The organism is Paracoccus sp. NFXS7 (genome assembly GCF_040148865.1).
Lineage (GTDB): Bacteria > Pseudomonadota > Alphaproteobacteria > Rhodobacterales > Rhodobacteraceae > Paracoccus > Paracoccus marcusii.
Genome location: NZ_JAKEKV010000001.1, coordinates 559,503 through 673,069 on the forward strand (window position 1 = coordinate 559,503; position 113,567 = coordinate 673,069).

Here is a 113,567-nt window from a genome sequence, read left to right on the forward strand (position 1 = left end):
GTGCGGTCGGCCTCGTCGGCCTCCCATGCGGTGGCCAGGCCCGGCACCAGGCCGGACGGCCCGTCGCCCTGCGTCAGGTCCCAGTTGATCAGCGCGTCATAGACCGTATAGCCGATGAAGCGCAGCCCCTCGCCGCCCTGATCGGGCTGGCCGGTGGTCAGCGGGATGTCGGCGGCGGTCATGCCGATGCGCAGCGTGCCTTGGGCCATGGCCGCAGGTCCGGCCAGCACCGCCACCGAAAGCGCCAATGCGGCGATGCCTTTTCTCAGATCAAGCACGGTCGTTCTCCCTGTTGGCCGGGGTCGTTGCTGCCCCGAATTGGGATCACCTTGGACCGCCGCTGCAGGGCTGCGCAGCGGCGGGCGGCCATTGTGTGGGGATCCGTTCGCAAAAAACCTGCGCGATGCACGCCGGGCGGTCAGATTGCTGACAATTCCTGCACGCAATGTTTTCGCCACCGCAGCCCGTCTTTCAGGATGGACAGCGCATCGATAAGCGGGCCACAGGCGCGGGATGATCCTGCTGGCCAATCCCAACGCGAACCCGTTCACGACCGCGGCGATGTGCGCGATCGCGGCGCCGTGGCTGGCGGGCCTTCAGGGGTGGACGGCGGCCACAGGGCCGCAGGTGATCGTAACCCCGGACCAGCTGGACCGTGCGGTCGACGGCATCGCGGCGCTGCACCCGCCCGCGGCGTGTCGCGGCGTGATCGTCGGGGCCTTCGGCGATCCGGGCGCGGATCGGCTGGCAGCCCGCCTTGCGGTGCCGGTGATCGGCATCGGGGCCGCGGCGGCGCGGGCGGCGGCGCAGGGGGGTCGCGCCTTTGCGGTCGCGACCACCACCCCTGCCCTGCGGGACCGGATCGACGCGCTGATGCGGGGGCAGAACGGCCGCTATCTGGGCTGTCACATGACCGACAGCCCCAATGTGATGCGCGATCCCGACGCGCTGGATCACGCCCTGCTGGAGGCGGTGATGCGGGCCGCGGCAGCCGGTGCCGAGGCGGTGATCATCGGCGGCGGCCCGCTGGCGCAGGCGGCGGTCCGGCTGGCGCCCCTGTCCCCCGTGCCGCTGATCCAGCCCGTCCCCGAGGCCGCGCGCGCGATGGCCCGGCTGCTGGCCCGCTGAGGTTACAGGTCCTCGATCCGGACATGGGCGCGGGTGCCGCCCAGGGACTGGAACGCCCGCTGGCGGCAGGTCAGGACCAACACCTGCTGATCGGTGGCGACGCGGTGCAGGGCGGTGAACATCGCCTCGATCCGGTCGTCATCGGTGTGGACCAGCGCATCGTCCAGGATCACCGGGACCGGCCGCCCGGCCTGCGCGAACAGGCGCGCAAAGGCCAGCCGCGTCAGGATCGCCACCTGTTCGCGTGTGCCGCCCGACAGGATGTCCAGCGGTTCGGCCTGTCCGTCACGGGTCAGCGCATGCGGCAGCAGGGTCTGGTCGTCGATCTGCAGCGCCGCGCCGGGATGCAGGATCGACAGCAGCGGCTGCAGCTCTCGCACCACCGGCTTGAAATAGGCGTCGCGCTGGCGCGTGCGCGCCTGCTCCAGCGTGTCGCGCAGGCGCGTCAGGGCGGCCATCTCGGCCGCGTAACGGTCGGCGCGGGCCTGGGCCTCGGCGCGCTGGCCGGACAGTTCGTCCAGCGTTTCCTCGATCCCCTCCTCGGCCAACAGCGCGATGCGGGTGTTCAGCGCGGCAAGGTCGCGCTCCATCGTCTCCGCGTCGCGCCGGGCCTGTTCGGCAGCGCTGGTGGCACGCGACAGCGCGGCCTGGGCGGTGGTCAGGTCGGGGGCCGCATCCGACAGGGTGGCGCACAGCCGGGCGGCCTCGGCGCTGCGGGCCGACAGGTCGGGCAGCGAGGCGGCCAGCGCGTCCAGACGCGCCGCCAGATCGTCCAGCGATCCGACCTCGGCCAGCACATCCGCCAGCGCGCGTTCGGCGGAACGGCGCTCTCCCTCGGAATCGGCACGCGCCTCCCCGGCGGCGGTCGCGGCCTCATGGGCGCTGCGCGATTGGGCCTGCGCCTGCGCCTCGGCGGTATCGGCGGCGGTCAGCAGAGGTTCCAGCACCGCGGCGTCCTCGGCATCCGCAGGGGCATCGGCGGCCTCGGCCGTGGCCAGGGCCAGCGCCTCGCGCAAAGCATCCAGGCCCAGCGGCGCCAGATCGTCCAGCGCCTGCGCCCCCTGGCGCAGCGCATCGTCCAGCCGCGTCGCGCGGTTCAGCCGGTCACGCGCATCGGCCAGATCGGCCGCCCCACAATCCTGCAGCGCGCTTGCCACGTCCCGCTGCGCCTGCGCCAGATCGGCGGCCAGCTGCGCCCCCCGCCCCGATCCCGGATCGACGCGGATCGCGCCAAAGCCCGGCAGCGTGACGTGCATCCGCCCCGGCACCGCCCATGCACCCTCGACAGAGGTTCCGTCCGCCAGCGTCGCCAGAGGCCCGTCCGCGTGAAATTCGATGATCACCGCCTGTGCGTCGGCACGCGCAGCCAGGCGGTCCAGCGCTGTCTGTGTCTGATCCAGCCGTGCCATCGCCTTGGGCGTGATGGTCAGCCGCGCACGCTGTGCCCGATCCGCGTGCAGCTGCGCCTGCAGCGCCTGCGCCCGGTCCAGCCGATGGGTCAGATCGACCACCCGAGACCGCGCCGCAAGCGCCAGCCGCGCCTGCTGTGCCCGCGACAGGCGTCCGCGCAGATCGCGCGCGATCTCGCCAGCCTGGCGGTGCGCCTCGGCCGCCTGCGAATCGCGCAGGGCCAGCGCCTCGGCGCGGTCGCGGGCGGCCACCGCGCGCGCCTCGGCCAGGCGCAGTGTCTCGCGGGCCTGGGTCACGCGGTCGGACAGCTGTCGGGTCTGGTCGATCTGCTGGCGCGCGGTCGTCTCGGCCATCCGGGCCAGCGTCAGGTCGCGTTCCGCCTGCGCCAGCCGGTCTGCATGCTTGCGGGCGGCCTGATGCGCCTCCTCGGCCTGCGTCAGGGCAGCCTGGCGGGCGCGGGCGGCCTCCGGGTCTGTCACGCGGGCCAGCATGCGCGTCAACTCGGAGCGGCGGGCCAAGTCGCCGGACAGGCGCGCGGCCTTGTCGCGAGCCTCGGTTTCGGCACGGGACAGTCGCTCGGCCTCCTCGATCGCACGCTGCCATTCGCCCCCGGCCCTGGGGCGACCGGTGGCGGTCGCCAGCCGTGCCATCTCCTGCCCGACGCGGTCCAGGACCGCGTCCATGCGCCGTCCCCCGGTCATCATGTCGATCTCTCCGGCGACGGAAGACAGCAGGTCGCGCCGCGTCCCAAGATTGCGATCGCGGTCCTGTCGGTCCGCGGCGCTGTTGCCTTCCGGCTCCAGCCCCAGCAGGCCCTGGCGGACCCACAACAGACCCGACGGTCCGGCCAGCCCCCCATCCAGCAGGCGGTCGATCCAGGCCTCGGCCTCGTCCTCCTGGGCGATCAGGCGGCCTTGCGCGTCCGTGACCCGCGCCTGCGCGCGCGACAGGAACCGCTTGTGGATGCGGAACCGCCCTTGGGTCGATTCGATCTCGACCGCCACCTCTGGCGCGCCGCCGGCATGGGGCTGCAACGCCTTGACCGGCGCGCGGCTGCTGCGGTGGCGTTCAAAGAACAGCGCGTGCAGCGCATCGAAAAAGGTGGATTTGCCGAACTCGTTCGGTTCGGACAGAACCGTGATGCCGTCGCCCAGGTCGGACAGCACCGCCCGGCGCCCGGCAAAGCGGCGAAGGTTGGTCAGCTCGATCGCGCGCAGCTTCATGCCTGCACCTCCTGCGCAAAGCTGTACAGGCGCGACAGCGCCGCGGCCGAGATGTCGCGGTCGGCCTGCGACCGCTGCGGGTCGGTCGTGTCCGCCAGCAGGGCGTCGGCGGCGTGGCGCAGCGCGCCCGCGCGGTCGATCAGGTCCAGATCGTCGGGCCGGGCCTCGACCTGCAGGGCGGACAAGTCGACGGCGAACCAGCCGTAATCGGGCGCAGCCGCCTGCAGGGCCGCGTCCAGCGCCGCACGGTCCGACAGGGCCAGCCTGCCGCCTGCCGTCACGCTGACCAGATGATCGCGTGCCCGTTCCGTCGGCAGGGCGCGCGTCAGCGCCGCCCGCACATCCGCGCCGGGCAGCAGGTCCAGGTGCGGGCGGGTCCAGCGGAACTGCCCCACGGGCACCGCCTGCACCGTCATTTGGGCGCCCAGTCCGACCAGCAGCGCACCCGCCGGGCCGTCATGCTTGAAGCTGTCGGCCTCGGGCGCGCCCGAATACCAGGTCGCGGGGCCGATCTGACGCTGTCCGTGCCAATCGCCGAGTGCCAGATAATCCAGCCCCGACCGCGCCGCACGGTCGGGCGGAATGATGCCCGTTCGCCCGTCGCCCTCGTCGAAATCCGTCACCGGGCCGTGGCCCAGGCCGATCCGCCGCGCGCCTTGCGGCGTGGCCGCGTCCATCGCCTGCGTCAGGTCGCGCCCGGCGCGACGCTGCGTGCAGGGCGCGGGCAGCAGCCAGACGTCGTCGGCCAGGGTCACCGGGCTGTCATCCATCAGGGGCTGCAGGTTCGCCGGGCCATCGGTTGCGATGCGCCGCCACAGCTCTGTCGCCGCCAGGCTGTCGTGATTGCCGGGCAGCATGATCCAGCGGATGTCTGCCTCCTCCGCCATCGCGCGAAGGGCTTGGCGCAGGGTGTCGGGGGCCGGGGTTTCCGCGTCGAAACTGTCGCCCGCCAGCAGCACGACCTGTGCACCGCCCTGCCGGGCGGCCTGGGCCAGACGCCCGATGGCGGCATGACGCGCCTCGCGCAGGCGGTTGCGGATACCCTCGGGATAGCCGCCGAAGGGCTTGCCCAAATGCAGGTCCGATGCGTGCAGAAAGCGGAATGTCATGCGTGAAAATCCTTGTCGGTCAACGGGTCGCAGTCACGGATCCAGGTCGATCCGCAATTGCAGCGGGTCGGTGCCCATGTCGAACGCGGCCTCGTCAAAGCGCGGCGCGCGTAGGCGCGGTGCAGGCCCGACAGAAATGCCCCAGCGTTCCTGCGGCATTCCCAGCACGTTGGTGTCCAGCCGCCCGTTGGCATTCGCATCATGCAGCACCGCCACCGCATAGCGTCCCGGCATCACGCCCTCGAACGTGCAGACAGCCTGGCCACCGCGCGGCGGGGACGCGTCATGGACCGCGCCCGCCCCGTCAGGGAACCCCGCGGGATCGGCATGCAGGCTGCAGGCCAGCACGCCGCGGTCATCGGGGATGCCGGTCACCGTCACCTGGATGGTGCCCGCGATCGCGGGCGCGGCCAGCGTGGTTGCGGCGACCAGGGCCGCGATCCCGATCCTGCGACGATGCTGCATCCGTTCCCCCGTGGCGGTCGTGACATGACGTGGCAGGTCACCACGAAACGCGGTGCCGGACAACCGCCGCCAGGGACTGATACGCAGATGGCCGCGCCTTTGAGGGCGCGGCCATCGACACGTCACCGTGAGGGACGATCAGATCTGGCGTTCTGGCATCTGCACGACCAGGCCGTCCAGCGCCTCGGTCACCTTCAGCTGGCAGGTCAGGCGCGACCGCTCGGGGTCAGGCTTGTAGGCAAAGTCCAGCATGTCCTGCTCCATCGGGTCCACCGGCGGCAGCTTGTCCGTCCATTCCGGCGCCACATAGACATGGCAGGTTGAACAGGCACATGCTCCGCCGCAATCGGCGTCGATGCCGGGGATGCCGTTGTCCCGCGCACCCTCCATCACGGTCATGCCGGGGCGAACCTCGACCTGATGGCGGGTGCCGTTGTGTTCGATATAGGTAATCTTCGCCATGAGTGCTTGTTCCCTTGTGTCACCCGGAATTACGGGATCGGACGGCCATTGAAAAGGGGCAGCCCCGAAAGGCCGCCCCTCTTTTGCCATGGGCCGCAGCTTATTCGACCGGAGCCGTGTCCTCGTCCGCGGGGGCGGTCTCTGACAGGGGCAGCGCCACGAACAGCGGCTCTCCGCCGCGGCGGATCAGCATCAGGACCGACCGGCGACCGGCCTCGCGGGCCTCGTCGATGCGGGCGTTCAGGTCGGCCACGCTGGCGACGGACTGCTGGTTGACGTCGGTGATGATGTCGCCGGGGGCCAGGCCCTTCTCGGCGGCCGCACCCTCGGGATCGATGCCGGTGATGGCCAGGCCGGTCGCGTCGCGCGGCGCACCCAGCTCGGCCGCCATTTCGGGCGTCAGCACCGTCACGGTCATGCCCAGGACATCGCTCTCCGACGGCTCTGCCGCCGCGGGCGATTCCGACGCGCCGTTCTGTGCCGTCTCGCGGCGACCCAGGGTCACGTCCAGCGTCAGTTCGTCGCCGTCGCGCATCACCACGACCTGCGCGGTCTCTCCCGCCGGGGCCTCGGCCACGCGGCGGACCAGGCCGCGGGTGTCCTCGACCTCGGTGCCGGCAAAGCTGGTGATGACGTCGCCCGTCTGCAGGCCTGCATCGCGCGCCGGGCCTTCGGGAACATCGGTGATCATCGCGCCGCCAGCCACGTTCAGACCCATCGCCTCGGACATTTCCGGGGTCACATCCTGGATCATGACACCCAGCCAGCCGCGGCGGGTCTCGCCAAATTCCTGCAGTTGTTCAACGACTTGCGACACGACATTCGACGCCATCGAGAAACCGATGCCGATCGATCCGCCATTGGGCGACAGGATCGCGGTGTTCACGCCGATCACTTCGCCCTTCAGGTTGAACAGCGGCCCGCCGGAGTTGCCCCGGTTGATCGCCGCGTCTGTCTGCAGATAGTCGTCATAGGTCCCCGACAGCTCGCGGTTGCGCGCCGACACGATCCCCGAACTGGCCGAAAAGCCCTGTCCCAGCGGGTTGCCAAGCGCCAGGACCCAGTCGCCCACGCGGGCGCTGTCGCTGTCGCCGAAAGTGACGAAGGGGATCGGCGTCTCGCTGGTGACCTTCAGCAGGGCCACGTCGGTGTTCGGGTCGGTACCCACCACCTCGGCGGGCAACGTCTCGCCGGAATAGAACTCGATCTCGATCTGGTCGGCGCCCTCGATGACGTGGTTGTTCGTGACGATGAACCCGTCGGCCGAGATCACGAAGCCCGACCCCAGCGCGTTGGACCGCTGCGGGCTGCGGGGCGTCGGCATCCCTTCCGGTGCACCGGGGCCGCCGGGCAGGCCGAATTCGCGGAACAGGTCGGCAAAGGGGCTGCCCTCGGGGAAGGCCGGCCCGCCGGTCGGCTGCGACACGACCGAGGTCGTGGTGATGTTCACCACCGCGGGCGAGACCTGCTGCGCCAGGTCGGCAAAGCTGCCGGGCATGACCTGGGACGTGTCGGCGGTCGCGGCGTCCGCCCCCAGCGGCTGGTTGGCCTCGGCGGCCTCCTGGGCCTGCTGGCTGACCTCGGGGAGCACGTCGTCATTGGCCGGGTCGACGGCCTGCGCGCCAGCTTGGCCAAGCCCCACCGCCAGCGCCAGTGCCGACGCGGTCAGGATATGGCGAGGGAAAAGCGGTTTCATGCGGGATGTCCTCATCTCTCGACGGCAGCGATCAGGGGCGGGTGCCCGGACTGCCTGTTGGATATGACGCCAATGTAGGGTGCCGTGGCAAATAAACCACGCTCTCGACTTGTGAACAGATCGTGATTTTCGTTGCAGAAACGGGCGAAGGTTTCCCTCCGCCCGCCTCGGGGTCGTCAGTTGGCGGGCGCGGGTTCCGCCGCCGTATCCTCGGCCGGGGCCTCGGGGGCCGGGGCTTCCTCAGCTGGCGCATCCTCGCTCTGGGCAGCGCCCTCCACCGGGGCGTCCGGCGACAGGATCTCGGACGGCTCCTGCGGGGGTGTGGCCAGATTCTCGGGCACCGGGGTCAGCTCGATCCCGGCAGATTCGCCCAGACGGTTGCCGTCGCGGTCGACTACCTCGGGAACGACTAGCTCCTCGCCTTCGGGCGTTTCGGCAGGGCCGTTCAGACCCAGCCGCTCGGCCGAATTGCCCGGCGGTACCGGCGTCGATGCGGGGTTGGCGTTCGCAGCCCCGTCGCTGGACAGATAGCTGAAGAACTCGCTGTCCGGCTGCATCACCAGCGAGCTGTTGCTGCCCTGCAGCGCGCGCTGATACGAGGTCAGCGAGCGGGTGAAGGCAAAGAACTCGGGGTCGCGGCCATAGGCGTCGGCATAGATCGCGTTGCGCTGCGCGTCGGCCTCGCCTCGGACGATCTCGGACCGGCGGCCGGCCTCGGAGGTCAGCTCGACCACGGTCCGGTCGGCGGCGGCGCGGACGCGCTGCGCAGCCTCGTTGCCGCGTGCAACCTCGTCGGCGGCCTCGCGGGCACGCTCGGCCCGCATCCGGGCATAGGTCGCGTTCAGGTTCTGCTCGGGCAGGTCGGTGCGGGTCAGGCGGACGTCGATGATCTCGATCCCCAGGCCGCCCGAATTCGAACGCGCCTCGTCGCGGATCTGGTTCATCAAGCTGGTCCGATCATCCGACAGGACCGAGGTCGAGGGCACCGTACCCAGAACGCCGCGAATGGCGTCGATCACGATCGGCTCCAGGCGCATTTCGGCGGCCTGGATGCCCTGCACGCCGACCGCCTGGCGGAACCGCACCGGATCGGTGATGCGCCAGCGGGCGAATGCGTCGACCACCAGGCGGCGGTCGTCCAGCGGGGTGACCTCCAGCGGGCTGGTCGGCAGACCCAGGATGCGCCCGTCGTACTTCACCACGTTGTCGATGAAGGGCAGCTTGAAGTTCAGGCCCGGCGTCTCCTGCACGTCGACGACCCGGCCAAGACGCAGCACCAGCGCCTTTTCCCGCTCGTCCACGATGAACAGGGCTGATCCGGCCAGGACGGCGACGACGACCACGGCCGGCAGGGCCAGGGCGGTCAGCAGGTTCTTGCGCGCAGCCATCAGTTCGTCCCTCCGCTGGTCGTGGTGGTGCCGGGCTGGGTGCCCGCCTGCGTGCCGGTGGTCTGGCCCGCGCCTTGGCCGGCGGTCGGCGCCGGGGGCGTGGCGCCGCCCTGCCCCGTGCCGCGCAGCTGGTCCAGCGGCAGATAGGGCACGATGCCCGAGCCACCCTCGCCACCGCCGATGCCCTCGCCGATGATGATCTTGTTCACGCCGCCCAGAACCTGCTCCATCGTCTCAAGATACATCCGGCGACGGGTCACGTCGGGCGCGTTCACGTATTCCTCGTAGATCGAGTTGAAGCGCGCGGCCTCACCCGCGGCGGTGTTGACCGCCTCGGCGCGATAGGCTTCGGCCTGTTCCAGGATCTGGGCCGCCTGACCCCGGGCCGCGGCCAGTTCGCGGTTGGCATAGGCGTCGGCCTCGTTCTGCAGACGGTCACGCTCCTGCTGGGCGGCCTGCACCTCGCGGAAGGCGTCGATGACCTCCTCAGGCGGGTCGGCGCGGTCCAGGTTGACGCGGATCACGTTGATCCCCGACTGATAGCTGTCCAGCGTGCTTTGCACGGCGGCGCGTAGGTCGCTGGCGATCACGCCGCGATCGCGGTTCAGGATCGGGGCCAGTTCGCTGCGCGCGATGATGTCGCGCATCGCGGCCTCGGACACGGCGCGGATCGTGTCTGCGGGGTCGGCCAGGTTGAACAGGTACATCTGCGGATCGCGGATGTTCCAGACCACCTGGTATTCCATGTTCACGATGTTCTGGTCGCTGGTCAGCATCAGGCCGCTGTCCATCGGGCCGGCCTGGCCGGTGCCGATCTCGGTCACGCGTTCGTTCGTGACGGGCACGACCTCGGCGGTGACGACGGGCCAGGGGGCAAAGTTCAGACCCTCGGTCCCCACGGCGATGGCGCGGCCGAACAGGAACTCGACCGACTGTTCGTTGGTCTGGACACGATAGAAGCTGGCAAAGGCCCACAGGCCGACCGCTGCCAGGCCCGCCACGACCAGGGTCGAGCGGTTCAAACCGAAGTTCGGACCCATCGGGCTGCGACCGCCGCCGCCACCCCCGCCCGTGCCGCCGCCGGTGCCACGACCGCCCATCAGGACGCGCAGGCGCTCCTGGCCCTTCTTCATCAGATCCTCGATCTCGGGGCGCTGCGGATCGTTGTTCGGACGACGCGGGCCGCCGGGGGGCGGCTGTTCGCCCCAAGGGCGACCGGCAGGCTTCTTGTCACGATCCCCGTCATCCCGGCCGCCGTTGCCGCCGCCGCCTCCGCCCCAGGGGCCCTGATTTGCCATCCGATAGACCTTCTTTCGTAGAAATTTCCGTTAGTTGAAAACTGGGGCGCGGGGCCGAAATGTCAACCCTGACACCCGCCCCTGGCCGCGACCCAAGGCCGCGCCCACGGGATTGTCAGCCCGCCACGCCCTGATGCCGGCGCGCGGGCTGGCGCATCGTCACCAGCTCCTCGGCCGCGGTGGGGTGGACGGCCACGGTCGCGTCGAACTGTGCCTTGGTCGCGCCCATGGTAATGGCGATCGCGGCCAGCTGGATCATCTCTCCGGCCTCGGGGCCGAAGATGTGACAGCCCAGCACGCGGTCGTCCGCCGGATCGACCAGCAGCTTCATCATCACCTTGGCGTCGCTGCCCGCGAACATCGACCGCATCGGGCGGAAGGTTGTCGCGAACACGTCGACCGGACCGCGGGCCTTGGCCTCCTCCTCGGTCAGGCCGATGCTGGCCAGCTCGTGGGGGCGCAGATAGACGGCGCTGGCGACCAACCCGTGATCGACCGTCCGCGGTCGCGCGCCGAACACCGTGTCGGCAAAGGCATGCCCCTCGCGGATCGCGACCGGGGTCAGGTTCACGCGGTCGGTCACGTCGCCCACCGCAAAGATCGACGGCACGCAGGTCTGCGACCATTCGTCGACCTCGATCGCGCCGTTGGGCTTGGTCCGAACCTCGGTCGTCTCCAAGCCCAGACCCCGCGTATAGGGGTCGCGCCCGGTCGCCATCAGCACCGCGTCGAACCGCTCATCCGTGCCGTCGTCGAAGCGCACGCGGATACCGTCGCTGTCGCGCTCCAGCGCCGCGGGCGTCAGGCCAAGGCGCAGATCCACCCCCACCGCGCTCAGCTGCAGCGTCGCCAGGTCGCGCGCCTCGCGGTCGAACCCGCGCAGCACCGCGTCGCCGCGGTAGGCCTGGACCGTGTCCACCCCCAGCCCCGCCAGGATCGTCGCGAATTCGCAGGCGATGAAGCCGCCGCCCACCAGCAGGATGCGTCCCGGCAGCTTGTCCATCAGGAACAGGTCGTCCGAGATCATCGCCAGTTCCTCTCCGGGAATGCCGATGGGCGCGGGGCGGCCCCCGGCGGCGATCAGGATGTGGCGCGCCGTCTTGGTCGTGCCGTCGGCCAGCCGGACCCGGTGATGGCCGTCCAGGGTGGCGCGCTGATCGTGGATCTCGACCCCGGCGCGGGTCAGCCCGGCGCGATAGATCACCTCCAGCCGCGACAGTTCGGCGTCCAGTTTTTCGCGAAAGATGTCCCAGTCGAACGTCCCGGCCTGCGCATCGCACCAGCCGTAACCGCGCATCTCCTCGGCCATCAGGCCGGCTTGGGACGCAAAGATCATCAGCTTTTTCGGCACGCATCCGCGGATGACGCAGGTGCCGCCCATGCGGCTTTCCTCGGCCAGGCCGACCTTGGCGCCGTGTTCGCCCGCCGCGATCCGCGCCGCGCGCACCCCGCCCGAGCCGCCGCCGATGACGAACAGGTCATAGTCGAAGGTCACGTCATTCCCCTTCCTGCGCCAGCATGTCGGCGTCGATGTCGTTGCGCGCCAGCTCGATCACGCTGCCGTCGTCGCGGCCGATGATGGCCAGGTCGCACATCCCCAGAAACAGGCCGTGTTCCACGACGCCCGGAATGCCAGACAGCGCGCGCGCTAGGGCGGACGGGTCCGGGATCACCTCCAGATGCAGGTCCAGGATCAGGTTGCCCTCATCGGTCACGACCGGGTCGCTGCCCTTCAGGCGCTGCAGGATGTCGTGTTCGCCCAGCTCCAGCCCCTCCAGCGCGCGGCGGATCAGCTTGCGCGTGGTCTCGAACCCGAATTCCAGCACCTCGACCGGCAGGGGAAAGGCGCCCAGCACCTCGACCACCTTGCCGGGGTCGGCGATGACCACCATCCGGTCGCTGGCCGCAGCCACGATCTTTTCGCGCAGATGCGCCGCACCGCCGCCCTTGATCAGGTGCAGGTGCGGATCGACCTCGTCGGCGCCGTCGATGGTCATGTCCAGCCAGCCGATGTCGTCCAGGCTCTCGATGCGCAGGCCCAGGCTCTCGGCCAGGTCCGCCGTCGCGCGCGAGGTCGCGGCACAGCGCAGGGTCAACCCCTCGGCCTGCACGCGGGCGGCCAGTTCGCGCACCATGACGCTGGCGGTCGAACCGGTGCCCAGGCCCAGCCTCATCCCGTCCTCGACCAGCGCGACCGCAGCCTTGGCGGCGGCCAGCTTGGCGGGATCGACCTGCGGTGATTGCGACATGACGACGTCCCCTGAAAAATCCGTTCGCACGCTTATAGGCCAAGCCACCGCCAAGGGCGAGAGGCCGCGACCCCTCAGCCGCGCGCCAGCCCCTCGGGCAGGATCACGGTAAAGCGGCTGCCCTGCCCCACGCGGCTTTCGATCCGCAAGCGGCCGCGGTGGCGGTTCACGATATGCTTGACGATGGCCAGGCCCAGACCGGTGCCGCCCTGTTCGCGCGACCGGTGGGTGTCGACGCGATAGAACCGTTCGGTCAGGCGCGGCAAATGCTGTTCCTCGATGCCGTCGCCGCGGTCCTCGATGCACACGGCCCAGGCCGGCCCGCGCAGCAGCGGTTCGTGCGGCAGGCGCGACAGCGTGACGCGCAGCACGCCGCCCGATCCGCCGTATTTCACCGCGTTCTCGATCAGGTTCTGGAACACCTGGGTCAGCTGGTCGCCGTCGCCCGGCAGGCGCAGGTCGATATCCAGCCCTTCGGTCGTCACCGTCACCCCCGCGGCTTGGGCGCGCGGCGCCAGCATGGCCAGCGTGCCGCGCAGCAGACCCGGCAGATCGACCCGGCCCGACGGTCGGGACCGTTCGTCGGCCTGCACCCGGCTCAGCGAAAGCAGCTCGCTGATCAGGCGGTTCATGCGCGCGGCCTCGCGCTCCATGATGTCCAGAAACCGGTCGCGGGCACGGGCGTCGTCGCGGGCGGGACCGCGCAGCGTCTCGATGAAGCCCGTCATGGCGGTCAGGGGGGTCTTCAGCTCGTGGCTGACATTGGCCACGAAATCGCGGCGCATCTGCTCGGCCTCCTCGGCCACGCTGCGGTCCAGGACGGCGACCGTCGCGCCGCGCCCCAGTGGGCTTGGCAGGGGCGCCACCGTCACCTCGGCCAGGATCTCACGGCCGTCGGCGACGCAGGTCGCGCGCAGGGTGGCGACCCCGTCCGGCGCCGTGGGCAGCGTCTGATCGGGCGTGGGCGCAGGCACCCCCTCCGGGTCCAGGACCCAGTCCACGGCCTGCACGATGGCAGGATGGCGCAGCACGGTCACGAACGGTCGCCCGACCAGGGCCGGACCGAACAGCGCCAGCGCCAGCGGATTGGCGGCGATCACCCGCGCCTCGCGGTCGACGGCCAGCATGGGCAGCGGAATGCCGTCCAGGAACCCTTCAACCCGGCGCGGCCCCGGCTCGGCCGCCATCGCGTCAGTCCCCCGCCGGCGACAGCCCGGCCCGGAACCGCGCCGCGTTGTCCCGGTACCGCGCCGCGGATGCCCGCAGCCCCGCCTGCGCATCAGCGTCCAGCATCCGGACGACGCGGCCCGGGGCGCCCATGACCAGCGCGCCGTCGGGGATCACCTTGCCCTCGGGGACCAGCGCCCCCGCCCCGATCAGTGCACCCGCGCCGATGACCGCCCCGTTCAGCACCGTCGCCCCCATGCCGATCAGCGCACCGTCGCCGATCCGGCACCCGTGCAGGATCGCACGGTGCCCGATCGTGCAATCGGCCCCGATCACCAGCGGGTGGCCCGGATCGGTGTGCAGCATGCACAGGTCCTGGACATTGCTGCCCTGCCCTACCTCGATCACCTCGGTATCACCGCGCAGAACCGCCCCGAACCAGACCGAGGCGCCCGGCGCCAGCACGATCCGCCCCATCACCTGCGCGTCCGGCGCGACCCAGGCCTGCGGGTCGATCTGCGGCGTGATCCCGTCCAGCGACCAGATCATGCGACACCTTCGGACATCAGGTCGCGGACAAAGGCGCCCAGCCCCGCCTGCCGGTCGCGGCGCAGGCGTTCCGCCGTCAGGATGGCACGCATCCGCGCCTCGGTCTGGTCCAGGTCGTCGTTGACCAGGACGTAATCGTATTCGGCCCAGTGGCTGATCTCGGATCGGCTTTTCTGCATGCGCCCGGCGATGATCGCGTCGCTGTCCTGGCCGCGGCCGCGCAGGCGGCGTTCCAGTTCGGGCAGCGACGGCGGCAGCACGAAGATCGACACGACATGCGCCCCCAGGGCCGATGCCCGGATCTGCTGGCCGCCCTGCCAATCGACGTCGAACAGCGTGTCACGCCCGGCCAGCATCGCCTGTTCGACCGGCCCGCGCGGGCTGCCGTAAAGGTTTCCGAAGACCTCGGCATGTTCCAGCATCTGCCCCTCGGCGACCATCCGCAGAAAGCCGTCGCGGGTGGTGAAATGGTAGTGCTCTCCGTCGATCTCTCCGGGCCGCGGCGCCCGCGTGGTGGCCGAGACCGAGAAGCGCAGCCCCGCGTCCCAGTCCATCAACCGCCTGGCCAGCGTGGATTTCCCCGCCCCGGAGGGCGATGACAGGATGACCATCAGGCCGGTGCGTTCGATCATGGCGGCATGTTCCCTGGCGGTTGGTCGCGATGCGTCCGGGGATGCCCCGTCGCGCCGCAGGGGTCAAGACCCGCAACCGGAAGGCATCTTAACCATTCGTTCATTAAATGACTCGGCGAGCGGGCGGGGAACGCGCTATTGTCAGGGGTGAGCAGTGACCGGCCGTGGCCGGAGAGAGTAAAGGGTTGACCGTGCCGGACCGGGAAGACGGACCAGACACCAAGCCGGGAATGCCGCCCCAGGACGCCATGGGACGGATCGTGCGCCTGCAGGACTATGAGACCTGCACGCCGGACCGCGTTCTGCGCGAGATGCGCGAATACTGGGACGGCATCCGCAAGGGCCGGGCGATCCCGGCGCGGTCGGATGTCGATCCGCGGGGCATCGCGCGCACGCTGGATTACGCGTTCATCCTGGAACGCATCGCGCCGGGCGCGGGCCGACTGCGTCTGGCGGGGCGGCACCTGATCGACCTGATGGGCATGGAGGTGCGCGGCATGCCCGTCTGCGCCTTCCTGAACACCTCGTCGCGGGGGCGGTTCTCGGACGTGCTGGAAAGCGTGTTCAAGGCGCCCCAGATGGCGCGGCTGACGCTGCAGGGCAAGCCCGACTATGGCCGCCCGCAGCTGAACGCCCAGATGCTGCTGCTGCCGCTTCGGTCGGATCTGGGCGACGTCACCCGCGCCCTGGGCTGCCTGGTGGCAGAGGGCGACACCGGCATCGCGCCCCGCCGCTTCGACATCCTGGCGGATGAGGTCATGCCGATCATCGAAGGCGGCACGACGGTCAAGCCCTCGCCCTCGGCCATCGGCTTTGCCGAAGGACGCGCCGATTTCAAGCCGCGCGGGGCCGTGCCGGACAAACCCGCAGCGGAAAAGCCCCTGCGCGGTTTCCCCCAGGCCGAAACCCCCGAGGAACGGCGCGCCCTGTTCCGGGTCATCCAGCCCCGGCAACCCGACGCCTAGCCCAGCAACCCCGGCCGCCAGCGATACAGCGCGGCCGGCGCCGGCGACGCACGCCCAAGGCTCTGCAGCTCCAGATCCTCGCCCCGCCGGAAACCAAGGTTCTTCAGGATCTTGCGCGACGCATCATTGTCGACGAAGGCACCTGCCAGAACCTCGGGGGGGTCGAACCGCGCCACCAGTTCGGCAAAGACCGCGGCGACCATCTCCTGCCCCAGGCCCTGTCCGGCATGGGCGGGGTCCAGGAAATAGTTCAGGCGCGGCGGTGGGCCTTCGGACAGGCCGACGATGCCGACGACCTGCCCCCTGTATCGGACCGCCAGCCGCAACGGCGGAAGCAGCGCGCCCTGCAGCAGCAGCGGCTGGACATCGTCCAGCGTCATCGCGGGGTCATAGCGCAGCAGCATCCGCGCCACGTCGGGCTTGGTCACGATGCGGTGCAGGGCGGGCAGGTCGTCCGGGGTCACCGCGTCGATGCGCAGGCGTGGCGTCGTCAACGCGATCGCGTGGCGCTGCTGGAACGTGTCGCGGTCCAGATGCAGCATCTCGGCCGGGACCTCGGCCCGCAGCGGGCGCGACCGAAGCACCGTCCGGCCACAGGGCCGAAACCCCAGCCAAGCCAGAAGGCGCGCTGAACGGTCGTTGCCGATCAGACAATGGGCATGCACCTCGGTCGCGCCGGAGAGGAACAGGCGCGACAGGGCCAGCACGCCCGCGCGCCGGCCGATCCCCTGCCCCTGCCGGTCCGGTGCGATCCAGATGCCAAAGACGCGGCCCGCCTGGACCATGCCGACCAGCCGTCCGTCCAGACGGATCGCATGTTCGTCCAACCCCGCGGCCGCGATGAAATCGCGCGCGTCAGCCGTGCCATAGGGCCAGGGCAGCGTGGTCAGCCAGCGCACGACGTCCCAATCGGCCAGGGCTGCCGCGATGTCGTCGGCATCCTCGGGCCAGGGGCGCGTCAGGGCGACCGGCGGGTGCATCGCCTATCCGACCGGCACGACCCGGACCGCGCCGCCCTTGGCCGACAGCGCGATCTCCCCGGCGGCCAGGCGCAAAGCGTCGCGGCCAAAGACCTCGGCCCGCCAGCCCTGCAATGCCGGCAGGTCACGGCTGCCGGTGGCCAGCGCGTCCAGTTCGGACGACGACGCGATCAGCTTGGGCGCGACGCCCGCCGCATCGGCCTTGGCCTTCAGCAGCACGCGCAGCAGGTCCGACAGGGCGGCATTGCCGGGCTTGCCGGGTTCGTCGCCCTTGGGCTGGGGCAGGTCCTTGGATTCGATCCCGGCCTTGACCGAGGCCAGGATGCCGTTAGCGATGTCGCCCTTGCGCGCCTCGCGCAGCAGCAGGCGGGACTTGCCAAGATCGGCCTCGGTCAGCGGCTTGGTCGAGGCCAGCTCGATCATCGCGTCATCCTTGTAGACGCGGCTGCGGGGGATGTCGCGGGCCTGGGCATAGCTTTCGCGGAACCGCGCCAGTTCGCGCAGGATCGCCAGGAAGCGGGGCGAGTTGGTGCGGGTCCGCACCTTGAGCCAGGCCTCCTCGGGGCGGGTGATATACGTCTCGGGGTCCTCCAGGACCGCGATCTCCTCGGCCAGCCATGCCTCGCGGCCGGTCTTCTTCAGCTCGGCCGACAGGTATTCGTAGATCACCCGCAGATGGGTCACGTCGGCCAGCGCATAGGCGGCCTGCGCATCCGACAGCGGACGGCGCGACCAGTCGGTAAAACGCGAAGACTTGTCCAGGTCGGCCCGGGCGATCTTGCGGACCAGCGTCTCGTAGCCGACCTGTTCGCCAAAACCGCAGACCATGGCCGCAACCTGGGTGTCGAACAGCGGCACAGGGAACAGCTGCGCGTCGTGATAGAAGATCTCCAGATCCTGGCGGGCGGCATGGAACACCTTGACCGTCGCCTCGTGGCGGAACAGGTCATAAAGCGGTTCCAGCGACAGCTCCTCGGACAGGGGATCGACCAGGACGGCGTCGCCCCCGCCGGTCTTGGCCGTCGATGCCGGCGGGATCGCCAGCTGGATCAGGCACAGCTTGGACCAATAGGTCCGCTCGCGCAGGAACTCCGTGTCGACGGTCACATAGGGGGCAAGCTTTGCGGCCTCGCAGAAACGGGCGAGGTCTTCGGTGCGGGTGATGGTGGGGATGTCCTGGCTCATGCGCTCTTTCAGATCGGGCGGTTCGTCCGCCAATTGGACAGCTTTACGCCCACGGCAGCGCGTTGAAAAGCCCCGTCGCCCGCCGCCGGGGCACAGGTCCTAGTCCGGTGCCTGCTCGCCCGGACGGGCGCGCAGCGCGTCGGCCACGCCGTCCTCGCAGACGGTCCGGTCGACCATCGGCACGCCCGTGCGAAAGGCCGCACGGCCGATCAGATGGGCCGCGACCGGCGCGGTCATCAGCAAGAACAGGATCGCCGCCACCGCCCGCGCGATGACCGTTCCTTCGGCGAACTGCACGGCCACGGCCATCAGGATCAGGCCCGAACCCAGTGTTCCCGCCTTGGTCGAGGCATGCATCCGCGTCAGCAGGTCGGGCAGCCGCAGCACCCCCATCCCCGCCGCGAAACAGAAGATGCCGCCGGACAGCACCAAGATCGCCACGATGATGTCATGCATTATGTCAGTTCCTCCGCCTTGAGCAGGATGCGACGCTCCAGATAGCGCGCTAGGCACACGGTCGCCAGAAAGCCGACCAGTGCCAGCACGACGGCCACGTCCAGAAAGCCCGCGCTGCCCGATAGCAGCGCCGTCAGGCCGCCGAACGAGACCAGCTGCACCGTCATCAGGTCCAGCGCCACGATCCGGTCCGCCAGGCTCGGCCCCCGCACCAGCCGGATCGCGGCCAGCACGACGCCCAGGATCACCAGGGCAAAGCCGAACAGGATTACAAATTCCAGCAGGGTCATGTCGTTCACTCCGTCGCCTCGCGGACCCAGACCTCGAACCGGTCGCGGATCTGCGCGCGGATCGCGTCCGGGTCGTCGCCGAACATTGCGTGGATATACAGCGTGCTGCGGTCCTCGGACACGTCGAGGCTGAGCGTGCCCGGGGTCAGCGAGATGAAGTTGGCCAGCAGCGTGATCTGCAGATCGGTCGTCACCGTGATGGGCACCGCGATCAGCGCGGGCTGCGACGACTGTCCTGGCGTCAGCACGTCGCGCACGACCGGGATCGAGCTGACCACCAGTTCATAGACGAACATCACGATCAGCCGCGTCCAGTAGTAGAGGCGCCGGAAATAGACCCCGGTATCGGGAAACAGCGGACGGACCAGCCACATCGCGGCCATGCCAACCAGATAGCCGGTCGTCAGTCCCCCCAGGGTCAGCCCGCCGGTCAGCGCGACCCAGGCAAAGGCCAGTACCATGTTGATGGCGAACAGGTTCATGGCTGCACCCCCAGGACGGTCGTGACATAGTCGGTCGGATCCAGCAGCTGCGTGGCCGCCCGTTCGGCGAACAGCACGAAGGATTCCGGGAACAGGCCGATGATGCAGGTCAGCGCGGCCAGCGCCACGATCGGCAGCATCAGCGCCATCCGGTCGCCCATCGGCAGGTCCGACAGGCGCGGCTTGACCCCGTCGGGATGCGCGGGCCAGAAGGCCGAGCCCCAGATCTTGGTCATCGAGAAGATGGTCAGCAGACCGACCGCCAGCGACACCCCGGCCACGAACCACATTTCCAGGTCCAGCGCGGCCTTGACGACCACGTATTTCGCCCAGAAGCCCGACAGCGGCGGAAAGCCCGCCAGCGAGAATGCCGGGATCAGGAACAGGAAGGCCAGCACCGGGGCATGGGCGTAAAGGCCGCCGATGCGCGCCAGATCGGTCGATCCGGCAATGCGCTTGGCCACGCCCGCGACGAAGAACAGGTTCGCCTTCACGATGATATGGTGGACCAGGTAGAACACCGCCCCCATCAAGCCAAGCGGCGTATAAAGCGCCAGTCCCAGGACCATGTAGCCGATCTGGCTGATGATGTGGAACGACAGGATGCGACGGAAGTCGTTCATCGCCGCCGCGCCCAGAACGCCCGTGACCATAGTCACCACCGACGCCCACAGCAGGATCGTGTGCGTGAACCCGACATCCTGGTCGAAGACCAGCGTGAACATCCGGATCAGGGCATAGACGCCCACCTTGGTCAGCAGGCCCGCGAAGATCGCCGACACCGCCACCGGGGGCGTGTGATAGGAGGCGGGCAGCCAGAAGAACAGCGGGAACAGCGCGGCCTTGACGCCGAAGGCCACCATGAACATCACCGCGACGGTGGTCAGCAGGCCGGTATTCTCGACCTCGCGGACGGCCAGGTGCAGGTCGGCCATGTTCAGCGTGCCGGTCAGGCCGTACAGTAGACCGGTTCCCGCCAGGAACATGATCGTCGAGACCAGGTTCAGCAGCACGTACTTGATGCCGCCGTCCAGTTGTTCGCGGCTGGCCCCCAGCACCAGCAGGCCGAAGCTGGAGATCAGCATGACCTCGAACCAGACATACAGGTTGAACAGGTCGCCCGTGACGAAGGCTCCGCAGACGCCCATCAGCAGCGTCTGCAGCAGGGCGTGAAAACCCAGGCGTTCCAGGCGTTCGGGAATTTCCGACAGGGTATAGATCACCGTGGCAAGGCCGGTGATGGCGGTGATGACGACCATGACCGCGCCCAGAAGGTCGGCCACCAGCGTGATGCCGAAGGGCGCCTGCCAGTTCGACATCTGGGCGGCGACGACGCCCTCCTCCAGCACCTCGGCCATCAGGACGACGCTGGCCAGCAAGAGCGCGACTGTCCCCGCGACAGAGATCCAGCGCCCGGCGGGCGATTTGCGGAATAGATAGGACAGGACCGCCGTCAGCAGCGGTATCAGGATCGGATAGACCAGAAGCCAGCTCATTTCCCGGCCTCCTTGCCCGCGTCGACGGGCTCGGCCACGCGCATCTCGTCGCTGTTGACGGTGCCCAGGGTCATGAACGCGCGATAGACCAGCGCCAGGGTGAAGGCCAGCAGGCCGAACCCGATCACGATCGCGGTCAGCACCAGCGCCTGCGGCAGGGCGTTCGCGACGACGCCGGTGGGGGCATATTCGCCCGCATCGATCAGCGGAGGCGCGCCTGGGGTCAGACGGCCGCTGGCAAAGATCAGCAGGTTGACCGCGTTCGACAGCAGCGCCAGCCCGAACAGGAAGCGCAGGATGTTGCGGTCCAGCATCAGATAGACCGACGCGGCGACAAGGACGCCGACGGACAGGGCAAGCAGCATTTCCAAATCAGATCTCCTGTTCCAGGGCAAAGACCAGGGTCAGGATTCCGCCGAAGACGGCCATGTAGACTCCGATGTCGAAGACGAGGACGGTGGACAGCGGCACATAGCTGTCGCCGTCGCGAAACAGGAACAGCCACTGTCCGGTGAAGAAGGGCTGGCCCGCGAAGGCCGCGCCGATGCCCCCCAGGGCCGCGACGCCCAGGCCCGCCATCGCCAGGTTCGACGGATCGATACGCAGCGCGGCCTGCGCCTCCTCGACCGAGGTGGCGATGGTATAGAGAATGAACGCCGTGGCCCCGATCAGCCCGCCGATGAAGCCGCCGCCGGGCAGGTTGTGCCCGCGCAGCAGCGCATAGACCGAGAACATCAGCAGCAGGGCCGCCAGCAGGCGCGTGGTGGTGGTCAGGATCAGCGACTGCATCTCAGCTCTCCTCCTCGGGCTTGCGGCGGGTGGCACCGCGCAGCAGGGCGAACGCGGCGATGGCGGCGATGGCCACGACGGTGATCTCTCCGAACGTATCCAAGGCGCGGAAGTCGACCAGGATGACGTTGACGATGTTGCGGCCATGCGCCTCGGGATAGGACGCGGCCTCGAAGAAGGACGTCAGGCGGCGGTCGAAATCGGTCGCCATCACCGACATTAGCAGGAAGGTCGTGACCAGGCCCGCGCCCCCCGCGATGACCGCGTGTCCGGTGCGGAACCGGGTCTTGGACCGGCGCGGCAGATAGGGCAGACGCAGCATGACGACGCTGACCAGCACGACGACCAGCACCTCGACCAGCAGCTGGGTGATGGCCACGTCGGGGGCGCTGAACATGATGAAGATCAGCGACACGCCGATGCCCGACGCGCCCATCCCGGCGATGGCCGTCATGCGGCTGTGCGTCCAGACGGTCAGGATCGCGCCCGCCACGATCAGGCCCAGCACCGTCCATTGGATCGGGTGCACGCCCTCGGCCGACAGGCCCGGCACGCCCTGGAACGCGCCCTTGATCAGATACGAGCCGCCGACCATCACGACGAAGGTCGCGAACATCACGGCCATGTAGCGCTGCAGGCTGCCGGTCTGGATCAGGTTGGTCTGCCAGGCGGCGAAGGCCTTGAACCCGTCCAGCAGACGGTCCCAGCCCGCGTCGAAGTCGATCGGGCTGCGCGCCTCGAACGCGGCCAGGCGGTCGCGGATCGCCTGATGGCGGCGATAGACCAGCCAGCCCGCCAGGAAGGTCAGCAGCGACAGGATCAGCGCCATGTTGATGCCGCCCCACAGGTACAGGTGCACCTCGCGGACCTCTCCGAAGACGGCATGGGTGGCAGGACCGACCAGGTAGTGGCCCAGCACCCCCGGCAGCAGGCCGAAGATCAGCGACAGTGTGCCAAGGACCAGCGGACCCGCCAGCATCGCCCACGGCCCCTCATGGGGGGTGGTGGGGGTCGGGCGCAGATCGCCGCGGAACGGCTTGAGCGCGACGATGCCGCCGACGGCGAACATCAGGACCGATGCCGCGAAGGCCATCGCGGTCACCCAGAACGCGCCGAACCCGTCCAGCCCCAGGCCGGCCTTGTACATGAATTCCTTGCCGATGAAGCCGACCATCGGCGGAATGCCCGCCATGCTGATCGCGGCCAGCGCGGCGGCAAGCCCGGTCAGCGGCATCGCCTTGGACAGGCCGCCCAGGACGCCCGCATCGCGCGTGCCGGTGGCATGATCGACGATGCCGATCATCAGGAACAGCGCCGCCTTGTAGAGCGAGTGCACCACCAGGAACAGCATCGCCGCGACGATGGCGTAATGCGTGCCCGCGCCGATGAACATCGTCAGCGTGCCCAGCGCCATCAGCGTGGTATAGGCCAGCACCTGCTTGATGTCGGTCTGGCGCAGCGCCATGACCGAGGCGAAGACCGCCGTGACCCCGCCGAACAGCGTCAGGATCCAGAACCACGCATCCGTCCCGCCCAGCGCGGGGTTCATGCGCGCCATCAGGAAAACGCCCGCCTTCACCATCGTGGCCGAATGCAGATAGGCCGATACGGGCGTAGGGGCCGCCATCGCGTTGGGCAGCCAGAAGTGGAACGGCACCTGCGCCGATTTCGTGAACGCGCCCGCCAGGAACAGCAGCAGGATGCCCAGGTACCAGGGATGCGCGCGGATCATGTCGCCCATCGTCACGATCTGCGACAGCTGCGACGTGCCCGCGACCGTGCCCAGCACGATCAGGCCGGCCAGCAGGATCAGGCCCCCCGTCCCCGTCACCAGCAGCGCCTGCAGCGCGGACCGGCGCGACGCCGCGCTGTCGGCGTTGAAGCCGATCAGCAGATAGGACGCGATGGTCGTGATCTCCCAGAATACGAACAGCATGATCAGGTTGTCGGCCAGGACCAGGCCCAGCATGCCGACCATGAACATCAGCAGATAGCTGACGAAACGCGGATAATCCGGGTGATCGCCCAGATAGCGCGCCGAATACAGCGTGACCGCCGCGCCGATCCCGGTGATCAGCAGGGCGAATGTCATCGACAGCCCGTCCAGAAGGACCGACAGCTGCACCCCCAGCGAGGGCACCCAGTCAAAGCCATAGACCTGCGGGCCTTGCGCGATTTCCGGCAGCAGTCCCAGGAAGTACAGGAACAGGATCGTCGGGAACGCGATCGAGATCCAGCCCGCAGGCCCTCCCATGACGCGGTCCACCGATGGATAGTCGTCAGCCATGTCTCGAACCCTTGTCGCGGCATGCAATTGGCGGATGGCTTAGCACCCTTGGTCGGCGGAAAACAGTCGCTTGGGGCGGCTAAATCGGCGCTGACGACCGAAAATTGCGCATCGGGGCACGGTGGCCGCCCTTACGTGCGCGCGCGCCCTGTAAATAGGTATCGGGTTTCCGGCCGCATCCGTCCGGTGACCCCGGCGGTCGACGGATTGCGACATTTTGGCGCAGCGTTTCAAGCATCGAAAATGCCGCGCCGACAGGGGCTTGCGGCCGCATGTCAGGCGCCTGTCATCTGAAGGCTTGTGCGTGCCCCCCCGTTTGGGGTCTGATGCGCGGCAACCGGGGCGCAGCAGACTGCCCTCGATTCGCGACATCTCGATGAAAGGGACATCCCATGCTGCTCGCACGCGACCGCATCGCCGAACAAAGCCTTGGCGCCAAGATCGGACTGACCCTGGCCGCCGCCGCGCTGATCGCGCTAGGCGCCAAGGTGCAGGTGCCGTTCTGGCCGGTGCCGATGACGCTGCAGACGCTGGCTGTGCTGGTCATCGCCGCCGGTCTGGGGCCGCGCCTCGGCCTGGCCGCGATGGGGGCCTACATGGCGGCGGGGCTGGCCGGGCTGCCGGTCTTTGCCGGTTCGCCGGAACGCGGGCTGGGCCTGGCCTATCTTGCGGGCCCGACCACCGGCTTTCTGATCGGCATGGCCCTGTCCATGATCGTGACCGGCGCGCTGGCGCAGGGCCGCGGCCTGGGCATGCGGGCAGTGGCGATGCTGGCCGGGACCGTGGCGATCTATGTGCCCGGCCTGATCTGGCTGTCGGCCTTCGTGCCGGCCGACCGGCTGCTGGCCGTGGGCGTCGCACCCTTCATCCTGGGCGACATGGTCAAAATCGCCTTGGGCGCGCTGGCCCTGCAGGCGGTCACCCGCCGCGGTTGAACCAGACCGCCGAATGACCGCGACGGGGCCCCATGCGGGCCCCGTTTTGCATGCTGACCCCGCGTCCGCCCCGCCATCGGGGCTTTTCCCCTGCCCCGCCCGCGCCCAGACTGCGCCCAAGCCAGCAGGAGGAGCAGCGCTTGACCCCCACCACCCTGACACCCGACACCATCGCCCGCATCGAGGACAGCTTTCGCGACCAGGGCCTGATGCGCCATCTTGGCGCCGAGATCGCGGCAATCCGCCCTGCCGAGGTCACGCTGCGCCTTCCCTTCCGGCCGGAACTGACCCAGCAGATGGGATATTTTCATGCCGGTGCGACCACGGCCTTGGCCGACAGCGCCGGGGGCTATGCCGCGCTGACGCTGTTCGCCCAGGGCGACGACGTGCTGACCACCGAATTCAAGCTGAACCTGCTGAACCCCGCGCAGGGCGACTGGCTGGAGGCCATCGGCCGGGTCGTCAAGGCGGGCCGGACGCTGACCGTGTGCCAGCTGGACGTCCATGCGGTCCACGGATCCGCGCGGACCCATGTCGCGACCGGGCTGCAGACGCTCATCTGCATCCGGGGCCGCGCCCCCGTGACACCGCCCGGCCGTTAGCGTAAACCGCGACCAAACTATCCGAAGGAGGACGGCGATGGCGCAGGCAGAAATCGGGCTGATCGGGCTTGGGACGATGGGGGCCGCCCTGGCCATGAACATCGCCGAAAAGGGCTTTCCCATCGCCGTGTGGAACCGCACGACCGAGGTCACGCACCGCTTTGCTGCCCAGGCCGGCGATCTGGCCCCCCGCGTGATCCCCACCGATTCCCTGCAGGCGCTGGTCCAGGCCATCACGCCGCCGCGCGCGATCATCCTGATGGTCCCGGCGGGACAGGCGGTCGACGATCAGCTGCAGGCGCTGGCGCCGCTGCTTGACGCCGACGATCTGGTGATCGACGCGGGCAATGCGGATTTTCACGACACCAACCGCCGCGCCGCGGCCGGCCTGCCCTTCCGGTTCCTGGGCATGGGCGTGTCCGGCGGAGAGGAGGGCGCACGCCACGGCCCCGCGATCATGGGCGGCGGCAACGCCGCGGATTGGGACCGCGTGGCGCATGTGATGACCGCCATTTCGGCCAAGGCGGATGACGGCACCCCCTGTGCCGCACGGATGGGCGACGCGGGCGCGGGGCATTTCGTCAAGATGGTCCACAACGGCATCGAATATGCCGACATGCAGATGATCGCCGAGGCCTATGGCCTGATGCGCGACGGGCTGACGCTAGAGGCCCCGGCGATCTCCGATATCTTCGCCGACTGGAACCGCGGCACGCTGTCCAGCTATCTGATCGAGATCTCGGCCAGGGTCACCGCGGCGCGGGACCCGCATACCGGGGCCGCGATGCCCGACGTGATCCTGGACCGCGCCGGCCAGAAGGGCACCGGCCGCTGGACCGCCATCGAGGCGCAGCACCTGTCCGCGCCCATTCCGGTGATCGAGGCTGCGGTGATGGCCCGCAACGTCAGCGCTCGCCTGGATGAACGGCAGGCGGGCCAGTCCCGATTCGGTGCCGCCCCCGGCGCGGTCGACCTGACGCCCGACGATCTGGAACAGGCGCTGATCGCGGGCAAGATCCTGTGCTATGCCCAAGGCTTCACGATGATCGCGGGCGCCTCGGAACGGTTCGGCTGGACGCTGGACCTGCCGGAGATCGCACGTGTCTGGCGGGCGGGGTGCATCATCCGGTCGACCATGCTGAACGACATGGCCGACGCGCTGGCGGACGATCCGGCCCGCAACCTGATCATGGCGCCGTTCTTCGCCGACCTGATCGAAGGCGCGCTGCCGGGTCTGCGCCGGGTGGTGTCGCAGGGCATCGCCGCGGGCCACGCCCTGCCCGCCCTGGCATCCGGGCTGATGTGGTTCGACATGATGCGCACCGCGCGCGGCACAGCGAACATGATCCAGGCGCAGCGCGACTTCTTCGGTGCCCACGGGTTCCAGCGCCTGGACGAGATCGACGATCCGCACGGCCCCTGGGGCAGCGCGACCTGATCAGCCGCGCGGGCGGCTGATGTCGCCCAGGGTCAGCAGCGGCGATGCATCGATGCCTTGCGCATTCAGCATCGCCGCGACGCGTTCCAGCGATGCGACCAGCATCGCCTGTTCCCAATCCTGCAGGGCCTGGAAACCGGTCACGAAATGCTGCTGCAGCGCGTCGGGCGCATTGCGCAGCGCGTCCAGCCCGGCATCCGTCAGGATCACGTGCAGCTGCCTGCGGTCGGTGCTGGACCGCTGACGCTGCGTCAGGCCCAGCTTGTCCAGCTGATCGACAAGCGCCGTCACGGTCGCTTGGCTGACGCCCATCTGGGTCGACAGCTGGGTCGGCATGGCGGACCGCGTCTCGGTTCCGGCAAGGATCTGCAGGACGCGCAGCTTGGCAGGGGTCAGCTTGGCGGCCTGGGCAAGGTCGCGTTCATAATGTTCGGTGGCGCGCAGGATCCGCCGCAGCGCGATCAGCGCGGCGTCGGTACGCGGAATGGCGGGCGGCTGGCTCATGCCCTCCTGTATGCCATCAGCGCGCGGAACAGGGCAATATGGCATGCTTTCGGAACCTGATATTTCGGCAGGCGAACCTCGCGGTCACGCGGCCGTGTCCAAATATCACGCCAGCGTAAGGTCTTAGACGAAATACCGCGTATTTTCCACGCCAAGGTTGCAACCAAGGCACGTTTTGACTAGTTAGAGGGACGAAGCAATTGAGGATCCGCCGCCCATGCCCAAAGACGTGCAAGAACTCGAACGCCCCCGCCAGCTGACGCTGCGCAAGCCCGACCCGACCGATGGCGCCGCCATCTGGGATCTGGTCCGGACCTGCAAGCCGCTGGACGAGAATTCGATGTATTGCAATCTGGTGCAGGCCGAGCATTTCCGCGACACCTGTGTCGTGGCCCTGCTGGACGACCAGATCGTGGGCTGGATCTCGGGGCACATGATCCCGAACGAGGACGCGCTTTTCGTGTGGCAGGTTGCTGTCGGACCGGATGCGCGCGGTCTGGGATTGGCCCGCAAGATGCTGACGCATCTGGTGGAACGCGACGAATGCGCCGATGCGCAGCGGCTGAACACGACGATCACCCGCGACAACGACGCGTCCTGGGCGCTGTTTCGCAGCTTTGCCCGCCAGCAGGGCGGACGGCTGAGCGACGATCCTCACTATACCCGCCACGATCATTTCGACGGACGGCACGCGACCGAGCATATGGTCACGATCACCCTGCCCCGTCACGCCGATCAGGCCCGCGCCGCCTGATCCCTTTGCCCGTCGAAGCATTCAGACTGACGCACATGATGCGAAAGGACTTCCCATGCCCAAAGACATGACCGCCACCATGCCCGGAACCGCCATCTTCGAACGCCGCGAAAGCGCGGCCCGATCCTATTGCCGGGGGATTCCCACCGTCTTCACCAAGGCCAGCGGCTCGGTGATGACCGGGGCGGACGGACGCGACTACATCGACTTTCTGGCCGGTTGCTCGTCGTTGAACTATGGTCACAACGATCCGGACATGAAGTCCGCGCTGATCGACCACATCGCGGGTGACGGGATCGCGCATGGCCTGGACCTGCATACCACGACCAAGGCGGCTTTCCTTGACGCCTTCGAACGTCACATCCTGACGCCGCGCGGCATGGATCATCGCGTGATGTTCACCGGCCCCACCGGTGCCAACGCGGTCGAGGCGGCGATGAAGATCGCCCGCAAGTCGACCGGCCGTACCAATGTCGTGGCATTCACCAACGGCTTTCATGGCGTGACGATGGGCGCGCTTGCCGCGACCGGCAACGGATACCACCGCGGCGGCGCCGGGATGGAGACGCAGGGCGTGACCCGCGTGCCGTTCGACGGCTATGCCGACGGGCTGGACAGCGCGGCCTTGCTGGACCAGATGCTGTCGGACAATTCGGGCGGCATCGACGCCCCCGCCGCCATCATGCTGGAGGCCGTGCAGGGCGAAGGCGGCCTGAACGCCGCGTCCGCCGAATTCGTCCGCGCCATCGCGGACATCGCCAAGCGCCACGGCGCCCTGCTGATCATGGACGACATCCAGGCGGGTTGCGGCCGCACCGGCAAGTTCTTCTCGTTCGAGGAGATGGGCGTGATGCCCGACCTGGTGCCGCTAGCAAAGTCGATCTCTGGCTTTGGCCTGCCGCTGGCGATGGTTCTGGTGCGCCCGGAACATGACGTCTTCGGTCCGGCCGAACACAACGGCACGTTCCGCGGCAACACCCATGCCTTCGTGACCGCCCGCGTGGCGATCGAGAAGTTCTGGTCCGACGACGCGTTCGAGGCCGACCTGGCGCGGCGCGCCGACCTGATCCAGACCCGGCTGACCGAACTGGCCGACCTGGTGCCCGGCGCCTATCTGAAGGGTCGCGGCCTGATGCGCGGCGTCGACGTCGGATCGGGCGATCTGGCGGCCGCCATTTGCAAGCGCGCCTTTGACGGCGGGCTGATCATCGAGACATCGGGCAACGAGGATCAGGTCGTCAAGGTCCTGGCCCCGCTGACCACCCCCGACACGCTGTTGTCGCGTGGCTTCGACATCCTGCTGGATGCCGCCCGCGACGTCCTTGCCACCACCAAGATTGCTGCGGAGTAATTCACATGATCGTACGTGATTTCAACAAACTGAAGGACACCGACCGTTCGGTGTCAGACGCGCAATGGAATTCGGTCCGGATGCTGCTGGCCGATGACGGGATGGGCTTTTCGTTCCACATCACCACGCTGCAGGCCGGGTCGGAGCACCAGTTCCACTACAAGCACCACTTCGAAAGCGTGTTCTGCATGCAGGGCAAGGGCTCGATCACCGATCTGGGCACCGGAGAGACGCATGAGATCACGCCCGGCGTAATGTATGCGCTGAACCTGCATGACAAGCACATCCTGCGGGCCGAGGAGACGCTGGTCATGGCCTGCTGCTTCAACCCGCCCGTCACCGGGACCGAGGTGCATCAGGAGGACGGCAGCTACGCCCCTGCCGAGACCGCGTGATGGGTCATACGGTCGAGAAGATCGGTGGCACCTCGATGTCGCGCGTGCACGAGCTGCGCGACACGGTGCTGATCGCCGACCGCGACGCGCCCTATGGCCGCATCTTCGTGGTGTCAGCCTTTGGCGGCATCACGAACCTGCTCTTGGAACACAAGAAGTCCGGAGAGCCGGGCGTCTACGCAGCCTTCGCGTCGGGCGACGGCGATCACGGCTGGCTGGCCGCGCTGGACCGCGCCAGCGACGCGATGATCGAGGCGCATCGGGTGGTTCTGGATCATCCCGGTGATCTGGAACGCGCCGATGCCTTTGTCCGCGACCGGCTGGTCGGGGCGCGCAACTGCCTGATCGACCTGCAGCGCCTGTGCTCCTATGGCCATTTCCGGCTGGAGGAACACATGCTGCACACGCGTGAACTGTTGTCGGGACTGGGAGAGGCGCATTCCGCCTTCGTCACCACCCTGATGCTGCAGCGCGTGGGCATCCAGGCACGGTTCGTCGACCTGTCGGGATGGCGCGACACGGAACAGGTCACGCTGGAGGAACGCATCACCGGCGCGATGGCCGGCGTCGATCCCGCGACCGAAATGCCCATCGTCACCGGCTATGCCCAGTGCACCGAGGGGCTGATGCGCGAATTCGACCGCGGCTATTCCGAGGTGACGTTTTCAAGGCTGGCGGCACTAACCGGCGCGCGAGAGGCGATCATCCACAAGGAGTTCCACCTGTCCTCGGCCGACCCGAACCTGGTCGGGGCGGATGCGGTGCGCAAGCTGGGCCGCACGAACTATGACGTGGCCGACCAGCTGTCGAACCTGGGGATGGAGGCGATCCACCCCAAGGCCGCCAAGACCCTGCGCCAGTCCGGCGTCCCGCTGCGCGTGACCAACGCGTTCGAGCCGCACGATCCCGGCACGCTGATCGACGACCAGCCCGCCCCCACCCCGGCGGTGGAGATCGTGACAGGTCTGAACGTCTTTGCGCTGGAACTGTTCGAACAGGACATGGTCGGCGCCAAGGGCTATGATGCGTTCATCCTGGAAGTGCTGACCCGCCACCGCGTGCGCATCGTCAGCAAGGTGTCCAACGCCAACACGATCACGCATTATGTCGACAGCAGCCTCAAGGTGCTCCGCCGCGTGGAAAAGGACCTGGCCGAACGCTATCCTTCGGCGCAGGTGTCGTCGCGGGCGGCGGCCATGGCCTCGGCCGTGGGCCGCGACTTGGAAGGCCTGGCAGTGCTCAGCCGCGGGCTGAACGCGCTGGCGGCCGCGGGGCTGGAGGCCATCGGGGCAACCCAGGGCCCGCGCCCGGTCGACGTGCAGTTCATCCTGGAACGCACGGCGCTGGCGCCCGGCATCAAGGCCCTGCACGGCGCGCTGATCGAACAGACCGCGCAACCCTTGGCCAAGGTGGCCTGAGGCACAAAACGAAACGGGCGGCCGCAAGGGCCGCCCGTTCGCATTCTGGATGACGCAATCAGCGCGCCATCGCTTCGCCGGTCGTCGGATCAACGCGCATCTCGACCTCGCGGTTGTCCTGGGTGCGGTATTCGACCTCGTAATAGCCGTCGTCGTCCCACTGGATATCCTCGATATAGCCCAACTCCGCGGAAAGGTCGGTCTCCATCTTGGCGACGATCTCGGACAGGGCCATCGCATCGGCCGGCGGGGCACCGCGCATGGCCTCCTGCGCCATCAGCGCGGTGGGCGACAGGATCAGGGCGGCGGCGGTCAGGGTGCGGAAGGTCATCGTTCTCTCCGGTTGTGGGTCTGCGGTCAAACCCGCACCCAAGGCCCGTGGTTCCGACCCCTTGCCGCATCCCTGCCGATGACCTATATCGGTGCTGTCGGAAGCAATTCCGACTATGGACATAAACGCGCTCGTAATAAGCGGATCGGACCCGGGGGCGGTACCCGGCGGCTCCACCAAACAACCCTTCATTGGGGGCGAATGGGGCCGAAACAGGATCGACGAACGTCTAAAGGGGTTATGCTTTGTCTCGGTGAGCTACTACCGTTATCGGTGCAAAACGTACAGTTGCCAATGACAACCGTGCTCCGGTCGCGCTGGCTGCGTAAGCAGTCCGCAAGATCGAAACCTAAGCCCTTGCGCCTAGCAGCGTAAGGCGGGGCCCGCAGGAGCCTGGCAACAGAATCCTGCACCTTATCCCCCCTGATATTTTTGAACCGCCCTGTCCGGTATTCAGCGTTCCTTAACGCGCGGGGTCTATTGCTGCGCTTGTCCGCCTTTGCCATGCGAAAGGATCAAGCGGTGACACACCCCGATTCCCACGACACGATCCACCTGCAGGACAGGCTGGACTTTTTGGGCCTGGACGCCCCGGCGCAGGCCCGGCTCAAGGCCCTGGCCCCCCGGATCGCGGCCAGCGTCGGCCCTGCCCTGTCCGAATTCTACACCAAGATCGCGGCGACCCCCGTCCTGCGCCGATATTTCACCGACAATGCCCATACCGAGCGCGCCAAAAGCAGCCAAGCCCAGCACTGGGCCCGCATCGCATCCGGAGAGTTCGGCGCCGACTATGCGCTGTCGGTCCGCCGCATCGGCGCAGTGCACGCACGGATCGGGCTGGAGCCGCGTTGGTACATCGGCGGCTATGGCCTTGTGCTGGACTATGTGATCCGTGACATGCTGGGCGAGCGCCGCACCTGGACCGCCGCCAGCCGCAAGCGCCTGGCCGATGACATCTCGGTCCTGATGCGGGCGTCCCTGCTGGACATCGACCTGTCGATCTCGACCTATCTGGACCAGATCGACGGTCGCCGCAAAGAGGTCGAGGATGCCCAGCAACGTGCCTTCGAGGCCCTGTCGGGCGCCCTTGGCCGTCTGGCCGAAGGCGATCTGACTACCCGGCTGGACCCGGAACTGTCGGCCCGCACCCGCTTCAACGAAACGGTCGAACAGCTGGCCAGCATCATCGGATCGGTGCGCCATTCCGCCGGCCAGATCGGCAACGGCACCGGAGAGATCGCGGCAGCCTCCGACGATCTTGCGCGCCGCACCGAACAGCAGGCGGCCAGCCTGGAGGAAACCGCCGCCGCGCTGAACGAGATGACCGAGGCCGTGCGCGATTCCGCCACGCGCAGCCGCCAGGCGGAGGAGATGGCGGCCCGCGCCCGCCAGGTCGCCGCACATGGCAGCCAGATCATGGATCAGACACGCACCGCGATGGACGACGTCTCCTCCAGCGCCGGAGAGATGGGCCAGATCATCGGCGTGATCAGCGAGATCGCCTTCCAGACCAACCTGCTGGCCCTGAACGCCGGCGTCGAGGCAGCCCGCGCCGGTGAGGCCGGCCGCGGCTTTGCCGTCGTCGCCGCCGAGGTCCGCGCCCTGGCCCAACGATCGGCCGAGGCCGTGCGCACCATCCAGACACTGATCGACCGCAGCGTCCAGCAGACGACACATGGCGTGTCGCTGGTCGGCGCGACGCACCAGGCGCTGTCCGACATCATCCTGGTCTTCAACGAGATCGAAGGGATCGTGACCGAGATGTCCTCCACCGCCCAACGCCAGTCGCTGAGCATCTCCGAGATCAACAGCGCGGTCCGGTACCTGGACGACGTGACCCAGCAGAACGCCGCGATGGTCGAGGAAGCCAACGCCACCAGCACCCTGCTGAACGCAGAGGTCAAGGACCTGACCCGCATCGTCAGCAGCTTCACGATGGCGGCCCCCCGCCCGCAGCTGCATCAGCAGACCTACCGCCAGGCCGTCTAACCTTGCACCGCGCGTCCCCACCGGGCGCGCGGTTCAGTCGTCCCGCCGCATGCCGATCCAGATCACGTGCCGCGATCCGCGGCCCGACCCGCCGGCGCGCACCCCGTGCGTGCTGACGGCAAAGCCGCACCCGGCCAGGCGTCGTTCGAACGCGGCATCCGGCTCTGCCGACCAGACGGCCAGCACGCCGCCGGGCGACAGCGCGCGCCGCGCCGCCTGCAGACCGGCCGTCCCGTACAGCGCATCGTTCCCGGTCCGCGTCAGCCCGTCGGGACCGTTGTCGACATCCAGCAGGATCGCGTCGAACGCCGTCGTGGCCTGACGGATCTGCGCGCCGACATCGCCGATCCGCACCTGAACCCGCGGGTCGGACAGGCAGCCGCCAAAGACCGCCGCCATGTGCTGCGTCGCCCATCCGACCAGTTCGGGCACGATCTCGGCCACGATCAGCCGGGCCTGGGGGCTGGCCACGACCTGGGCCGCGCGCAGGGTGAACCCCATACCCAGCCCGCCGATCAGCACCCGCGGCGCGGACCGGTCGGCCAGCCGGTCCAGCGCAAGCGTCGCCAGAGCCTCCTCGGACCCACCCAAGCGGCTGTTCATCAGCTCGTTTCCGCCCTGCAGCCTGATCGAGAATTCGTCGCCCCGCCGCATCAGCCGCAGCGTGTCGCCATCCGGCGCGATCGCGCTGGCCAGTTGCACCCAAGGCAGCATGCCGATGTCCCATTCTGCGTAACCCGGTCCTGATCTAGCCGATCGGGGCCGTGCCGGAAAGGCGCTTGGGCATGGCCACAATGCGAAACCCGCGCCGACAGGATCGGCGCGGGTCGGACATGGTGCAGGTCGCTTCGGTCAGAACTCGAACATCTGGCCTTCGCCGCGGCCACCCACGACACGCAGGGGGACCGGTTCGACCACGGGAAGCGGCGCCGATGCACGTGTGCGGACCACCTCGGGCCGGCTGGTGCCGCTGCCGATCCGGAACCCGGCGATCTCGCGGATCAGATCCTCGGACCGCTGCTGCAGCGATGCGGCGGCGGCGTTGGCCTGTTCGGCCACTGCGGCGTTCTGCTGGGTTACCTGATCCAGCTGGTTCACGCCCGTGTTCACCTCGGCCAAGCCGATCGCCTGTTCGTTGGCCGCAAGCGAGATCGCGGTGATCTGTTCCGACACCTCATGCGCCTTGGACAGGATCTGACCAAGGCTGTCGCCCGTCCGCCCCACAAGGGCGGACCCCGCCTTGACCTGCGATGCGGACTGCGAAATCAGCGACTTGATCTCCCGCGCGGAATCCGAGGCGCGCTGTGCAAGGCCCCGCACCTCGGAGGCCACGACCGCAAAGCCGCGGCCGGCCTCTCCGGCACGGGCGGCCTCGACGCCCGCGTTCAGCGCCAACAGGTTGGTCTGGAACGCGATGTCATCGATGACACCGATGATGCGGGTGATCTGGTCGGACGACGCCTCGATCCCGCGCATGGCGGTCACGGCGTCGCGCACGACCTCGGCGCTGGTTTCGGCGATGTCGCGGTTCTGACGGCTGGCCTGCTCGGCATTGCGCGCGCGTTCGGCGGTCGAGGTGACGCTGGCGTTCATCTGGTTCAGGGCCGCGGCGGACTGCTCCAGCGTAGCGGCCTGCGTCTCGGCTCGGGAGGCCAGGTCCTGCGCGGCGGAGGTGATCTCGCTTGCGCCACCCCGGACCTGATCGGCGACGTCGGTGATGCGGTTGATGGTGCCGGTCAGGTTCGACACGACGCTGTTGAACGCCTCTCTCAGCCCGTCATAGCCGGCCGGGAACGGGTCCGACGGCGGGTTCGGAATCTGCTGTGTCAGGTCCCCCTGCGCCAGCCTGTCCAGCCCGGCACCGATGTCGCGCACGACCCGGGCCTGCTGGCGGGCCTCGATATCGCGGGCGGCGGCAGCCTCGTTCTCAAGGCGGCGGGCCTCGTCGGCCACGGTGCGCGCCTCGACCGCGTTCTGGCGAAAGATCGCCAGGGCCTGGGCCAGCTGTGCCAGCTCGTTGCGACCCTCGGTTCCGCGAATCTCGACGTCCAGATCGCCCCGCGCCAACCGGTTGGTCTGGTCGACCGTCGCCGCCAGGCGACGCCCCAAATCACGCGATATCCATGCGGCAATGACTGCGCCGATCACGATCGTGGCCGCGACCCCCGTCAGCAGTGACATCACCGTGGCATCCATCACCGCCGCTGCCTCCTCCTCCAGCCGGGCAAGGCTGGACATGGCGTCGTCGCGGATCCGTTCGACGGCGGCCAGGACCTCGATCTCGGTCAGCGACAGCGTCGCCAGATGGTCGCGCACGACCAGCTCCAGCGTCCGGCTCTGCTGCGCCATCGACCAGTATTCGTCGATACCGGACAGCGTGGTTGCCAGCAGGGTACGCGCGTCATCGCCCATCACGCGGGGCTGCAGATCGGACAAGGCCTGCCGTGACCTTTGGAAGGGCGCGGCCGCGTCGTCGAAATCCTTCACGGCGCTGCCTTCCAGAAAGCGGTCGATGCGCACACGCGCGACCAGGAATTCGTTGGCGGCCTGCAGCGCGGCATAAGCCGCATCGCGATCACCACGCTGCTGGTACAGGGTCTGCAGCTGTTCCATGTTGCGGCGGTGGGTGATGCCCAGCTCGCGCATCTGTGCCGTCAGCGCAGACAGCGGCTGGAAGCTGTCGAACAACTGGTCGGCCTCGGTCACATGCCGCTCCTTCAGCGCGACCAAGGCCCCGGCATGCGGGCTGCCCAGGGCCTGCGCCTTTTCCGCCAGCACCATGACTGAGGTCATGCCGTCCTGCACCCGTTGACGATCCGCATCCGAGGCCGAAACCATGAAATCGTCCAGCGCCAGACCGGCTTGAGCCACGCCGAAATTGATGTCCGCCGCCGCCAGCGCAAGCACCTCGGCATCATGGGCCTGGACGTCGATGGCCTGCAACCGGTCCATCCGGTTCCAGGTAAAGCCGGCAAGCACCGCCAGCATCAGCAGGATCAGGCCAAAGCCTGCCGCGATGCGCGTCGCGATGCGGGTATTCTTCATCATCATGTCTTTCTCCGGAACGGGGATGGCGAGGCGCCACGAGGGCGCATTGCGGGTCGATGTGTCAGTTGGGCCGCGGCTGTCGGCGGAGGTTGGTCAGAAAAGTTCGACGTCGCCGCCACGCTGCGGCATCGGCTGTTCGCGAACGGGTGCGCGGGCCTCGCCCAGCAGGTGCAGCTGCACCCGACCGATGACGGGCCAGAACCGGATGCGCCGCGCCTGCGTGCCGCAGAGGTCGCTGGCGATCAGCGGAATGCCCTCGTCCTGCAGGAAGCGGCGGGCGGCATCGGCATTGCGCTGGCCGATGTCGGGCAGGCCGGCCATCATCCGTGCGCCGCCGAACAGCTTGGCGCGCAGGCGGCTGCGCACGGCGCCGCGGCGCATCAGCCCGTTCACCAGAACTTCCATTGCGGCGGCGGCATAGCGGATGTCGGGGCCGCCCGGGCCCGCATCGGGCAGCAGAAAGTGGTTCAGCCCGCCGATTTCCCGGTCCGCATCCATGATGCAGGCCGAGACGCAGGACCCCAGGACGGTGGTCAGGATCGCGTCAGGATCGTCGCTGATGGCATGTTCGCCCTGAACGACATGGATGACGCGCGTCGCGGCATCGCGGATCATGACAGCCTCCTCAGGCGGGCGGGTTCCCGCGTCAAAAGCGTCTGGCCGATGCGCGTGAGGGGCAGCACGTCGACCGCACCGCCAAGCTCCACCGCGACGCGCGGCATGCCCCAGACGACGGATGTGGCACGGTCCTGGGCGATCGTGTGCGCCCCTGCCCGACGCAGCGCGCACAGCCCCTGCGCGCCGTCGGCCCCCATCCCCGTCAGCAGCGCGGCGCGGATGTCCAGACGATCGGCAATCGCGGCACCGTCGGAGAACAGCACGTCCACGGACGGACGGTGCCCGGATACGGGCGGGGTCGCGGACAGACGCGCGCGGGGTCCGCCCCGCAGGGTCACGCCCAGATGCCTGTCAGGCGCGGCGGCCAGATAGACGACGCCCCGACGCAGGGGCATGTTGTCCTGCGCCGCGACGACCTGCGGCGCCAGCAGTTGATCCAGCCGGCGGATCAGCCCTTCGGCAAAGCCTGGGCGAATATGCTGCACGATCATCGTCGGTGGACAGTCGGCGCGAAATCCGGCCAGAACGGCCTCCAACGCGGTGATTCCGCCGGTCGAGGCGCCCAGCAGGATCAGCCCGGCCGCCGCGTCCGTGGGTGGTACGGGGTCTGCGGCACGGATCGGTGCGGCGCGGGCGGGCTGAAGCCCACCGAACAGGCGCGACAGCATCTGTTCCGAGCTGGACATCACCGGATATCCGCCCGCCGGCACACGCATCTGACCATAGATGACCACGCCCGCGTCGATCATTGTCAGGATGTCCGCCAATGCGTCGAATTCGATCGATTCGGCGAATTCGGCGGCCACGGCCACGCGGCGCGGGAGGTGCAGTTCGATCAGCACATAGGCCTCGCCGGGCGTGGTGGCGCCCAGCACGGTCACACCGCCCTGTTCCTCGCATCGGCGCAGCAGGGCGGTCAGGCGGGCGGGGTTCGGGTCAACGATCAGCAGGACCGGATTCGACACAGGGACACTCCTGGATGGGTCAGGGGACCATCGCCGGAAAAGATTAAAATATCGTTTCCTGTGAAAGACTTGCCAGACGAGAAATTAATCCATGGCGGCAATGGTTCCTTAACTCATGGCTGTTAGCGATGGGGACGCCGACGACAATACGAGGTAGTTGAGATGCATGCCCTGCCCCTGCCCGAGACGTTCGACCGCAAGGCCGTCTCTGCCTTTGCCCGCACCCTGCTGGACCATCGGGGCGCGGATGCGGTCCTGGATGCGTCCGGGGTCGCGCGCATGGGCACCCTTGCGGTCGAACTGCTGATCGCAGCACGCAAGCAGTGGCGGGCCGACGGCAAGACGCTGTCGATCCGTGACGCCTCGGACCCGTTTCTGACCACGATCCAGGCTGTCGGCGCCTCGGTCCAGCTTCTTCAAACCGGGGGACCCACATGACGACCCGTATCCTGGCGGTCGACGATTCGCCGACAATCCGCGCGCTTGTGTCCAAGGCCCTGCGCAATGCGGGCTTTGACGTGTTCCTGGCCGTGGACGGCGTGGACGGCGTCGGCGCGCTGAGCGAGGCCGATCCGCATCTGATCATCACCGACATCAACATGCCGCGCATGGACGGCTTCGGCCTGATCGAGAATGTCCGCGCGACCGGCGCCTATGCCGACGTGCCCATCCTGGTCCTGACCACCGAAAGCGGCGCCGACCTGAAGGCACGCGCCCGCAGCGCGGGGGCCACCGGCTGGATCGTGAAACCCTTCGAGGATGAGCGTCTGATCGCCGTCATCGACAAGGTCCTGGGGCGCTGACGATGGCTGACATGGACGAATTCCGCGACATGTTCTTCGTCGAATGCGACGAGCTGCTGGAGGTGCTGGCCACCGGCCTGCGCCAGATCGAGCAGCCCGGCTTCGACGTGGAAACGGTGCATGCCGTGTTCCGCGCCGTGCATTCGGTCAAGGGGGGCGCTGCCGCCTTCGGCCTGACCACGCTGGTCACCTTTGCCCACCGCTTCGAGACTGTCCTGGACCTGGTCCGGTCGGACCGGCTGGACGTGACACCCCAGATCATGGCGCTGCTGCACCGCTGTTCGGACTGCCTGACGGACTTGGTCGCCAGCGCCCGGTCGGGCCGCGATACGGATCAGGCCCAGGTCGACGGGCTGATGACCGAACTGGCGGCCCTGATCGACACGGAAACCCCCGAGGAGACCGCGTTCGAGTTCACGCCGATCTCGCTGGACTTCGACATGCCGCTGTCCTTCGATCCGATCCCACCACCGGCGTCGGGCCTGTTGGTCCAGATGACGCCCACCTTTCAGCTGTACCGTTCGGGCAACGATCCGATGGCCCTGCTGAACGCCCTGCGCAAGCTGGGCGATGCGGACGTCCACCTGGACTGCGCGGCGGTCGCTCTGCTGGAGGACTGGTCGCCCGAACAGCCCGCGCTGTCGTGGCGGGTCCGACTGAGCGGCGTGGCAAGCCAGCCCGATGTCATGTCCGTGTTCGAGTTCGTGGAGGATTGCTGCGCGCTGACGGTCCGCCCGCTGACCGAGGACGACCTGCCCGCGCCTACCCCCGAACCCGCAGCCGCGCCTGCAGACACCGCACCCGTCGCACAGATCGTCCGCGATGCCCCCACCACCGCTCCGCCGCGCGCGGTCCAGCAACAGGACAGCGCCCAGGCCGCACCGACCATCCGCGTGGCGCTGGACCGTGTCGATCGCCTGATGAACATGATCGGCGAACTGGTCATCAAGGAGGCGATGCTTTCCCAGGTGATCCAGACGGCGGGCCTGCACGAGCAGCCCGACGTCGTCGCCGGCCTGGATGCGATCCGGCAATTGGCAAGCGACATCCAGGAAAGCGTGATGGCGATCCGGGCGCAACCGCTGAAGCTGGTGTTCCAGCGCATGCACCGCATCCTGCGCGAGGCGGCCGACGCCACCGGCAAGCCCGTCCGCATGATCACCATCGGTGAGCAGACCGAGGTCGACAAGACCATGATCGAACGCCTGGTCGAACCGCTGACGCACATGATCCGCAACTCGGTCGATCACGGGCTGGAGGACAGCGTGACGCGCCAGCGTCGCGGCAAGCCCCAGGAAGGCACGATCACCCTGTCGGCCGCCCATCGGTCCGGTCGGGTCCAGATCGAGGTGTCGGACGATGGCGGCGGCATCAACCGTGCCAAGGTGCGTCAGATCGCCGAGGATCGCGGCCTGATCGCGCCCGGCGCCAACCTGTCGCCCGCCGAGATCGATCAGCTGCTGTTCCTGCCAGGCTTCTCCTCCAAGGACGAGGTGTCGGCCCTGTCCGGTCGCGGCGTCGGCCTGGACGTGGTGCGCCGCGAGATCATGAACCTGGGCGGCCGCGTGATGATCCAGTCGACCGAGGGTCAGGGCACGACCTTCTCGATCGCGCTGCCGCTGACGCTGGCGGTCGTCGAGGGGATGCTGATCCAGCTGGGCGACCAGACGATGGTCCTGCCGATCACCGCGGTCCAGGAAACGCTGCGCCCCGAGAACACGATGCTGCACGGCGTGGGCCACGGATCGCAGCTGCTGTCCAACCGCGGAGAGCTGATCCCGATCATCGACCTGTGCACCAGCTTCGGCGTCACCAGGCCCGCGGAGGGTCCCGACACCGGCGTGCTGATCGTGGTCGAGACCGACAGCCGCAGGCGCGCAGCCTTCCGGGTCGACGCGATCTTCGATCAGCGACAGGTGGTGATCAAAAGCCTGGAACAGAACTACGGCCGCGTGCCGGGCGTGTCGGCCGCCACGATCCTGGGCGACGGAAAGATCGCCCTGATCATCGATCCCGAAGAAATCCTTCTTTCCATGTCCAACGACCAGGGCCGCCGCATGGCCGCCATGGCATCGAACGGGTGACGCATGCTGCAATCCATCTCGCATAATTCCGTCGGCAAAAGCGACGTCGTGGCCTTCAAGCTGGCCGACCAGGACTTCTGCATCGACATCGGCCTGGTCCGCGAAATCCGCGGCTGGACCCCCACGACCATGCTGCCCCACGCCCCCGACTACGTCAAAGGCGTGATCAACCTGCGCGGATCGGTCGTGACGGTCGTCGACCTGTCGGCGCGGCTCGGCTTCGGCGCCGCGACGCCGTCCCACCGCCATGTCGTCATCATCGCGATGCATGCCGGGCGGATCGTGGGGCTGCTGGCGGACCTGGTGTCCGACATCCTGCCCATCAACGACGATCACATCCAGGCGGTGCCCGACATTGCGTCGAACCCCGCGCGCGAGTTCATCGTCGGCATGATCACGCTGGAGGACGGCCGCATCCTGCGCAAGATCGACCTGGCGCAGCTGCTGCCCGCGGCCCACGGGGTCGACGCGTGAGAACGGCACCCCTTTCGGCCCTCACCCCAGCGGGGCCGGTCCTGACCGATGGACAATTCCGCAAGATTGCCGCGATCGTGCATCAGGACAGCGGCATCATCCTGTCGGAATCCAAGCGCAGCCTGCTGATGGCGCGCCTGAACCGCCGCCTGCGGGTCCTGACGCTGCCCGATTACGGTGCTTATTGCGACCGTCTCGAAGGGCCTGACGGACCGCAGGAACGCCGCCACCTGCTGTCGGCCATCACCACCAACGTCACCGCGTTCTTTCGCGAAGGTCACCACTTTCAGGCCTTGGCGCAGGAGGTCCTGCCCCCGCTGATCGCGCAGACCCGCGCCGGACGGCGGCTGCGGCTGTGGTCCGCGGCCTCCTCCTCGGGCGAGGAGCCCTATTCGATGGCCGTGACGCTGCTGGACGCGTTTCCCGATGCGGCGCAGCATGACGTTCTGATCCTGGCCACCGACATCGACCCCGAGATGGTGGACCGCGCCCAGCAGGGCCGCTTTGCAGCCGATGCGCTGGCACCGGTCCCCCCTGCCCAGGTCAAGCGGTATTTCCAGCCCCATGCCGCGGGCTTCGAGGCCAAACCAGAGGTCCGGCGCATCATGCGGTTCGGCGAACTGAACCTGCATGACGACTGGCCATTTTCCGGCAGGTTCGACGTGATCTTCTGCCGCAACACCGCGATCTATTTCGACAGTGCCGCGCGCCAGCGCCTGTGGCTGCGCTTCGGTGGCGCCCTGAACGAGGGCGGCGCGCTGTTCATCGGTCATTCGGAACGGCTGGACGGCCCGGCCGCGGGCCTATTCGCCGCAACAGGCACAACCCAATACCGGCGCAATGCGACGTCGGACTCTGCCAGGACGTGAAAGGGACAACATGGCACTGAAATCGAACCTTCATGTGATGGTGGTGGACGACATGACCATCAGCCGCTCGCTGATCGAACAGGCGCTGGACTGGGCCGGCCTGGTAAACGTCCAATACGAGGCGAACGGAGAGACGGCGTTCCGCAGACTGGCCGCGGCTCCGGTTCATCTGGTCATCTCGGATTACAACATGCCCGGAATGGACGGCCTTGGCCTGCTGGAGGCGCTGCGTCAGAATCCCAGCACCCAGCGCATCGGTTTCATCCTGATCACCGGCACCGCCACGCGCGAGATGATCGAGCGGGGCCAGCGCGCCGGCATGAACAACTTCATCGCCAAGCCCTTCACCAAGGAGGCGTTGCTGCGCTGCATCGAATCGGTGACGGGCAAGCTGCAATGACGGCGACGCCCGATCCTTGCCTGAACGCGGCCCTGCATCGCGCCGCCGCCGAGGCGCATCGCATCGCCCAAGGACTGGGGCGGATCGATGCCGCCCTGGGCGCGATGCTGCAGGTGACCGATGCGGCGGCCCAGTCGCTGCAGGCCGCCGACCTGCTGCGTCAAGAGGTCGAGGGGCTGTCGCGGTTTCTGGGCGTGCTGGCGCAGCAGACCCCGCCGGGGCAGCCCTGCGACCCAAGCCAAGCCGCGGCTGGCCTGGATCTGCGGGCGCAAGCCGTTCGCCTTGGCGGAATGACGCCGGCGGCTGAAGGCCCTCCGACAATCGACCTGTGGTAGCGGACGCGACAACACCTGCACGTTCATGGGATATACTTGACATAAATAATAAACAATAATAACCCACGCCTTGCCAGCATCTGCCAGCCTCGTGATCCCACGGCCCATGGCCGCACTCCGAGGCGCAGATGACCTTTTCCGACCCGTGCCTGTTGGCTGTCCGACATCCTGACCAAGCAGGTCCGGGGGCCGGCACCCTGCCCGATCCTTGCCCTGCGTCTGACGCGCAGGGCATCGCCGATCTGGCCAGCCTGCGCGCGCTGCTGATCTGCGACAGGCGCGAGCTGGGCGGCGGGTGCGATCTGGTCCCGGTCGCCGGCGGCTGGCTGGAGGTCGTGACCGATGCGCCGATGGCATCGGGCCTGCCGCGTATCCGCGGGCTGATCCGGCACGGGCCGGACGGATCGCGCCCCATCGACCCGGACCTGGCGCTGTCGTTGATCCTGGACCGACTGACAGGCGATCACGGACCTGCAGGCGCCGCCTTGGCCCGCCGCGTGCAGGCCAGCCGTCATCGGATCGCCACGATCTGCGGACAGCGCCTGGCGCGGCCGCACCCCGCACCCGACTGGTTGACCGCCGAACAGGCGGTGATCTTCGGCCACTGGATGCATCCCTGCCCCAAGGCGTTGTCCGGCATGTCCCTGCCCGAGGAACGCGCGATGACCCCCGACTGGTGCGGCGCGTTGCACCTTGTCGGCCTGTCGGTCCGCAAAGACCTGATCGCAGGCACCGACCCTGACCGTGTGCGCGATCTGCCGGGCATGGATCTGGACCCCGGTCCCGGACGCATCGTGCTGCCCGCGCATCCGCTGACCTGGGACCGCGCCCGCCGCGATCCGGCCATCGCCGCGCTGCTGTCGCAGGGTGCCATCCGCGAGCTGGGACCGGTGGGACCGGCATGGTGGGCGACATCCTCGGTGCGGACGTTGTGGCGCGGCGACAGCCCGTGGCAGGTCAAGGTGTCGCTGCCGGTCACCATCACCAACTCGCAGCGCGTGAACAAGCGTCACGAACTGCTGGCGGGCGCGGCGATGTCGGCCCGCATCGGCGCGCTGCAGGGGCGGTTCGGGCGGCTGCGGTTGATCGATGACCCGCATTGGCTGACCCTGGCCCTGCCCGGTCGCGCCGAATCCGGGCTGGAGGTGATCCTGCGCCGCAACCCGTGGCGCGGGGGACGCGGGGGGCAGGTGATGCAGGTCGCGGGCCTGGTCGCCGAACCCCTGCCGGGACGGCCGTCGATGCTGGCGCAGGTCATGGCGGGGCACGACCCGGCCGCCTGGTTCGACGCCTATCTGGACTGCACCGTCGCCCCCCTGCTGCGCCTGTATGACGCCACCGGCATCGCGGTCGAGGCACATCAGCAGAACGCCCTGCTGGACCTGTCCCAAGGTCTGCCGCGCCGCTGCGACATCCGCGACAACCAGGGCTTCTATGTGGCCGACGACATGGCCTGCGCCGCGTTGCGCGCCATCCCCCACCTGGTCTATCCGCGCGCCGAGGCAGAGGACGCGCTGACCTATTCGCTGATCGTGAACCAGGTGTTTGGCGTGGTCCACCGCATGGCGCGGGACGGAATCTGGCCAGAGCGGCGGGCGCTATCCGCGCTGGCAGCCCATCTTGGCGGTCTGACCCGCCTGCCGGGTCATGGCGGCGCCTTGGCCCGCCGCTGGCTGACGCAGCCGCATCTGCCCGCCAAGGGCAATCTGCTGACCCAGCTGGGCGGTGTGGACGAACTGCTGATCCCCGGGGAACGCGCACCGATGATCCGCGTGCCGAACCCCCTGCCCGCGCTGGCCCATGCCGGGATGCTGTCCGATGTCGCCTGAGACCCGCGCCCTGCGCCAGACGATAGAGGCTCTGGCCTTCGAACGCATCCTGCGCCCGGCGCAGGGCGGCTGGACGGTGGACGGCCTGGCCATCCAGGCGCCATATCGCCTGCAGGCCAGCGGCCGTGTCAGGCTGTTGGACGACCTGCGCGATGCCACCGGCGGATTGCTGAAACCGGACGACCTGGAACGCGCGCTGGCCAGGGCCGGCCACGATCCCGCGGCGCTGATGACCGCCATGCGGCGCAGCGCGCATTTCCTGCGCGCGGCGGGGCCGGTTCGCGACAACCGCCTGTCGCTGACCGGCCCGGCGCTGGAGGCGAGCCTGATCGAGGGGCATCCGTATCATCCCGGCTTCAAGTCCCGCGCCGGGTTTTCGGACACTGACAATGCCGCCTTCGGCCCCGAAGGCGGCAGGACCATCGTGCCGGTCTGGCTATCGGTCGACCCCGCAATCGTGACGCGTGCAGGAACGGACCCCGCGCAGGGCTGGGCGCCGCCGGGGGCCATCCCGATCCACCCGTGGCAGTGGCGGCGCCTGCAACGTGACCCGGCGGTGCAGGCGCTGATGGCGCGCGGGGCCTTGAAGGTGCTGCCGGCGGAGGGGCCGCGGATGCAGGCCACGGCGTCGCTGCGGACATTGGCCGCCTGCGACGGGGGCGATCACCTGAAGCTGTCGCTTAGCGTGGGGGTGACCTCCTCGGTCCGCGACCTGATGCCGTGGTCGGTGGCGGTGGCGCCGGCCATATCGGACTGGCTGGGACGCGTGGTGGCGTCCGATCGGCACCTGGCCGGGCTGACGATCCTCCCGGAACATGGCGCGGCCATCGTCGCACGCGACCTGCTGGGCGGCAGGCTGGCCGCGATCCGGCGCAGCCCCCCGCCCCCAGGTGCCATGCCCCTGTCGGCCCTGTCGCTGACCCAGCCGGACGGGCGCGCACTGATCGCGCCCTGGCTGGCCGCGCATGGCACCCAGGCGTGGACCGCGCGGCTGCTGACGATCCTGCAGCCCGTCTGGCGCCTGATGACCCATCACGGGATCGCGCTGGAGGCGCATGGCCAGAACCTGCTGATGACCCATGACGGCGGCTGGCCGACCGGGCTGGTGGCCCGCGATTTCAGCGAAAGCCTGGAGTACCTGCCGGACCGGCTGAGCCTGCCCGCCCCGGACCTTGCGGCCATCGAACCGGCGATGGCGGGGGCACCGGACGGCACCTATCACCGCATGGGCCGGGCCACCGACCTGCGCGATCTGGTCGCCGACTGTCTGGTTACCCACGTGCTGTCGGATCTGGCGGATCTGCTGCACCGCACCGGCCATCTGCCCGAAGCGATATTCTGGCGGCTGGCCCGCGCCGCCCTGCCCCATGCTCCCAGCCTGTGCACCGACGCCGCAACCGTTCCTGCGGAAAGCCTGGCCGCGGGGCTGCTGGGCCGCACCGAAACCCACCCTGCGCCGAACCCGCTGAAGGAGCCCGCCATGACCCGCCTGTTCCACCTGAACGACACGCTGATCGATCCGTTCGGCCCGGACGCCCCCGACCTGCTGGCCGGCCGCGACCCCGACCGCACGCGCATCGCACTGTTGATGACTGACCGCGCGGCCTGCCTGACGCAGATCCTGCGCCTGCGGGATGCGGGCGCGTCCTGTCATCCGATCCACCCGGAAACGCCCCCCGATCAGGCGCGCGATCTGGCAAGGCGGGCGGGCTGCGACCTGATGATGACCGATGCGGGTCTGCAGGGGTTGGGACAGGACGCGCCGCATGCGCCGGGTGGGGTGCTGATCCAGACCAGTTCGGGCACCACCGGCGCACCCAAGATCATCGCCCGCAGTTGGGCCGCCATCCAGACCGAGATCGACGCCTATCTGCACGCTTTTCCGCAGGCGGCCGGGATGACGCCGGTGATCGCGGCCCCGATCACCCACTCCTATGGACTGATCGCCGGGATGCTGGTCGGACAGGCACGGGGACATGCTCCGGTGGTGCTGGACCACGCCAACCCGCGCGCCATCCTGCGCCAGCTGGCCCAGTTCCGCGATCCGCTGATCTATGCCGCACCGCCGCTGCTGCATGTGCTGGCGCGGTTGGCCGGGGCGCAGGGGCTGCACGCGGTGATGTCGTCGGGGACGGTGCTGCCTCAGCCGTGGTTCGACGCGATCCGCGGGGCGGCGCGCCACTTGTTCCAGCAGTACGGCTGTTCCGAGGCGGGATGCCTGGCCATCGCCCAGAACCCCGACCGGCCCGAGGACATGGGCCTGCCCCTGCCGCATGTCCGCCTGCAGGCCGGGCGGGACGCACCCGGCCCCGTCTCCGTCCATGCCGCAGGCGCGACGGTGCAGACCGGCGATCTGGGCGTGATCGACGCCCGCGGCCACCTGATCTTTGCCGGGCGGCAGGCAGAGGTGATCGATGTCGCGGGCCTGAACGTCTATCCCGCCCAGATCGAGGCCGCGGCCCTGAGCCTGCCGGGCATCACCGACGCGGTGGCATTCGCCGTCCCGGACCCCGTCGCGCATCAGCGCCCGGCACTTGCCTATTCCGGCGACATCGCCGAGGCGCGGCTGGATGCCCATCTGGCGGCCCTGCTGTCGCCGCGCCAGCGGCCGGTGCGTCTGGTCCGCCTGCCCGCCCTGCCGCGTGGCGCGAACGGCAAGATCGCCCGCCGCGCCCTGGCCGAAACCCTGTCGGAGGCCCCCGCATGACCGACCCCCGCCCCATCCCCGCCCCGCAGGACATGCAGGACCGCATCCGCGCGATCCTGGCCGGTCCGATGGCTTGCCCGCGCATGGCGGCCTTTGGTCCCGACGCGCGGCTTGGCCATGACCTGGGCCTGGATTCGGTCGCCCTGATGACGCTGATGCTGCACCTGGACGAGGCGGGCATCACCATGGCCGAGGATACGTTCGACCGCGCCCCCGGAATGACCGTGCAGGCGCTGTCGATGGCGCTGGCGGGCGTGACCACCGCACCCGATGAACCTGTCGACATCAAGGTCCATTGCGTCGTCAGCTGCCTGTGTCAGGCGCTGAAGGACCGCGGCGGGATCGACCACCGCCCGCTGTATCTGGGCCTGTGGGACGGGCAGGTGATCGTCGACGACAGGATGCGCCTGTCCTATCACACGCCGGGGATCGATCACGGCTTCTATCTGCATTGGGCGGCGCGCCTGTTCGGACTGCAAGTGACGCGCTGGCATGAGGATGCCGCGCCGGGCGCGCGGAGCCTGGACCGGCTGCACGCGCTGCTGGCCGCATGGCGGCCCGGCCGCTACGTCATGCCGATGGTCGACATGGCGCTGCTGCCGCAGCGCGACAACAAGTTCGCCCAGGCCAGCTTTCCCCACTATGCCCTGCTGGAGCCCACGGCGGACCCCGACACCTGGCTGATGCGCGACCCGGATTTCCGGTGGGAGGGGCCGCTGCCCGCCCGCGACCTGCGGGCGGCATTCCTGGCGCCGACCGTGGCCGGAGGCTTTTCCTTCGACAATGCGGGCGCGCATCCCGCGGACGACGCGACCATCGCCGCGATGCACCACGCGACCTTCGACGCGCAGGCCGTGCCGCTGATCGACGCGATCCGCCGCATCGTGCAGGCCCATGTCGCCGACCTGCCGCGCGCCGATCTGGAACCCGCGCTGTGCGAACTGCCGGTCATCGCGATCCGCAAATACGCCTATGAGCACGCGCTGGCGATCTTCGGCGACATCGAGGGCGCCGATCACGACACGTTCGAGGAATGCTGCGACCGGATCGCGGCGCTGCATGGCGGGCTGAACGCCGCCCATCTGCGCGCGGTGGCCTTTGCCCGCGGCGGCGACGGCGACGATCTGCTGCAGGTGCTGGCCGATCTGGACCGGCTGACCCTGCTGGAACGGGGCATCAAGGCCACCGTGGGCCAGTGGTTCGACCGCTGGCAGGGGGCGCGCGCATGAGGATCAATGCCTGTTCCGTGGCCTTCCGTCACCTGGACGTGACCGCCCGCGACCTGGCCCGCTATGTCGCCCGCGAGGGGTTCGACGGGCTGGAGATCTGGGCCCCGCATGCCCGCACGCTGGCCGTCGAATGGTGTGACCTGCCGCAGCGTGCCCCGGTGCCGATGCTGGCGGGCTATCTGCCCCTGGGCACTGCCGGTTTCAGCCGCGCCGACGCGGCCGACCTGCTGGACCTGACCCGGACCTGGGGCGCGCCACGGCTGCGGCTGTTCGCGGGGGGCGTGGGGCGCGATCAGGCGGGGGCGGACCAGCGCCGCGCGATCATGCGCGACCTGGGCACGACGGCCGACATGGCCCATGACCGCGGCCTGCGCATCGCGGTCGAGACGCATCCGCAGACCCTGGCCGACAGCCTGCCCGCGACCTTGGACCTGCTGGATGCGCTGGACCATCCCGCGGTCGGCGTGAACTTCGACGTGCTGCATGTGTGGGAGTCGGGCGCCGACCCCGTATCTGCCTTCGCCGCACTGCGCGAACATGTCGATCACCTGCACCTGAAATCCGTGACCGCGCGCGACCGCCTGTCGGTCTTTCACCCGGACAACGTCCACGATCCGCGCGGCAGCCGTGACGGCATGTGCCCGCCGCTGACAGGTGCCGTCGATTATGCGGCGTTCCTGCGCGTGGTGCCCGCGGGGATGGGTGCGTCGCTGGAATGGTTCGGCCCAAAGCCCGCGGCGACCATGGCGGCCGATCTGCGCGCGTTGCGGCGCGACCTGCTGGACCGCGCGGCGTGAGGGGACGCGGAATCCACCTCCGCCCCCCTTTTCATCCCCGGTCATATCCCTATGCTTGCCGCCAAGAAAAGGTAGGGTGACGTCATGGCGCGATCGGGACTGGATTACGGCGGAATGATGCATCGCGCGATGCAGGGGCTGATCGCCGAGGTGCTGCGCCAGGTCGCCCGCGACGGTCTGCCCGGAGAGCATCATTTCTTCATCACCTTCGACACCCGCGACGACGGTGTCGAGATGGCGGACTGGCTGCGCGAACGCTATCCCGAGGAGATGACCATCGTCATCCAGCACTGGTTCGACAACCTGACGATCCAGCCCGACCATTTCACCATCACGCTGAACTTCGGCAACCAGCCGGAGCCGCTGAAGATCCCGTTCGATGCGCTGCGCACCTTCGTGGACCCCTCCGTCGAATTCGGCCTGCGCTTCGAGACGCAGGACAGCGACGACGACGAGGATGAGGACGCCGAGGCCGACGCCGAATACCAGCTGGACGCCGAGGATGACGGCGACGACACGCCCCCGTCGGGCGGCGCCGATGTCGTGCGCCTGGACCGCTGGCGGAAATAACGCCATGACCATGCGCGGCCTGTCGGCCTTTCCGATCACGCCGACCGACGCCGCGGGCCGTCCCCTGCCCGCCGACCTGCGCCGCCTGATCCTGCGCCTTGCGCGGGCGGGCGTGGACAGCATCGGCGTGCTGGGATCGACGGGCGGCTATGCGTATCTGGAGGCCGACCAGCGCCGGGAGGTGCTGGAGACCGCGCTTGACGCCGCCGGCGGCAGGGTGCCGGTGATCGCGGGCGTGGGCGCGCTGCGCAGCGACACCTCGGCCGCGCTGGCGCGTCATGCGGCAGATGCGGGGGCGACGGGCCTGCTGTTGGCGCCGATGTCCTATACCCCCCTGACCGAGGATGAGGTCTTTGGGCATTTCGAAACCGTCGCAGGGGCATCGGACCTGCCGATCTGCATCTACAACAATCCATCGACCACGCATTTCACCTTTTCGCCCGCGCTGATCGCCCGGCTGGCGTCGCTGCCGACCGTCACGGCGGTCAAGATGCCGCTGCCCGCGGGCGGGGACTTCGCGGGGCAGATCGCGGCCCTGCGCGCCGATCTGCCGCCCGATTTCGCCATCGGCTACAGCGGCGACTGGGGCTGTCCCGACGCGCTTTTGAACCATGCCGACGGCTGGTTCAGCGTGGCGGCGGGCCTGTGGCCCGACCAGACGCTGACCCTGGCCTGCGCCGCCCGTGCGGGCGACCGGCCCGAAACGGCCCGCTGGCAGGCGCGGTTCCAGCCGATGTGGGACCTGTTCCAGGCCCATGGCAGCCTGCGGGTCGTTCATGCCTGCGCCCGGCTGATGGACCTGACCGACGCGCAGCCGCCCCGACCGATCCTGCCCCTGCCCGACGCGCTGACCCCGCGCCTGCGCGCGGCGATGCATGCGCTGGACGACTGAAAGCGCTGTTTGCGCCAGCATACCGTTGCATACGAATTGCGCCCGATGGCCCGGACCGCTACAACCCGCCACGAAACCGTGAGGGAGCGACCCGATGACCAAGACCCGCACCGAAACCGACAGCTTCGGCCCGCTGGAGGTTGACGCCTCGAAATACTGGGGCGCGCAGACGCAGCGTTCGATCATCAACTTCCCGATTGGCTGGGAACGCCAGCCGGTGCCGATCATCCGCGCCCTGGGCGCGATCAAGCTGGCCGCCGCGCGGGTGAACCGCGCCTCGGGCGACCTGCCCGCCGATCTGGCCGATGCGATGGAGCAGGCCGCGACCGAGGTGTTCCAGGGCAAGTTCGACGACAACTTCCCGCTGGTCGTCTGGCAGACCGGGTCCGGCACCCAGTCGAACATGAACGCCAACGAGGTGATCAGCAACCGCGCGATCGAGATCATGGGCGGAGAGATGGGGTCCAAGAAACCCGTCCACCCGAACGACCACTGCAACATGGGCCAATCGTCGAACGACACCTTCCCGACCGCGATGCATGTGGGCATCGCCATGCTGGCGCGCGACACGCTGCTGCCGGGTCTGGAGAAGCTGGCCGCCGCGCTGGAGGCAAAGTCGGCCGAGTTCAAGGACATCATCAAGATCGGCCGCACCCACACCCAGGATGCGACGCCCCTGACCCTGGGTCAGGAATTCGGTGGCTATGCCCATCAGGTCCGCAAGGGGATCGAACGGGTCAAGGCCTGCCTGCCTGACATCTACGAATTGGCCCAGGGCGGCACCGCCGTCGGCACCGGCCTGAACACCAAGAAGGGCTGGGACACCGCCATCGCCGCGGAAATCGCCAAGATCACCGACCTGCCCTTCGTCACCGCGCCGAACAAGTTCGAGGCGCTGGCCGCCCATGACGCGATGGTCATGTTCTCGGGCGCGCTGAAGACGGTGGCCGGATCGCTGTTCAAGATCGCCAACGACATGCGCCTGCTGGGGTCGGGACCGCGTTCGGGTCTGGGCGAGCTGATCCTGCCCGAGAACGAGCCGGGATCGTCGATCATGCCGGGCAAGGTGAACCCGACCCAGGCCGAGGCGCTGACCATGGTCTGCGCGCATGTGATGGGCAACGACGCCGCCGTGGGCTTTGCCGGGTCGCAGGGGCATTTCGAGCTGAACGTCTACAACCCGATGATGTCCTACAACGTGCTGCAATCCATGCAGCTTCTGGGCGATGCGGCCTCCAGCTTCACCGACAACATGGTCGTGGGCACCCAGGCCAACGTAAAGCGCATCGACCAGCTGATGCGCGAATCGCTGATGCTGGTGACGGCGCTGGCGCCCACCATCGGCTATGACAACGCCACCAAGGTCGCCAAAACCGCGCACAGGAACGGCACGACGCTGCGCGAGGAGGCCATCGCCCTGGGCTTCGTCGACGGAGAGACCTTCGACCGCGTCGTCCGCCCCGAGGACATGATCAGCCCCAAGGGCTGACCCTCTTGACCCAAGGCCGGGGGGCGCGCCACAGTGGCGCGCCCTTCGTCGTTTCAGGGACCGCCATGACCCGCATCATCAACCTGCGCCAGGCCCGCAAGGCCCGCGACCGCGACGCCAAGCGTGCCAAGGGCGACGCGAACGCCGCCCTGCACGGAGAGGCCAAGCCGCTGCGCGACGCGCGCCAGGCCGAACGCGACCGCGCGGCCCGCGTGCTGGACGCGCATCGGCGCGACACGCCCGACGAATGATCGACCTGCCCGCCATGACGCCGCCGCTGAAGCGGTCGGTGACCATAGACGGGCACCGAACGTCGGTGTCGCTGGAAGATGCGTTCTGGAAAGCGTTGGCGACCCAGGCCGCGGCGCGCGACCTGACCCGCGCCGCCCTGATCGGACAGATCGACCATGCCCGGCCGCCGCAAATCGGACTGGCCACGGCCCTGCGCCTTTATGTGCTGTCCACCCTGCAGGCGCAGGATCCCTGACCCGCCCTTGGGTCAGTCAGCCGCCTAGCTCCGCAGGTCGGGCAGGACGTGGTCGCGGAACTGCTCCCGCAGGGTCAGCTTGCTGATCTTGCCGGTCGCGGTCAGGGGCATCTCGTCGACATAGACGACGTCATCGGGCAGCTGCCAGCTGGCCAGATGCGCGCCCAGATGGGACCGCATCTCCTCCAGCCCAGGTTGGGCGGCCCCCTTCGGCTTGATCACCAGCAGCGGGCGTTCATCCCATTTCGGATGGGGCAGCGCGATGACCGCGCATTGCGCCACGTCCGGATGGGCGACCGCCAGGTTCTCGACGTCGATCGAACTGATCCATTCGCCACCCGACTTGATCAGGTCCTTGGCCCGGTCGCGAAGCGTCAGGATGCCGTCGGCGCTGATCGAGGCGATGTCGCCTGTCCCGAACCAGCCGTCTGCGTCGATCGCGCGCGCCGTCGCACCGGCATTGTCGTGATAACCGGCGGCCACGGTGTTGCCGCGCACGAACAGCTCTCCCATGGCTTTGCCGTCATGGGGCTGGCGCGTGCCCGCGTCGTCCACGATCTTCATCTCGACACCGAATACCCGCCGCCCCTGCGCCTGCTTCAGCGCCATGCGCCGGTCGAACGGCAGATCGCGCTGCGCCGGCGTCAGCGACCCCTGGCTGCCCAGCGGAGAGGTCTCGGTCATGCCCCAGGCGTGGTTCACGTCGATACCCAGACGTTCAAAGCCCTCGGTCAGGCTGCGGGGCATCGCGCTGCCGCCGACGACGATGTGGCGCAGGGCCGCGGGCTTGGTCCCGCGGGACTGGATCTCGGCGAACAGCCCCTGCCATATGGTGGGAACGCCCCAGGCGCTTTCGACGCCCTCGGCCTGGCACAGGTCCCACAGGCTGGCTCCGTCCAGCGCCGGGCCGGGCATGATCAGGCTGGCCCCGATCAGCGGGGCCGTGAAGGGCAGACCCCAGGCGTTAACGTGAAACAGCGGCACCACCGGCAGGATGCGCGGCTGCGGTCCCAGGTCCGGGCCCAGCACCGCCGCCGTGGCCAGCGCGTGCAGCATGTTCGAGCGGTGCGAATACAGGACGCCCTTGGGATCGCCCGTCGTCCCGGACGTATAGCACAGGCCCGATGCGGTCGTTTCCGGAAGATCCGGCCAGACCCGGTCGGTCGGCTGCCCCGCCAGCAGGTCCTCATAGCACAGCGCATCCAGCGTCGTCTGCGGCATGTGCGCCGCGTCGGTCATGACGACATAGCGCATGGGCGGCAGGCGGTCGTGCAGCTTTTCCAGCAGCGGCACGAAGCTCAGGTCGGTGAACAGCAGCCGGTCGCCCGCGTGATGCGCGATGAAGACCATCTGGTCGGCCGACAGCCGCGGGTTGATCGTGTGGCAGACCGCCCCGATGGACGGCACGGCGTGATAGATCTCTAGATGGCGGTGCCCGTTCCAGGCCAGCGTCGCGACCCGGTCGCCGGGCGCCACGCCCAGACCCTCCAGCGCGAAGGACAGCTGGACCGCGCGGGCACGGGTCTGGGCCCAGCTCTGTCGGTGCAGGTCTCCCTCGACCCGGCGCGACACGATCCGCGCTTCGGGAAAGCTCTCGGCGGCGAAATCCAGAAGCCCGCTTTGCAGCAGCGGGCGGTGCATCATCAGACCGTCCATGACGTCTCCTCCATCATGGCGCCATGATGACGCGATTGCCGGGCGTTTCAACCCGCCCGGCGCGATGGTGCCGCAGGGTCAGCGGGCGCTGACATGGGTCGAGGTCAGGTCCAGCAGCACCGCCCCGTCCGCATCGGTGACCTGCGTGCGCACGGTCGAGATGCGACGGCCGCGCCGCATCCAGGATGCCAGCGCGGTCAGAACCCCGTCACGGCGGTTGGTCAGCAGCTGGGCGTTCAGCGTGATGGCCACGGGAAAGTTGTCCATGCCCTCCTGCGGCTGCTCTCCGCCCAGAACCAGGTTCGTCGCGACCACGTCCGCGAACCAGACCAGCGCGCCCGCATGGATGGTCCCGAACGGGTTCAGGATGCCCGCGGTCACGGTCATCTCTCCGGTGGCTTCCTGCTCGTTCACGCCGGTGATCTCGAACTCGATCTGTCCGGCAAGGCTGTGATCCGCCATCCCCCAAGTCCCTTCGTTAGAGGCGGGCATCCCGCCTTTTGTCGTTCCCCGTCCCTAGCGGGTCAGCCGCGCGATCAGGGACGACGTGTCCCACCGACCGCCGCCCATCGCCTGCACGTCCTTGTAGAACTGGTCGACCAGTGCCGTGACCGGCAGGGCCGCGCCCAGCTGGTCCCCTGCCTGCAGGCAGATCGCCAGATCCTTCCGCATCCAGTCGACGGCGAATCCGTGTTGGAATTCGCCACGATGCATGGTCGCATGACGATTGACCATCTGCCAACTGCCGGCCGCACCCTGACTGATCACCTCAACGACATCGGCCACGTCCAGCCCCGCCTTCTGCGCGAATGCCAGCGATTCCGACAGCGCCTGAACCAACCCCGCGATCGCGATCTGGTTGCACATCTTGGTCATCTGTCCCGCGCCCACATCGCCCATCCGGCGACAGATCTTGGCATAGGCATCGATGACCGGCGCGGCGCGATCGAAATCCGCGACCGTGCCCCCGCACATGATCGACAGCTGGCCGTTTTCGGCCCCCGCCTGACCGCCGGATACGGGTGCATCGACATAGCCGATGCCCGCCTCTGCCGCCGCCTGCGCCAGCTCCTCCGTCACCTTGGCCGACACCGTCGTATGATCGACGAAGACCGCACCCTGCGCCATGCCCGCGAATGCCCCGTCTGGCCCCAAGCATACCTGGCGCAGGTCGTCGTCATTGCCTACGCAGCACATCACCAGATCCGCGCCATGCGCCGCCTCGCGCGGGGTCGCGGCAGAGGCGCCGCCGTGCCGGCCGACCCAGGCCTCGGCCTTGGCCGGGCTGCGGTTGAACACCGTCACCTGATGTCCCGCCGCGGCCAGATGCCCGGCCATCGGAAAGCCCATCACGCCCAGTCCCAGAAACGCCGTCTTGGCCATGCAAATCTCCCTCGGGTCGCTGCCCGTGGCGCGGGGGTGCGTTGAAATGCCCGCGCGCCTGTCCTATGCAACACACCACCATCCATGCGCGGCAGGGTCAACCCGTGCCGCGCCCCCGGCCAAGGACCTGCCCGCACATGCTGACCTTGTTTCGCTGGCTTCTGCGGCTGACCATCGCGCTGATCGTCCTGGCGGTCCTGTCCGCCGTGCTGGTCTGGTATTTCGCCGTGCGGTCCCTGCCCGACTATACCGCCAGCTATCCGGTGACGGGCATCACCGCCCCGGTCGAGATCGTGCGCTCGACCGAGAATGTGCCGCACATCTTCGGCAAGACCGACGCGGACGTGTTCTTTGCCCTGGGCCTGGCCCATGCGCAGGACCGGCTGTTCCAGATGACCCTGTTGCGCCGCGCGGCGCAGGGCCGGCTGGCCGAGGTCCATGGTCCTCGCGCCCTGCCCGCCGACGACCTGATCCGCAGGCTGGGCCTGCAGCGCGCGGCCCAGGCTTCGCTGGAGGTGCAGGACGATGACACGCTTGCGGCGCTGCAGGCCTATGCCGACGGGGTGAACCAGTGGATCCGCATCGTCAACGATGGTGCGATGGGGCGCGGCGCGCCCGAATTCTTCCTGTTCCCGGATGTCATCACCTTCTGGCAGCCCGCCGATTCGCTGGCGATCCTGAAGCTGATGGCGGCGGCCGGCACCGATTCCGCGGGAGAGGAGATCCTGCGCGCCCGACTGGCCCTGGCCTGGCCCGAACGCGGCATGCAGATCGTCGACCGGGCCGGCATACCTGCCGCCCTGCCCGACTATGCGGGGCTGTTTCCCGGTGCCCGCCTTGGTGCGCCCGAACGGCGCCTGGACCCTCAGGCGGATTATGACCCGCTTGGCTTCCTGCGCCCCGAACAGGCGCTTGGCGGCAATGCCTTCGGCGCCGAGGCGCAGCGGACGGCTGCGGGGGCCGCGCTGCTGGCCAACGACCTGCATGCGGGGCTGACGGTGCCGTCGCTGTACTATCTGGCGCGGTTGGAGCTGGTAGGCGGCGGGGTGATCGGGGCCACGGTGCCCGGCATGCCGCTGGTCCTGTCGGGGCGCAATCCGACCCTGTCCTGGGCGCTGACGCCGCTGGACCTGGACGTGGCCGACATCGCCATCGAGGAGGTCCAGCCCGGCAACACCGACCGCTATCGCGGCACGCAGGGCTGGACGGAGTTCCAGACCCGGACCGAGGTGATCCGCGTGCTGGACGCGCCCCCCCAGACCATCACCCTGCGGGAGACGCAGAACGGTCCCGTCGTCCCCGGCCTGGACCCGGGGCTGCGCGACGTGACGCCCATCGGGCATGTTCCGTCGCTGCGCTGGACGGGGCTGTCGCAGCGCGACCGCACGATGTCCGCGCTGATGGCGCTGATGCGGGCCGGCGACGCCGATCAGGCGACCCGCGCCCTGGCCGACGTGGTCGCCCCGGCGCTGGACGTGACGCTGGCGCAGGGAGAGACCGTCACCCGGCTGGCCGCAGGCGCGGCACCCCAGCGGGCCGACGACCACCCGACCAAGGGGGCGCTGCCCTCGCCCGGCTGGCTGGCCGAAACCGCATGGCAGGGCACCGTGTCGCTGGCGACCCAGGCGCGTCGCCCGCAGGACGGGCTTGCCCTTGCGACGGAGGAGCCGGAGGCCGACGGGCTGCGCCATGACCGGCTGTCCGGGCTGCTGGGCGGGCGCGAGGTGCATTCCCGCGACAGCTTCATCGCCGCACAGCTGGACGTCGTCAGCCCTGCGGCCCGCGCCCTGCTGCCGCTGGTGGGGGCGAATCTGTGGTTCACCGGCGATCCGGCGGCGCCTGGCACCCCGGAACGCCAGCGTCAGGACGCCCTGACCCTGCTGGCCGAATGGGACGGCGCCATGAACGAGCACCTGCCTGAACCCCTGATCTATGCCGCCTGGATGGGCGCGCTGCAGGACCGTCTGGTCCGGGACGAACTGGGGCCGCTGGCCGACGACCTGATCCGCCTGCAACCGCATTTCATCGACGCGGTGTTCCGCGATCGCGACGGCGCCGCCGCTTGGTGCGACGTGGTCCAAAGCGCCGCGACCGAGGATTGCGCGACCATCGCCCGCCAGTCGCTGGACCGCGCCATCCTGGACCTGACCGCCGAATACGGTCCCGACGTGACCAGCTGGCGGTGGGGCGACGCGCATCAGGCGCATCACGTGCATCCGGGCCTGGGCGCGCTGCCCGCACTTGGCTGGATCATGAACATCACCCAGTCGATTTCGGGCGGAGAGTTCACCGTGGCCCGCACCGGCATGATCGGCACCGGCGACGACCCCTATCAGGCGATCGGCGGGGCCGGCTATCGCAGCGTGATCGACCTGGCGGACCCGGACAGTTCGGTGTTCATCACCTCGACCGGACAGTCGGGTCATCCGCTGTCGCGCCATTACGACGACCTGGCAGGCCTGTGGCGGCGAGGCGAATACATCGGCATGTCGCTGGACCCCGACCTGGCCCGTGCCGCGGCCGCGGGCATCACCACGCTGACACCGGCCGACTGACGAAAAAAAAGGGGGGCAAAACCGCCCCCCTTCGTTCCCGTGTTCCAGCCGTAATCAGAAGTGGATGGCCCGCCCGTATGCGTCCAGCACGGATTCGTGCATCATTTCCGACAGTGTAGGATGCGGGAAGACCGTCTCCATCAGGTCCTGTTCGGTCGTCTCAAGCTGGCGCCCGATGACATAGCCCTGAATCAGCTCGGTCACCTCGGCGCCGACCATGTGCGCGCCCAGAAGCTCGCCCGTCTTGGCGTCGAAGATGGTCTTGATCATGCCTTCCGGTTCCCCAAGCGCGATGGCCTTGCCGTTGCCGACGAAGGGGAAGCGGCCGACCTTGATGTCAAGCCCCTGCTCCTTGGCCTTGGCCTCGGTCAGGCCCACCGATGCAACCTGGGGGTGGCAATAGGTGCAGCCCGCGATGCTGCCCGGCTTGATCGCATGGGGGTGCTTGCCCGCGATCAGCTCGGCCACCATCACGCCCTCATGGCTGGCCTTGTGCGCCAGCCAGGGCGCGCCGGCCAGATCGCCGATGGCATAGACGCCCTCGACCCCGGTGCGGCAGTATTCGTCCGTGATGACATGGGTGCGGTCGACCTTGATCCCCGCCTCCTCCAGGCCCAGCCCCTCTGTATTGCCGACGATGCCCACGGCCGAGATGACGGTGTCGAACTCCTGCGTTTCGACCTTGCCGCCGACCTCGATATGGGCGGTGACGGTCGAGCCCTTGCGGTCCAGCTTCTTGACCGCGGCCTTTTCCATGATCGTCATGCCCTGCTTGACGAACTGCTTCTTCGCAAAGGCGCTGATCTCGGCATCCTCGACGGGCAGGACGCGGTCCATGACCTCGACCACGGTGGTCTTGGCGCCCAGCGTGTTGAAGAAGCTGGCGAATTCGATGCCGATGGCGCCCGACCCGATGACCAGCAGCTTCTTGGGCATGTGCGGCGGGACCAGCGCGTGCTTGTAGTTCCAGACCAGCTTGCCGTCCGGCTCCAGCCCCGGCAGCTCGCGCGCCCGCGCGCCGGTGGCCAGCACGATGGATTTCGCGGTCACCTCCTCGGTGCCCTTGTCGGTCTTGACGGTGACCTTCCCCTTGCCGGCCAGCTTGGCCTCGCCCATGATCACCGTCACCTTGTTCTTCTTGAACAGGTGTCCGATGCCGCCGGACAGCTGCTTGGCAACGCCGCGCGACCGCTTCACGACCGCGTCCAGGTCATAGCCCAGCCCCTCGGCCTTCAGCCCGAATTCCTTGGCCCGGTGCATCAGGTGATAGACCTCTGCGGAGCGCAGCATGGCCTTGGTCGGGATGCAGCCCCAGTTCAGGCAGATGCCGCCCAGATGCTCGCGTTCGATGCAGGCCACCTTCAGGCCCAGCTGCGCGCCCCGGATCGCGGCCACATAGCCGCCCGGCCCTGCGCCGATCACCACCAAGTCGAAATTCTGGGCCATCGGGTCCCCCGCTGATGAATTATAGTTCAGCGTTAAACCATTTGCCCCAAGGCGGCAAGCGGGCGGTCAGGTCGCAGGCTGGGGCGACGGGTCGTCCGACTGCGCCCCTTCCAGCACCGCGTCGACCGCCAGGGGGGTGGCGTTGGGCGTGATGACCGCAAAGCTGCCCTGTTCGTCCGGGGTCAGGGCACGACGCTGCGTGGTGCGCCATCCCGCATAGGCCGTCAGCAGCGCCAGCAGGACGCCCATGTAGACCCAGTACCCGTCGGGCCCGATGATGCCCATCATCCAGCCGGTGATGATCGGCCCGCCCATGCTGCCGATGCCATAGATGAACAGAAGGCCCGCCGATGCCGACGCCATGTCGGACTGATCCAGATAGTCGTTGGTATAGGCCAGCAGTAGCGCATAGACCGGGTTCGCGACCCCGCCCATGATCGCCCCAGCGATGACCAGACCAAGGGTTCCGGGCTGCGCCGCGACGGTCACCAGGCCGCACAGCCCGCCGATGGCGGACATGCCCAGGACCAGCTTGCGCCGGTCATAGCGGTCCGAGATCCAGCCGATCGGATATTGCAGGACCAAGCCCCCCGCATAAATCGCGGCCACGAACAGGCTGATCTGCGCCACCGACAGCCCGATCTGGGCGCCCCAGACCGACGACATGCCCGACAGGACCGAGAACACGCCCCCGATCAGGAAGATCCCCACGCAGCCCAGCGGCGATGCCTTGTACAGCTTTGCAAAGGACATCCGCTTGATCGTCTGGAACTGCGGCGCAGGCTGGGCCGACAGCAGGATCGGCGTGAAGGCCAGCGACACCAGCACCGACGGGATGATGAACAACAGATAGCCCGCCGGGCTGCTGACGTTCAGCAGGGCCTGCGCGATCACGATGCCCAGCAACTGCACGATCATGTAGAGCGACAGCGCCTGGCCGCGGTTCTCGTTCGTGGAGCCGGCGTTCAGCCAGCTTTCCGCCGTGACATAGACCCCGCAGAAGCAGAACCCGATCAGGAACCGCAGGACCGTCCAGCTGATCCAGTGCGGCTCGACCGCGAACAGGACCAGCACGGCGCTGATCAGCGACCCCAGGGCGGCAAAGACGCGGACATGGCCGACGTTCTTGATCAGGTCCGGCACGGTCAGGCTGCCCAGCAGGAACCCGCCGTAATAGCTGGCCATGACGATGGACATCTGGAAGGTCGGGATGCCCTCGATCCCGCCGCGGATGCCCAGCAGGGTGCCCTGCATGCCGTTGCCGACCATCAGCAGAAGGATGCCAAGCAGCAGCGGCCATGTGGTGCGCAACACCGAAATCATCGCGGGTCTCGTCTTGTTCAGGGGCGTGGGGGCGGAATGCCCGACCTATGCCCGACGGGGCCCCGATGCCAGCAGGAAACCGACCTCAGGGGATCAGCAGCGACGCGTCGCCATAGCTGAAGAAACGATAGCCCCGTTCGACCGCATGTCCATAGATTTCCCGGATTTTCTCAGACCCCATCAGGGCCGAAACCAGCATCAGCAGCGTGGATTTGGGCAGGTGAAAGTTCGTCATCAGCCCGTCGGTCACCCGGAATTGATAACCGGGATAGATGAAGATGTCGGTCGTGCCCCGGAACGGCGCGATCCGCCCGACCTGGGGGGCGGCCGATTCGATCAGGCGCAGGGCAGTGGTGCCCACCGGGATCACCCGGCGGCCCTCGGCCTTGGCGCGATTGATCGCCTCGGCGGCCTCGGGGGACACCTCTCCCCATTCGGCGTGCATCCGGTGGGTGGTGACGTCGTCGACCTTGACCGGAAGGAACGTCCCCGCCCCCACGTGCAGGGTCACATGCACGAACTGGACGCCCTGCGCCGCCAGCGTCTCCAGCAGGGGGGCGTCGAAATGCAGGCTGGCCGTGGGGGCCGCGACCGCGCCCTGCCGCGCGGCCCAGACCGTCTGATAGTCGTCGCGGTCCTGGTCGTCCGGCGCCCGCAGCGCCGCGATATAGGGCGGCAAGGGCATCGCCCCCACCTGTTGCAGCGCCGCATCGAACGCATCACCCGTGGCGTCGAACACCAAGCGCAGGCCGGTCGCGGTCATCTCGGCCACGGTGGCGGACAGGGCGTCGCCGAACCGGATTACCTCGCCCACGCGCAGCTTGCGCAGCGGCTTGGCCAGCGCCTGCCAGCCCTCGGCGGCGGGTTCCAGCAGCGTGACCTCGATCCGCGCCACGGCCTCGCCCTGCGGGGTCTGGCGGGCGCGGGTGCCGGTCAGACGGGCGGGAATGACCTTGGTGTCGTTCAGCACCAGCAGGTCGCCGGGGCGCAGGATCTGCGGCAGATCGCCCACATGGCGATCGGCGATGGCCCCGCCTTCCGCCAGCAGCAGACGTGCGGAACTGCGCGGCTTGGCGGGCCGCGTGGCGATCAGGTCGGCGGGCAGGTCGAAATCGAAATCGGACAGCTTCATGGCACGGGGTTTTGCGGCCCGCCCGCGCCCGCGTCAAGCAGCCGTGATGCCAAAGCGAAAACGTCGGACTTTACAAGCCCGACAGAATTGGTAAGTCTCCGCCCGACAGGAGCCCGCCATGATCGTCTGCCACTGCGCCATGATCTCGGATCACGACATCCGCGCCGCCATCGACTGGATGCGCGCGGCGGATGCCCAGACCATCATCACGCCGGGCAAGATCTATCACGCCCTGGGCAAGCGCGCCGATTGCGGGGGCTGCATGCCGCTGTTTCTGGACACCATGCGCGCGTGCGATAAGCTGGGCGTCGCACCGCCGATTTTGCGGGCCAGAACCGACAGCAAGAAGGATGCCACCCATGAAGGGCGACGCCAAGGTCATCGAGTATCTAAACGCCGCACTGCGCTCTGAGCTGACGGCGGTCAGCCAGTACTGGCTGCATTATCGTCTGCAGGAGGATTGGGGCTTCGGCAAGATCGCCGCCAAGTCGCGCGCCGAATCCATCGAGGAGATGAACCACGCCGACAAGCTGATCCAGCGGATCATCTTTCTGGAGGGTCATCCCAACCTGCAGCGGCTGGACCCGCTGCGAATCGGACAGAACCTGCGCGAGACGCTGGACAGCGATCTGGCCGCGGAACATGACGCGCGCACGCTGTACATCGAGGCGCGCGACCATTGCGACGCCGTTGGCGACTATCCCAGCAAGATGCTGTTCGAGGAGCTGATCCAGGACGAGGAAGGCCATATCGACTTCCTGGAGACGCAGATCCACCTTTTCGAGACGATCGGCGCCCAGAACTATGGCCAGCTGAACGCCAAGTCCGCCGACGAGGCCGAATAGGCCCTCAGCCCAGCCAGTCGCGGGCGATGGCGGGCAGCTGGTCGAAATGCGCCAGCAGAACCTCGGGCGCCAGGCGAGAGATCGCCTCGCCCTCGGGACCGAAGCTGACCAGTGCGACGCGCACCCCGGCAGCCGCGGCCGTCTTGCGGTCGGTCTCGGTATCGCCCACCAGGAAGGACTGCGCGACGGTGCCGCCCGCGCCCTCGACGGCGGCCTGATAGGGGCGCGGGTCGGGCTTGCGCACCGGCAGCGTGTCTGCGCCGATCATGGCGCCGAACCGGTCCCGAATGCCCAGTTCGCGCAGCAGCGTCTCGGCCAGGGCCTCGGGCTTGTTGGTGCAGACGGCCAGGCGGTGCCCGTCGGCGGCCAGACGGTCCAGCGCCGCCTCGACCCCCGGATACAGCTGCGTGTGCACGGCGATCGCCGCACCGTAATGGGACAGCAGGCTGTCGAAATCCTCATCCTCGGCGCCAGGCGGCAGCAGCGTATCATCCGACATCCGGCCATAGCCCGCCCGCAGCATCGCCCGCCCGCCATGAAACGCGATCAGCGCATCCGCGACCGGGTCCAGCAGGTCGCCCAGGCCCCGCGCGCGAAAGCACGCATTCGCCGCCGCGACCAGATCGCCTGACGTATCCGCCAGCGTTCCGTCCAGATCGAAGACCACCGTACCCGCCATGCGCCATCCCCCGTGGAAATGTTCGGAAAACAAAGGTGACCGCGCCGGGCCTTTCCAGCGCGTCCCGCCCCGATTAGAACGCCATGAAGAAAAAGCAAACAGGCGATGGGGGCGGTGATGTCGGAAGCTGGATTGGCGGTCGTGGTTCTGGCGGCGGGACAGGGCAGCCGGATGCAATCGGACCTGCCCAAGGTCCTGCACCGTCTTGGCGGGGTGCCGCTGGTCGGGCATGCGCTGCGCGCGGCGCGCAACCTGCAGCCGGAACAGATCGTCGTCGTGACGGGCCACGGCGCGGACGCCGTCGCCCGGGCGGTGGCCAAGCTGGACCCCGAGGCCGCGACCGTGCTGCAGGCCGAACAGCTGGGCACCGGGCACGCCGTGCGCCAGGCACTGCCCAGCCTGGAAGGATTTGAGGGACGGGTGATCATCCTTTATGGCGACACCCCCTTCATCGCCCAGGAGACGCTGGACGAACTGGCAGCCCACCCCGCCGATCTGGTCGTTCTGGGCTTCGAGGCGGACGATCCCGGCCGCTATGGGCGGCTGGTCGTCACCGACCGCGGGCTGGAGCGTATCGTCGAGTACAAGGACGCCGACGCCGCGACCCGCGAGATCGTGCTGTGCAATTCCGGCGTCATGGCGCTGCAGGCCGATCTGTTGCGCCGCCTGATCGTGGGCCTGGGCAACGACAATGCCGCGGGCGAGTACTATCTGACCGACCTGGTGGCCCTGGCCCGCGCCGAGGGGCGCCGCGCCGACGTCGTGATCTGCGACGAGGCCGAGACGCTTGGCATCAACACCCGCGCCGAACTGGCCGCGGCCGAGGCCGCCTTCCAGGCCCGTGCCCGTGCGGCCCTGATGGAAGACGGGGTGACCCTGACCGATCCGGGCAGCGTCTTTTTGGCGCTGGACACGGTCATCGGGCGCGACGCGGTGATCGGGCCCAACGTCGTCTTCGGCCCCGGCGTGACGGTGGAATCGGGCGCCGAGATCCTGCCATTTTGCCATCTGGAGGGTTGCCATGTCAGCGAAGGGGCCACCGTCGGACCCTTTGCCCGTCTGCGCCCCGGCGCCGAACTGGGCACGGATGTCCATGTCGGCAACTTCGTCGAGATCAAGAACGCCGTCCTGGACGAGGGCGTCAAGGTCGGCCACCTGACCTATCTGGGCGACGCCCATGTGGGCGAGCACACGAATATCGGCGCTGGCACCATCACCTGCAATTACGACGGCGTCTCCAAGCATCGGACCACGATCGGCCCGCGCGCCTTCATCGGCAGCGACACGATGCTGGTGGCCCCCGTCCATGTCGGCGCGGACGCCATGACCGGATCGGGCAGCACCATCACCGAGGACATCCCGGACGGCGCCCTGGCCATCGGCCGGGCCCGCCAGGTCACGAAACCGGGCCTGGCGACCCGCCTGATGGCGGCGCTGCGGCTGAAGAAGGAGGCGCGCTGATGTGCGGCATCATCGGAATCCTGGGCAACCACGAGGTTTCCCCGCAACTGGTCGATGCGCTGAAGCGGCTGGAATACCGCGGCTATGACAGCGCCGGCGTGGCGACCGTGGACGCGACCGGACAGCTGTCGCGCCGGCGCGCGGTGGGCAAGCTGGTCAACCTGTCGGACCTGCTGGTCCATCGACCGCTGACGGGGCATGCGGGTATCGGACACACGCGATGGGCCACCCATGGCGCCGCGACCGAGGTCAACGCCCATCCCCATCAGTCCGGCCCCGTCGCCGTCGTCCATAACGGCATCATCGAGAATTTCCGCGAACTGCGCGCCGAACTGGCCGATCGGGGCATCATGCCCGAATCGCAGACGGACACTGAAACCGTCGCGCTGCTGACCGCGCATCACCTGGACCAGGGCCTGTCGCCGGTGGAGGCCGCCCGTGCCACGCTGGCCCGCCTGCAGGGGGCCTTTGCGCTGGCCTTCCTGTTTCAGGATGAACCGGACCTGCTGATCGCGGCCCGCAAGGGCAGCCCGCTGGCCGTGGGCCATGGCGACAAAGAGATGTATCTTGGTTCGGACGCGGTGGCGTTGGCTCCCTTCACGGACCGCATCACCTATCTGGAGGATGGCGACCACGCCGTTCTGACGCGCGCGGGCGTGCAGATCTGGGACGCGGAGGGCCACCAGGTCCACCGCGCCACCGCCCGCATCGATGTCGGCGCGACCGTCATCGACCGTGCCGGGCACCGTCACTTCATGGCCAAGGAAATCGCCGAACAGCCGGTGGTGATAGGCGACGTGCTGAACCATTACGTCAAGGGCGACCGCATCGTCCTGCCGGACGGCCTGGATTTCGCGGGCCTGGACCGGGTGACCCTGGTCGGCTGCGGCACCGCGCATCTGGCGGGGCATGTGGCGAAATACTGGTTCGAAAAGCTGGCGGGCCTGCCCTGTGACATCGATGTCGCCTCTGAATTCCGCTATCGCGAACCGCCCTTGTCGGATCGCAGCCTGTTCATCGCCGTCAGCCAGTCCGGAGAGACGGCGGATACGCTGGCCGCCCTGCATTATGCCCGCGGCAAGGTCGCGCGGACAGTGGGGCTGGTGAACGTGGGCACGTCGGCCATCGCGCGCGACGCCGACATGGCGCTGCCGACCCTGGCGGGGATCGAGGTCAGCGTGGCGTCGTCCAAGGCCTTCACCTGCCAGCTGGCCGTGCTGGCCGTGCTGGCGCTGAAGGCGGCGCATGACCGTGGTCGGCTCGACGATGCCGCCCTGACGGCCCATCTGCGCGACCTGCGCGCCATCCCCGCGCTGCTGGCGCAGGCGCTGGCCCTGTCGGACGACTGCCGGATGCAGGCCGACTGGCTGGCGCAGGCCCGCGACGTCCTTTATCTGGGCCGGGGCGCATTGTACCCCGTCGCGCTGGAAGGCGCGCTCAAGCTCAAGGAGCTGAGCTATATCCACGCCGAGGGCTATGCCTCCGGAGAGCTGAAGCACGGCCCCATCGCGTTGATCGACGGCGACGTGCCGGTGGTGGTGCTGGCGCCGCATGACGCGCTGTTCGACAAGACCATCTCGAACATGCAGGAGGTGATGGCCCGTCACGGTCAGGTGCTGCTGATTTCGGACGCGGCGGGGATTGCGGCGGCGGGCGACGGCATCACCGCCAGCCTGGCCCTGCCCACCGGCGGCGGAGTGTTCCAGCCGATCCTCTATGCCGTGCCGATGCAGTACCTTGCCTATCACACGGCGGTCGCCAAGGGCACCGATGTCGATCAACCCCGCAACCTGGCAAAATCCGTCACCGTGGAATGAAAAAGGCCCGCTCCGGCGGGCCTTTCCTCACAGACGGCGAAAGGTCACGTAATGGGGCGGACGCCCCTCGCGCAGGGCCTTCTGCTCGTAACGGGTGCTGATCCAGTCGTCCCATGCGACAGCGGTGTCGTCGAGCGTCTCGAACCCGGCCGGCGGCACCTCCTCGCGGGTCTGACGGATATAGTCCGGGATGTCGCTGGCGACGCGAAAGATCCCGCCGGGGCGCATCACGCGGGCCAGGGGGCGCAGGTGTTCGGGCGTCACGAACCGCCGCCGATGGTGGCGCGCCTTGGGCCAAGGATCGGGATACATCAGGAAGGCGCGCTCGACGCTGGCATCGGGCAGCACATCCATCAGGTCGCGCGCATCGCCCGGGTGAACGCTGACATTCGTCACGCCCGCCGCCCGGATCTTGCCCAGCAGCATCGCGACGCCGTTGATGAACGGCTCGCATCCGATGATGTTAATGTCGGGATAGGTGGCGGCCATGTGGACCATGTGCTCGCCACCACCAAAGCCCACCTCAAGCCAGACGGGACGGTCGTTGCCGAAGATCGCAGCAGGGTCGACCGGGGTGCGTTCCGGGTTGTCCTGCAGGGTGATGCCGCGGGGCCGCAGCTCGCCCAGGTCCTCGGACAGATAGCCCTTCTGGCTCTGCCGCAGGGTCTTGCCGTGCCGCCGTCCGTAGAAGTTGCGGCGGGGGGGGTTCGGATCAAAGCCGGATTCGGATGTGTCACTCATGACGCCGGGCATTGCCGCAAGCGCGGTGCGGTTTCAAGCCCCCTGTGCGCCTGTGCGTCCCGCGGTGGCCGGGGGGCTTCGCACCCCCCGGACCCCCTGCGGGATGATCGAGCCTTCGCCTCCGCTCCGTGGGACATCGGGGGGTCCGGGGGGCTGGCCCCCGGCCCGTCGCGGGACGCAAGCCTGGTTCCGGTCAGTCGGCCATCAGGCGGCTGATGCTGACGGTGACCTCGGGCTTCTTGCCGATCTCCTCCATCGCGACCTGGCGAGTGATCTTGCGGATCGCCTCGTCCATCTTGCCGTCGTCGCGCACGGTGCGGGCATCGGCCCGTTCCAGGAACTCGGACAGCTCGGCCTCGATCTGGCGCGCCAGCTCGCCGCCCGAACGGGTCCGCTCGGACAGTCCCATCAGTTCGACCCAGGCATCGGGCAGGACATTGTCGTCCTCGTCCACGATCACGCTGACCATCGCGTGCCCGTTCAGCGCCATGCGGATGCGGTCGCGTACGACCCCGTCCATCGCGCCGATCAGCAGGTTACCGTCCAGATAAAGACGCCCCGTCTCGACCTGATCGCAGACCTTGGGGCGATCGCCCGTCAGGTCCAGCATCGTGCCGTTGGTCACGATCTCGGCGGTCATGCCCTTGGCACGGGCCAGCATCACGTGTTCGCGCAGGTGCAGGTGCTCGCCATGCATGGGGATCACGACCTTGGGCCGCAGCAGGTCGTGCATGGCCTCGATGTCGGGCCGGTTCGCGTGGCCCGAGACGTGGTAGAGCCCGTCATCGGCATCCCAGACCTCGACCCCCGCCTCGCTCAGCGCGTTCATGATGCGGCCGACCGACTTCTCGTTGCCGGGAATTGTCTTGGAGCTGAAGAGGAAGCTGTCCCCCTCCTTCAGCGACAGGCCCAGATAGCGGCCGCGCGACAGCTGCGCGCTGGCGGCGCGACGCTCTCCCTGGCTGCCGGTGACCAGCAGCAGGACCTTGTTGCGCGGCAGCTTGGCGGCCTCCTCGGGCCCGATCGTCTCGGGGAAGTCCTTGAGGATGCCGCTGTCGAAGCCCACGCTGACCATGCGCCGCATCGCGCGGCCCAGCAGGCAGACCTTGCGCCCTGAGGCCCGGGCCGCATCGGCCAACGTCTTCAGACGCGCAATGTTGCTGGCAAAGGTGGTGGCCACAACCATGTTCTGCTGCGCCATGACCCATTCCAGGATCGGGGTCGCCAGAACCGCCTCGGACCGGCCGGGATGGGTCGAGAAGATGTTCGTGCTGTCGCAGGCCAGGACCTTGACGCCCTTGCCCTCGGCGGCGATCTGCGACAGGCCGACCGGGTCGAAGGCGTCGCCCACGACCGGGGTCACGTCCATCTTGAAGTCGCCCGTATGCACGACCCGACCCGCAGGCGTGTCGATGATCAGCGCGCTGCTTTCCGGGATCGAGTGGCTGATCGGCACGAACTGCACGCCGAAGGGGCCGACATTGGTCACGGCAGGGCGCGCTTCGGTGATGTTGACCACCTCGGTCGGCAGGCCGTGCTCTTCCATCTTCAGGCGCACCAGCGTCCCGGTGAAGCGGCGCGCATAGATCGGCACGTCCAGCCGCTTCCACAGATGTGCGATGGCGCCGATATGGTCCTCGTGGCCGTGGGTGACGAAGATCGCCTCCAGCCGGTGGCGGTTCTTTTCCAGCCAGGTCAGGTCGGGCATGATCAGGTCGATCCCCGGGCTGCCCTCCATGTCGCCGAAGGTGACGCCCAGATCCACCAGGATCAGGCGCTCCTTGCCGGGCAGGCCGTATCCATAGACATAGGCGTTCATACCAATTTCGCCCGCTCCGCCGAGCGGCAGATAGATCAGGCGTTCAGCCATTTCCCATCTCCTTGTTAAAGTCGTGAATGAGCCGAAGCCCGTGCATCGTCAAATCGTCTTCAATCGCATCGAACAGGTCGAACCCCTGATCGAACAATGGCGCAAGCCCGCCAGTGGCTATCACTTTCATGGGTCGGTCGCGCTCGGCGCGGATCTTGTCCACGATACCGTCGACCAGCCCCACATATCCCCAGAACACGCCTGACTGGATACATGCAACCGTATTCGTGCCGATCACCGTCGCGGGCATCGTCACATCGACATGCGGCAGGGACGCCGCCCCCATGTGCAGCGCCTCCAGCGACAGGTTCACGCCCGGCGCGATGACGCCCCCGATATAGGCGCCGTCGATGTCGACCACGTCGAATGTGGTGGCCGTGCCGAAATCGACCACGATCAGGTCCGGGCCGTGCCGGTCATAGGCGCCGACCGTGTTCACCAGCCGGTCGGGCCCCACGGTCGTCCCCGCATCGACCCGCGGCGGCACCGGCAGCAGGCAGTCGGGCTTGCCCACCACCAGGGGCCGCGTGTCGAAATAGCGGTTGCACAGCACCCGCAGATTGAAGACCACCCGCGGCGCCGTGGCGCTGATGATGCAGGCGTCGATCTGCAACTCGAACCGCTGCACCGCGATCAGCGTGGACAGCCAGACATAGTATTCGTCCGCCGTCCGCCGATGATCCGTGCGGATCCGCCAGTGGGACAGGAACCGCGTTCCGTCCCAGATCGAGAAGACGGTGTTCGTGTTGCCGGTATCGATGCACAGCAGCATGGATCTAGCCCCCGAAATGGATGTCTGCGGCGGAAATCGCCTGGCGGCCGCGCGGACCCGTCAGGATCAGGGCGCCGGTTTCGTCGATACCGTCGAAGCGCCCGGTGATCTCGGCGGTGCCGGTGCGGGCGGTGATCGTCTCTCCCAGCCTTGCCGCGCGGGCCAGCCAGGCCGCGCGGATCGGCGCAAAGCCATAGGCCGCCATCTGCCGCATGCCCTCGTCGAAACGGACGGCCAGCGCGTCCAGCAGATCGTCGGGCGTCACGGTCAGGCCGGTCTCTCCGGCCAGGCTGACCGGACGCAGCGCGCCGGCCTCGACCTCGGACGGCTCCGGGGCCTGTGCCAGATTGACGCCGATGCCGATCGCCAACACCGCGACCTGTCCCCCTGCCCCGCTGCTCTCCAGCAGGATGCCGGACAGCTTGCCGCCGTTCAGCAGGACGTCGTTGGGCCATTTTAGGGACAGGTTCAGCGCCGGACCGCACAGATCGCGCAGCGCGTCATGCACGGCCAGCGCCGCGACGAAAGACAACCGCGCCGCATCCGCCGCAGCCCCCTGCGGGCGCAGGACCAGCGTAGCGGCAAAGTTTCCGGGCGGATCGGTCCAGGCGCGGCCGCGGCGGCCACGGCCGGCCTGCTGTTCGCGCGCCATGATCCAGGCCGGCCCACCAAGCGTCGGGGCCAGCCTGAAGGCTTCGGCGTTGGTGCTGTCCACACGGTCCAGGACATGGCGTGCCACGCCCTGGGGCCATGTGGCGGGCGGGTTATTCACCCGCAACCGTGGCTTGACCGACCAGCGATTGCGCGGCCAGCGCCGCGGCATCGTCGATGCCCAGCAGGGTGATCGAACCCAGCAGCAGCGCGAAGGCCGGCACCAGCAGGGCGGCGTACTGCACGCTACCCATGCGGCTGGTCACGCCCTCGGTCTCGGCGCCGAAATACATGTAGTACACGATGCGCAGGTAATAGAATGCGCCGATGACAGATGCGATCACGCCGGCGACAGCCAGCCATGCCATGCCACCATCGACCGCTGCCGACAGCACGCCGTACTTGGCCCAGAAACCGACCAGCGGCGGCACGCCCGCAAGGCTGAACATCAGCAGCAGGACCGCCATCGCCTTCAGCGGCTCGGCGCTGGCAAAGCGGTTCAGGCTCTCCAGGTCGGTGATCGGGCGGCCATCGCGTTCCAGCGACAGGATGAAGGCAAAGCTGCCCACGTTCATGACCGCATAGATGGCCATGTAGATCAGCATGGCCTGGACCCCATAGGCGGTGCCCGCAGCCAGGCCGACCAGCGCAAAGCCCATATGCGCGATCGAGGAATAGGCCATCAGACGCTTGATGTTGCGCTGACCGATGCCCGCGATCGAGCCCAGGAACATCGACAGCAGCGCCAGCACCGCGATGATCTGACCCCAATCGGCCGGCACGTTCCCGAAGGCGTCGAACATCAGCCGCGCGATCAGCGCCATCGCCGCGACCTTGGGCGCAGTGGCCAGGAACGCGGTCACCGGCGAGGGCGAACCTTCGTAGACGTCCGGTGTCCACATGTGGAACGGCACGGCGGACACCTTGAAGGCCAGGCCGACCAGCAGGAACACCAGACCGAACAGCAGGCCCAGAGGCAGGCTTCCGGCCTGAACGGCCTGCATGATGCCGGCGAATTGCGTGGTGCCGGCAAAGCCGTAGACCAGCGACGCACCATAGAGCAGCAGACCGGAGCTGAGCGCGCCCAGCACGAAATACTTCAACCCGGCCTCGGACGACTTGACGCTTTCGCGGCGCATGGCGGCGACGACGTACAGCGCCAGCGACTGCAGCTCCAGGCCCATGTACAATGACAGCAGGTCGCCGGCCGACACCATCACCATCATGCCGACGGTCGCCAGCACGATCAGGATGGGGTATTCAAACCGCATCAGGCGATGCCGTTCCATGTACTCGGCGCTCATCGCCAGGACGGCGGCGCCGGACAGCAGGATCGTGACCTTGGCGAAACGGCCGAAGGCGTCGTCCATGAACATCCCGAAGAACGCGCTCTGCTGCGGGCGGTCGGCCATGCCCACCACCATCGCCGCCGCAATAAGCGCCGCCACGCTGGCCCACAGGATCTGCCGTGCGATCCGGTCCTTGCCCAGATAGGCCCCCGCCAGCAGCGCGGCCAGCGCATAGATCGCCAGCAGCAGCTCGGGCAGAATGGTGGAGATATCCAAACCGGTCATCGTGCGTTCCTCAATGGCTGGCGGTGGCCGAGGCCAGGTCGCCCGTCGCCGCATCAGCAGGCAGCGCGTCGTTGTAATTCACCAGCAGCGCCTGGACCGAGGGGCCGGTGATGTCGGTGACCAGGCGCGGATAGACGCCCAGGATCAGGGTCATGGCGATCAGCGGCGCAAAGATCCAGCGTTCGCGCGGGGTCATGTCAGTAATCGTGCGCAGGCTTTCCTTGATCAGCGCGCCCATGGTGACGCGGCGGTAAAGCCACAGCGCATAGGCCGCCGACAGGATCACGCCGGTCGCCGCGACGAAGGCCACCCAGGTGTTGGCATTGAACGCCCCCATCAGGGTCAGGAACTCGCCCACGAAGCCCGATGTGCCGGGCAGGCCCACGTTGGCCATGGTGAAGAACATGAAGACCAGCGCATAGACCGGCATCCGATTCACCAGACCGCCATAGGCGTCGATCTCGCGCGTGTGCATGCGGTCGTAGATGACGCCCACGCAAAGGAACAGCGCCCCCGAGATGAAGCCGTGCGACAGCATCTGGAAGATCGCTCCGTCCAGCCCCTGCTGGTTGGCGGCAAAGATGCCCATGGTCACATAGCCCATGTGGGCGACCGACGAATAGGCGATCAGCTTCTTCATGTCCGACTGCGCCAGCGCCACCAGCGAGGTATAGACGATCGCGATGGCGGACATCCACAGGACGACGCCCTGCAGCAGGTCGGACGCCACCGGGAACATCGGCAGACTGAAGCGCAGGAAGCCGTAGCCGCCCATCTTCAGCAGAACCGCCGCCAGGACCACGGACCCCGCAGTCGGCGCCTGCACGTGCGCGTCGGGCAGCCAGGTATGGACCGGCCACATCGGCATCTTGACCGCGAAGCTGGCGAAGAAGGCCAGGAACAGCAGCGTCTGCATGCCGCCGACGATGCTGAAGCCCATGATCGCCATCGTCTCGGACGGAAAGTCGAAGGCCAGCAGCTGGGCGATGTCGGTGGTGCCCGCAGTGCGTGCCATCGCGATCATCGCGACCAGCATCAGCACGGAGCCGATGAACGTATAGAGGAAGAACTTGAACGAGGCATAGATGCGGTTCTTGCCGCCCCAGATGCCGATGATCAGGAACATCGGGATCAGCCCCGCCTCGAAGAACAGATAGAACAGGATCAGGTCCAGCGCCGCGAAGACGCCGATCATCAGCCCTTCCAGCACCAGGAAGGCGATCATGTATTCCTTGACCCGCATCTTGACGTCCCAGCAGGACAGGATGGTCAGCGGCATCAGGAAGGTGGTCAGCATGATGAACAGGACGGAGATCCCGTCGACGCCCATCTTGTAGCGCAGGCCCATGATCCAGGCGTGATCCTCGACGAACTGGAAGCCCGTGTTCGCAGGCTCGAAGCCCGACAGCAGGAACAGCGACACAAGGAAGGTTGCGCTGGTCGCGATCAGGGCCAGCCACTTGGCGTTCTTCTGCGATGCGGCGTCGTCGCCGCGCAGGAACAGGGCCAGGATGCCCGCCGCCACGATCGGCAGGAAGGTGATGATGGAAAGAAGGTTCGTCATGTCAGTGCGCGCCCCGCATCATCACCCAGATCAGCAAGCCCACGATGCCCAGAACCATCGCGAAGGCGTAGTGGAACAGATAGCCCGACTGCACCCGTCCGGCGAACCGGGTCAGGCGCGGGATGATTCCCAAGGCCAGCCCGTTGATGGCGCCGTCGATAACGGCTCCGTCACCGGCCGTCCACAGCTTGCGGCCGATCCAGCGCGCGGGACGCACGAAGATCGCGTCATAGGCCTGGTCGAAGTACCACTTGTTCAGCAGGAACTGGTACAGGCCCCGCTGTTGTGCCGCCAGCTGGCCGGGCAGTTCGGGACGGCGGATGTACATCAGCCATGCCAGACCGAACCCGATCAGCATCGCGATGAACGGCGACACCTTGACCCAGGCGGGGACATAGTGGGCATCATGCATCACGTGGTTGTCCGGCCGCATGTAGATCGCACCGGGCGTCACGGTATAGCTGGCGATGTCGGCCGGATCCTCGGCCGCGCCTGCGGCGGCGTGGGTTGCGGCACCCTCGGGCTCTGCTGCGGGGGCCTCGGCCACGCTGCCCTCCAAGGCCGTGCCGGTGCCCGCGACGGCGGCGCCTTCGGCATGTCCGGCCTCCTCGTGGTGGACGGCGGCCTCGATCCCGAAGAAGCCGGCAACGCCCTCCTCCTCGAAGAAGCTGTTGTACCAGATCATGCCTGCGAAGATCGAGCCGAAGGCCAGCACGACCAGCGGCGCGGTCATCACGTGCGGGCTCTCATGCGCGTGGTCATGCGCATGATGATCGCCGCGCGGCGTGCCGAAGAACGTCATGAACATCAGTCGCCAGGAATAGAAGCTGGTCATCAGCGCGGCGATCACCAGCATCCAGAAGGCATAGGTGCTGCCGACGAAGGCGCTCTCGATCACGGCATCCTTGGACAGGAAGCCCGCGAAGCCGATATGGGTCAGCGGGATGCCCACGCCCGTTATGGCCAGCGTGCCGATCATCATTGCCGCGAAGGTCAGCGGGATCTTCTTGCGCAGCCCCCCATAGTTTCGCATGTCCTGCTCGTGATGCATCGCGTGGATCACCGAACCCGCGCCCAGGAACAGCATGGCCTTGAAGAAGGCATGCGTGAACAGGTGGAACATGGCGACCGAATAGACGCCGACGCCTGCTGCCACGAACATGTAGCCCAGCTGCGAACAGGTCGAATAGGCGATGACGCGCTTGATGTCGTTCTGGACCAGACCGACAGTCGCCGCAAAGAAGGCGGTGGTCGCGCCGATATAGACGATGAACATCTTGGCTTCGGGCGCGAATTCGTAAAGCGGCGACATCCGGCAGACCAGGAACACGCCCGCGGTCACCATGGTCGCCGCGTGGATCAGGGCTGACACCGGGGTCGGGCCTTCCATCGCGTCGGGCAGCCAGGTGTGCAGGAACAGCTGCGCCGACTTGCCCATCGCGCCGATGAACAGCAGGATCGCCAGCACGTTGGCCGCGTTCCAGTCACGCCACAGGAAGGTCATCTCGGTCTGGGCCAGCATCGGGACCTGGGCGAAGATCTCGTCGAACTGGATCGACCCGGTCATCCACCACAGGCCGAAGATGCCCAGCAGAAAGCCGAAGTCGCCGACGCGGTTGACGATGAACGCCTTCATCGCTGCGGCGCCCGCCGACTGCTTCTTGAAATAGAAGCCGATCAGCAGATAGGACGCGACGCCCACGCCTTCCCAGCCGAAGAACATCTGCAGCAGGTTGTCGGAGGTCACCAGCATCAGCATCGAGAAGGTGAAGAACGACAGGTAGGCGAAGAAACGCGCGCGGTAGGGCTCGTCATCGCCGAAGTTCTCGTCATGCGCCATGTAGCCGAAGCTGTAGAGGTGCACGAGCGCCGAGACCGAATTGATCACGATCAGCATGATCGCGGTCAGGCGGTCCAGGCGGATCGCCCATTCGGAGGTAAAATCGCCCGAGACGATCCAGTCCATGACGGGGATGCTCTGCGGCTCGCCCAAGGTCAGGAAGACCACCCAGGACAGGGCCGCGGCGGCGAACAGGATGGCGGTCGTCAGGATCTGCGCGCCGCGCTCTCCGATCAGGCGCCATCCGAAGCCCGCGATCAGCGCACCCAGCAGGGGCGCGAAAAGAATGAACTGAGCCATGACCCTAACCCTTCATCACGTTGACATCTTCCACCGCGATCGTGCCGCGGTTGCGGAAGAAGACGACCAGGATGGCCAGGCCGATGGCCGCTTCGGCCGCGGCGACGGTCAGGATGAACATGGTGAAGATCTGCCCGCCCAGATCGCCCAGATGGGCCGAGAAGGCCACGAAGTTGATGTTGACCGCCAGCAGCATCAGCTCGATCGACATCAGGATGACGATGACGTTCTTGCGGTTCACGAAGATGCCGAAGATCCCGGCGACGAACAATATCGCGCCCACGACCAGGTAATGTGTCAATCCGATCATCAGTTCAGTCCCTCCGGGCTCTCTCACCCGTTGATATTCCGTTGGCTGGGGCGGAAGCTTACAGCCCCTGCCCCGGCTTGACGTCGCGCAGCTGCATGGCCTTGGCCGGATCGCGGTGCATCTGGGCGATCACGTCCTGGCGCTTGACGTTGGTGCGGTGCCGCATGGTCAGCGTGATCGCCCCGATCATCGCGACCAGCAGGATCAGGCCCGAGATCTGGAACGGCAGGATGTAGCGGTCATAGAGCAGCAGACCGATCGCGTTGGTGTTCAGAACCTCGGTCGCCATCGGCACGGACCGCAGGGTTGCCGACTGGTCGCTGCTTTCCCACGCGCCATAGGCGATGGCCAGCTGCGCCAGCAGGACGATGGCGATCAGGCCGGCCAGCGGCAGATAGCGGGCGAACTCGCCCTTCAGCTTGGTGAAGTCCACGTCCAGCATCATGACCACGAACAGGAACAGCACCGCGACCGCGCCGACATAGACGATGATCAGCAGCATGGCCACGAACTCGGCGCCCAGCAGGACGAACAGCCCCGCGGCCGACAGGAAGGCCAGGATCAGCCACAGCACCGAATGGACCGGGTTGCGCGCCAGCACCACCATAAAGCCCGCCGTGCAGACAGAGATGGCGAACAGGTAGAATGCGAATGTCATCATGACTGGGGGCTCCCCTCGGATTCGGTAAAGACGCCCTGGGCGATCTCCAGCGCCTTCTGCATCGCCGGCAGGCCGCCGAACATTCCCATCTGATAGATCACCTCGGCGATCTCGCGCGGGGTGGCGCCTGCCTCGATGGCGTGGCGGATGGTCATGCGCATCTGCGGTTCGGCCAGCGCGCCCTGCACGGTCATCGCCGCAATGGTCACCAGCAGGCGGGTGCGCGCATCCAGGCCGTCACGGTTGAAGGTCTTGCCGAACCACATCTCCAGCATGTCCGCTGGCATGGTCGGGAACATCTTCTCGAACGCCTTGACGTCGAAATGCTCCAGCGCCGGATTGAAGGTCCGCGCCATCTCCTGTCCCTGGCTCAGCATCTGCTGGAACATCTTGGTGAAGGGATCGGTCATCTGTAGGGCGCGTCCATCGCCAGGTTGCGCGCGATCTCGGATTCCCAACGGGCGCCGTTATCCAGCAACTTGTCCTTGTTGTAGAACAGCTCCTCGCGGGTCTCTGTGGCGAACTCGAAGTTCGGCCCCTCGACGATCGCATCGACCGGGCAGGCCTCCTGGCAGAAGCCACAATAGATGCACTTGGTCATGTCGATGTCATAGCGCGTCGTACGGCGCGAGCCGTCGTCGCGGGGTTCGGCATCGATGGTGATCGCCTGCGCGGGACAGATCGCCTCGCACAGCTTGCAGGCGATGCAGCGTTCCTCTCCGTTGGGATAGCGGCGCAGGGCGTGTTCGCCGCGGAAGCGCGGCGACAGCGGACCCTTTTCGTGGGGATAGTTGATGGTCGCCTTGGGCGCGAAGAAATAGCGCATGCCCAGGCCGAACCCTTTGATGAAATCCACCATCAGGAAGTACTTGGTGGCGCGGACGACGTCGAAAGCCATCTTTTACACTCCTGCCCAACGGGCCCAGAAGGTCCCGAAGACTTCGAATTTCGCAAGGAAAGCCACGATCACGACCCAGCCCAGGGACAGTGGCAGGAACACCTTCCAGCCGATCCGCATCAACTGGTCATAGCGGTACCGCGGCACGATGGCCTTCACCATCGCGAACATGAAGAACCAGATGACCATCTTGAGGAACATCCAGATCGCGCCGTCCGGCAGGCCGGGGATGGGTGACAGCCAGCCGCCGAAGAACAGCAGGCTGATCAGCGCGCACATCAGCCACATGGCGATGTATTCGCCGGCCATGAACAGCAGATAGGGGGTCGAGGAATATTCGGTCATGAAGCCCGCGACCAGTTCGGATTCCGCTTCCGGCAGGTCGAAGGGCGGGCGGTTGGTCTCGGCCAGGGCCGAGACGAAGAACAGCACGACCATCGGCAGGTGCGGCAGCCAGAACCAGGACAGCAGTCCCGCCCCGCGCTGTGCCTCGACGATGGCGGTCAGGTTCATCGAGCCTGCCGAGATGATCACGCCGATGATGATCAGGCCCAGGCTGACCTCATAGCTGATCATCTGTGCGGCCGACCGCAGCGAGCCCAGGAACGGGAACTTGGAGTTGGACGCCCAGCCCCCCATGATCACCCCGTAGACCTCCAGCGAGGAGACCGCGAAGATGAACAGGATGCCCACGTTGATGTCTGCCATGACCCAGCCCGGCGCGAAGGGAATCGCCACGAAGGCCAGAAGCGCCAGCATCATCGACAGGAACGGCGCCAGGAAGAACACGAACTTGTCCGCGCCCGCGGGCACGACGATTTCCTTGACCACGAATTTCAGCGCGTCGGCGAATGTCTGAAGGACGCCCCAGGGCCCGACCACGTTAGGTCCGCGGCGCATCTGCACCGCCGCCCAGATCTTGCGGTCGCCATAGACCATGTATACCAGCGACAGCATCACGAAGACGATCAGCGCCAGGCCCTGCGCCAGCAGGATCAGCGCGATGCCCCAGGAGGATGCCCAAAATTCAGCCATGATGCCAGTCCCTTTGCCTTACGCCGTTGGAATGCCGCGTGCGTCGCATTCGCGCAAGGTCTCTTCCGTTTCCATCACCCGCAATCCCATCGGCTTGCTGTCCGACAGCAGGAACGCCGATCCGATCAGCAGCTTGCCGTTCCGTTCGGCCTGAAGCGTGCGGACATGCCGACCATAGGGGTTGCCGTTGTCGCGGGCCCAACCGGCCAATGCGCAGGTGGCATACGAGAACGCGATATCCGCGTCCACCCCCTGCTGCAGATTGGCCGTCACCTCGACCAGATCGGCGCCCGCGCCGCGGTTCAGCGGCACCACCTGCACGGCGATGAAGGATTCGGGCGCGATCTCGGTCCCTTCGGCCAGCACCGGCAGCGCGGGCTGGGTCCGCGCGGCGAACGCCTCCAGCGCCTTCTGCTGCGCGGTCTTCTCCCGCGGGCGGTTGGGCGCGACCAGGCCTGCGAAATCCAGGTCCAGGTTCTGGTTCAGCGCCTCCAGGTCGGCCTCGGTCACAGCAAAGGCGTCGCGGCCGCCGGGGCTGTCCAGATCCATCGTCGTGACGCTGCCGTCCTCCTCCAGGATCAGGATCTCTCCCGACTGGCTGGACACGCGGGCGCGGCCAAGCCTGTCGCCCCCCGCCACAGAGGCCGCCACCGGAGGACGCGCCTCCGCCCCCCCACCGGTCGAGGTCTGCATGCAGCCCGACAGGGCCAAGACGGCCCCGATCAGGGCCGTCACCGAAGCGCTTGTCCGAACAGTGGGGGTCATCCTTGTTACTCCGCAGCCAACGCGGGCATATGGCGCGCCGCAGCCATGCGCGACAACTCTCCCATCAGCGGAGAGCTGCGTGCGATCGGGTTCGTCAGGTAGAAATCACGGATCGGGTTCACGAAGGCCGCCTGACCCAGGTCCCGCATCGGCAGGGGCTGCCAGTCGCTCTCGACGACCTGATCGACCTGGCCCAGATGCGGCACGGCCTCGACCAGCGCACGACGCAGCTGCGCCAGGCTGTCCCACGGCAGGGTCTGGCCCAGCTCGGCCGACAGGGCGCGCAGGATGGCCCAGTTCTCCTTGGCCTCGCCGGGCGCGAAATTGGCGCGCATGGCCAGCTGGGGACGGCCCTCGGTGTTCACGAACAGGCCCATCTCCTCGGTATAGCAGGCGGCGGGCAGGATGATGTCGGCGCGATGCGCGCCCCGGTCGCCATGGCTGCCCTGATAGATGACCACCGGACCCGCGGCGATCTCGACCTCGTCCGCGCCCAGGTTGAAGATCACCTGCGCCCCGTCGATCGCGGCGGACATCCCGCCCTCGGTCACGGCGCCCACGTCCATCGCACCCACGCGGCCGGCGGCGGTGTGCAGGACCAGCAGGCGCGCGCCGGTGGTCTGGGCCAAGGCCTGGGCGGCGGCCAGCACGGCCTCGCCGTCGGCCTCGCGCAGGGCGCCCTGCCCGATGATGATGATGCCCGCGTCCTCGGACTGTTCGGCCTTGTCCAGCAAGGCGGACAGCGCCGCGCGGTCGGTGCCCGCATGGTCATAATCGAAGGTCAGATCGACTGCCGGACCGACGACCGTGACCTGCGCTCCGCGTGCCCAGGCCCGGCGCAGGCGGGCGTTCAGCACGGCCGCCTCGTCGCGCGGGTTGGTCCCGATCAGCAGGATGGACGCAGCGGTGTCGATATCCTCGATCACCGCATTGCCGACATAGCCCGACCGGTTGCCCGCCGGCAGGCGCGCGCCGTCGGTGCGGCATTCCACCGAACCGCCCAGCCCCTCGACCAGCGTCTTGAGGCTGAAGGCCGCCTCGACCGAGGCCAGATCACCGACCAGGCCCGCGACCTTGCCGCCCTGCATCGCGCGGGCGGCAGCGGTCAGCGCCTCGGGCCAGGTGGCCGGGCGCAAGCGGCCGTTCTCGCGTAGATAGGGGGTATCCAGACGCTGGCGGCGCAGACCGTCCCAGACGAAGCGGGTCTTGTCGCTGATCCACTCCTCGTTCACCGCGTCATGGTTGCGCGGCAGGATGCGCATCACTTCGCGGCCCTTGGTGTCCACGCGGATCGCGCTGCCAAGCGCGTCCATGACGTCAATCGTCTCGGTCTTGGTCAGCTCCCACGGGCGGGCGGTGAAGGCATAGGGCTTCGACACCAGCGCGCCCACCGGGCACAGGTCGATGATGTTGCCCTGCAGGTTTGATTCCAGCGTCTGGTTCAGATAGCTGGTGATCTCGCTGTCCTCGCCGCGACCGGTCTGACCCATCTGGGTGATGCCAGCGACCTCGGTCGTGAAACGCACGCAGCGGGTGCAGCTGATGCAGCGCGTCATGTGGGTCTCGACCAGCGGCCCCAGGTTCAGCTCCTCGGAGGCACGCTTGGGCTCGCGATAGCGGCTGAAATCGACGCCGTATGCCATCGCCTGGTCCTGCAGGTCGCATTCGCCGCCCTGGTCGCAGATCGGGCAGTCCAGCGGATGGTTGATCAGGAGGAACTCCATCACGCCTTCGCGGGCCTTCTTGACCATCGGGCTGTTGGTGCGGATCTCGGACGGGGCGCCGTCGGGACCGGGGCGCATGTCCTTGACCTGCATCGCGCAGGAGGCGGCGGGCTTGGGCGGGCCGCCCACGACCTCGACCAGGCACATCCGGCAGTTGCCCGCGATGGACAGCCGCTCGTGATAGCAGAAACGCGGGATCTCGATCCCGGCCTGCTCGCAGGCCTGGATCAAGGTCAGGTTCGGATCGACCTGGATCTCGATGCCGTCGATCTTGATTGTCCGCAATTCGGCCATGATGACTTCCTTATCTGGCACTCAGCAGCGATCCTGCGACCGTCTGCCGTGCGATTTCGTCCCGCCCAAGGCGGCAAAAGGTTTCCGGCTGTCCGTTCACGACACCGTTCTGGACCATATAGCGGTCTGCCTCGGCATAGATGCGTCGGCGATCCTCGCGGCTGTCCAGAAAGGTCTCGATCTCGGTCTCGGAATAGCCCTGATCCAGGGCATAGCGTTTCAGCGCGCGCGCCTCGCTGAAGGCACGGATCATCCGCGCGCTGATGTCGGGGCATCCCCGGCGCAGCATGTCGGCCACACGGGCCTGGACCAGCCGGTCGTTGATGTAGGTCTCCTGGCTCAGCGGCACCTGCGCGGCGGCAGGAAGGGCCAGAACCGCCAGGGCGATGGCGGCAAGCATGGGTCGTTTCATCACGGCATCCTTTCGGTGATCACGTGCCTCCACGTAATCACCGGCCGGGCGCATTGCCCGACACGACCCCGTGCGGGGATCGTGATATACCGCCGTCATGCTCATTCCGCGGCCAGCGCGCCCGTGCGCCCGGTCTTCTTGGCGATCAGGCGATCCTCGATCTCTCCGCGGAAATTGCGGATCAGGCCCTGGATCGGCCACGCCGCCGCATCGCCCAAGGCACAGATGGTGTGGCCTTCGACCTGCTTGGTCACGTCAAGCAGCATGTCGATCTCCTCGACCTCGGCCTCGCCGGACACCAGGCGCGCCATGACGCGCATCATCCAGCCGGTGCCCTCGCGGCAGGGCGTGCACTGGCCGCAGCTTTCGTGCTTGAAGAAGGCTGACAGGCGCCAGATCGCCTTGATGATGTCGGTCGACTGATCCATCACGATCATGCAGCCGGTGCCAAAGCTGGATTTCAGCTCGCGCATGCCGTCGTAATCCATGATGGCGTTCTCGCACTGCTCGGCTGTCAGGACCGGGCAGGAGGCGCCGCCGGGAATCACCGCCTTGAGGTTCTTCCAGCCGCCGCGCACGCCGCCGCCATGCTTTTCGATCAGTTCCTTCATGCTGATCGACATCGCCTCCTCGACCACGCAGGGGGCATTCAGATGTCCGGTCAGCCCGAACAGTTTTACGCCCGCGTTGTTCGGACGACCAAAGCCCGCAAACCACTCCGCCCCGCGGCGCAGGATCGTCGGCACGACGGCGATGGATTCGACGTTGTTCACCGTGGTCGGGCAGCCATAGAGACCCGCGCCCGCCGGGAAGGGCGGCTTCATGCGCGGCATGCCCTTCTTGCCTTCCAGGCTTTCCAGCAGCGCGGTTTCCTCGCCACAGATATAGGCGCCGGCGCCGTGGTGCAGATACAGGTCGAAATCCCATCCCGACCCGGCCGCATTCGCGCCCAGAAGCCCCGCGTCATAGCATTCGTCGATGGCGGCCTGCAGGGCCTCCTTTTCGCGGATGTATTCGCCGCGCAGATAGATGTAGCAGACATGCGCGTTCATCGCGAAGCTTGCGATCAGCGCACCCTCGATCAGGGTGTGCGGATCATGGCGCATGATCTCGCGGTCCTTGCAGGTCGCAGGCTCCGATTCGTCGGCGTTGATCACCAGATAGCTGGGCCGGCCGTCCGATTCCTTGGGCATGAAGGACCATTTCAGACCGGTCGGAAAGCCTGCGCCGCCGCGTCCACGCAGCCCCGAAGCCTTGACCTGCTCAATGATCTTGTCGCGCCCGCGGCCGATAATGTCGCCGGTCCCGTCCCAATGGCCACGCTTCTGCGCGCCGGCCAGGCTGCGGTCGCCCATGCCATACAGGTTGGTGAAAATGCGATCCTGGTCTTTCAGCATCCGATACGTCCTTTATTCCCGGCGTCACGCATTCCTGCGCCGCCAGATACGCCAGGTCACGATCAGCGACCAGACAAAAGCGCCGATGGCGGCAAGGTCGGCCAGAAAGGCCCACCGCGCCGCCCAGTCATAGTGCTGCCCGATCGCCTGGATGGCGAGCCAGATCAGCATGGTCGTCGCGATCACAATCGCGACCAGCCGCATCTGGCGGGCGTCCTGCGCGGGGTCAGCCATCACCCCGCCTCCTGCCTGCGTGCGGCCAGCGCGCGCGCCTGCCCCACCCAGTCGTCATTGCGGATGCGCGACGCCGCGCGGCCGATCCCGGCCGCCATGCGATCCACGTCGGCATCGTCCCAGGCGGCGATCTGCGCGAACCGCGTCACGCCCGCCTGCTCCAGCGCCTGCTGGACCTTCGGCCCGATGCCCTTGATGGCCCGCAGGTCGTCAGGCCCGCCGGCATAGATGCTGCGCGCGGCGTCCGGCGTCTCGCGCGGGGCGGCCGGAGGAATGGCATCACCCGACGGCGCAATCTCGGGCGCAGCCGCAGGCGCCGGTGCCTGCCGGACGGGCGCGGCCGCCTGCGGCGGCAGCGGCATCGCGTCCCAGTCCGGCTCGTCCATTCGGACCCCGCGGGGATCGCCAAGCCAAGCCACCATCAGGGCCAGCAGGCCACCCGCGATCAGCGCCAGCAACAAGGCCGCCAGCCAGCCCATCTGCCCGAACAGGCCGATGCCCAGAAAGACCAGCAGCGCCGTGACGGCTCCGGTGGTTCTGCTGGCGGGTGTCATGGCTGGCGTCCTTTCTGCGGGTCGTCGGGCTGCGGTCAGTCGCGGTCCTTGTCATCCTTGCGCACATCGGCCGGTTCGCGCGCCGAAACCGGGCGCGCGGCCGAACTGGCCTGCGCCTCCTGCTCGGTCACGCCGGTCGAATCGACCGGTGCCCCGTCCGACGGGCGCGGTTCGCGTTCCGGCGCGGTGTCCACCCCGGTCTGGTCGTCCGCCGCGGCATCGGGCTTGCGGCGCCATTTCGTCAGGATCGGAACCTCGGTCCCGTCGATCCGCTTCAGCGTCTCGCCCAGGTCAGAGGCCAGTTGCACGCTGGCGTTGTGACCCTCCTGCCCCTTCAGATCCGCCAGGCTGGTCAGTCCGCTGACGGGTTCGGATGCAAAGCGGCCGGTCTGCGATCCGGGCACCGGAACCTCTCCGGCCGACATGCGGTCGATCAGCGCCTCGAGGCTCTCGGGCGTCAGATCCTCGTAGTAGTCCTTGCCGATCTGGGCCATGGGGGCGTTGGCGCAGGCGCCAAGGCACTCGACCTCCTCCCAGCTGAACTTGCCGTCGGCCGACAGGGTATGCGGCGTGGGCGCGATCTTGCGCTTGCAGACCGCGACCAGGTCCTCGGCTCCGCAGATCATGCAGGTCGTGGTGCCGCAGATCTGGATGTTCGCAACAGTCCCAACGGGTTGCAGCTGGAACATGAAGTAGAACGTCGCCACTTCCAGCGCCCGGATATAGGCCATGCCCAACAGTTCGGCGCAATATTCGATGGCGGGACGCGACAGCCAGCCTTCCTGTTCCTGGGCACGCCACAGGACAGGAATGATTGCCGATTGCTGACGACCCTCGGGGTATTTGGTGATCTGTGCCTGCGCCCATTCCAGGTTCGCAGGCGTGAATTCGAAACTGTCCGGCTGGACGGGGTGCAGGCGGCGCAGCATCAGCGGTCAACCTCTCCGAAGACGATATCCTGGGTGGCGATCAGGGCCGGGACGTCGGCCAGCAGATGGCCCTTGGACATCCAGTCCATGGATTGAAGGTGCAGGAACCCCGGCGCGCGAAGTTTCGCACGATAGGGACGGTTGGTGCCGTCGCTGACCAGATAGACGCCGAACTCGCCCTTGGGGGCCTCGACGGCGGCATAGACCTCTCCGGCGGGAACGCGGAAGCCCTCGGTGTACAGCTTGAAGTGATGGATCAGGCTTTCCATGTCCCGCTTCATGTCGCCCCGCTTGGGCGGGGTCAGCTTGCCGCGGGCCAGAACCTCGCCCGGCCCTTCGGCCCGCAGCTTGGCGATCGCCTGCTTCATGATCAGCGTCGATTCACGCATTTCCTGCATCCGGCACAGGAAACGGTCATAGCAGTCGCCGTTCGTACCGACCGGGATCTTGAAGTCGAACTCGTCATAGCATTCGTAAGGCTGGCTGCGACGCAGGTCCCAGGCCATGCCCGATCCGCGCACCATCACGCCCGAGAAACCCCAATCCAGCGCATCCTGTTCGGACACGATGCCGATGTCGACCAGCCGCTGCTTGAAGATGCGGTTTTCGGTCAGCAGCGTGTCCAGATCGTCCAGAACCTTGGGGAAACGCTCGCACCACGCCTCCATGTCGTCCAGCAGGTCGGGGGTCAGGTCCTGATGGACGCCGCCCGGCCGGAAATAGGCTGCATGCAGACGCGCGCCCGATGCGCGTTCATAGAAGATCATCAGATCCTCGCGCGCCTCGAAACCCCATAGCGGCGGGGTCAGGGCGCCGACGTCCAGCGCGCCGGTCGTCAGGCCCAGAAGGTGGTTCAGGATACGCCCCACCTCGCAGAACAGCACCCGGATCAGGCTGGCGCGGCGCGGCACGACCGTCCCGGTCAGACGTTCGATCGCAAGGCACCAGGCGTGTTCCTGGTTCATCGGCGACACGTAATCCAGCCGGTCGAAATACGGCAGGTTCTGAAGATAGGTCCGGCTTTCCATCAGCTTCTCGGTGCCGCGGTGCAGCAGGCCGATATGCGGGTCGGCGCGTTCCACGACCTCGCCGTCCAGCTCCAGCACCATGCGCAGCACACCATGCGCGGCAGGGTGTTGCGGACCGAAGTTGATGTTGAAGTTGCGAATGCGCTGTTCGCCGGTCACCAGGTCGTGGCTGCCGTCGTCATAGCTGTTCGCGCGGATGTCGCCGTCCATCATTTCGCGGCCCCCTTTTCGTCGCCGGGCAGGGCGTATTGCACGCCTTCCCAGGGCGACAGGAAATCGAACTGCCGGTATTCCTGCACCAGCGACACGGGCTCATAGATCACGCGCTTTTCGGCGTCGTCATATCGAACCTCGACATAACCGGTGGTCGGAAAGTCCTTGCGCAGCGGATGGCCGGAAAAGCCATAGTCGGTCAGGATGCGGCGCAGGTCCGGATGACCGGTGAACAGGATCCCGAACATGTCGAAGATCTCGCGCTCGAACCAGTTTGCGGCGGGATAGATCGCGGTCAGCGTCGGCAGCATCTCATCCTCGCGGATGGCGACCTTCACGCGGATGCGGTGGTTCTGGTACATCGACAGGAAGTGCCAGACCACGTCGAAACGCTGCTGGCGCGACGGGTAATCGACGGCGGTGATGTCGACCAGCGTGGAAAACCGGCAGCTGCTATCGCTGCGGAGGAAATCCAGCAGATCCAGGATGCCGCTGGCCGTGGCCGTCACGGTCAGTTCGCCAAAGGCCACGTCGGTGCCGATGACCTCGTTCGGGCGGCGCAGCTTGATGTGCTCGGCCAGCTGGTCCAGCGCGTCGGGATCGGTATAGGTCGCCATGATCACCTCACCAGCGTGCCGGTGCGCCGGATGCGGCGCTGAAGTTGCAGGATGCCGTAAAGCAGCGCCTCGGCGGTCGGCGGGCAGCCGGGGACATAGATGTCCACGGGCACGATCCGGTCGCATCCGCGCACCACGGAATAGCTGTAATGGTAATAGCCGCCGCCATTGGCGCAGCTGCCCATGCTGATGACGTAACGCGGTTCCGGCATCTGGTCATAGACCTTGCGCAGCGCCGGGGCCATCTTGTTGGTCAGCGTGCCCGCCACGATCATCAGGTCCGACTGGCGCGGGGAGGCGCGCGGCGCGGTCCCGAAGCGTTCAAGGTCATAGCGCGGCATCGAGGTCTGCATCATCTCGACCGCGCAGCAGGCCAGGCCGAACGTCATCCAGTGCAGCGAGCCGTTGCGCGCCCAGTTGATGATGTCCTCGGTCGTGGTCAGCAGGAATCCCTTGTCCTGCAGCTCCGCGTTCAGGGCCTTGGTCGCGTATTCGCGATCGGGTCCGGCGGTGTTCGCCCCTGCCATCACGCCCATTCCAAGGCTCCTTTCTTCCACTCGTAGGCAAAGCCCACGGTCAGCACGCCCAGGAACGCCATCATCGACCAGAACGCGGTCTCGCTGATCGCCTGGAAGCTGACCGCCCAAGGAAACAGGAACGCGACCTCGAGGTCGAAGATGATGAACAGGATCGACACCAGATAGAATCGCACGTCGAACTTCATCCGCGCGTCGTCGAACGGGTTGAAGCCCGACTCATAGGCACTGACCTTTTCGGGGTCGGGATTGCGCACGGCGATGACGAACGCGGACAGCAGCAAGATCAGCGCAAGCGCCGAGGCCATCGCCGCGAAGACGAGGATGGGCAGATAGTCCTGCGTAATGTTTTGCACGGGTGACGATCCCCTTGTCGGTCGCGGGGATCACGGCTGACCCCGCGACGGGTTGGCTGAGTGCGGTTTAGACCCGTGACCGTCCGGGGTCAACGGGCGCAGGGGATCGAAAGCGCGGCGAATTGTTGCAATGCGGCGCGGATCAGTCGCGGATTTCGCCCGCGTCCACGCCCCAGATCGCCGTCTTGGGCACCCAGCCCCGCTGGCCGCCGCCCGACACGCGGCACCATTCGGGCTCGCATTCGTTCAGCCGCAGGATGGCCCCGGCCTCGGCCCGCGCCACGATGTCGGAATCGCGATGCGGCCGGGCGCGCAGTTCCAGCATGTCCTGGGTGACCAGGGCGGTGCGGACCCCCGACAGCAGCGCATAGTGGATCCAGCCCCCTGCCCCGTCCTTGTCCTCGACCCGGCGCCAATGACCGAATTCGGCCACCACCCGCAGCGGCATCCCCGCATGGCGGAACACCCAGTCGATGCGGTGCGACAGGCTGGGCCCGCGACGGGCGTTGCCTTCGTTGCCCTTCAGGCTGACATAGCGGGGCAGCGGCAGGTTGGTCACCGGACCCCGCTGTTCGGTCGCACCCTGGCTTTGTTGCGGTTCGCTTTGGGCCATCGCCTGCGGGGCGGCAGCCCCCATCATCGCCACAAGCGCAAGTGCCACCCTTGCGCCCGTCCTGCCTGGCCGTGCCGTCATGCGTTGTCCGTTCCTGTCCTGTGCGGGGCGCGGACGCCCCTTCTGGGGTCTTGTGCCTGCCCCTCAACGCGGGCAGTTTGCCAAAAGCGTCCGCCGATGGGAAGGGCGTGCCTGCAGGCGACCGATCAAGGCTCTGACACAGTGAGGTGACCATGCCCGCCACCCCCGCAGCCCCCCGCAGCAGACTGCGCGTCGCCGTGACGCGCCGCCTGCCCGAGGCGGTCGAGACCCGCATGTCCGAACTGTTCGACGTGGCCCTGCGCGACGACGACCGCAAGATGTCGTCCGATCAGCTGGTATCGCTGATGCAGGACGCGGACGTCCTGGTGCCGACCGTGACCGACCAGATCACCGCCGCCATGCTGGCCCGCGCGGGCGAACGGCTGAAGCTGATCGCGAATTTCGGCGCGGGCATCGACCATATCGACGTGATGTCCGCCCGCCAGCGCGGCGTGCTGGTCAGCAACACCCCCGGCGTCGTGACCGAGGACACCGCCGACATGACGCTGGCGCTGATCCTGGCCGTGACGCGCAAGATCCCCGAGGGCCTGGCCGAGATGCAGGCCGGACGCTGGCAGGGCTGGTCGCCCACCGCCCATCTGGGCGGCCGCGTCGGCGGGCGGCGTCTTGGCATCCTGGGCATGGGCCGCATCGGCCAGGCCGTCGCGCGCCGCGCCGCCGCCTTCGGCATGCAGGTCCACTATCACAACCGCCGCCGCCTGCGCCCCGAGATCGAGGAAGCCCTGGGCGCGACCTGGTGGGAGAGCCTGGACCAGATGCTGGCGCGCATGGACATCGTCAGCGTGAACGCGCCGCACACGCCCTCGACCTTCCACCTTCTGAACGCGCGTCGGCTGAAGCTAATGAAGCCGACCGCCGTGATCGTGAACACCTCGCGCGGCGAGGTCATCGACGAGAACGCCCTGACCCGCATGCTGCGCGCCGGAGAGATCGCGGGCGCGGGCCTGGACGTCTTCGAGCATGGCCACGAGATCAACCCCCGCCTGCGCGAGCTGCCCAACGTCGTCCTGCTGCCGCATATGGGCAGCGCGACCGTCGAGGGCCGCGCCGAGATGGGCGAGAAGGTGATCATCAACATCAAGACCTTTGCCGACGGGCACCGCCCGCCCGACCTGGTCGTGCCGTCGATGCTGTGATGACGATGCGTTGGGCCGTGTCGGCCCTGTTTTTCGTGAACGGCCTGCTGGTGGGCAGCTGGGCGCCGAAAATTCCCGTCCTGATGGAACGGCTTGGCATCACCGAGGCCAGCGCCGGGGTGATCGTGCTGGGGCTGGGCCTGGGCTCGATCTGCGTGATGCCGCTGTTCGGGGCGATGGTTGCACGGGCCGGATCGGCCAGCGCGGTGCGGCTGGCCGCGTGGCTGGCCGCGCCGTCGATGATCTGGATCTCTCTGGCGCCGACCTATTGGACGGTGGCGGCGACCGTGGTGCTGTTCGGCGGCATGGTCGGCGGCATGGACGTGGCGATGAACGCCAACGCGGTCGCGGTGGAACGCGCGCGCGGCCGGGCGATCATGTCGTCCTGCCACGGGTTCTGGAGCCTGGGCGCCTTTGCCGGCGCCGCCGCGGGCGGCTGGCTGATCCAGCGATTCGGGGAACTGGCCCATGCCGCCGTCATCACCGCGGTCTTTGCGCTGGTGCTGCTGTGGGCGCTGCCGCGGCTGCTGCAGGACGCCCCCGAGGCGGGCGCGCCCAAGGCGCCGCTGCGCCTGCCGCGCAGCCCCCTGCCCTGGCTGATCGGGCTGATGGCCCTGGCCGCGATGATTCCCGAAGGTGCGATCCTGGACTGGGCCGCCGTCTATCTGCAGCGCGAGATGGGCGCGTCGCTGTCCGTCGCGGGCCTGGGCTTTGCCGCCTGCGCGGGCACGATGGCGGCGATGCGCTTTGCGGGCGACCGGCTGCGCCGGCGCTTTGGCGCGGTCACCACCCTGCGCGCCAGTTCGACCGTGGCGATGGCGGGCCTGGTCCTGGCCGGGCTGTCGAGCAGCCCCGCCCCGGCGATCGCGGGGTTCGCGCTGGCGGGGATCGGCATCGCGAACATGGTGCCCATCGCCTTTTCCGCGGCCGGGAACGTGCCGGGGCTTGCCGCAGGCATGGGCCTGTCGGTGGTCACGATGATGGGCTATTCCGGCATCCTGCTGGCGCCGGGCAGCATCGGTTTCCTGGCCGAACACCTCAGCCTTGGCACCATCTATCTGGGACTTGCCGCCCTGCTGCTGATCCCGCTGCTGCTGTCCCGCCTGGCCGCCACCGCCGATTTCGAACCGCGCGACGACTAAGCGCCGCCTTAGCGGTACAGTTCGGCCGCGGCAGGAAAGCTGCGGTCACGGACCGCGGCCGCATAGGCGGCGATGGCCTGGTCGGCCTCTTTGCCCAGTTCCCCGAACCGGCGGACAAAGCGCGGCACGCGACCCGACAGGCCCAGCATGTCGTCCAGCACCAGGATCTGCCCGTCGCAGCGCGCGCTGGCGCCGATGCCGATGGTCGGCACGGCGATGGCATCGGTGATCTGATCGGCCAAGCCCTCCATCACCCCCTCGACCACGACGCTGAACGCGCCCGCATCGGCGACCGCGCGGGCATCCGCGACGAAGGCGGGCCAGGTGGCCGGATCGCGGCCCTGCGTCTTGAAGCCGCCCATCGTGTTCGTGGCCTGCGGCGTCAGGCCGACATGGGCCATGACCGGGATGCCGCGGTCGACCAGAAAGCGGATGGTGGGGGCCATGCGGGCGCCCCCCTCCAGCTTGACGGCGCCGGCGCCGGTCTGGGCCATCACGCGGGCGGCGTTGCGGAACGCCTGTTCCGGCGATTCCTCATAACTTCCGAAGGGCATGTCGATGACGACCATGGCGCGGTCGGACCCGCGCATGACGGCCTGGCCGTGCAGGATCATCATCTCCAGCGTGACCCCGATCGTCGAAGGCAGGCCGTGGACCACCATGCCCAGGCTGTCGCCCACCAGGATCACGTCGGCATGGGCATCGACCATCGCCGCCATCGGCGCGGTATAGGCGGTCAGCGCGACGATGGGGGTCGAGCCCTTGCGGTCGGCGATCTGGGGCGCGGTGACGCGGCGGACGGGGGCTTGCGCGGACATGGGTCGGCCTTTCAAGGAATGCGCGGGGCCGCGCGGGTCATGGATGGGCGGTGCGCTGGTCGATCAGCAGCACGTCGCCGAAACGGACGGCCAGCAGGATCGCCACCGGACCGCCCACGACGGCGATGCGTGACAGATCGCGCGCGTCGCGGATGTCGATCGAGCGGATGTCGGCCCGCGGTTCCGTGGACAGGATGGCGCGGATCTGGCGGCGCAGCAGGCTGACGGGTGTACCCATCGCGACCGATTCCGCCGCATGGTCCAGCGCACGGGCCAGCACCGGGGCGGCTGCGCGATCCTCTGCCGTCAGGCGCTGGTTGCGCGAGGACATGGCCAGCCCGTCGGGTTCGCGCACGGTGGGCACGGGCAGGATGGTCACGGGAATGTCCAGGTCCTCGACCATGCGGGTGATCAGGGTCAGCTGCTGATAGTCCTTTTCGCCGAAGGCCGCGGCCTGGGGCTGGACGATGTTGAACAGCTTGGTGACCACGGTCGCCACGCCGCGGAAATGGCCGGGGCGCAGGCGGCCCATCAGGATGCCGCCCAACTGCGTCACCTGCACATGGGTCTGCGCGCCGGGGCGCCAGATGTCGGACACCTGCGGTAGGAACGCCGCGTCGCAGCCGGCCTCGCGCAGCAGGTCCAGGTCCTGCGCCTCCTGCCGGGGATACTTGTCCAGATCCTCGTTCGGGCCGAACTGCGCGGGGTTCACAAAGATCGAGGTCACCACCCGGCCGCCGCCCTGCCGGTCCAGCCAGTCGCGGGCCCGCGCGACCAGGGTCAGGTGGCCCTGATGCAGCGCGCCCATCGTCGGCACCAGGGCTGTGCGGCCCGCGTCCCGGCGCCAGGCGCGCATGGCGTCGGTGCTGCGGCAGATGTCCATGGTGCCCCCTTGTTGGCGTGGGCCGCAACCTAGCGACGGGGGCGGGTCTGGGCAAGGCCATGTCGTTTTTCGCCCGCAGATGTCGGGCGCCTTTGACGCGGCGTTTCACCGATGGGGCATCACAGGCGAAACGGTTCCAACAGGAGAGCGCGATGACGTCGCATGTGAAGGTTCTGGTCGTGGGCGGGGGCGCGGTCGGATGCGGCATCGCGCTGCATCTGGCGCGCGCGGGCTGGGACACGCTGCTGGTCGAACGCGACGAGCTGACCGCCGGATCGACCTGGCACGCAGCGGGGCTGCTGCCCCTGTTCAACATGGGCTATGCGACCAGCCATATCCACGATTACTCGGTCAAGCTCTATGCCGGGTTGGAGGCCGAGACGGGGCTGAACGCGGGCTTCACCCGCTGCGGCAACCTGCGCATGGCGCAGACGGATGCGCGGATGGACGAGTACATGCTGTATTCCGCCACCGCCGAGACGATCGGGATCGAGCATCAGTTCCTGACCCCCGCCCAGATTAAGGAGCGCTGGCCGCTGGTCCGCACCGAAGACCTGAAGGGCGCGCTGTTCCACCCGACCGACGGATACATCAACCCCGCCGACGTGACCCAGGCCATGGCCAAGGGCGCACGGATGGCGGGCTGCCGGATCGAGCGCAAGATCCAGGTGAACGCCTATCGCTGGACCGGCAGCGAATGGGTCGTGACGGTGGAAAAGATGGTGGATCGCGGCGGCAACCTGATCCCGTCCGGAGAGGTCTATGACATCCACGCCGAACATGTGGTGACCGCGACCGGCAACCACGCACAGCGCACGGCCAAGCTGCTGGGCATCAAGATCCCCGCCATTCCGGTCGAACACCAGTTCATCGTGACCGAGCCCGACCCCGCCCTGATGCGCTGGCGCGCCGAGGGAAACCCCGAACACCCGGTCCTGCGCGATGCGGACGCCAAGTGGTATGTCCGTGAGGAGCGCGGCGGCTGGATCCTGGGGCCCTATGAGAAGGGTGCGCCCGCGCGGTTCGAATATGGCGTGCCCGACAGCTTCCGCGCCGACCTGTTCCCCCTGGATCTTGAGCGGATCGAGGGGGAGTACATGGCGATGATCCACCGGATTCCGACGTCGGAGACGGTGGGTCTGAAGGACGACTTCAACGGCCCGATCTGCTATACCCCCGACGGCAACCCGCTGGTCGGACCCGCGCCCGGCCTGCGCAACATGTGGCTGGCCGAGGGGTTCAGCTTTGGCATCACCGCAGCAGGCGGCGTGGGCCATTACCTGGCGCAGATGATGACCCAGGGCGAGGCCGAGATCGACATGGCCAGCCTGGACCCGCGCCGGTTCGGGTCCTGGATGACCACGGAATACGCCGCACGCAAGAACGAGGAGGCCTATGACCACGTCTTCATCCTGCACCATCCCGACGAGGAACGGCCCGCCTGCCGCCCGCTGCGTACCTCGCCTGCCTATGACCGGCAGGCGGCGCATGGGGCGCAGTTCGGCTGTGTGAACGGGTGGGAGCGCCCGAATTACTACGGGCCCGAGGGCTTTGACGACCATGACAGCCGCAGCTTCCGTCGCGGCGGTTGGTGGCAATACGCAAAGGCCGAGGCCGAGGCCGTGCGCCAGACGGCGGGGCTGGTCGATGCGACGGCCTTCGCCAAGCACACCGTCACCGGGCCGGGGGCGACGGCATTCCTGGACTGGCTGACCACCAACAAACTGCCCAAGGTGGGGCGGATCAACCTGACCTATGCGCTGACCGATGCCGGGACGGTGCGGACCGAATACACGATCGTGCGGCGCGGAGAGCAGGATTACTACCTGGTCAGCGCCGGGGCCTGGACGGATTACGACCGCGACAACCTGCTGAAATCGGCGCAGGATTTCATGGCCGCCGGGGGCGAATACGTCCATGTGCAGGACGTGACCACGCAATGGGGCGTCTTTGCCCTGGCAGGGCCTGAGAGCCGGAACATCCTGGCCCGGATGATCCGTGACGCGGAACCTGCGACCGCCCTGTCGAACAAGCGCTTTCCCTGGTTGTCGATGCGCAACATAGAGCTGGGCATGGTACCGGTCATGGCCATCCGCGTCGCCTATACCGGCGAGCTGGGATGGGAGCTGCACCACCCGATCGAGATGCAGAACCACCTGTTCGACAAGCTGATCGCCGCCGGAGAGCCGTCTGGCATGAAGCTGGTCGGCGCTCGGGCTCAGAACTGGCTGCGCCAGGAGAAGTCGTACCGCGCCTTCGGCACCGAACTGGGCCGGGATGCGACGCCGCTGGAGGCCGGGTTGGACCGGTTCGTGGACCTGGGCAAGGAGTTCCGCGGCAAGGCCGCGATGCAGGCCAAGGGGATCCGGTCCACCTGTGTCACGCTGCTGATCGACGGGCCGGCGGATGCGGACCCCTGGGGCCGCGAGGCGCTGTTCCTGGACGGGGAAAAGATCGGGCGCCTGACCTCGGGTGGCTATTCGGCGGCCTTCGGCAAGCAGATCGGCATGGGCTATGTCCGCCCCGACCTGGCGACGCCCGGCACCAAGCTTCAGGTGCGGATGTTCCGCGAGCTGTATGACGCGGTGGTGACCGAGGACAGCCCGCACGACCCGCAGAACGCCCGCATTCGCGTCGACGGCTGACAAGGTTGCGCAGGCGGTCCCCCCGCGATCGCCTGCGCACGGACGCCAAGGGTACCGATGGTTGGATCGGCCTATGTCGTCACCGATCGACCGGCGTACGGCAAAGCGGCCCTGACCGTGGCTGTCGCATCCGGCGGATCATCCTCCGCGTGCCAACAAAGGCTGCTTGTGCACCCGGAATCACCCAGACCATTGTCGCAGGCAATCATGATGGAATTCGGGCTGTTGCCGCCTGACACCAAGCCGCAGGCGACAAATGACAAAGGCCAGACCCGAAGGTCTGGCCTTTTGTTTTTGGAGCGGGCGAGGCGATTCGAACGCCCGACCCTAACCTTGGCAAGGTTATGCTCTACCCCTGAGCTACGCCCGCACTCCAGTTCCTCTTGCGATCCGTTTCACCGTCTCGCCTTCGGTGAGCGGGTATTTACGAAAGCCCGCCGGGGGGTGCAAGAGGAAAAAACGCACCCTCGGCGATTTTCTTTTGCACCCCCTGCCCTACTCCGCGGCGCGGCTGCGGGCGGGGTTCAGCATGGGTCCAAGATAGCGCCCGGTATGGCTGGCCTCGACCCGCGCGACATCCTCCGGCGTGCCTGCCGCCACGATCACGCCGCCGCCATCGCCGCCCTCGGGGCCGATGTCGATGATCCAGTCTGCCGTCTTGATGACGTCCAGGTTATGCTCGATCACGATGACCGAATTGCCCTGGTCGACCAGCTCGTGCAGCACCTCCAGCAGCTTGCGGACATCCTCGAAATGCAGACCCGTCGTCGGCTCGTCCAGGATATACAGCGTGCGGCCCGTGGATCGGCGCGACAGCTCCTTGGACAGCTTGACGCGCTGAGCCTCGCCGCCCGAAAGGGTCGTCGCCTGCTGGCCCACCTTGATGTAGCCCAGGCCCACCTGCATCAGCGCATCCATCTTCTCGCGGATCGACGGGACGGCGCTGAAGAATTCCTGTGCGTCCTCCACAGTCATGTCCAGCACGTCGGCGATGGACTTGCCCTTGAACTGCACCTCCAGCGTCTCGCGGTTATAGCGCTTGCCCTTGCAGGTCTCGCACTCGACATAGACGTCGGGCAAGAAGTGCATCTCGATCTTGATGACACCGTCGCCCTGGCAGGCCTCGCAGCGCCCGCCCTTGACGTTGAAGCTGAACCGGCCCGGCTTGTAGCCACGCGCCTTGGCCTCGGGCAGGCCCGCGAACCAGTCGCGGATGGGCGTGAAGGCGCCGGTATAGGTCGCCGGGTTCGACCGCGGCGTGCGCCCGATGGGGCGCTGGTCGATGTCGATGACCTTGTCCAGATGCTCCAGCCCCCGGATCGTCTCGCAGGGCGCGGGGGTCTGGCGGGCGCCGTTCAGGCGCAGGGATGCGGTCTTGAACAGCGTCTCGATGGTCAGCGTGGACTTGCCGCCCCCCGACACGCCCGACACGCAGACGAAGCGGCCCAGCGGGAATTCGGCGGTGACGTCTTTCAGGTTGTTGCCGGTCGCCTTGACCACGGTGACCTTCTTGCCGTTGCCCTTGCGGCGGGTCTCGGGGACCTCGATCGCGCGCTTGCCGGACAGATACTGGCCAGTCAGGCTGTCGGGATCGGCGGCAATCTCGGCAGGCGTGCCCTTGCTGACCACGGTGCCGCCATGCACCCCCGCCCCCGGCCCCATGTCAAAGACATAGTCGGCATGGCGGATCGCATCCTCGTCATGTTCGACCACCAGGACCGAGTTGCCCTGGTCGCGCAGGTTCATCAGCGTGGTCAGCAACCGGTCGTTGTCGCGCTGGTGCAGGCCGATGGACGGCTCGTCCAGAACGTACAGCACGCCCGTCAGGCCCGACCCGATCTGGCTGGCCAGGCGAATGCGCTGGCTTTCGCCACCCGACAGCGTGCCCGCCGCGCGCGACAGGGTCAGATAGTTCAGGCCCACGTTGACCAGGAATCCCAGCCGCTCGCGGATCTCCTTGAGAATTGCGGCGGCGATTTCGGCCTTCTGCTTGGACAGGTGGTTCGGCGCGTCGGTGATCCAGTCCAGCGCTTCCTGGATCGACAGCTGCACGACCTCGCCCACGTGGTTGCCGGCGATCTTGACCGCCAGCGCCTCGGGCTTCAGGCGATAGCCTCCGCAGGCGCCGCAGGGGCGGTTGTTCTGATAACGCTCGAACTCCTCGCGCACCCAGGCGCTGTCGGTCTCGCGCAGGCGGCGTTCCATGTTGGGAATCACGCCCTCGAAGACGCGGCTGATCTCATAGACACGGCCGGCGTCGTCGAAGCGGAACTTGATCTCGTCCTTGCCCGACCCGCGCAGGAACATCTGCTGGACGCTGTCGGGCAGATCCTTCCACGGGGTCTTCTTGTCAAAACCGTAATGCTTCGCCAGCGCGTTGATGGTCTGGGTCAGGTAGGCCGACTTGGTCTTGGCCCAAGGCACGATCGCGCCCTTGTCCACCGACAGGGCCGCATCGGGCACGACCAGGCGATCGTCGAAGAACAGCTCGACCCCCAGACCGTCGCAGACCGGGCAGGCGCCGAACGGCGCGTTGAACGAAAACAGCCGCGGCTCGATCTCGGGGATGGTGAAGCCGCTGACGGGGCATGCGAACTTCTCGGAGAAGGTCAGGCGCTCGGGTTCGCCCTCGGCCCCCTCCTCCTGTGCCAGCTCCAGATGGGCGATGCCGTCGGCCAGGTTCAGCGCGGTGCGCAGACTGTCTGCCAGCCGCGTCTCCAGCCCCTCGCGCACGACGATGCGGTCGACCACGATGTCGATGTTGTGGCGGAACTTCTTGTCCAGGGTCGGCGCGTCGTCCAGGTCGTGGAAGGTGCCGTTGATCTTGACCCGTTGAAAGCCCTGGCGGCGCAGCTCGGCCAGCTCCTTCTTGTACTCGCCCTTGCGGTCGCGGACGATGGGGGCCAGCAGATAGGCGCGCGTCCCTTCGGGCAGGGCCATGGTGCGGTCGACCATGTCCTGGACCTGCTGCGCCTCGATCGGCAGGCCGGTCACGGGGGAATAAGGCGTCCCGGCGCGCGCAAACAGCAGACGCAGATAGTCGTAGATCTCGGTGACCGTGCCCACGGTGGAACGCGGGTTCTTGGAGGTCGTCTTCTGCTCGATGCTGATTGCGGGGGACAGGCCGCTGATATGGTCGACATCGGGCTTGCCCATCATGTCCAGGAACTGGCGCGCATAGGCCGACAGGCTTTCGACATAGCGGCGCTGCCCCTCGGCATAGACCGTGTCGAAGGCCAGGGACGACTTGCCGGACCCCGACAGACCGGTGATCACCACCAGCTGATCGCGGGGGATATCCATGTCGACATTTTTCAGATTGTGTTCGCGCGCGCCGCGAACCTCGATGAACTTCTGTTCCATACGTGCCCCTCTGACCAGTCGCATCAGATAGGGACGCTTGGGCGAAAAGCAAGTTCCATCTGCGAACGAAGGCGGAACATCGCTGCGGCACCGTAACATCTGCTGCATCGGCTATCAGCTTTTGGTCGCAGATCGCGGGGCGGAGGCTTCTGGTTATCGCTAACACTTGCGCTGCATCGCAGCACGGATAGGATGCTTGGCAACGAGGAAGGGGGCTTGGCATGTTCAAGAAGATTTTGGTGGCGAACCGGGGCGAGATTGCCATTCGCGTGATGCGCGCGGCCAACGAGCTGGGCAAGAAGACGGTCGCCGTCTATGCCGAGGAGGACAAGCTGGGCCTGCACCGCTTCAAGGCGGACGAGGCCTATCGCATCGGCGAGGGGCTGGGACCGGTCGCGGCCTATCTGTCCATCCCCGAGATCATCCGCGTGGCCAAGCTGTCGGGCGCCGACGCGATCCATCCGGGATACGGCCTGCTGTCCGAGAACCCCGACTTTGTGGATGCCTGCACGGCGGCCGGCATCACCTTCATCGGTCCGCGCGCCGACACGATGCGCGCGCTTGGCGACAAGGCCAGCGCGCGGCGCGTGGCGATCCAGGCGGGCGTGCCGGTGATCCCCGCGACCGAGGTGCTGGGCGAGGATTTCGACGCCATCAAGCGTGAGGCGGCGGATGTCGGCTATCCGCTGATGCTGAAGGCGTCCTGGGGCGGCGGCGGTCGGGGCATGCGTCCGATCAACAGCGAGGCCGAGCTGGTCGAGAAGGTCCGCGAGGGTCGCCGCGAGGCCGAGGCCGCCTTCGGCAATGGCGAGGGTTATCTGGAGAAGATGATCCTGCGCGCCCGCCATGTCGAGGTGCAGCTGCTGGGCGACACGCATGGCGGCCTCTATCACCTGTATGAACGCGATTGCACCGTGCAGCGCCGCAACCAGAAGGTCGTCGAACGCGCCCCCGCCCCCTATCTGACCGAGGACCAGCGTGCCGAGGTCTGCGGCCTGGCGCTGAAGATCGGGCAGGCCGTCGGCTATCAGAACGCCGGCACGGTCGAGTTCCTGATGGATATGGACAGCCAGCAGTTCTACTTCATCGAGGTGAACCCCCGCGTCCAGGTCGAGCATACCGTGACCGAGGAGGTCACCGGCATCGACATCGTGCAAAGCCAGATCCGCATCGCGGAGGGCGAGACACTGGCCGATGCCACGGGCCATGCCAGCCAGTCCGACATCACCCTGTCGGGCCATGCCCTGCAATGCCGGGTGACCACGGAAGACCCGCAGAACAACTTCATCCCCGATTACGGCCGCATCACCGCCTATCGGTCGGCCACCGGCATGGGCATCCGCCTGGACGGCGGCACGGCCTATTCGGGGGGCGTCATCACGCGCTATTACGATTCGCTGCTGGTCAAGGTCACGGCCTGGGCGCAGACCCCCGACCAGGCGATCCGCCGCATGGACCGCGCGCTGCGCGAGTTCCGGGTGCGCGGCGTCAGCACCAACATCGACTTCGTCATCAACCTGCTGAAACATCCGACCTTTCTGGACGACACCTACACGACCAAGTTCATCGACACGACCGACGATCTTTTCGACTTCAAGAAGCGTCAGGACCGCGCGACCAAGATCCTGACCTATCTGGCCGACATCAGCGTGAACGGGCACCCCGAGACCGCGGGCCGCGCCCTGCCCCCGGCCCAGGCCCGCGCGCCGGTCCCGCCCGCCCCCAAGGCCGCCCCCGCGCCCGGCGCCCGCCAGTTGCTGGAGACCCAGGGCGCCCAGGCCGTGGCCGACTGGATGGCCGCCCAGACCCAGCTGCTGATCACCGACACCACGATGCGCGACGGGCACCAGTCGCTGCTGGCGACACGGATGCGGTCGATCGACATGATCCGCGTGGCGCCCAGCTATGCCGCGAACCTGCCGCAGCTGTTCAGCGTGGAATGCTGGGGGGGCGCGACCTTCGACGTGGCCTATCGCTTCCTGCAGGAATGCCCCTGGCAGCGCCTGCGCGACATCCGTGCGCAGATGCCCAACCTGATGACGCAGATGCTGCTGCGCGCGTCGAACGGCGTGGGTTACACCAACTATCCCGACAACGTGGTGCAGTTCTTCGTGAAACAGGCCGCCGAAACCGGGGTCGATGTGTTCCGCGTCTTCGACAGCCTGAACTGGGTCGAGAACATGCGCGTCGCGATGGACGCCGTGATCGAGTCGGGCAAGATCTGCGAAGGCACGGTCTGCTATACCGGCAACATGCTGGACCCCGACCGGTCCAAATACGACCTGCAGTATTACGTGAAAACCGCGCAGGAGCTGAAGGCCGCGGGCGCGCATGTGCTGGGCCTGAAGGACATGGCAGGCCTGCTGAAGCCGCCCGCCGCCCGCATCCTGATCAAGGCCCTGAAGGAGGAGGTCGGCCTGCCGATCCACTTCCACACACACGACACCAGCGGCATGGGCGGTGCGACCATCCTGGCCGCGGCCGATGCGGGCGTCGATGCCGTCGATTGCGCGATGGACGCGCTGTCGGGCAACACCAGCCAGCCGACCCTGGGGTCCGTGGTCGAGGCATTGGCCCAGACCGATCGCGACACCGGCCTGGACATCGGCGCCGTCCGCGCCATCAGCAACTATTGGGAACGCGTGCGCGAAAGCTATGCCGCGTTCGAATCGGGCCTGCAGTCCCCGGCCTCCGAGGTCTATCTGCATGAGATGCCCGGCGGGCAGTTCACCAACCTGAAATCGCAGGCCCGCAGCATGGGTCTGGAGGATCGCTGGCACGAGGTCGCACAGGCCTATGCCGACGTGAACCGGATGTTTGGCGACATCGTCAAGGTCACGCCGTCGTCCAAGGTCGTGGGCGACATGGCGCTGATGATGGTGTCCCAGAACCTGACCCCCGAGGACGTCATGAACCCCGACCGCGACATGTCCTTCCCCGATTCGGTGGTGGACATGATGCGCGGCAACCTGGGCCAGCCCCCCGGTGGCTGGCCGCGGGCGATCCAGGCCAAGGTGCTCAAGGGAGAGACCCCGATCACCGACCGCCCCGGTGCCCATCTGGAGCCCGTCGACCTGGAGGCCGAGCGCGCCAAGCTGTCAGAGATGCTGGACGGCAAGACCATCGACGATGAGGATCTGAACGGATACCTGATGTATCCCAAGGTCTTCACCGACTACATGCAGCGCCATGAGACCTATGGCCCGGTGCGCACCCTGCCGACCCGCACCTTCTTCTACGGCATGGAGCCGGGCGATGAGATCAGCGTCGAGATCGACCCCGGCAAGACGCTGGAGGTCCGCCTGCTGACCCTGGGAGAGACCGACGAGACCGGCCAGATGAAGGTCTTCTTCGAACTGAACGGCCAACCGCGTCAGGTCCGCGTTCCGAACCGCTCCGCCACCGGCGCGCAGGCGGCGCGCCCCAAGGCCGATGCCGCGAACCCCGGCCATGTCGGCGCGCCGATGCCGGGCGTCGTGGCGTCCGTCGGCGTCGCCCAGGGCGCTCAGGTCAAGCAGGGCGATCTGCTGCTGACGATCGAGGCGATGAAGATGGAGACCGGCCTGCACGCCGACCGCGACGGCACCATCAAGGCGCTGCATGTCGGCCCCGGCCAGCAGATCGACGCCAAGGACCTCCTGGTCGAGATCGAGTGACCCACAGGGCCGGGGAACGCCGCCCCGGCCCGGCACGACCGCGCCGCGTCAGCGGCGCCTCAGGCCCGGGCGGCAGCACGCCGACCATCGGTCGGCATCCCCGCCCCGGCCTGTCACACCCTCAACCGTCACAGCGCTGGTAAAGGCGCGTGCCCCCCGCATCAGTCAGGCGCAGCACCGCCCCCTCCATCGTGGCGCTGACGGCACGCGTGTCCGTCATGCCCTCGCTGGAACAGCTCAGCGTCATCGCCCCGTCCGCCCCCACAGCACTGCGCGTGCAGCGTGCCTCGTAGAACCGCCAGCTTTCCCCCGCCAGCGTCAGCCGCGTCTCCGAGGCCGGATCCCCGCAGGCCTCGGCCCGCAGATCATAGGTCCCGTCGACCAGCGCCGCGCCGCCTTGCGCGGGGGGCGGCACGGCGCCGCCGCCGGTCTCGGTCTTGCAGGCCGCGAGGGCCAGCGCCGCCATCAGGGCGGCGGGCAGGATGGGGGTCATGGGTCTTCTCCTTCTTCCTGTCGCGCGGGCCTCAGTCCAGCCCGCGCCCTTTCAGCAGGGCATCGACGCCCGGCATGCGGCCCCGAAAGGCCATCCACAGCTGATCCGCCGGGGCAGACCCGCCCTTGGACAGGATCGTCTCTTCCAGCCGCCGCGCCGTTGCGGGGTCGAAGATGTCGCCCGTCTCGGCGAAGGCCGCAAAGGCATCCGCGTCCATCACCTCGGACCACATGTAGCTGTAATAGCCCGCCGCATAGCTGTCGCCCGCAAAGACATGCGCGAAATGCGGCGTCGCATGACGCATGGGGATGGCGTCCGGCGCCTCCAGCCCCGTCAGCACCTCGGCCTGCCGTGCCATCGGGTCGGATGCCGGCGCACCCTCATGGAAGGCCAGGTCCACCAGCGCGCTCTCCAGATATTCCACGGTCGAGAACCCTGCCCCGGCCTTGCCCGCCGCCAGCATCCGGTCGCGCAGGTCGGCTGGCAGGACATCACCGGTCCCATGGTGGCGCGCATGGGCGTCCAGCACCGCGGGCTGCTCCAGCCAGTGTTCATAAAGCTGGCTGGGCAGCTCCACGAAATCCTGCGCGACCGATGTTCCCGAGATCGAGGGCCAGGTCACGTCCGACAGGATGTGATGCGTCGCGTGGCCGAATTCGTGGAACAGCGTGCGCGCATCGTCCCAGGACAGGAAGGCCGGCCCACCCGGCTGGTCCGGCGGGGTGAAGTTGCAGACGTTGACCACGATCGGCCTCTGACCGTCACCGATCTTGTGCTGCATCTGCAAGGCCGAACACCACGCCCCCGACCGCTTGGACGGCCGCGCGAAATAGTCGCCCACAAAGACGGCCATCAGCTGACCGTCGCGGGTGATCCGCCAGGCGCGCACGTCGGGCGCCCAGAGCGGCGCCTCCAGCGGCTGGAACTCCAGCCCGAACAGGCGATGCGCCACGTCGAAGACAGCACCCAGCATCGCGTCCAGCGTCAGATAGGGGGCCACGTCATCGGCGTCGAAATCATGCGCGCGGGCGCGATGCCGTTCGGCATAGAGGCGCCAGTCCCAAGCCTCCAGCGGACCGTTGACACCGTCCTCGTGCAGCATTTGGCCCAGCACTTGCTGATCGGACAGCGCGCGAGCGCGCGCCGCGGTCCAGACCTGGGACAGCAGGTCGCGCACGCGGTCGGGCGTCGCCGCCATCTGCGTCTCCAGCTTGTAGCTGGCGAAATCGGCATAGCCCAACAGCTGCGCGCGCTCATGGCGCAGGGCCAGGATCTCGGAGACCAGCGGCAGGTTGTCGGTCGCCGCGCCGCCTGCCCCCGACCCCGACCCGCGCGCGGTCCAGGCCCGGAACGCCGTCTCGCGCAACGCGCGGTCCTGCGCATGTTCCAGGAAGGGTACGATCAACGAACGGTTCAGCGTCACCACCTGTCCCGTCATGCCGCGTTCGCGCGCCGCCGCCCGCATGGCACGGACCAGCCAGTCTGGCAGACCCGCCAGGGCATCGTCGACCACGGACAGGACATAATCGCGTTCGTCCGTCAGCACGTTCTGGGTGAACTCGGTGGTCAGCACGGCCAGCCGGGCGCGGATCTGGGCCATGCGGGCGCGGCCCGCCTCGTCCAGGCCCGCCCCGGCCCGCGTAAAGTCGCGCAGCGCCAGTTCGGTTATGCGCCGATCCTCGGGCGACAGGCCGTCGGCGGCGGCCGCCACGGCGCGCACGCGGGCGTACAGACGCGGATCCATGCTGATCCGGCTGCCGTATTCGGCAAGCCTGGGGGCGAAATCACGCTGCAGCGCCTGGCGCGCGTCGTTCGAATCGACCCCGGCCAAGGTGTAGAACACCGAAAGGACGCGGTTCAGATCCTCATCCGCGGTCTCCATCGCCGCAATGGTGTTGGCAAAGTCGGGCGCGTCGGGGTTGGCGGCGATCGCCTCGTTCGCGGCTTCGGCCGCGGCCAGCGCCTGATCGAAGGCGGGGGCGAAATCCGTGTCGTGGATCAGGTCGAAACGCGGCAGGCCTTCGGGGCCGGTCCAGCGGGTCAGTTGCGGGTTCATCAAGACCTCCTGTCGTCGACAGGCAGCCTAGGGTTGCGCAGCGCCGGGTTCCAGCGCCGATTGCGCCCCGCAGACCGGACAGGCCGGGTCCTGCGCGCAGGCGATCGTCCTGGTTTCGCCATAGAGCCCGTCGAACAGCATCATCCTGCCGCGCAGGCCCTGTCCCGCGCCGGTCAGGTGCTTGATCGCCTCCAGCGCCATCAGGCTGCCGATCACGCCGGGCAGCGCGCCGACCACCCCCGCGTCGGCGCAGGGGGCGTCGCGTTCGGGAGCCACGGGGAACAGGCAGGCCATGCAGGGCCCGCCGCGGGCCGGGTCGAACAAGGTCACCTGCCCCTCCCATTGGCCGATGGCGCCCGACAGCAGGGGCACGCCCGCCGCCACGCAGGCCCGGTTGATCGCGGCGCGGCCCGCGAAACTGTCGGTGCCGTCGATGACCAGATCATGTCCCGCGATCAGGTCGCTGTCGCCTTCGGTGATGCGGCGGATCAGGGGCGTCACGTCCAGATGCGGGTTCAGCCGCAGCATCGCCTCGGCCGCGGCATAAGCCTTGGGTTCGCCGCGCAGATCGTCGCGAAAGATCACCTGGCGCTGCAGGTTGGACAGGCTGACCGTGTCGTCATCGGCCAGCGTGATCCGCCCCACCCCGGCTGCAGCCAGGTACAGGCAGACGGGCGAGCCCAGCCCCCCTGCCCCGACGACCAGCACCCGGGCGCCCTTCAGCCGCATCTGACCCGCACCGCCGATCTGGTGCAGGACCAGATGGCGGGCATAGCGGTCCAGCTCTGCGTCCGACAGCCCAGCATCGCGGGTCACGGGCGCGGGCGCGGGCGTGGCCTGAACGCGCAGTCGCGCCAGCAGCCGGCGATAGCCGATGACCAGCATCACCACCGCGCCCAGAACCAGCCAGCCCGCTGCGCTGCCACCAAGGGCGGCGGCGGCACCGCTGCCCGGCGCGATCACCTGCAGCGACAGCATGCCGACCCATAGGATCCCTACCATCAGCAGCACCACTTGGCGTGGCAGATGCAGCACCCGGCCCAAAATCAGCAGCATCACGATCAGGAAGACGCCGGTCACAGCCCCGCCCCCCCGGTGGAACCGAACCCGCCCTGCCCGCGCGCGGTGTCGTCCAGCGCGTCGACCAGTTCGAACCGAGTCTGCGGCGCGGGGGCCACGACCATCTGGGCGATCCGGTCGCCGTGGCGGATGGTGAACGGCGCATCGCCCAGGTTCAGCACGATCACCCCCAGGGGGCCGCGATAGTCGCAGTCGATGGTGCCGGGGCTGTTGGGCAGGGTCAGGCCGTGCTTCAGGGCCAGCCCGGACCGGGGGCGGACCTGGACCTCCCACCCCTGCGGGATGGCCAGGGCCAGCCCGGTGGGGATCAGCGCGCGGCCCATCGGCGGCAGGGTCACCCCCTGCAGCCGGTCCGCGGGGGCCAGGTTGGCGCACAGGTCGGCCCCCGCCGCCCCCGCCGTCTGATAGGACGGCAGCGGAAGGGTGGGGTCGGCATCGGGAAGGCGCATCACGCGCAGGACAGGCTGGTGGGTCATGCCCCTATCCATGCAACGCAAAAGGCCGCGCGGCAATGCCGCACGGCCTTTCAGCATGTCGCAGGCGGGATGGATCAGCGCGGAGCGATCATCATCACCATCTGGCGACCTTCCAGCTTGGGCATGGTCTCGACCTTGCCGGCCTCTCCGACGTCGTCGCGGACGCGGTGCAGCAGTTCCAGGCCAAGATCCTGGTGGGCCATCTCGCGGCCGCGGAAGCGCAGGGTCACCTTGACCTTGTCGCCACCTTCCAGGAACTTCAGCACGCTGCGCATCTTGACATCATAGTCGTGGGTATCGGTTCCCGGACGGAACTTGATCTCCTTGACCTCGATGACCTTCTGCTTCTTGCGGGCCTCGGCCTCGCGTTTCTGCATCTCGTACTTGTACTTGCCGAGGTCCATGACCTTGCAAACCGGGGGGGCCGCGTTCGGCGAAATCTCGACCAGATCCAGCCCGGCATCCTGTGCCATCTGCATGCCGACCGACGGCGGCACGACGCCGATGTTTTCCCCTTCGGGACCGATCAGGCGAATTTCGGACACGCGGATGCGTTCGTTGGTGCGGGGACCGGTGTCACGTTGGGGCGGTGCGTTATGCGGGCGGCGGGCTATGGCGTTGCTCCTTTTATGGCCAATGCGAAGTGACAGGAAAATAAGGGCAACCGCGTCATTATTCAACCGGAATTGATCAGGACGGGGCGCAATTCGGCCCTGCGGCGACCCGATCCAGGGGCAATCGGGGGGTGCGGCGCTTTTCCGGCGCGGGGGGCTGTGTCATAGAGTGTGCAAATGCCGTGAACATCAGGGGTCCATGATGCCGAAACTGTTGCCCATCGTCGTGATTCTGGTTCTGGCCGCGGGGGGCGCGTCATACCTGATGCAAGGCCGCACCGACGAACCCGTTGAAATGGCCCAGGCCCCCGAGGCCCCGACCGCGGCCCCCGACACCGTCGCGGGCGACGCCGCGCGCCTGGCCGACGATGCCGCCGACGCCGCACAGACCGCCGCGGAAACCGCGGACGAGGCCCCCGCGACAGAGGCGACGGACAGCCAGGATGCGGCCAATGCCGCAGCCGATGCGGCCGCCGACGCCGCCGCCATCGCCGCCGATGCCGCGGCCGAGGCCGTCGCCGCATCGAACGACACCGGCGCCGCCCCCGCCAGCGACGCGGCGGACGCCGCCGAAGCTGCGGCCGAGGCCGCGCTGGACGCCGCCGACCGGGCCGCGGCCGCCGCCGCGGGCGCCACCGCGGGCGTCACCGGCCTGACCGCCGACGCGGCCGCGCAGGAGGCCGCCAGCGCCGCGCAGGACGCGGCAGAGGCCGCCGCCGAGACGGCCGATGCCGCCACCGTCGCCGCCCGGATCGAGGCGCTGCTGACCCCCGAGGGCTTCGATCGCGCCCAGGTCGACAGCATCATCGACGGCGCCGCCATCCCCGACACGCAGAAGCAGACGCTCAAGCAGCTGGTGTCGCAGGCAGAGGGCGACCCCGCCCTGCTGGCCGCCGCGCTGGAGCAGGTCAAGGCGGTCATGCGCTGATGACGGTCCTGCCGATCCGGGACATGGCGCCGTTCCTGGCCGGGCGGCCCGCCGTCCTGGCCCGCGGACCGCTTGCCGTGATCCTGGTCGAAGACGACACGGCCGTCGCGGCGACGCTGCGCCATCATCTGGACCGGGGCTTTCGCCACATCCTGCTGATGTCGGACCAGCCGCAGGATCTGCCCGACGCGATGGCCGCGCAGGTGACGCAGCTGCGTTACGACCCGCGCAGGCCCGCGGCCCATGTCCAGGCGGTGAACGCGGTGATCCGCGCCGTGCCGACCGGCACCTGGCTTTACTACGGCTTCAACGCCGAGTTCCTGTTCTATCCCTTCTGCGAGACCCGAAGCGTCGGAGAGATGCTGGCCTTTCACACCGAGGAACGGCGCGCCGCGATGCTGTCCTATGTGATCGATCTTTATGCGGGTGATCTGCGGGCCTGCCCCGACGCGGTCGATCTTGACGGGGCGCTGTTCGACCGGACGGGATACTATGCCCTGGGCCGTCGCGGCACGGACGGCCAGATCCGCGAACGCCAGCTGGACTTTCATGGCGGCCTGCGCTGGCGCTATGAGGAGTTCCTGCCGGCAGACCGTCGCCGCATCGACCGCATCGCGCTGTTCCGCGCCGCCCCCGGCCTGACGGTGACCGCCGACCACCGCTTCTCGATCGAGGAGTACAACACCTACTCCTGTCCCTGGCACCACAACCTGACGGCCGCGGTGGCGTCCTTTCGGGTCGCCAAGGCGCTGGTACGCAATCCCGGATCGCGCGAACAGGTCCGCGACATGACCTGGCGCAATTCGCACCGCTTCGACTGGACCAGCCAGCAGCTGATGGACCTGGGCCTGATGGAGCCGGGACAGTGGTTCTAGACGGCTGCGGCTTGCCCTTGCGCGGGTCTTGCCCCGGATGATAGACCCTGCGGCAACCTGAAAAACCGACCGGCCCGCAGGGGCTGCACAGATGAAGGCATGACCCGGATGGCATTGACCCAGACCAGCTTCGACCGCGACGACCTGCTTGCCTGCGCGCGCGGAGAACTGTTCGGCCCCGGAAATGCCCAGCTGCCCGAACCGCCCATGCTGATGATGGACCGCATCACCGACGTGTCCGAGGACGGCGGCGCGCATGGCAAGGGCCATATCGTCGCCGAATTCGACATCACGCCCGACCTGTGGTTCTTCGGCTGCCACTTTCCCGGCAATCCGATCATGCCCGGCTGCCTGGGCCTGGACGGGCTGTGGCAGCTGACCGGCTTCAACCTGGGCTGGCGCGGCTGGCAGGGTCGCGGCTATGCCCTGGGCGTCGGAGAGGTCAAGCTGACCGGCATGGTCCGCCCCGATCGCAAGCTGTTGCGCTATACCGTCGATTTCACCAAGGCCATCCAGACCCGCCGCCTGACCATGGGCGTCGCCGACGGCCGGGTCGAGGCCGACGGAGAGCTGATCTATCAGGTCAAGGACATGAAAGTGGCCCTGTCGGCCAGCTGACCCCACCATTTCAAGGAGGCCCCCATGCGTCGTGTCGTCATCACCGGGCTTGGCATCGTATCCCCCATCGGCAACAACGCCGATGAAGTCACCGAAAGCCTGCGCGCGGGCAAGTCGGGCATCGTCGCGGCCCCCGAATACGCCGAACACGGCTTTCGCAGCCAAGTCCACGGCATGCCGCAGATCGTGCTGGAGGACCATATCGACAAGCGCAACCTGCGCTTCATGGGTCCGGGCGCGGCCTACAACTTCCTGGCCATGGAACAGGCCATCGCCGACAGCGGGCTTGAGGAAGGCGACGTCTCGAACCCGCGGACCGGCCTGATCATGGGATCGGGCGGCCCGTCCACGTCGAATTTCTTCCAGGCGCACCAGACGGTGATCGAAAAGGGCAGCCCCAAGCGCATGGGCCCGTTCATGGTCACCCGCTGCATGTCGTCCACCAATTCGGCTTGTCTGGCGACGCCCTTCAAGATCAAGGGCGTGAACTATTCCATCACCTCGGCCTGCGCGACCTCCGCGCATTGCATCGGCAACGGGGTCGAGCAGATCCAGATGGGCAAGCAGGACATCGTCTTTGCCGGCGGCGGCGAGGAACTGGACTGGACGCTGTCGTGCCTCTTCGACGCGATGGGTGCGATGTCGTCGAAATACAACGACACGCCCGCGACCGCATCGCGCCCCTATGACGCGACCCGCGACGGGTTCGTGATCGCGGGCGGCGGCGGCGTCGTCGTGCTGGAGGAGCTGTCGCACGCCCTGGCGCGCGGCGCCAAGATCTATGCCGAGGTCACCGGTTACGGTGCCACCAGCGACGGTTACGACATGGTCGCCCCGTCCGGCGAGGGCGGCGAGCGCGCGATGCGCGTGGCCATGGCCACCCTGCCCGAGGGTCGCAAGGTCAGCTATATCAACGCGCATGGCACCTCGACCCCGGTCGGCGATCTGGGAGAGATCAAGGCCATCCGCCGCATCTGGGGCGAGGGTTCGACCCCGCCCGTCAGCTCGACCAAGTCGCTGACCGGGCATTCGCTTGGCGCAACCGGCGTGCACGAGGCGATCTACAGCCTGTTGATGTTGCAGAATGACTTCATCGCCGCATCCGCGAACGTGACGACGCTGGACCCCGAGATTCAACCGGGCGAGATTGCAACCAGCCGCGTGGACAACGCCGGGTTGGATTCGGTCCTGTCGAACAGCTTCGGCTTTGGCGGCACGAATGCCACCCTGCTGATGTCGCGCTATCAGGACTGACGCAAAGGACCAACGCATGGGCGATCTTCTGAAGGGCAAGCGTGGGCTTGTGATGGGGGTCGCCAACGAGCGGTCCATTGCCTGGGGCATTGCGCGCGCGCTGGCCGACCAGGGGGCAGAGCTGGCGTTCAGCTATCAGGGCGAGGCGTTCGGCAAGCGGGTGGAACCGCTGGCCGCCTCGGTCGGATCGGACCTGCTGGTGGATGTGGACGTGACGGACGACGCGTCGCTGGACGCGGCCTTTGCGACGCTGGCCGATCGGTGGGGGTCGTTGGACTTCCTGATCCACGCGGTGGCGTTCTCGAACAAGGATGAACTGACGGGCCGGTTTATGAACACCAGCCGCGCCAATTTCAAGCACAGCCTAGACATCAGCTGCTATTCCCTGATCGAGCTGGCGCGGCGCGCCCATCCGCTGATGGCGGATGGCGGGTCGATCATCACCCTGACCTATGGCGGGTCGAACCGCGTGACGCCCTTCTACAATGTCATGGGCGTGGCCAAGGCGGCGCTGGAAAGCAGCGTGCGCTATCTGGCCAACGACCTTGGCCCCGACGGCATCCGTGTGAACGCGATCAGCCCCGGCCCGATGAAGACGCTGGCAGGCGCGGCCATCGGCGGCGCTCGCAAGACCTTCCGCCACACGGAGGCCAATGCGCCCCTGCGCGCCAATGCCACGTTGGAATCCATCGGCGGCACCGCCGTCTGGCTGCTGTCCGACTGGGGCGCCTGCACCACCGGAGAGATCGTGATGGTCGATGGCGGCTATCATGTGCTGGGCATGCCGCAGAGCGAGAACCTGTAGCGGCGATCACGACAGGGGGGCGGCGGCATGGCGGTTTTCACGGCGGGTGACGGGGCGCGCATCGCCTTTTCCGACCAGGGGACCGGCCTGCCCGTCATGTGCCTGGCGGGCCTGACCCGCAGCATGTCCGATTTCGACTATGTTGCGCCGCACCTGACCGGGGTACGCCTGATCCGCATGGATTACCGCGGCCGCGGCGCGTCCGAATGGACCGGAGCCGAAACCTATACCGTCCCGCGCGAGGCGCGCGATGCGATCGACCTGCTGGATCATTTGGGGATCGACCGTGCCGCGGTGCTGGGCACGTCGCGCGGCGGCCTGGTCGGCATGGTGCTGGCCGCGACCGCGCATGACCGCCTGTCGGGCCTGTGCCTGAACGATGTCGGCCCCGAGATCGCGCGCGCCGGGCTGGAGCGGATCTTCGACTATGTCGGGCGCAATCCCGCGGCTGCCAGCCATTCCGAACTGGCGGCGCGCCTGCCCGGGCTGATGCCGGGCTTTGCCGACGTGCCGCCGGGACGCTGGCTGGAGGACGTGCGCCGCCATTACCACGAAACGCCGGAGGGGTTGCGCATCACCTATGACCCCGCCCTGCGAGAGGCGTTCCTGGCCGCGTTCCAGGGCGATCCGGTCGATCTGTGGCCGTTGTGGCAGGCGACGGCCGGCTTGCCGGTCGCACTGATCCGGGGGGCGAATTCGGACCTTCTGTCGCCTGCGGTGGCCGCGCGCATGAAGGACATGCGCCCGGACCTGATCCTGGCCGAGGTGCCGGGCCGCGCCCATATCCCCTGGTTGGACGAGGCCCCTGCCCTTGACGCGATCCGCCGCTGGCTGGCGGCCTGCGGCGTCTAGCCGCCGATCGCCCGCAGCGCCCAGAACAGCGCCCCCGACAGGGCCGCCGCCGCCGGAACCGTGACCACCCAGGCCGCGCCGATGGTCAGCACATGCGACCGGCGCACCAGCTTGCGGCGGCGACGCTCCTCGGGGGCGGTGCGGGGGCGTTCGGGGGCCTGACCCTGCACGGCGCGGGCGCGGCGGGCCGCGTCCCATTCGCGAAAGAAGCCCACCCCGAAGATCGCACCGACCGCGATGTGGGTCGAACTGACCGGCAGACCCAGCCAGCTGGCCAGGATCACCGTCAGCGCCGCCGACAGCGACACGCAATAGGCACGCATCGGGTTCAGCTTGGTGATCTGGCTGCCGACCATGCGGATCAGCTTGGGTCCGAACAGGAACAGGCCAAAGGACAGGCCGAACGCCCCGATCAGCATCACCCAAAGCGGGATCGCCACGGCCTCGGCCGTGCCGCCCGATCCCAGGGCCTGCACGATGGCGGCCAGCGGCCCGACGGCATTGGCCACGTCATTGGCACCATGCGCAAAGGACAGCAGCGCGGCCGACACGACCAGCGGGATGCCG

The 113,567-nt window shown here is 67.9% G+C and carries 109 protein-coding genes, 1 tRNA gene and 1 other RNA gene (2 of these 111 cut by a window edge); 42 read left to right on the forward strand and 69 right to left on the reverse strand.

What is annotated here, in order from left to right; all coding sequences use genetic code 11:
- Positions 1–278: the 5' end (the start) of an ABC transporter substrate-binding protein gene (locus LZ686_RS02785; RefSeq protein ID WP_349546925.1), read on the reverse strand. 1,327 nt of this gene lie to the left of the window's left edge; only the first 278 of its 1,605 coding nucleotides appear in the window; the start codon lies at positions 276–278; its stop codon lies off the left edge, out of view.
- A 235-nt stretch (positions 279–513) separates the two neighbouring features.
- Between LZ686_RS02785 and LZ686_RS02790 the strand changes: the two genes are divergently transcribed.
- A complete protein-coding gene (locus tag LZ686_RS02790; protein ID WP_349546926.1) occupies positions 514–1,128 on the forward strand; it encodes an aspartate/glutamate racemase family protein in 615 nt (204 codons plus the stop codon).
- Positions 1,129–1,130: 2 nt separating this feature from the next.
- Here the strand turns inward: LZ686_RS02790 and LZ686_RS02795 are convergent, their stop codons facing one another.
- From LZ686_RS02795 to gmk, 12 genes are all read right to left on the reverse strand, one after another.
- Positions 1,131–3,761, reverse strand: coding sequence for an AAA family ATPase (locus tag LZ686_RS02795; RefSeq protein ID WP_349546927.1), 2,631 nt, complete (start codon positions 3,759–3,761; stop codon positions 1,131–1,133).
- Positions 3,758–4,870, reverse strand: a complete 1,113-nt coding sequence (locus tag LZ686_RS02800; RefSeq protein WP_349546928.1) for a metallophosphoesterase family protein — start codon at positions 4,868–4,870, stop codon at positions 3,758–3,760. The genes LZ686_RS02795 and LZ686_RS02800 overlap by 4 nt, the downstream gene beginning before the upstream one ends.
- Before the next feature lie 33 nt (positions 4,871–4,903).
- Positions 4,904–5,335 (reverse strand): DUF2141 domain-containing protein, encoded by a 432-nt coding sequence (locus tag LZ686_RS02805; protein WP_273743464.1) that lies wholly within the window; start codon positions 5,333–5,335, stop codon positions 4,904–4,906.
- A gap of 138 nt (positions 5,336–5,473) precedes the next feature.
- Positions 5,474–5,797: a 2Fe-2S iron-sulfur cluster-binding protein gene (locus LZ686_RS02810; protein WP_045998869.1), complete on the reverse strand. Its 324-nt coding sequence runs from the start codon at positions 5,795–5,797 to the stop codon at positions 5,474–5,476.
- Positions 5,798–5,897: 100 nt separating this feature from the next.
- Positions 5,898–7,295, reverse strand: coding sequence for a DegQ family serine endoprotease (locus LZ686_RS02815; RefSeq protein ID WP_232303267.1), 1,398 nt, complete (start codon positions 7,293–7,295; stop codon positions 5,898–5,900).
- A gap of 374 nt (positions 7,296–7,669) precedes the next feature.
- Positions 7,670–8,881, reverse strand: coding sequence for a protease modulator HflC (hflC, locus tag LZ686_RS02820; protein WP_148912114.1), 1,212 nt, complete (start codon positions 8,879–8,881; stop codon positions 7,670–7,672).
- Positions 8,881–10,179, reverse strand: coding sequence for an FtsH protease activity modulator HflK (gene hflK, locus LZ686_RS02825; RefSeq protein WP_194885723.1), 1,299 nt, complete (start codon positions 10,177–10,179; stop codon positions 8,881–8,883). Before hflK ends, hflC begins: the two co-directional genes overlap by 1 nt.
- A gap of 115 nt (positions 10,180–10,294) precedes the next feature.
- The gene (gene gorA, locus LZ686_RS02830) at positions 10,295–11,674 is read right to left on the reverse strand and encodes a glutathione-disulfide reductase (RefSeq protein ID WP_349546929.1); all 1,380 of its coding nucleotides are present in this window, start codon (positions 11,672–11,674) and stop codon (positions 10,295–10,297) included.
- Position 11,675: 1 nt separating this feature from the next.
- Positions 11,676–12,428 carry a ribose-5-phosphate isomerase RpiA gene (gene rpiA / locus LZ686_RS02835; RefSeq protein ID WP_042250605.1) on the reverse strand — a complete coding sequence of 251 codons (753 nt, stop codon included), beginning with the start codon at positions 12,426–12,428 and terminating at the stop codon, positions 11,676–11,678.
- A gap of 74 nt (positions 12,429–12,502) precedes the next feature.
- Entirely contained in the window at positions 12,503–13,615 is a 1,113-nt protein-coding gene (locus LZ686_RS02840) for an ATP-binding protein (protein WP_349546930.1), read from the reverse strand.
- 4 nt (positions 13,616–13,619) lie between these two features.
- Positions 13,620–14,144 carry a gamma carbonic anhydrase family protein gene (locus LZ686_RS02845; RefSeq protein ID WP_349546931.1) on the reverse strand — a complete coding sequence of 175 codons (525 nt, stop codon included), beginning with the start codon at positions 14,142–14,144 and terminating at the stop codon, positions 13,620–13,622.
- Positions 14,141–14,773: a guanylate kinase gene (gmk, locus tag LZ686_RS02850; protein ID WP_349547116.1), complete on the reverse strand. Its 633-nt coding sequence runs from the start codon at positions 14,771–14,773 to the stop codon at positions 14,141–14,143. The genes LZ686_RS02845 and gmk overlap by 4 nt, the downstream gene beginning before the upstream one ends.
- A gap of 251 nt (positions 14,774–15,024) precedes the next feature.
- On the opposite strand from gmk, the gene LZ686_RS02855 reads away from it, so the two are divergent.
- Positions 15,025–15,741 (forward strand): PAS domain-containing protein, encoded by a 717-nt coding sequence (locus LZ686_RS02855; RefSeq protein WP_255522178.1) that lies wholly within the window; start codon positions 15,025–15,027, stop codon positions 15,739–15,741.
- Here LZ686_RS02855 and LZ686_RS02860 read toward each other — a convergent pair.
- The 9 genes from LZ686_RS02860 to LZ686_RS02900 all read right to left on the reverse strand — a co-directional run bounded on the left by LZ686_RS02860 (position 15,738) and on the right by LZ686_RS02900 (position 23,706).
- A complete protein-coding gene (locus LZ686_RS02860; protein ID WP_349546932.1) occupies positions 15,738–16,721 on the reverse strand; it encodes a GNAT family N-acetyltransferase in 984 nt (327 codons plus the stop codon). The two genes, LZ686_RS02855 and LZ686_RS02860, sit on opposite strands and share 4 nt — an antisense overlap.
- 3 nt (positions 16,722–16,724) lie before the next feature.
- The gene (rnd, locus tag LZ686_RS02865; protein ID WP_349547117.1) at positions 16,725–17,894 is read right to left on the reverse strand and encodes a ribonuclease D; all 1,170 of its coding nucleotides are present in this window, start codon (positions 17,892–17,894) and stop codon (positions 16,725–16,727) included.
- A 111-nt stretch (positions 17,895–18,005) separates the two neighbouring features.
- Positions 18,006–18,362, reverse strand: coding sequence for a monovalent cation/H(+) antiporter subunit G (mnhG, locus tag LZ686_RS02870; RefSeq protein WP_349546933.1), 357 nt, complete (start codon positions 18,360–18,362; stop codon positions 18,006–18,008).
- A complete protein-coding gene (locus tag LZ686_RS02875) occupies positions 18,362–18,652 on the reverse strand; it encodes a monovalent cation/H+ antiporter complex subunit F (protein ID WP_052715060.1) in 291 nt (96 codons plus the stop codon). Before LZ686_RS02875 ends, mnhG begins: the two co-directional genes overlap by 1 nt.
- Before the next feature lie 5 nt (positions 18,653–18,657).
- Entirely contained in the window at positions 18,658–19,134 is a 477-nt protein-coding gene (locus tag LZ686_RS02880; protein WP_045998861.1) for a Na+/H+ antiporter subunit E, read from the reverse strand.
- Entirely contained in the window at positions 19,131–20,630 is a 1,500-nt protein-coding gene (locus LZ686_RS02885; RefSeq protein WP_127898839.1) for a Na+/H+ antiporter subunit D, read from the reverse strand. The genes LZ686_RS02880 and LZ686_RS02885 overlap by 4 nt, the downstream gene beginning before the upstream one ends.
- Complete coding sequence (locus tag LZ686_RS02890; RefSeq protein WP_232303266.1) at positions 20,627–20,995, reverse strand: Na+/H+ antiporter subunit C; 369 nt, start codon at positions 20,993–20,995, stop codon at positions 20,627–20,629. Before LZ686_RS02890 ends, LZ686_RS02885 begins: the two co-directional genes overlap by 4 nt.
- 7 nt (positions 20,996–21,002) lie before the next feature.
- Positions 21,003–21,419, reverse strand: coding sequence for a Na+/H+ antiporter subunit B (locus tag LZ686_RS02895; protein ID WP_045998858.1), 417 nt, complete (start codon positions 21,417–21,419; stop codon positions 21,003–21,005).
- A gap of 1 nt (position 21,420) precedes the next feature.
- On the reverse strand, positions 21,421–23,706 hold the full coding sequence (locus LZ686_RS02900) for a putative monovalent cation/H+ antiporter subunit A (RefSeq protein ID WP_349546934.1): 2,286 nt from the start codon (positions 23,704–23,706) through the stop codon (positions 21,421–21,423).
- Positions 23,707–24,098: 392 nt separating this feature from the next.
- Here LZ686_RS02900 and LZ686_RS02905 point away from each other — a divergent pair, with 392 nt between their 5' ends.
- From LZ686_RS02905 to gnd, 3 genes are all read left to right on the forward strand, one after another.
- Complete coding sequence (locus LZ686_RS02905; RefSeq protein WP_045998856.1) at positions 24,099–24,641, forward strand: biotin transporter BioY; 543 nt, start codon at positions 24,099–24,101, stop codon at positions 24,639–24,641.
- A 140-nt stretch (positions 24,642–24,781) separates the two neighbouring features.
- Positions 24,782–25,243, forward strand: coding sequence for a PaaI family thioesterase (locus tag LZ686_RS02910; protein WP_349546935.1), 462 nt, complete (start codon positions 24,782–24,784; stop codon positions 25,241–25,243).
- Between the two features lie 37 nt (positions 25,244–25,280).
- Positions 25,281–26,681, forward strand: a complete 1,401-nt coding sequence (gene gnd / locus LZ686_RS02915; protein ID WP_349546936.1) for an NADP-dependent phosphogluconate dehydrogenase — start codon at positions 25,281–25,283, stop codon at positions 26,679–26,681.
- Here the strand turns inward: gnd and LZ686_RS02920 are convergent, their stop codons facing one another.
- A complete protein-coding gene (locus tag LZ686_RS02920) occupies positions 26,682–27,185 on the reverse strand; it encodes a MarR family winged helix-turn-helix transcriptional regulator (RefSeq protein WP_045998853.1) in 504 nt (167 codons plus the stop codon).
- Positions 27,186–27,402: 217 nt separating this feature from the next.
- Between LZ686_RS02920 and ectA the strand changes: the two genes are divergently transcribed.
- From ectA to LZ686_RS02940, 4 genes are read left to right on the forward strand one after another with little or no spacing between them, the layout of a single operon-like run.
- Positions 27,403–27,939 carry a diaminobutyrate acetyltransferase gene (gene ectA, locus LZ686_RS02925; RefSeq protein WP_349546937.1) on the forward strand — a complete coding sequence of 179 codons (537 nt, stop codon included), beginning with the start codon at positions 27,403–27,405 and terminating at the stop codon, positions 27,937–27,939.
- Between the two features lie 55 nt (positions 27,940–27,994).
- Positions 27,995–29,290, forward strand: coding sequence for a diaminobutyrate--2-oxoglutarate transaminase (gene ectB / locus LZ686_RS02930; protein ID WP_349546938.1), 1,296 nt, complete (start codon positions 27,995–27,997; stop codon positions 29,288–29,290).
- 5 nt (positions 29,291–29,295) lie between these two features.
- On the forward strand, positions 29,296–29,685 hold the full coding sequence (locus tag LZ686_RS02935) for an ectoine synthase (RefSeq protein ID WP_127898845.1): 390 nt from the start codon (positions 29,296–29,298) through the stop codon (positions 29,683–29,685).
- Positions 29,685–31,103, forward strand: a complete 1,419-nt coding sequence (locus LZ686_RS02940; protein ID WP_349546939.1) for an aspartate kinase — start codon at positions 29,685–29,687, stop codon at positions 31,101–31,103. Before LZ686_RS02935 ends, LZ686_RS02940 begins: the two co-directional genes overlap by 1 nt.
- 58 nt (positions 31,104–31,161) lie before the next feature.
- Here the strand turns inward: LZ686_RS02940 and LZ686_RS02945 are convergent, their stop codons facing one another.
- On the reverse strand, positions 31,162–31,434 hold the full coding sequence (locus LZ686_RS02945; RefSeq protein ID WP_084693624.1) for a PepSY domain-containing protein: 273 nt from the start codon (positions 31,432–31,434) through the stop codon (positions 31,162–31,164).
- 57 nt (positions 31,435–31,491) lie between these two features.
- Here LZ686_RS02945 and ssrA point away from each other — a divergent pair.
- Both ssrA and LZ686_RS02955 read left to right on the forward strand, forming a co-directional pair.
- Positions 31,492–31,848, forward strand: a transfer-messenger RNA (tmRNA) gene (ssrA, locus tag LZ686_RS02950).
- Positions 31,849–31,956: 108 nt separating this feature from the next.
- The gene (locus LZ686_RS02955; protein WP_349546940.1) at positions 31,957–33,423 is read left to right on the forward strand and encodes a methyl-accepting chemotaxis protein; all 1,467 of its coding nucleotides are present in this window, start codon (positions 31,957–31,959) and stop codon (positions 33,421–33,423) included.
- A gap of 33 nt (positions 33,424–33,456) precedes the next feature.
- Here the strand turns inward: LZ686_RS02955 and LZ686_RS02960 are convergent, their stop codons facing one another.
- The 4 genes from LZ686_RS02960 to LZ686_RS02975 all read right to left on the reverse strand — a co-directional run bounded on the left by LZ686_RS02960 (position 33,457) and on the right by LZ686_RS02975 (position 38,054).
- Positions 33,457–34,137 carry a spermidine synthase gene (locus LZ686_RS02960; protein ID WP_349546941.1) on the reverse strand — a complete coding sequence of 227 codons (681 nt, stop codon included), beginning with the start codon at positions 34,135–34,137 and terminating at the stop codon, positions 33,457–33,459.
- A gap of 138 nt (positions 34,138–34,275) precedes the next feature.
- On the reverse strand, positions 34,276–36,468 hold the full coding sequence (locus tag LZ686_RS02965; RefSeq protein WP_349546942.1) for a methyl-accepting chemotaxis protein: 2,193 nt from the start codon (positions 36,466–36,468) through the stop codon (positions 34,276–34,278).
- A gap of 96 nt (positions 36,469–36,564) precedes the next feature.
- Complete coding sequence (locus LZ686_RS02970; RefSeq protein ID WP_252928339.1) at positions 36,565–37,086, reverse strand: chemotaxis protein CheD; 522 nt, start codon at positions 37,084–37,086, stop codon at positions 36,565–36,567.
- A complete protein-coding gene (locus tag LZ686_RS02975) occupies positions 37,083–38,054 on the reverse strand; it encodes a CheB methylesterase domain-containing protein (RefSeq protein WP_349546943.1) in 972 nt (323 codons plus the stop codon). Before LZ686_RS02975 ends, LZ686_RS02970 begins: the two co-directional genes overlap by 4 nt.
- A gap of 162 nt (positions 38,055–38,216) precedes the next feature.
- Here LZ686_RS02975 and LZ686_RS02980 point away from each other — a divergent pair, with 162 nt between their 5' ends.
- The 16 genes from LZ686_RS02980 (at position 38,217) to LZ686_RS03055 (ending at position 53,019) form a co-directional block, all read left to right on the forward strand.
- Positions 38,217–38,492 (forward strand): STAS domain-containing protein, encoded by a 276-nt coding sequence (locus tag LZ686_RS02980; protein ID WP_349546944.1) that lies wholly within the window; start codon positions 38,217–38,219, stop codon positions 38,490–38,492.
- Complete coding sequence (locus LZ686_RS02985) at positions 38,489–38,857, forward strand: response regulator (RefSeq protein WP_127898852.1); 369 nt, start codon at positions 38,489–38,491, stop codon at positions 38,855–38,857. The genes LZ686_RS02980 and LZ686_RS02985 overlap by 4 nt, the downstream gene beginning before the upstream one ends.
- Positions 38,858–38,859: 2 nt before the next feature.
- Positions 38,860–40,941 carry a chemotaxis protein CheA gene (locus LZ686_RS02990; protein WP_349546945.1) on the forward strand — a complete coding sequence of 694 codons (2,082 nt, stop codon included), beginning with the start codon at positions 38,860–38,862 and terminating at the stop codon, positions 40,939–40,941.
- Positions 40,942–40,944: 3 nt separating this feature from the next.
- A complete protein-coding gene (locus LZ686_RS02995; RefSeq protein ID WP_042250654.1) occupies positions 40,945–41,415 on the forward strand; it encodes a chemotaxis protein CheW in 471 nt (156 codons plus the stop codon).
- Complete coding sequence (locus LZ686_RS03000; RefSeq protein ID WP_349546946.1) at positions 41,412–42,284, forward strand: CheR family methyltransferase; 873 nt, start codon at positions 41,412–41,414, stop codon at positions 42,282–42,284. Before LZ686_RS02995 ends, LZ686_RS03000 begins: the two co-directional genes overlap by 4 nt.
- Before the next feature lie 10 nt (positions 42,285–42,294).
- Positions 42,295–42,684 carry a response regulator gene (locus LZ686_RS03005; protein WP_045998843.1) on the forward strand — a complete coding sequence of 130 codons (390 nt, stop codon included), beginning with the start codon at positions 42,295–42,297 and terminating at the stop codon, positions 42,682–42,684.
- Positions 42,681–43,019: a DUF8776 family protein gene (locus tag LZ686_RS03010; RefSeq protein WP_349546947.1), complete on the forward strand. Its 339-nt coding sequence runs from the start codon at positions 42,681–42,683 to the stop codon at positions 43,017–43,019. The genes LZ686_RS03005 and LZ686_RS03010 overlap by 4 nt, the downstream gene beginning before the upstream one ends.
- A gap of 128 nt (positions 43,020–43,147) precedes the next feature.
- The gene (locus LZ686_RS03015; RefSeq protein WP_349546948.1) at positions 43,148–44,848 is read left to right on the forward strand and encodes an IucA/IucC family protein; all 1,701 of its coding nucleotides are present in this window, start codon (positions 43,148–43,150) and stop codon (positions 44,846–44,848) included.
- On the forward strand, positions 44,838–47,555 hold the full coding sequence (locus LZ686_RS03020; protein WP_349546949.1) for an IucA/IucC family protein: 2,718 nt from the start codon (positions 44,838–44,840) through the stop codon (positions 47,553–47,555). Before LZ686_RS03015 ends, LZ686_RS03020 begins: the two co-directional genes overlap by 11 nt.
- Entirely contained in the window at positions 47,552–48,784 is a 1,233-nt protein-coding gene (locus tag LZ686_RS03025; RefSeq protein WP_349546950.1) for a DUF6005 family protein, read from the forward strand. The genes LZ686_RS03020 and LZ686_RS03025 overlap by 4 nt, the downstream gene beginning before the upstream one ends.
- Entirely contained in the window at positions 48,781–49,581 is an 801-nt protein-coding gene (locus tag LZ686_RS03030) for a sugar phosphate isomerase/epimerase family protein (protein ID WP_349546951.1), read from the forward strand. Before LZ686_RS03025 ends, LZ686_RS03030 begins: the two co-directional genes overlap by 4 nt.
- A gap of 84 nt (positions 49,582–49,665) precedes the next feature.
- Positions 49,666–50,151 carry an SspB family protein gene (locus LZ686_RS03035; RefSeq protein ID WP_045998839.1) on the forward strand — a complete coding sequence of 162 codons (486 nt, stop codon included), beginning with the start codon at positions 49,666–49,668 and terminating at the stop codon, positions 50,149–50,151.
- Positions 50,152–50,155: 4 nt separating this feature from the next.
- Positions 50,156–51,043: a dihydrodipicolinate synthase family protein gene (locus LZ686_RS03040; RefSeq protein ID WP_045998838.1), complete on the forward strand. Its 888-nt coding sequence runs from the start codon at positions 50,156–50,158 to the stop codon at positions 51,041–51,043.
- 94 nt (positions 51,044–51,137) lie between these two features.
- The gene (gene fumC / locus LZ686_RS03045; protein WP_127898860.1) at positions 51,138–52,532 is read left to right on the forward strand and encodes a class II fumarate hydratase; all 1,395 of its coding nucleotides are present in this window, start codon (positions 51,138–51,140) and stop codon (positions 52,530–52,532) included.
- Positions 52,533–52,597: 65 nt separating this feature from the next.
- A complete protein-coding gene (locus tag LZ686_RS03050; RefSeq protein ID WP_148912093.1) occupies positions 52,598–52,783 on the forward strand; it encodes a DUF4169 family protein in 186 nt (61 codons plus the stop codon).
- The gene (locus LZ686_RS03055) at positions 52,780–53,019 is read left to right on the forward strand and encodes a ribbon-helix-helix domain-containing protein (RefSeq protein WP_084693622.1); all 240 of its coding nucleotides are present in this window, start codon (positions 52,780–52,782) and stop codon (positions 53,017–53,019) included. Before LZ686_RS03050 ends, LZ686_RS03055 begins: the two co-directional genes overlap by 4 nt.
- Before the next feature lie 24 nt (positions 53,020–53,043).
- On the opposite strand, the gene LZ686_RS03060 is transcribed toward LZ686_RS03055, so the two are convergent.
- The 3 genes from LZ686_RS03060 to LZ686_RS03070 form a co-directional block, all read right to left on the reverse strand.
- The gene (locus tag LZ686_RS03060) at positions 53,044–54,675 is read right to left on the reverse strand and encodes a long-chain fatty acid--CoA ligase (RefSeq protein WP_349546952.1); all 1,632 of its coding nucleotides are present in this window, start codon (positions 54,673–54,675) and stop codon (positions 53,044–53,046) included.
- A 78-nt stretch (positions 54,676–54,753) separates the two neighbouring features.
- A complete protein-coding gene (locus LZ686_RS03065; RefSeq protein ID WP_045998834.1) occupies positions 54,754–55,137 on the reverse strand; it encodes a PaaI family thioesterase in 384 nt (127 codons plus the stop codon).
- Between the two features lie 54 nt (positions 55,138–55,191).
- Positions 55,192–56,058, reverse strand: a complete 867-nt coding sequence (locus LZ686_RS03070; protein ID WP_349546953.1) for an NAD(P)-dependent oxidoreductase — start codon at positions 56,056–56,058, stop codon at positions 55,192–55,194.
- Positions 56,059–56,195: 137 nt separating this feature from the next.
- Here LZ686_RS03070 and LZ686_RS03075 point away from each other — a divergent pair, with 137 nt between their 5' ends.
- Entirely contained in the window at positions 56,196–58,613 is a 2,418-nt protein-coding gene (locus LZ686_RS03075) for a penicillin acylase family protein (protein WP_349546954.1), read from the forward strand.
- Positions 58,614–58,667: 54 nt separating this feature from the next.
- Here LZ686_RS03075 and lpdA read toward each other — a convergent pair whose 3' ends face one another.
- The 3 genes from lpdA to queA form a co-directional block, all read right to left on the reverse strand.
- Complete coding sequence (gene lpdA, locus LZ686_RS03080) at positions 58,668–60,059, reverse strand: dihydrolipoyl dehydrogenase (RefSeq protein ID WP_045998831.1); 1,392 nt, start codon at positions 60,057–60,059, stop codon at positions 58,668–58,670.
- 66 nt (positions 60,060–60,125) lie between these two features.
- On the reverse strand, positions 60,126–61,382 hold the full coding sequence (locus tag LZ686_RS03085) for an MFS transporter (RefSeq protein WP_349546955.1): 1,257 nt from the start codon (positions 61,380–61,382) through the stop codon (positions 60,126–60,128).
- An 85-nt stretch (positions 61,383–61,467) separates the two neighbouring features.
- A complete protein-coding gene (queA, locus tag LZ686_RS03090) occupies positions 61,468–62,514 on the reverse strand; it encodes a tRNA preQ1(34) S-adenosylmethionine ribosyltransferase-isomerase QueA (protein WP_349546956.1) in 1,047 nt (348 codons plus the stop codon).
- Positions 62,515–62,632: 118 nt separating this feature from the next.
- On the opposite strand from queA, the gene LZ686_RS03095 reads away from it, so the two are divergent.
- The gene (locus LZ686_RS03095) at positions 62,633–62,926 is read left to right on the forward strand and encodes a (2Fe-2S)-binding protein (protein ID WP_349546957.1); all 294 of its coding nucleotides are present in this window, start codon (positions 62,633–62,635) and stop codon (positions 62,924–62,926) included.
- Complete coding sequence (bfr, locus tag LZ686_RS03100) at positions 62,874–63,359, forward strand: bacterioferritin (protein WP_045998827.1); 486 nt, start codon at positions 62,874–62,876, stop codon at positions 63,357–63,359. The genes LZ686_RS03095 and bfr overlap by 53 nt, the downstream gene beginning before the upstream one ends.
- A gap of 4 nt (positions 63,360–63,363) precedes the next feature.
- Here bfr and LZ686_RS03105 read toward each other — a convergent pair whose 3' ends face one another.
- Complete coding sequence (locus tag LZ686_RS03105; RefSeq protein ID WP_349546958.1) at positions 63,364–64,038, reverse strand: HAD-IA family hydrolase; 675 nt, start codon at positions 64,036–64,038, stop codon at positions 63,364–63,366.
- Between the two features lie 117 nt (positions 64,039–64,155).
- On the opposite strand from LZ686_RS03105, the gene glmU reads away from it, so the two are divergent.
- Together glmU and glmS are read left to right on the forward strand one after the other, a co-directional pair.
- Complete coding sequence (glmU, locus tag LZ686_RS03110; RefSeq protein ID WP_273743495.1) at positions 64,156–65,499, forward strand: bifunctional UDP-N-acetylglucosamine diphosphorylase/glucosamine-1-phosphate N-acetyltransferase GlmU; 1,344 nt, start codon at positions 64,156–64,158, stop codon at positions 65,497–65,499.
- Positions 65,499–67,316 (forward strand): glutamine--fructose-6-phosphate transaminase (isomerizing), encoded by a 1,818-nt coding sequence (glmS, locus tag LZ686_RS03115; protein WP_349546959.1) that lies wholly within the window; start codon positions 65,499–65,501, stop codon positions 67,314–67,316. The genes glmU and glmS overlap by 1 nt, the downstream gene beginning before the upstream one ends.
- 27 nt (positions 67,317–67,343) lie before the next feature.
- Here glmS and trmB read toward each other — a convergent pair whose 3' ends face one another.
- From trmB to LZ686_RS03235, 24 genes are all read right to left on the reverse strand, one after another.
- Positions 67,344–68,057, reverse strand: coding sequence for a tRNA (guanosine(46)-N7)-methyltransferase TrmB (gene trmB, locus LZ686_RS03120; RefSeq protein ID WP_148912088.1), 714 nt, complete (start codon positions 68,055–68,057; stop codon positions 67,344–67,346).
- A gap of 193 nt (positions 68,058–68,250) precedes the next feature.
- Complete coding sequence (locus LZ686_RS03125) at positions 68,251–69,927, reverse strand: ribonuclease J (protein WP_252928368.1); 1,677 nt, start codon at positions 69,925–69,927, stop codon at positions 68,251–68,253.
- Complete coding sequence (locus LZ686_RS03130; RefSeq protein WP_045998823.1) at positions 69,920–70,699, reverse strand: type III pantothenate kinase; 780 nt, start codon at positions 70,697–70,699, stop codon at positions 69,920–69,922. The genes LZ686_RS03125 and LZ686_RS03130 overlap by 8 nt, the downstream gene beginning before the upstream one ends.
- A 4-nt stretch (positions 70,700–70,703) precedes the next feature.
- The gene (locus tag LZ686_RS03135; RefSeq protein WP_282028964.1) at positions 70,704–71,438 is read right to left on the reverse strand and encodes a biotin--[acetyl-CoA-carboxylase] ligase; all 735 of its coding nucleotides are present in this window, start codon (positions 71,436–71,438) and stop codon (positions 70,704–70,706) included.
- 25 nt (positions 71,439–71,463) lie between these two features.
- Positions 71,464–72,924: an NADH-quinone oxidoreductase subunit NuoN gene (gene nuoN / locus LZ686_RS03140; protein ID WP_349546960.1), complete on the reverse strand. Its 1,461-nt coding sequence runs from the start codon at positions 72,922–72,924 to the stop codon at positions 71,464–71,466.
- Positions 72,925–72,934: 10 nt separating this feature from the next.
- A complete protein-coding gene (locus LZ686_RS03145; protein WP_349546961.1) occupies positions 72,935–74,488 on the reverse strand; it encodes an NADH-quinone oxidoreductase subunit M in 1,554 nt (517 codons plus the stop codon).
- A 1-nt stretch (position 74,489) separates the two neighbouring features.
- Positions 74,490–76,628 (reverse strand): NADH-quinone oxidoreductase subunit L, encoded by a 2,139-nt coding sequence (nuoL, locus tag LZ686_RS03150; RefSeq protein WP_349546962.1) that lies wholly within the window; start codon positions 76,626–76,628, stop codon positions 74,490–74,492.
- Between the two features lie 4 nt (positions 76,629–76,632).
- Entirely contained in the window at positions 76,633–76,938 is a 306-nt protein-coding gene (gene nuoK, locus LZ686_RS03155; protein WP_042248542.1) for an NADH-quinone oxidoreductase subunit NuoK, read from the reverse strand.
- Positions 76,939–76,996: 58 nt separating this feature from the next.
- Positions 76,997–77,599 (reverse strand): NADH-quinone oxidoreductase subunit J, encoded by a 603-nt coding sequence (locus LZ686_RS03160; RefSeq protein WP_045998819.1) that lies wholly within the window; start codon positions 77,597–77,599, stop codon positions 76,997–76,999.
- Complete coding sequence (locus LZ686_RS03165) at positions 77,596–78,009, reverse strand: carboxymuconolactone decarboxylase family protein (RefSeq protein WP_045998818.1); 414 nt, start codon at positions 78,007–78,009, stop codon at positions 77,596–77,598. The genes LZ686_RS03160 and LZ686_RS03165 overlap by 4 nt, the downstream gene beginning before the upstream one ends.
- Positions 78,006–78,497, reverse strand: coding sequence for an NADH-quinone oxidoreductase subunit NuoI (gene nuoI, locus LZ686_RS03170; RefSeq protein WP_045998817.1), 492 nt, complete (start codon positions 78,495–78,497; stop codon positions 78,006–78,008). Before nuoI ends, LZ686_RS03165 begins: the two co-directional genes overlap by 4 nt.
- 3 nt (positions 78,498–78,500) lie before the next feature.
- Positions 78,501–79,532: an NADH-quinone oxidoreductase subunit NuoH gene (gene nuoH, locus LZ686_RS03175; protein WP_045998816.1), complete on the reverse strand. Its 1,032-nt coding sequence runs from the start codon at positions 79,530–79,532 to the stop codon at positions 78,501–78,503.
- An 18-nt stretch (positions 79,533–79,550) separates the two neighbouring features.
- Positions 79,551–80,267, reverse strand: coding sequence for a YNQ4 family lipoprotein (locus tag LZ686_RS03180; protein WP_240542436.1), 717 nt, complete (start codon positions 80,265–80,267; stop codon positions 79,551–79,553).
- 35 nt (positions 80,268–80,302) lie between these two features.
- Positions 80,303–82,315, reverse strand: a complete 2,013-nt coding sequence (gene nuoG, locus LZ686_RS03185; RefSeq protein ID WP_349546963.1) for an NADH-quinone oxidoreductase subunit NuoG — start codon at positions 82,313–82,315, stop codon at positions 80,303–80,305.
- A 10-nt stretch (positions 82,316–82,325) separates the two neighbouring features.
- The gene (locus LZ686_RS03190) at positions 82,326–82,727 is read right to left on the reverse strand and encodes a DUF5333 domain-containing protein (RefSeq protein WP_295168180.1); all 402 of its coding nucleotides are present in this window, start codon (positions 82,725–82,727) and stop codon (positions 82,326–82,328) included.
- 101 nt (positions 82,728–82,828) lie between these two features.
- Complete coding sequence (gene nuoF, locus LZ686_RS03195) at positions 82,829–84,124, reverse strand: NADH-quinone oxidoreductase subunit NuoF (RefSeq protein ID WP_045998812.1); 1,296 nt, start codon at positions 84,122–84,124, stop codon at positions 82,829–82,831.
- Between the two features lie 24 nt (positions 84,125–84,148).
- Positions 84,149–84,358: a DUF5337 domain-containing protein gene (locus LZ686_RS03200; protein ID WP_045998811.1), complete on the reverse strand. Its 210-nt coding sequence runs from the start codon at positions 84,356–84,358 to the stop codon at positions 84,149–84,151.
- Positions 84,358–84,912 (reverse strand): helix-hairpin-helix domain-containing protein, encoded by a 555-nt coding sequence (locus tag LZ686_RS03205; RefSeq protein WP_349546964.1) that lies wholly within the window; start codon positions 84,910–84,912, stop codon positions 84,358–84,360. The genes LZ686_RS03200 and LZ686_RS03205 overlap by 1 nt, the downstream gene beginning before the upstream one ends.
- Before the next feature lie 35 nt (positions 84,913–84,947).
- Positions 84,948–85,841 (reverse strand): NADH-quinone oxidoreductase subunit NuoE, encoded by an 894-nt coding sequence (nuoE, locus tag LZ686_RS03210; protein ID WP_045998810.1) that lies wholly within the window; start codon positions 85,839–85,841, stop codon positions 84,948–84,950.
- Entirely contained in the window at positions 85,841–87,082 is a 1,242-nt protein-coding gene (locus LZ686_RS03215) for an NADH-quinone oxidoreductase subunit D (protein ID WP_045998809.1), read from the reverse strand. Before LZ686_RS03215 ends, nuoE begins: the two co-directional genes overlap by 1 nt.
- Positions 87,079–87,699 carry an NADH-quinone oxidoreductase subunit C gene (locus LZ686_RS03220; RefSeq protein WP_045998808.1) on the reverse strand — a complete coding sequence of 207 codons (621 nt, stop codon included), beginning with the start codon at positions 87,697–87,699 and terminating at the stop codon, positions 87,079–87,081. The genes LZ686_RS03215 and LZ686_RS03220 overlap by 4 nt, the downstream gene beginning before the upstream one ends.
- A 2-nt stretch (positions 87,700–87,701) precedes the next feature.
- A complete protein-coding gene (locus LZ686_RS03225; RefSeq protein ID WP_176695081.1) occupies positions 87,702–88,226 on the reverse strand; it encodes a NuoB/complex I 20 kDa subunit family protein in 525 nt (174 codons plus the stop codon).
- A complete protein-coding gene (gene ndhC, locus LZ686_RS03230) occupies positions 88,226–88,543 on the reverse strand; it encodes an NADH-quinone oxidoreductase subunit A (protein WP_206692694.1) in 318 nt (105 codons plus the stop codon). The genes LZ686_RS03225 and ndhC overlap by 1 nt, the downstream gene beginning before the upstream one ends.
- A gap of 190 nt (positions 88,544–88,733) precedes the next feature.
- Entirely contained in the window at positions 88,734–89,285 is a 552-nt protein-coding gene (locus tag LZ686_RS03235) for an SH3 domain-containing protein (RefSeq protein WP_148912076.1), read from the reverse strand.
- A gap of 152 nt (positions 89,286–89,437) precedes the next feature.
- Here LZ686_RS03235 and LZ686_RS03240 point away from each other — a divergent pair, with 152 nt between their 5' ends.
- Both LZ686_RS03240 and LZ686_RS03245 read left to right on the forward strand, forming a co-directional pair.
- Positions 89,438–90,442 carry a 2-hydroxyacid dehydrogenase gene (locus tag LZ686_RS03240; protein WP_148912166.1) on the forward strand — a complete coding sequence of 335 codons (1,005 nt, stop codon included), beginning with the start codon at positions 89,438–89,440 and terminating at the stop codon, positions 90,440–90,442.
- Positions 90,442–91,584 carry an MFS transporter gene (locus LZ686_RS03245; protein WP_349546965.1) on the forward strand — a complete coding sequence of 381 codons (1,143 nt, stop codon included), beginning with the start codon at positions 90,442–90,444 and terminating at the stop codon, positions 91,582–91,584. Before LZ686_RS03240 ends, LZ686_RS03245 begins: the two co-directional genes overlap by 1 nt.
- Positions 91,585–91,592: 8 nt before the next feature.
- Here the strand turns inward: LZ686_RS03245 and panB are convergent, their stop codons facing one another.
- Positions 91,593–92,402 carry a 3-methyl-2-oxobutanoate hydroxymethyltransferase gene (panB, locus tag LZ686_RS03250; RefSeq protein ID WP_349546966.1) on the reverse strand — a complete coding sequence of 270 codons (810 nt, stop codon included), beginning with the start codon at positions 92,400–92,402 and terminating at the stop codon, positions 91,593–91,595.
- Positions 92,403–92,439: 37 nt separating this feature from the next.
- Entirely contained in the window at positions 92,440–93,285 is an 846-nt protein-coding gene (gene panC / locus LZ686_RS03255) for a pantoate--beta-alanine ligase (RefSeq protein ID WP_349546967.1), read from the reverse strand.
- Between the two features lie 152 nt (positions 93,286–93,437).
- On the opposite strand from panC, the gene LZ686_RS03260 reads away from it, so the two are divergent.
- Positions 93,438–95,930 carry a GcvT family protein gene (locus LZ686_RS03260; RefSeq protein WP_349546968.1) on the forward strand — a complete coding sequence of 831 codons (2,493 nt, stop codon included), beginning with the start codon at positions 93,438–93,440 and terminating at the stop codon, positions 95,928–95,930.
- 295 nt (positions 95,931–96,225) lie between these two features.
- On the opposite strand, the gene LZ686_RS03265 is transcribed toward LZ686_RS03260, so the two are convergent.
- Together LZ686_RS03265 and uvrA are read right to left on the reverse strand one after the other, a co-directional pair.
- Positions 96,226–96,300: transfer RNA gene (locus tag LZ686_RS03265), tRNA-Gly, on the reverse strand.
- Between the two features lie 125 nt (positions 96,301–96,425).
- The gene (gene uvrA, locus LZ686_RS03270) at positions 96,426–99,293 is read right to left on the reverse strand and encodes an excinuclease ABC subunit UvrA (RefSeq protein WP_349546969.1); all 2,868 of its coding nucleotides are present in this window, start codon (positions 99,291–99,293) and stop codon (positions 96,426–96,428) included.
- A gap of 221 nt (positions 99,294–99,514) precedes the next feature.
- Here uvrA and LZ686_RS03275 point away from each other — a divergent pair, with 221 nt between their 5' ends.
- Positions 99,515–102,949, forward strand: a complete 3,435-nt coding sequence (locus tag LZ686_RS03275; RefSeq protein ID WP_349546970.1) for a pyruvate carboxylase — start codon at positions 99,515–99,517, stop codon at positions 102,947–102,949.
- Positions 102,950–103,070: 121 nt separating this feature from the next.
- On the opposite strand, the gene LZ686_RS03280 is transcribed toward LZ686_RS03275, so the two are convergent.
- The 5 genes from LZ686_RS03280 to infC form a co-directional block, all read right to left on the reverse strand.
- The gene (locus LZ686_RS03280; RefSeq protein WP_127898890.1) at positions 103,071–103,442 is read right to left on the reverse strand and encodes a hypothetical protein; all 372 of its coding nucleotides are present in this window, start codon (positions 103,440–103,442) and stop codon (positions 103,071–103,073) included.
- 31 nt (positions 103,443–103,473) lie between these two features.
- A complete protein-coding gene (locus LZ686_RS03285; RefSeq protein WP_349546971.1) occupies positions 103,474–105,498 on the reverse strand; it encodes a M3 family metallopeptidase in 2,025 nt (674 codons plus the stop codon).
- 27 nt (positions 105,499–105,525) lie between these two features.
- Complete coding sequence (locus LZ686_RS03290; protein WP_349547118.1) at positions 105,526–106,554, reverse strand: HesA/MoeB/ThiF family protein; 1,029 nt, start codon at positions 106,552–106,554, stop codon at positions 105,526–105,528.
- Positions 106,555–106,574: 20 nt separating this feature from the next.
- Entirely contained in the window at positions 106,575–107,054 is a 480-nt protein-coding gene (dut, locus tag LZ686_RS03295; RefSeq protein WP_349546972.1) for a dUTP diphosphatase, read from the reverse strand.
- Positions 107,055–107,128: 74 nt separating this feature from the next.
- Complete coding sequence (gene infC, locus LZ686_RS03300) at positions 107,129–107,710, reverse strand: translation initiation factor IF-3 (protein ID WP_425277555.1); 582 nt, start codon at positions 107,708–107,710, stop codon at positions 107,129–107,131.
- Between the two features lie 160 nt (positions 107,711–107,870).
- Between infC and LZ686_RS03305 the strand changes: the two genes are divergently transcribed.
- The 6 genes from LZ686_RS03305 (at position 107,871) to LZ686_RS03330 (ending at position 113,000) form a co-directional block, all read left to right on the forward strand.
- Positions 107,871–108,596: a hypothetical protein gene (locus LZ686_RS03305; protein ID WP_148912067.1), complete on the forward strand. Its 726-nt coding sequence runs from the start codon at positions 107,871–107,873 to the stop codon at positions 108,594–108,596.
- Positions 108,597–108,604: 8 nt separating this feature from the next.
- Entirely contained in the window at positions 108,605–109,471 is an 867-nt protein-coding gene (locus tag LZ686_RS03310) for a glycosyltransferase family protein (RefSeq protein ID WP_371706146.1), read from the forward strand.
- Between the two features lie 108 nt (positions 109,472–109,579).
- Entirely contained in the window at positions 109,580–110,089 is a 510-nt protein-coding gene (gene fabA, locus LZ686_RS03315; RefSeq protein WP_349547119.1) for a bifunctional 3-hydroxydecanoyl-ACP dehydratase/trans-2-decenoyl-ACP isomerase, read from the forward strand.
- A 24-nt stretch (positions 110,090–110,113) separates the two neighbouring features.
- Complete coding sequence (gene fabB / locus LZ686_RS03320; protein WP_349546973.1) at positions 110,114–111,343, forward strand: beta-ketoacyl-ACP synthase I; 1,230 nt, start codon at positions 110,114–110,116, stop codon at positions 111,341–111,343.
- 16 nt (positions 111,344–111,359) lie between these two features.
- Positions 111,360–112,148: an enoyl-ACP reductase FabI gene (locus tag LZ686_RS03325; RefSeq protein WP_349546974.1), complete on the forward strand. Its 789-nt coding sequence runs from the start codon at positions 111,360–111,362 to the stop codon at positions 112,146–112,148.
- Between the two features lie 27 nt (positions 112,149–112,175).
- The gene (locus LZ686_RS03330) at positions 112,176–113,000 is read left to right on the forward strand and encodes an alpha/beta fold hydrolase (protein WP_349546975.1); all 825 of its coding nucleotides are present in this window, start codon (positions 112,176–112,178) and stop codon (positions 112,998–113,000) included.
- Here LZ686_RS03330 and LZ686_RS03335 read toward each other — a convergent pair.
- Positions 112,997–113,567, reverse strand: partial view of an inorganic phosphate transporter gene (locus tag LZ686_RS03335; RefSeq protein ID WP_127898899.1) — the final stretch only. Its footprint extends 914 nt past the window's final position; only the last 571 of its 1,485 coding nucleotides appear in the window; its start codon lies off the right edge, out of view; its stop codon occupies positions 112,997–112,999. The two genes, LZ686_RS03330 and LZ686_RS03335, sit on opposite strands and share 4 nt — an antisense overlap.

Bases quoted from the DNA above. Each gene is read 5' to 3' on its own strand.
- LZ686_RS03285 (WP_349546971.1), bottom strand. From the start codon at position 105,498: ATGAACCCGCAACTGACCCGCTGGACCGGCCCCGAAGGCCTGCCGCGT.
- LZ686_RS03095 (WP_349546957.1), top strand. From the start codon at position 62,633: ATGATCGTCTGCCACTGCGCCATGATCTCGGATCACGACATCCGCGCC.
- nuoI (WP_045998817.1), bottom strand. From the start codon at position 78,497: ATGGCTTTCGACGTCGTCCGCGCCACCAAGTACTTCCTGATGGTGGAT.
- dut (WP_349546972.1), bottom strand. From the start codon at position 107,054: ATGACCCACCAGCCTGTCCTGCGCGTGATGCGCCTTCCCGATGCCGAC.
- LZ686_RS03220 (WP_045998808.1), bottom strand. From the start codon at position 87,699: ATGGCGACCTATACCGATCCCGACGCGCTGGACCAGCTGGCCGAGCAC.
- LZ686_RS03200 (WP_045998811.1), bottom strand. From the start codon at position 84,358: ATGGCTGACCCCGCGCAGGACGCCCGCCAGATGCGGCTGGTCGCGATT.
- LZ686_RS03280 (WP_127898890.1), bottom strand. From the start codon at position 103,442: ATGACCCCCATCCTGCCCGCCGCCCTGATGGCGGCGCTGGCCCTCGCG.
- LZ686_RS02800 (WP_349546928.1), bottom strand. From the start codon at position 4,870: ATGACATTCCGCTTTCTGCACGCATCGGACCTGCATTTGGGCAAGCCC.
- LZ686_RS03005 (WP_045998843.1), top strand. From the start codon at position 42,295: ATGGCACTGAAATCGAACCTTCATGTGATGGTGGTGGACGACATGACC.
- LZ686_RS02895 (WP_045998858.1), bottom strand. From the start codon at position 21,419: ATGCAGTCGCTGATCCTGACCACCACCACGCGCCTGCTGGCGGCCCTG.
- LZ686_RS03215 (WP_045998809.1), bottom strand. From the start codon at position 87,082: ATGATGGACGGCGACATCCGCGCGAACAGCTATGACGACGGCAGCCAC.
- LZ686_RS03260 (WP_349546968.1), top strand. From the start codon at position 93,438: ATGACGTCGCATGTGAAGGTTCTGGTCGTGGGCGGGGGCGCGGTCGGA.
- nuoK (WP_042248542.1), bottom strand. From the start codon at position 76,938: ATGATCGGATTGACACATTACCTGGTCGTGGGCGCGATATTGTTCGTC.
- ndhC (WP_206692694.1), bottom strand. From the start codon at position 88,543: ATGGCCTCGGCGCTTGCGCTGATCTTGCTGCTGTCCGCGTTCGTCATC.
- fumC (WP_127898860.1), top strand. From the start codon at position 51,138: ATGACCAAGACCCGCACCGAAACCGACAGCTTCGGCCCGCTGGAGGTT.
- LZ686_RS02905 (WP_045998856.1), top strand. From the start codon at position 24,099: ATGCTGCTCGCACGCGACCGCATCGCCGAACAAAGCCTTGGCGCCAAG.
- LZ686_RS03245 (WP_349546965.1), top strand. From the start codon at position 90,442: ATGACGATGCGTTGGGCCGTGTCGGCCCTGTTTTTCGTGAACGGCCTG.
- LZ686_RS02890 (WP_232303266.1), bottom strand. From the start codon at position 20,995: ATGCTGCTTGCCCTGTCCGTCGGCGTCCTTGTCGCCGCGTCGGTCTAT.
- LZ686_RS03125 (WP_252928368.1), bottom strand. From the start codon at position 69,927: ATGGCTGAACGCCTGATCTATCTGCCGCTCGGCGGAGCGGGCGAAATT.
- LZ686_RS02935 (WP_127898845.1), top strand. From the start codon at position 29,296: ATGATCGTACGTGATTTCAACAAACTGAAGGACACCGACCGTTCGGTG.
- LZ686_RS03275 (WP_349546970.1), top strand. From the start codon at position 99,515: ATGTTCAAGAAGATTTTGGTGGCGAACCGGGGCGAGATTGCCATTCGC.
- LZ686_RS02965 (WP_349546942.1), bottom strand. From the start codon at position 36,468: ATGAAGAATACCCGCATCGCGACGCGCATCGCGGCAGGCTTTGGCCTG.
- trmB (WP_148912088.1), bottom strand. From the start codon at position 68,057: ATGAGTGACACATCCGAATCCGGCTTTGATCCGAACCCCCCCCGCCGC.
- hflC (WP_148912114.1), bottom strand. From the start codon at position 8,881: ATGGCTGCGCGCAAGAACCTGCTGACCGCCCTGGCCCTGCCGGCCGTG.
- LZ686_RS03025 (WP_349546950.1), top strand. From the start codon at position 47,552: ATGACCGACCCCCGCCCCATCCCCGCCCCGCAGGACATGCAGGACCGC.
- LZ686_RS02970 (WP_252928339.1), bottom strand. From the start codon at position 37,086: ATGATCCGCGATGCCGCGACGCGCGTCATCCATGTCGTTCAGGGCGAA.
- LZ686_RS03305 (WP_148912067.1), top strand. From the start codon at position 107,871: ATGCCGAAACTGTTGCCCATCGTCGTGATTCTGGTTCTGGCCGCGGGG.
- LZ686_RS03055 (WP_084693622.1), top strand. From the start codon at position 52,780: ATGATCGACCTGCCCGCCATGACGCCGCCGCTGAAGCGGTCGGTGACC.
- LZ686_RS02855 (WP_255522178.1), top strand. From the start codon at position 15,025: ATGGGACGGATCGTGCGCCTGCAGGACTATGAGACCTGCACGCCGGAC.
- rpiA (WP_042250605.1), bottom strand. From the start codon at position 12,428: ATGTCGCAATCACCGCAGGTCGATCCCGCCAAGCTGGCCGCCGCCAAG.
- ectA (WP_349546937.1), top strand. From the start codon at position 27,403: ATGCCCAAAGACGTGCAAGAACTCGAACGCCCCCGCCAGCTGACGCTG.
- LZ686_RS03035 (WP_045998839.1), top strand. From the start codon at position 49,666: ATGGCGCGATCGGGACTGGATTACGGCGGAATGATGCATCGCGCGATG.
- lpdA (WP_045998831.1), bottom strand. From the start codon at position 60,059: ATGGCCCAGAATTTCGACTTGGTGGTGATCGGCGCAGGGCCGGGCGGC.
- LZ686_RS02845 (WP_349546931.1), bottom strand. From the start codon at position 14,144: ATGATCTGGTCGCTGGACGGGATCACGCCGCAGATCGACCCGCAGGCC.
- nuoG (WP_349546963.1), bottom strand. From the start codon at position 82,315: ATGGCCGAATTGCGGACAATCAAGATCGACGGCATCGAGATCCAGGTC.
- nuoH (WP_045998816.1), bottom strand. From the start codon at position 79,532: ATGGCTGAATTTTGGGCATCCTCCTGGGGCATCGCGCTGATCCTGCTG.
- nuoF (WP_045998812.1), bottom strand. From the start codon at position 84,124: ATGCTGAAAGACCAGGATCGCATTTTCACCAACCTGTATGGCATGGGC.
- LZ686_RS02880 (WP_045998861.1), bottom strand. From the start codon at position 19,134: ATGAACCTGTTCGCCATCAACATGGTACTGGCCTTTGCCTGGGTCGCG.
- fabB (WP_349546973.1), top strand. From the start codon at position 110,114: ATGCGTCGTGTCGTCATCACCGGGCTTGGCATCGTATCCCCCATCGGC.
- LZ686_RS03105 (WP_349546958.1), bottom strand. From the start codon at position 64,038: ATGGCGGGTACGGTGGTCTTCGATCTGGACGGAACGCTGGCGGATACG.
- LZ686_RS03205 (WP_349546964.1), bottom strand. From the start codon at position 84,912: ATGACACCCGCCAGCAGAACCACCGGAGCCGTCACGGCGCTGCTGGTC.
- LZ686_RS02795 (WP_349546927.1), bottom strand. From the start codon at position 3,761: ATGAAGCTGCGCGCGATCGAGCTGACCAACCTTCGCCGCTTTGCCGGG.
- LZ686_RS03065 (WP_045998834.1), bottom strand. From the start codon at position 55,137: ATGGCGGATCACAGCCTTGCCGGACAGATCGAGTTCGAGATCACCGGC.
- LZ686_RS02860 (WP_349546932.1), bottom strand. From the start codon at position 16,721: ATGCACCCGCCGGTCGCCCTGACGCGCCCCTGGCCCGAGGATGCCGAC.
- nuoN (WP_349546960.1), bottom strand. From the start codon at position 72,924: ATGACCGGTTTGGATATCTCCACCATTCTGCCCGAGCTGCTGCTGGCG.
- LZ686_RS03240 (WP_148912166.1), top strand. From the start codon at position 89,438: ATGCCCGCCACCCCCGCAGCCCCCCGCAGCAGACTGCGCGTCGCCGTG.
- LZ686_RS02875 (WP_052715060.1), bottom strand. From the start codon at position 18,652: ATGACCCTGCTGGAATTTGTAATCCTGTTCGGCTTTGCCCTGGTGATC.
- panB (WP_349546966.1), bottom strand. From the start codon at position 92,402: ATGTCCGCGCAAGCCCCCGTCCGCCGCGTCACCGCGCCCCAGATCGCC.
- LZ686_RS03010 (WP_349546947.1), top strand. From the start codon at position 42,681: ATGACGGCGACGCCCGATCCTTGCCTGAACGCGGCCCTGCATCGCGCC.
- LZ686_RS02945 (WP_084693624.1), bottom strand. From the start codon at position 31,434: ATGACCTTCCGCACCCTGACCGCCGCCGCCCTGATCCTGTCGCCCACC.
- LZ686_RS02815 (WP_232303267.1), bottom strand. From the start codon at position 7,295: ATGCCCGGCAGCTTTGCCGACCTGGCGCAGCAGGTCTCGCCCGCGGTG.
- LZ686_RS03060 (WP_349546952.1), bottom strand. From the start codon at position 54,675: ATGGACGGTCTGATGATGCACCGCCCGCTGCTGCAAAGCGGGCTTCTG.
- LZ686_RS03075 (WP_349546954.1), top strand. From the start codon at position 56,196: ATGCTGACCTTGTTTCGCTGGCTTCTGCGGCTGACCATCGCGCTGATC.
- LZ686_RS02995 (WP_042250654.1), top strand. From the start codon at position 40,945: ATGCTGCAATCCATCTCGCATAATTCCGTCGGCAAAAGCGACGTCGTG.
- nuoE (WP_045998810.1), bottom strand. From the start codon at position 85,841: ATGCTGCGCCGCCTGCACCCCGTCCAGCCGGACAGTTTCGAATTCACG.
- gnd (WP_349546936.1), top strand. From the start codon at position 25,281: ATGGCGCAGGCAGAAATCGGGCTGATCGGGCTTGGGACGATGGGGGCC.
- LZ686_RS03165 (WP_045998818.1), bottom strand. From the start codon at position 78,009: ATGACCGATCCCTTCACCAAGATGTTCCAGCAGATGCTGAGCCAGGGA.
- LZ686_RS02985 (WP_127898852.1), top strand. From the start codon at position 38,489: ATGACGACCCGTATCCTGGCGGTCGACGATTCGCCGACAATCCGCGCG.
- panC (WP_349546967.1), bottom strand. From the start codon at position 93,285: ATGGACATCTGCCGCAGCACCGACGCCATGCGCGCCTGGCGCCGGGAC.
- ectB (WP_349546938.1), top strand. From the start codon at position 27,995: ATGCCCAAAGACATGACCGCCACCATGCCCGGAACCGCCATCTTCGAA.
- LZ686_RS03015 (WP_349546948.1), top strand. From the start codon at position 43,148: ATGACCTTTTCCGACCCGTGCCTGTTGGCTGTCCGACATCCTGACCAA.
- LZ686_RS03130 (WP_045998823.1), bottom strand. From the start codon at position 70,699: ATGCTGCTGTGCATCGATACCGGCAACACGAACACCGTCTTCTCGATC.
- LZ686_RS02920 (WP_045998853.1), bottom strand. From the start codon at position 27,185: ATGAGCCAGCCGCCCGCCATTCCGCGTACCGACGCCGCGCTGATCGCG.
- LZ686_RS02990 (WP_349546945.1), top strand. From the start codon at position 38,860: ATGGCTGACATGGACGAATTCCGCGACATGTTCTTCGTCGAATGCGAC.
- LZ686_RS03145 (WP_349546961.1), bottom strand. From the start codon at position 74,488: ATGACGAACCTTCTTTCCATCATCACCTTCCTGCCGATCGTGGCGGCG.
- LZ686_RS03225 (WP_176695081.1), bottom strand. From the start codon at position 88,226: ATGGCAGGGGCGAACACCGCCGGACCCGATCGCGAATACGCGACCAAG.
- LZ686_RS03030 (WP_349546951.1), top strand. From the start codon at position 48,781: ATGAGGATCAATGCCTGTTCCGTGGCCTTCCGTCACCTGGACGTGACC.
- queA (WP_349546956.1), bottom strand. From the start codon at position 62,514: ATGAAGCTGTCCGATTTCGATTTCGACCTGCCCGCCGACCTGATCGCC.
- LZ686_RS03235 (WP_148912076.1), bottom strand. From the start codon at position 89,285: ATGACGGCACGGCCAGGCAGGACGGGCGCAAGGGTGGCACTTGCGCTT.
- LZ686_RS02885 (WP_127898839.1), bottom strand. From the start codon at position 20,630: ATGAGCTGGCTTCTGGTCTATCCGATCCTGATACCGCTGCTGACGGCG.
- LZ686_RS02790 (WP_349546926.1), top strand. From the start codon at position 514: ATGATCCTGCTGGCCAATCCCAACGCGAACCCGTTCACGACCGCGGCG.
- LZ686_RS03050 (WP_148912093.1), top strand. From the start codon at position 52,598: ATGACCCGCATCATCAACCTGCGCCAGGCCCGCAAGGCCCGCGACCGC.
- LZ686_RS02940 (WP_349546939.1), top strand. From the start codon at position 29,685: ATGGGTCATACGGTCGAGAAGATCGGTGGCACCTCGATGTCGCGCGTG.
- LZ686_RS03190 (WP_295168180.1), bottom strand. From the start codon at position 82,727: ATGAAACGACCCATGCTTGCCGCCATCGCCCTGGCGGTTCTGGCCCTT.
- fabA (WP_349547119.1), top strand. From the start codon at position 109,580: ATGGCATTGACCCAGACCAGCTTCGACCGCGACGACCTGCTTGCCTGC.
- LZ686_RS03330 (WP_349546975.1), top strand. From the start codon at position 112,176: ATGGCGGTTTTCACGGCGGGTGACGGGGCGCGCATCGCCTTTTCCGAC.
- uvrA (WP_349546969.1), bottom strand. From the start codon at position 99,293: ATGGAACAGAAGTTCATCGAGGTTCGCGGCGCGCGCGAACACAATCTG.
- LZ686_RS03040 (WP_045998838.1), top strand. From the start codon at position 50,156: ATGACCATGCGCGGCCTGTCGGCCTTTCCGATCACGCCGACCGACGCC.
- mnhG (WP_349546933.1), bottom strand. From the start codon at position 18,362: ATGCATGACATCATCGTGGCGATCTTGGTGCTGTCCGGCGGCATCTTC.
- LZ686_RS02810 (WP_045998869.1), bottom strand. From the start codon at position 5,797: ATGGCGAAGATTACCTATATCGAACACAACGGCACCCGCCATCAGGTC.
- LZ686_RS02805 (WP_273743464.1), bottom strand. From the start codon at position 5,335: ATGCAGCATCGTCGCAGGATCGGGATCGCGGCCCTGGTCGCCGCAACC.
- nuoL (WP_349546962.1), bottom strand. From the start codon at position 76,628: ATGGCTCAGTTCATTCTTTTCGCGCCCCTGCTGGGTGCGCTGATCGCG.
- glmS (WP_349546959.1), top strand. From the start codon at position 65,499: ATGTGCGGCATCATCGGAATCCTGGGCAACCACGAGGTTTCCCCGCAA.
- LZ686_RS03290 (WP_349547118.1), bottom strand. From the start codon at position 106,554: ATGCTGCTGATTTTGGGCCGGGTGCTGCATCTGCCACGCCAAGTGGTG.
- glmU (WP_273743495.1), top strand. From the start codon at position 64,156: ATGTCGGAAGCTGGATTGGCGGTCGTGGTTCTGGCGGCGGGACAGGGC.
- LZ686_RS02980 (WP_349546944.1), top strand. From the start codon at position 38,217: ATGCATGCCCTGCCCCTGCCCGAGACGTTCGACCGCAAGGCCGTCTCT.
- LZ686_RS03085 (WP_349546955.1), bottom strand. From the start codon at position 61,382: ATGATTTCGGTGTTGCGCACCACATGGCCGCTGCTGCTTGGCATCCTT.
- LZ686_RS03160 (WP_045998819.1), bottom strand. From the start codon at position 77,599: ATGATGACATTCGCATTCTACCTGTTCGCCATCTCTGTCTGCACGGCG.
- LZ686_RS03020 (WP_349546949.1), top strand. From the start codon at position 44,838: ATGTCGCCTGAGACCCGCGCCCTGCGCCAGACGATAGAGGCTCTGGCC.
- LZ686_RS02840 (WP_349546930.1), bottom strand. From the start codon at position 13,615: ATGGCGGCCGAGCCGGGGCCGCGCCGGGTTGAAGGGTTCCTGGACGGC.
- LZ686_RS03325 (WP_349546974.1), top strand. From the start codon at position 111,360: ATGGGCGATCTTCTGAAGGGCAAGCGTGGGCTTGTGATGGGGGTCGCC.
- LZ686_RS02900 (WP_349546934.1), bottom strand. From the start codon at position 23,706: ATGGCTGACGACTATCCATCGGTGGACCGCGTCATGGGAGGGCCTGCG.
- bfr (WP_045998827.1), top strand. From the start codon at position 62,874: ATGAAGGGCGACGCCAAGGTCATCGAGTATCTAAACGCCGCACTGCGC.
- LZ686_RS02960 (WP_349546941.1), bottom strand. From the start codon at position 34,137: ATGCTGCCTTGGGTGCAACTGGCCAGCGCGATCGCGCCGGATGGCGAC.
- LZ686_RS03070 (WP_349546953.1), bottom strand. From the start codon at position 56,058: ATGGCCAAGACGGCGTTTCTGGGACTGGGCGTGATGGGCTTTCCGATG.
- hflK (WP_194885723.1), bottom strand. From the start codon at position 10,179: ATGGCAAATCAGGGCCCCTGGGGCGGAGGCGGCGGCGGCAACGGCGGC.